The organism is Chlorogloeopsis fritschii PCC 6912, from assembly GCF_000317285.1.
GTDB classification, from domain to species: domain Bacteria; phylum Cyanobacteriota; class Cyanobacteriia; order Cyanobacteriales; family Nostocaceae; genus Chlorogloeopsis; species Chlorogloeopsis fritschii.
The window spans coordinates 57672-165886 of sequence record NZ_AJLN01000134.1 but is presented as its reverse complement, the minus strand read 5'-3'; the positions used below and the strand labels follow the sequence as shown (position 1 = coordinate 165886).

At 43.1% G+C, this 108215-nt stretch carries 105 protein-coding genes; 34 read left to right on the top strand and 71 right to left on the bottom strand.

All coding sequences use genetic code 11. From position 1 onward, the window contains the following. The 3 genes from UYC_RS0130085 to UYC_RS0130075 all read right to left on the bottom strand — a co-directional run. A partial coding sequence (locus UYC_RS0130085; RefSeq protein WP_016877862.1) for a peptidase domain-containing ABC transporter occupies positions 1–2125 on the bottom strand: 2125 nt, incomplete at its 3' end. Positions 2126–2251: 126 nt separating this feature from the next. Then, complete coding sequence (locus tag UYC_RS0130080) at positions 2252–2998, bottom strand: peptidylprolyl isomerase (RefSeq protein WP_016877861.1); 747 nt, start codon at positions 2996–2998, stop codon at positions 2252–2254. Positions 2999–3429: 431 nt separating this feature from the next. Then, positions 3430–4098, bottom strand: a complete 669-nt coding sequence (locus tag UYC_RS0130075; RefSeq protein ID WP_016877860.1) for a calcium-binding protein — start codon at positions 4096–4098, stop codon at positions 3430–3432. A 295-nt stretch (positions 4099–4393) separates the two neighbouring features. On the opposite strand from UYC_RS0130075, the gene UYC_RS0130070 reads away from it, so the two are divergent. The 5 genes from UYC_RS0130070 to UYC_RS0130050 all read left to right on the top strand — a co-directional run bounded on the left by UYC_RS0130070 (position 4394) and on the right by UYC_RS0130050 (position 13267). Continuing rightward, positions 4394–5587, top strand: coding sequence for a sigma-70 family RNA polymerase sigma factor (locus tag UYC_RS0130070; protein ID WP_016877859.1), 1194 nt, complete (start codon positions 4394–4396; stop codon positions 5585–5587). An 86-nt stretch (positions 5588–5673) separates the two neighbouring features. Beyond that, on the top strand, positions 5674–6825 hold the full coding sequence (locus tag UYC_RS0130065; RefSeq protein ID WP_016877858.1) for a DUF1822 family protein: 1152 nt from the start codon (positions 5674–5676) through the stop codon (positions 6823–6825). Positions 6826–6932: 107 nt separating this feature from the next. After that, positions 6933–9710, top strand: a complete 2778-nt coding sequence (locus UYC_RS0130060; RefSeq protein WP_016877857.1) for a beta strand repeat-containing protein — start codon at positions 6933–6935, stop codon at positions 9708–9710. 97 nt (positions 9711–9807) lie between these two features. After that, on the top strand, positions 9808–12441 hold the full coding sequence (locus UYC_RS0130055; protein ID WP_016877856.1) for a CHAT domain-containing protein: 2634 nt from the start codon (positions 9808–9810) through the stop codon (positions 12439–12441). Positions 12442–12487: 46 nt separating this feature from the next. Next, complete coding sequence (locus UYC_RS0130050) at positions 12488–13267, top strand: MBL fold metallo-hydrolase (RefSeq protein WP_016877855.1); 780 nt, start codon at positions 12488–12490, stop codon at positions 13265–13267. A 217-nt stretch (positions 13268–13484) separates the two neighbouring features. Here UYC_RS0130050 and mgtE read toward each other — a convergent pair whose 3' ends face one another. Continuing rightward, positions 13485–14840 (bottom strand): magnesium transporter, encoded by a 1356-nt coding sequence (gene mgtE, locus UYC_RS0130045; protein WP_016877854.1) that lies wholly within the window; start codon positions 14838–14840, stop codon positions 13485–13487. 1045 nt (positions 14841–15885) lie between these two features. Continuing rightward, positions 15886–16020 (bottom strand): hypothetical protein, encoded by a 135-nt coding sequence (locus tag UYC_RS40060; protein ID WP_268743817.1) that lies wholly within the window; start codon positions 16018–16020, stop codon positions 15886–15888. A 374-nt stretch (positions 16021–16394) separates the two neighbouring features. Between UYC_RS40060 and UYC_RS0130040 the strand changes: the two genes are divergently transcribed. The 4 genes from UYC_RS0130040 to UYC_RS0130030 all read left to right on the top strand — a co-directional run bounded on the left by UYC_RS0130040 (position 16395) and on the right by UYC_RS0130030 (position 21524). Beyond that, on the top strand, positions 16395–19607 hold the full coding sequence (locus UYC_RS0130040) for a phosphorylase b kinase regulatory subunit alpha/beta (protein ID WP_016877853.1): 3213 nt from the start codon (positions 16395–16397) through the stop codon (positions 19605–19607). A 146-nt stretch (positions 19608–19753) separates the two neighbouring features. Then, on the top strand, positions 19754–20404 hold the full coding sequence (locus UYC_RS0130035) for a hypothetical protein (protein WP_016877852.1): 651 nt from the start codon (positions 19754–19756) through the stop codon (positions 20402–20404). A gap of 179 nt (positions 20405–20583) precedes the next feature. Next, on the top strand, positions 20584–20715 hold the full coding sequence (locus UYC_RS40055) for a hypothetical protein (RefSeq protein WP_268744646.1): 132 nt from the start codon (positions 20584–20586) through the stop codon (positions 20713–20715). Further along, positions 20679–21524, top strand: coding sequence for an RpnC/YadD family protein (locus tag UYC_RS0130030; protein ID WP_016877851.1), 846 nt, complete (start codon positions 20679–20681; stop codon positions 21522–21524). The genes UYC_RS40055 and UYC_RS0130030 overlap by 37 nt, the downstream gene beginning before the upstream one ends. A 141-nt stretch (positions 21525–21665) precedes the next feature. Here the strand turns inward: UYC_RS0130030 and UYC_RS0130025 are convergent, their stop codons facing one another. After that, positions 21666–22469, bottom strand: coding sequence for a nucleotidyltransferase family protein (locus UYC_RS0130025; protein WP_016877850.1), 804 nt, complete (start codon positions 22467–22469; stop codon positions 21666–21668). Between the two features lie 252 nt (positions 22470–22721). After that, positions 22722–23036: a YkvA family protein gene (locus UYC_RS0130020; protein WP_016877849.1), complete on the bottom strand. Its 315-nt coding sequence runs from the start codon at positions 23034–23036 to the stop codon at positions 22722–22724. A gap of 216 nt (positions 23037–23252) precedes the next feature. Here UYC_RS0130020 and UYC_RS0130015 point away from each other — a divergent pair, with 216 nt between their 5' ends. Then, complete coding sequence (locus tag UYC_RS0130015) at positions 23253–24038, top strand: MotA/TolQ/ExbB proton channel family protein (RefSeq protein WP_016877848.1); 786 nt, start codon at positions 23253–23255, stop codon at positions 24036–24038. Between the two features lie 31 nt (positions 24039–24069). Beyond that, positions 24070–24702: an ExbD/TolR family protein gene (locus UYC_RS0130010; protein ID WP_016877847.1), complete on the top strand. Its 633-nt coding sequence runs from the start codon at positions 24070–24072 to the stop codon at positions 24700–24702. 106 nt (positions 24703–24808) lie between these two features. Here the strand turns inward: UYC_RS0130010 and psb29 are convergent, their stop codons facing one another. Then, positions 24809–25516 carry a photosystem II biogenesis protein Psp29 gene (psb29, locus tag UYC_RS0130005; protein ID WP_071588483.1) on the bottom strand — a complete coding sequence of 236 codons (708 nt, stop codon included), beginning with the start codon at positions 25514–25516 and terminating at the stop codon, positions 24809–24811. A gap of 183 nt (positions 25517–25699) precedes the next feature. Between psb29 and UYC_RS0130000 the strand changes: the two genes are divergently transcribed. Further along, positions 25700–26296, top strand: coding sequence for a chromophore lyase CpcT/CpeT (locus UYC_RS0130000; protein ID WP_016877845.1), 597 nt, complete (start codon positions 25700–25702; stop codon positions 26294–26296). A 60-nt stretch (positions 26297–26356) separates the two neighbouring features. Here UYC_RS0130000 and UYC_RS0129995 read toward each other — a convergent pair whose 3' ends face one another. Both UYC_RS0129995 and hemF read right to left on the bottom strand, forming a co-directional pair. After that, positions 26357–26725, bottom strand: coding sequence for an STAS domain-containing protein (locus UYC_RS0129995; protein ID WP_016877844.1), 369 nt, complete (start codon positions 26723–26725; stop codon positions 26357–26359). A 372-nt stretch (positions 26726–27097) separates the two neighbouring features. After that, positions 27098–28144 carry an oxygen-dependent coproporphyrinogen oxidase gene (gene hemF, locus UYC_RS0129990; protein ID WP_016877843.1) on the bottom strand — a complete coding sequence of 349 codons (1047 nt, stop codon included), beginning with the start codon at positions 28142–28144 and terminating at the stop codon, positions 27098–27100. 522 nt (positions 28145–28666) lie between these two features. On the opposite strand from hemF, the gene UYC_RS0129985 reads away from it, so the two are divergent. From UYC_RS0129985 to UYC_RS0129950, 8 genes are all read left to right on the top strand, one after another. Next, positions 28667–29188 (top strand): hypothetical protein, encoded by a 522-nt coding sequence (locus UYC_RS0129985; protein WP_016877842.1) that lies wholly within the window; start codon positions 28667–28669, stop codon positions 29186–29188. Between the two features lie 174 nt (positions 29189–29362). After that, positions 29363–30433 carry an Mrp/NBP35 family ATP-binding protein gene (locus UYC_RS0129980; protein ID WP_016877841.1) on the top strand — a complete coding sequence of 357 codons (1071 nt, stop codon included), beginning with the start codon at positions 29363–29365 and terminating at the stop codon, positions 30431–30433. 197 nt (positions 30434–30630) lie between these two features. Beyond that, positions 30631–31950, top strand: coding sequence for a rod shape-determining protein RodA (gene rodA, locus UYC_RS0129975; RefSeq protein WP_016877840.1), 1320 nt, complete (start codon positions 30631–30633; stop codon positions 31948–31950). A gap of 110 nt (positions 31951–32060) precedes the next feature. Continuing rightward, positions 32061–32258 carry an NAD(P)H dehydrogenase subunit NdhS gene (locus UYC_RS0129970; RefSeq protein ID WP_016877839.1) on the top strand — a complete coding sequence of 66 codons (198 nt, stop codon included), beginning with the start codon at positions 32061–32063 and terminating at the stop codon, positions 32256–32258. Positions 32259–32323: 65 nt separating this feature from the next. Next, positions 32324–32980 (top strand): HAS-barrel domain-containing protein, encoded by a 657-nt coding sequence (locus UYC_RS0129965; RefSeq protein WP_016877838.1) that lies wholly within the window; start codon positions 32324–32326, stop codon positions 32978–32980. A 140-nt stretch (positions 32981–33120) separates the two neighbouring features. Beyond that, positions 33121–35259: a cation:proton antiporter domain-containing protein gene (locus UYC_RS0129960; RefSeq protein ID WP_016877837.1), complete on the top strand. Its 2139-nt coding sequence runs from the start codon at positions 33121–33123 to the stop codon at positions 35257–35259. Positions 35260–35675: 416 nt separating this feature from the next. After that, a complete protein-coding gene (locus UYC_RS0129955; RefSeq protein ID WP_016877836.1) occupies positions 35676–36629 on the top strand; it encodes a UDP-glucuronic acid decarboxylase family protein in 954 nt (317 codons plus the stop codon). Between the two features lie 102 nt (positions 36630–36731). Beyond that, on the top strand, positions 36732–38123 hold the full coding sequence (locus UYC_RS0129950) for a UDP-glucose dehydrogenase family protein (RefSeq protein ID WP_016877835.1): 1392 nt from the start codon (positions 36732–36734) through the stop codon (positions 38121–38123). A 165-nt stretch (positions 38124–38288) separates the two neighbouring features. Here the strand turns inward: UYC_RS0129950 and prfA are convergent, their stop codons facing one another. The 31 genes from prfA to rplC all read right to left on the bottom strand — a co-directional run bounded on the left by prfA (position 38289) and on the right by rplC (position 56534). Next, on the bottom strand, positions 38289–39389 hold the full coding sequence (gene prfA / locus UYC_RS0129945; RefSeq protein ID WP_016877834.1) for a peptide chain release factor 1: 1101 nt from the start codon (positions 39387–39389) through the stop codon (positions 38289–38291). Between the two features lie 100 nt (positions 39390–39489). Next, a complete protein-coding gene (gene rpmE, locus UYC_RS0129940) occupies positions 39490–39729 on the bottom strand; it encodes a 50S ribosomal protein L31 (protein ID WP_016877833.1) in 240 nt (79 codons plus the stop codon). A gap of 219 nt (positions 39730–39948) precedes the next feature. Further along, complete coding sequence (gene rpsI, locus UYC_RS0129935; protein ID WP_016877832.1) at positions 39949–40365, bottom strand: 30S ribosomal protein S9; 417 nt, start codon at positions 40363–40365, stop codon at positions 39949–39951. Further along, on the bottom strand, positions 40365–40820 hold the full coding sequence (gene rplM / locus UYC_RS0129930; RefSeq protein WP_026087678.1) for a 50S ribosomal protein L13: 456 nt from the start codon (positions 40818–40820) through the stop codon (positions 40365–40367). The genes rpsI and rplM overlap by 1 nt, the downstream gene beginning before the upstream one ends. Positions 40821–40898: 78 nt before the next feature. Then, a complete protein-coding gene (gene truA, locus UYC_RS0129925) occupies positions 40899–41729 on the bottom strand; it encodes a tRNA pseudouridine(38-40) synthase TruA (RefSeq protein ID WP_016877830.1) in 831 nt (276 codons plus the stop codon). Between the two features lie 133 nt (positions 41730–41862). Then, complete coding sequence (rplQ, locus tag UYC_RS0129920) at positions 41863–42213, bottom strand: 50S ribosomal protein L17 (RefSeq protein WP_016877829.1); 351 nt, start codon at positions 42211–42213, stop codon at positions 41863–41865. A 64-nt stretch (positions 42214–42277) separates the two neighbouring features. After that, on the bottom strand, positions 42278–43228 hold the full coding sequence (locus UYC_RS0129915) for a DNA-directed RNA polymerase subunit alpha (RefSeq protein WP_016877828.1): 951 nt from the start codon (positions 43226–43228) through the stop codon (positions 42278–42280). Positions 43229–43600: 372 nt separating this feature from the next. Next, complete coding sequence (rpsK, locus tag UYC_RS0129910; RefSeq protein WP_016877827.1) at positions 43601–43996, bottom strand: 30S ribosomal protein S11; 396 nt, start codon at positions 43994–43996, stop codon at positions 43601–43603. A gap of 54 nt (positions 43997–44050) precedes the next feature. Next, a complete protein-coding gene (gene rpsM, locus UYC_RS0129905; protein ID WP_016877826.1) occupies positions 44051–44431 on the bottom strand; it encodes a 30S ribosomal protein S13 in 381 nt (126 codons plus the stop codon). A 95-nt stretch (positions 44432–44526) separates the two neighbouring features. Beyond that, on the bottom strand, positions 44527–44640 hold the full coding sequence (gene rpmJ / locus UYC_RS36935; RefSeq protein WP_006196723.1) for a 50S ribosomal protein L36: 114 nt from the start codon (positions 44638–44640) through the stop codon (positions 44527–44529). A 273-nt stretch (positions 44641–44913) separates the two neighbouring features. Continuing rightward, positions 44914–45138: a translation initiation factor IF-1 gene (infA, locus tag UYC_RS0129900; protein WP_006276978.1), complete on the bottom strand. Its 225-nt coding sequence runs from the start codon at positions 45136–45138 to the stop codon at positions 44914–44916. A 196-nt stretch (positions 45139–45334) separates the two neighbouring features. Then, the gene (locus UYC_RS0129895) at positions 45335–45892 is read right to left on the bottom strand and encodes an adenylate kinase (RefSeq protein ID WP_016877825.1); all 558 of its coding nucleotides are present in this window, start codon (positions 45890–45892) and stop codon (positions 45335–45337) included. Beyond that, on the bottom strand, positions 45892–47217 hold the full coding sequence (gene secY / locus UYC_RS0129890) for a preprotein translocase subunit SecY (RefSeq protein WP_016877824.1): 1326 nt from the start codon (positions 47215–47217) through the stop codon (positions 45892–45894). Before secY ends, UYC_RS0129895 begins: the two co-directional genes overlap by 1 nt. 71 nt (positions 47218–47288) lie before the next feature. Continuing rightward, positions 47289–47735 carry a 50S ribosomal protein L15 gene (gene rplO / locus UYC_RS0129885; RefSeq protein ID WP_016877822.1) on the bottom strand — a complete coding sequence of 149 codons (447 nt, stop codon included), beginning with the start codon at positions 47733–47735 and terminating at the stop codon, positions 47289–47291. An 89-nt stretch (positions 47736–47824) separates the two neighbouring features. Further along, positions 47825–48349 carry a 30S ribosomal protein S5 gene (gene rpsE, locus UYC_RS0129880; RefSeq protein WP_016877821.1) on the bottom strand — a complete coding sequence of 175 codons (525 nt, stop codon included), beginning with the start codon at positions 48347–48349 and terminating at the stop codon, positions 47825–47827. Positions 48350–48445: 96 nt separating this feature from the next. Next, positions 48446–48808 carry a 50S ribosomal protein L18 gene (rplR, locus tag UYC_RS0129875; RefSeq protein WP_016877820.1) on the bottom strand — a complete coding sequence of 121 codons (363 nt, stop codon included), beginning with the start codon at positions 48806–48808 and terminating at the stop codon, positions 48446–48448. 2 nt (positions 48809–48810) lie between these two features. Continuing rightward, positions 48811–49359 (bottom strand): 50S ribosomal protein L6, encoded by a 549-nt coding sequence (gene rplF / locus UYC_RS0129870; RefSeq protein ID WP_016877819.1) that lies wholly within the window; start codon positions 49357–49359, stop codon positions 48811–48813. 79 nt (positions 49360–49438) lie between these two features. Next, positions 49439–49840: a 30S ribosomal protein S8 gene (gene rpsH, locus UYC_RS0129865; protein WP_016877818.1), complete on the bottom strand. Its 402-nt coding sequence runs from the start codon at positions 49838–49840 to the stop codon at positions 49439–49441. 20 nt (positions 49841–49860) lie between these two features. Continuing rightward, on the bottom strand, positions 49861–50406 hold the full coding sequence (gene rplE / locus UYC_RS0129860) for a 50S ribosomal protein L5 (RefSeq protein ID WP_016877817.1): 546 nt from the start codon (positions 50404–50406) through the stop codon (positions 49861–49863). Between the two features lie 132 nt (positions 50407–50538). Continuing rightward, on the bottom strand, positions 50539–50889 hold the full coding sequence (gene rplX, locus UYC_RS0129855; protein ID WP_016877816.1) for a 50S ribosomal protein L24: 351 nt from the start codon (positions 50887–50889) through the stop codon (positions 50539–50541). After that, a complete protein-coding gene (gene rplN / locus UYC_RS0129850; protein WP_016877815.1) occupies positions 50889–51257 on the bottom strand; it encodes a 50S ribosomal protein L14 in 369 nt (122 codons plus the stop codon). The genes rplX and rplN overlap by 1 nt, the downstream gene beginning before the upstream one ends. An 81-nt stretch (positions 51258–51338) precedes the next feature. Continuing rightward, the gene (gene rpsQ / locus UYC_RS0129845) at positions 51339–51587 is read right to left on the bottom strand and encodes a 30S ribosomal protein S17 (RefSeq protein ID WP_016877814.1); all 249 of its coding nucleotides are present in this window, start codon (positions 51585–51587) and stop codon (positions 51339–51341) included. 6 nt (positions 51588–51593) lie between these two features. After that, the gene (gene rpmC, locus UYC_RS0129840) at positions 51594–51821 is read right to left on the bottom strand and encodes a 50S ribosomal protein L29 (RefSeq protein ID WP_016877813.1); all 228 of its coding nucleotides are present in this window, start codon (positions 51819–51821) and stop codon (positions 51594–51596) included. Between the two features lie 3 nt (positions 51822–51824). Further along, on the bottom strand, positions 51825–52250 hold the full coding sequence (gene rplP, locus UYC_RS0129835; protein ID WP_016877812.1) for a 50S ribosomal protein L16: 426 nt from the start codon (positions 52248–52250) through the stop codon (positions 51825–51827). Positions 52251–52370: 120 nt separating this feature from the next. Beyond that, positions 52371–53126 (bottom strand): 30S ribosomal protein S3, encoded by a 756-nt coding sequence (gene rpsC, locus UYC_RS0129830; protein ID WP_016879777.1) that lies wholly within the window; start codon positions 53124–53126, stop codon positions 52371–52373. A gap of 52 nt (positions 53127–53178) precedes the next feature. Next, positions 53179–53538: a 50S ribosomal protein L22 gene (gene rplV / locus UYC_RS0129825; protein ID WP_016877810.1), complete on the bottom strand. Its 360-nt coding sequence runs from the start codon at positions 53536–53538 to the stop codon at positions 53179–53181. A gap of 84 nt (positions 53539–53622) precedes the next feature. Then, positions 53623–53898, bottom strand: coding sequence for a 30S ribosomal protein S19 (rpsS, locus tag UYC_RS0129820; RefSeq protein ID WP_016877809.1), 276 nt, complete (start codon positions 53896–53898; stop codon positions 53623–53625). A gap of 99 nt (positions 53899–53997) precedes the next feature. Beyond that, positions 53998–54861 (bottom strand): 50S ribosomal protein L2, encoded by an 864-nt coding sequence (gene rplB / locus UYC_RS0129815; protein ID WP_016877808.1) that lies wholly within the window; start codon positions 54859–54861, stop codon positions 53998–54000. Between the two features lie 6 nt (positions 54862–54867). Continuing rightward, on the bottom strand, positions 54868–55182 hold the full coding sequence (locus tag UYC_RS0129810) for a 50S ribosomal protein L23 (RefSeq protein WP_016877807.1): 315 nt from the start codon (positions 55180–55182) through the stop codon (positions 54868–54870). Next, entirely contained in the window at positions 55175–55807 is a 633-nt protein-coding gene (rplD, locus tag UYC_RS0129805; RefSeq protein ID WP_016877806.1) for a 50S ribosomal protein L4, read from the bottom strand. The genes UYC_RS0129810 and rplD overlap by 8 nt, the downstream gene beginning before the upstream one ends. A 91-nt stretch (positions 55808–55898) precedes the next feature. Beyond that, on the bottom strand, positions 55899–56534 hold the full coding sequence (gene rplC / locus UYC_RS0129800; RefSeq protein WP_016877805.1) for a 50S ribosomal protein L3: 636 nt from the start codon (positions 56532–56534) through the stop codon (positions 55899–55901). A gap of 931 nt (positions 56535–57465) precedes the next feature. Between rplC and ndhN the strand changes: the two genes are divergently transcribed. Beyond that, entirely contained in the window at positions 57466–57942 is a 477-nt protein-coding gene (gene ndhN, locus UYC_RS0129790; RefSeq protein WP_016877803.1) for an NAD(P)H-quinone oxidoreductase subunit N, read from the top strand. Positions 57943–58040: 98 nt separating this feature from the next. Here the strand turns inward: ndhN and UYC_RS0129785 are convergent, their stop codons facing one another. Together UYC_RS0129785 and UYC_RS0129780 are read right to left on the bottom strand one after the other, a co-directional pair. Next, complete coding sequence (locus UYC_RS0129785; RefSeq protein WP_016877802.1) at positions 58041–59864, bottom strand: autotransporter domain-containing protein; 1824 nt, start codon at positions 59862–59864, stop codon at positions 58041–58043. Positions 59865–60554: 690 nt separating this feature from the next. Then, complete coding sequence (locus UYC_RS0129780) at positions 60555–61013, bottom strand: hypothetical protein (protein ID WP_016877801.1); 459 nt, start codon at positions 61011–61013, stop codon at positions 60555–60557. 368 nt (positions 61014–61381) lie between these two features. Between UYC_RS0129780 and UYC_RS0129775 the strand changes: the two genes are divergently transcribed. Further along, positions 61382–61918 carry a DUF3172 domain-containing protein gene (locus UYC_RS0129775; protein WP_016877800.1) on the top strand — a complete coding sequence of 179 codons (537 nt, stop codon included), beginning with the start codon at positions 61382–61384 and terminating at the stop codon, positions 61916–61918. A gap of 66 nt (positions 61919–61984) precedes the next feature. On the opposite strand, the gene UYC_RS0129770 is transcribed toward UYC_RS0129775, so the two are convergent. The 9 genes from UYC_RS0129770 to UYC_RS0129735 form a co-directional block, all read right to left on the bottom strand. Then, positions 61985–62860 carry an AMIN domain-containing protein gene (locus UYC_RS0129770; protein WP_392407476.1) on the bottom strand — a complete coding sequence of 292 codons (876 nt, stop codon included), beginning with the start codon at positions 62858–62860 and terminating at the stop codon, positions 61985–61987. 127 nt (positions 62861–62987) lie between these two features. Next, positions 62988–63536 carry a hypothetical protein gene (locus UYC_RS0129765; RefSeq protein WP_016877798.1) on the bottom strand — a complete coding sequence of 183 codons (549 nt, stop codon included), beginning with the start codon at positions 63534–63536 and terminating at the stop codon, positions 62988–62990. A gap of 3 nt (positions 63537–63539) precedes the next feature. Next, positions 63540–65723: a cation:proton antiporter gene (locus tag UYC_RS0129760; RefSeq protein WP_016877797.1), complete on the bottom strand. Its 2184-nt coding sequence runs from the start codon at positions 65721–65723 to the stop codon at positions 63540–63542. 378 nt (positions 65724–66101) lie between these two features. Continuing rightward, entirely contained in the window at positions 66102–67310 is a 1209-nt protein-coding gene (locus UYC_RS0129755; protein WP_016877796.1) for a cation:proton antiporter, read from the bottom strand. Between the two features lie 397 nt (positions 67311–67707). Beyond that, positions 67708–67845, bottom strand: coding sequence for a hypothetical protein (locus UYC_RS38320; RefSeq protein ID WP_157171290.1), 138 nt, complete (start codon positions 67843–67845; stop codon positions 67708–67710). Between the two features lie 34 nt (positions 67846–67879). Then, positions 67880–68314 carry a hypothetical protein gene (locus UYC_RS0129750; RefSeq protein WP_016877795.1) on the bottom strand — a complete coding sequence of 145 codons (435 nt, stop codon included), beginning with the start codon at positions 68312–68314 and terminating at the stop codon, positions 67880–67882. Between the two features lie 36 nt (positions 68315–68350). Beyond that, positions 68351–69037 carry a GDSL-type esterase/lipase family protein gene (locus UYC_RS0129745; protein ID WP_016877794.1) on the bottom strand — a complete coding sequence of 229 codons (687 nt, stop codon included), beginning with the start codon at positions 69035–69037 and terminating at the stop codon, positions 68351–68353. 293 nt (positions 69038–69330) lie between these two features. Then, a complete protein-coding gene (locus tag UYC_RS0129740; RefSeq protein WP_016877793.1) occupies positions 69331–71313 on the bottom strand; it encodes an FHA domain-containing protein in 1983 nt (660 codons plus the stop codon). Between the two features lie 132 nt (positions 71314–71445). Next, positions 71446–72030, bottom strand: a complete 585-nt coding sequence (locus UYC_RS0129735) for an FHA domain-containing protein (RefSeq protein WP_016877792.1) — start codon at positions 72028–72030, stop codon at positions 71446–71448. 161 nt (positions 72031–72191) lie between these two features. Between UYC_RS0129735 and UYC_RS0129730 the strand changes: the two genes are divergently transcribed. Beyond that, complete coding sequence (locus tag UYC_RS0129730) at positions 72192–72614, top strand: LacI family DNA-binding transcriptional regulator (protein ID WP_016877791.1); 423 nt, start codon at positions 72192–72194, stop codon at positions 72612–72614. A 53-nt stretch (positions 72615–72667) separates the two neighbouring features. Here the strand turns inward: UYC_RS0129730 and nfi are convergent, their stop codons facing one another. The 13 genes from nfi to UYC_RS0129665 all read right to left on the bottom strand — a co-directional run bounded on the left by nfi (position 72668) and on the right by UYC_RS0129665 (position 85799). Further along, positions 72668–73333: a deoxyribonuclease V gene (nfi, locus tag UYC_RS0129725; RefSeq protein ID WP_026087676.1), complete on the bottom strand. Its 666-nt coding sequence runs from the start codon at positions 73331–73333 to the stop codon at positions 72668–72670. 17 nt (positions 73334–73350) lie between these two features. Beyond that, positions 73351–73776: a type II toxin-antitoxin system VapC family toxin gene (locus tag UYC_RS0129720; protein WP_016877789.1), complete on the bottom strand. Its 426-nt coding sequence runs from the start codon at positions 73774–73776 to the stop codon at positions 73351–73353. Beyond that, positions 73773–74039: a ribbon-helix-helix domain-containing protein gene (locus UYC_RS0129715; RefSeq protein WP_016877788.1), complete on the bottom strand. Its 267-nt coding sequence runs from the start codon at positions 74037–74039 to the stop codon at positions 73773–73775. The genes UYC_RS0129720 and UYC_RS0129715 overlap by 4 nt, the downstream gene beginning before the upstream one ends. 334 nt (positions 74040–74373) lie before the next feature. Next, positions 74374–75456 (bottom strand): tRNA 2-selenouridine(34) synthase MnmH, encoded by a 1083-nt coding sequence (mnmH, locus tag UYC_RS0129710; protein WP_016877787.1) that lies wholly within the window; start codon positions 75454–75456, stop codon positions 74374–74376. 245 nt (positions 75457–75701) lie between these two features. Then, positions 75702–75935 (bottom strand): Nif11-like leader peptide family RiPP precursor, encoded by a 234-nt coding sequence (locus UYC_RS0129705; protein ID WP_016877786.1) that lies wholly within the window; start codon positions 75933–75935, stop codon positions 75702–75704. A gap of 411 nt (positions 75936–76346) precedes the next feature. Continuing rightward, positions 76347–77063 (bottom strand): pirin family protein, encoded by a 717-nt coding sequence (locus tag UYC_RS0129700; RefSeq protein ID WP_016877785.1) that lies wholly within the window; start codon positions 77061–77063, stop codon positions 76347–76349. 222 nt (positions 77064–77285) lie between these two features. After that, positions 77286–79961 carry a DEAD/DEAH box helicase gene (locus UYC_RS0129695; protein ID WP_016877784.1) on the bottom strand — a complete coding sequence of 892 codons (2676 nt, stop codon included), beginning with the start codon at positions 79959–79961 and terminating at the stop codon, positions 77286–77288. Positions 79962–80577: 616 nt separating this feature from the next. Further along, the gene (gene proC, locus UYC_RS0129690; RefSeq protein ID WP_016877783.1) at positions 80578–81390 is read right to left on the bottom strand and encodes a pyrroline-5-carboxylate reductase; all 813 of its coding nucleotides are present in this window, start codon (positions 81388–81390) and stop codon (positions 80578–80580) included. Between the two features lie 79 nt (positions 81391–81469). After that, positions 81470–82075: a cell division protein SepF gene (locus UYC_RS0129685; RefSeq protein WP_016877782.1), complete on the bottom strand. Its 606-nt coding sequence runs from the start codon at positions 82073–82075 to the stop codon at positions 81470–81472. Between the two features lie 632 nt (positions 82076–82707). Beyond that, on the bottom strand, positions 82708–83379 hold the full coding sequence (locus UYC_RS0129680) for a YggS family pyridoxal phosphate-dependent enzyme (protein WP_016877781.1): 672 nt from the start codon (positions 83377–83379) through the stop codon (positions 82708–82710). Beyond that, positions 83376–83654 carry a transcriptional coactivator PipX gene (gene pipX / locus UYC_RS0129675; protein ID WP_016877780.1) on the bottom strand — a complete coding sequence of 93 codons (279 nt, stop codon included), beginning with the start codon at positions 83652–83654 and terminating at the stop codon, positions 83376–83378. The genes UYC_RS0129680 and pipX overlap by 4 nt, the downstream gene beginning before the upstream one ends. A gap of 247 nt (positions 83655–83901) precedes the next feature. Then, complete coding sequence (locus UYC_RS39155) at positions 83902–84039, bottom strand: hypothetical protein (RefSeq protein WP_016877779.1); 138 nt, start codon at positions 84037–84039, stop codon at positions 83902–83904. Positions 84040–84338: 299 nt separating this feature from the next. Next, complete coding sequence (locus UYC_RS0129665; protein WP_026087674.1) at positions 84339–85799, bottom strand: anthranilate synthase component I; 1461 nt, start codon at positions 85797–85799, stop codon at positions 84339–84341. 230 nt (positions 85800–86029) lie between these two features. Between UYC_RS0129665 and rfbC the strand changes: the two genes are divergently transcribed. The 6 genes from rfbC to UYC_RS0129635 all read left to right on the top strand — a co-directional run bounded on the left by rfbC (position 86030) and on the right by UYC_RS0129635 (position 91681). Next, positions 86030–86575, top strand: coding sequence for a dTDP-4-dehydrorhamnose 3,5-epimerase (gene rfbC, locus UYC_RS0129660; RefSeq protein WP_016877777.1), 546 nt, complete (start codon positions 86030–86032; stop codon positions 86573–86575). Between the two features lie 109 nt (positions 86576–86684). Then, the gene (rfbD, locus tag UYC_RS0129655) at positions 86685–87572 is read left to right on the top strand and encodes a dTDP-4-dehydrorhamnose reductase (RefSeq protein ID WP_016877775.1); all 888 of its coding nucleotides are present in this window, start codon (positions 86685–86687) and stop codon (positions 87570–87572) included. 50 nt (positions 87573–87622) lie between these two features. Continuing rightward, positions 87623–88699 (top strand): glucose-1-phosphate thymidylyltransferase, encoded by a 1077-nt coding sequence (locus UYC_RS0129650; RefSeq protein WP_016877774.1) that lies wholly within the window; start codon positions 87623–87625, stop codon positions 88697–88699. After that, positions 88696–89541, top strand: coding sequence for a glycosyltransferase (locus tag UYC_RS0129645; protein ID WP_016877773.1), 846 nt, complete (start codon positions 88696–88698; stop codon positions 89539–89541). Before UYC_RS0129650 ends, UYC_RS0129645 begins: the two co-directional genes overlap by 4 nt. Continuing rightward, the gene (locus UYC_RS0129640) at positions 89542–90657 is read left to right on the top strand and encodes a glycosyltransferase family 4 protein (protein WP_016877772.1); all 1116 of its coding nucleotides are present in this window, start codon (positions 89542–89544) and stop codon (positions 90655–90657) included. Positions 90658–90892: 235 nt separating this feature from the next. Beyond that, the gene (locus UYC_RS0129635; protein ID WP_016877771.1) at positions 90893–91681 is read left to right on the top strand and encodes an FHA domain-containing protein; all 789 of its coding nucleotides are present in this window, start codon (positions 90893–90895) and stop codon (positions 91679–91681) included. A 192-nt stretch (positions 91682–91873) separates the two neighbouring features. Here UYC_RS0129635 and UYC_RS0129630 read toward each other — a convergent pair whose 3' ends face one another. After that, positions 91874–93232 (bottom strand): FAD-binding oxidoreductase, encoded by a 1359-nt coding sequence (locus tag UYC_RS0129630; RefSeq protein ID WP_016877770.1) that lies wholly within the window; start codon positions 93230–93232, stop codon positions 91874–91876. Positions 93233–93449: 217 nt separating this feature from the next. Beyond that, positions 93450–94628: an XdhC family protein gene (locus UYC_RS0129620; RefSeq protein WP_016877768.1), complete on the bottom strand. Its 1179-nt coding sequence runs from the start codon at positions 94626–94628 to the stop codon at positions 93450–93452. A 178-nt stretch (positions 94629–94806) separates the two neighbouring features. Between UYC_RS0129620 and UYC_RS39150 the strand changes: the two genes are divergently transcribed. Continuing rightward, entirely contained in the window at positions 94807–94983 is a 177-nt protein-coding gene (locus UYC_RS39150) for a hypothetical protein (protein WP_016877767.1), read from the top strand. A gap of 63 nt (positions 94984–95046) precedes the next feature. Here the strand turns inward: UYC_RS39150 and UYC_RS0129610 are convergent, their stop codons facing one another. The 4 genes from UYC_RS0129610 to UYC_RS0129595 form a co-directional block, all read right to left on the bottom strand. Beyond that, entirely contained in the window at positions 95047–95940 is an 894-nt protein-coding gene (locus tag UYC_RS0129610; protein ID WP_016877766.1) for an RpnC/YadD family protein, read from the bottom strand. A 97-nt stretch (positions 95941–96037) separates the two neighbouring features. Beyond that, the gene (locus UYC_RS0129605; protein WP_016877765.1) at positions 96038–98167 is read right to left on the bottom strand and encodes a xanthine dehydrogenase family protein molybdopterin-binding subunit; all 2130 of its coding nucleotides are present in this window, start codon (positions 98165–98167) and stop codon (positions 96038–96040) included. Continuing rightward, a complete protein-coding gene (locus tag UYC_RS0129600) occupies positions 98164–99159 on the bottom strand; it encodes an FAD binding domain-containing protein (RefSeq protein WP_016877764.1) in 996 nt (331 codons plus the stop codon). Before UYC_RS0129600 ends, UYC_RS0129605 begins: the two co-directional genes overlap by 4 nt. Then, the gene (locus tag UYC_RS0129595; RefSeq protein ID WP_016877763.1) at positions 99156–99872 is read right to left on the bottom strand and encodes a 2Fe-2S iron-sulfur cluster-binding protein; all 717 of its coding nucleotides are present in this window, start codon (positions 99870–99872) and stop codon (positions 99156–99158) included. Before UYC_RS0129595 ends, UYC_RS0129600 begins: the two co-directional genes overlap by 4 nt. A 760-nt stretch (positions 99873–100632) precedes the next feature. Between UYC_RS0129595 and UYC_RS0129585 the strand changes: the two genes are divergently transcribed. The 4 genes from UYC_RS0129585 to UYC_RS0129570 all read left to right on the top strand — a co-directional run bounded on the left by UYC_RS0129585 (position 100633) and on the right by UYC_RS0129570 (position 108113). Further along, the gene (locus tag UYC_RS0129585) at positions 100633–101538 is read left to right on the top strand and encodes an alpha/beta hydrolase (RefSeq protein WP_016877762.1); all 906 of its coding nucleotides are present in this window, start codon (positions 100633–100635) and stop codon (positions 101536–101538) included. A 631-nt stretch (positions 101539–102169) separates the two neighbouring features. After that, a complete protein-coding gene (locus UYC_RS0129580) occupies positions 102170–104365 on the top strand; it encodes an AMP-dependent synthetase/ligase (RefSeq protein ID WP_016877761.1) in 2196 nt (731 codons plus the stop codon). A gap of 16 nt (positions 104366–104381) precedes the next feature. Then, the gene (locus UYC_RS0129575; protein ID WP_016877760.1) at positions 104382–106715 is read left to right on the top strand and encodes a 3-hydroxyacyl-CoA dehydrogenase/enoyl-CoA hydratase family protein; all 2334 of its coding nucleotides are present in this window, start codon (positions 104382–104384) and stop codon (positions 106713–106715) included. A 207-nt stretch (positions 106716–106922) separates the two neighbouring features. Further along, positions 106923–108113: a thiolase family protein gene (locus UYC_RS0129570; RefSeq protein WP_016877758.1), complete on the top strand. Its 1191-nt coding sequence runs from the start codon at positions 106923–106925 to the stop codon at positions 108111–108113. The last annotated feature ends 102 nt before the right edge of the window (positions 108114–108215 follow it).

Genomic DNA, 108215 nt, shown 5'->3' with positions numbered 1-108215 from the left:
AATCCTGCCACAGTTGAACGAGACGCAATAAGGGACTGGTAACGTAATTTGCCAGGATGCGAAAGGCGATGAGTTGTCCTAAAGTGAGTTGTTGGTGCAAAACAAGATAAGCGCCTACCCACAGCACCAATAAATTAGATATTTTGTTGAGGAAATTGCTGACTGAACTGGCGGTGGTTTGAGTGGTAATAGTTTTGAAACCAGCACTGATGTAGCGAGCATAGCGTTCTTGCCATTGCCACCGGGAACGTAATTCTAAATTCTGTGCCTTGATTGTCTGCATTCCCGCCATCACTTCTACTAAGTAGGAGTGCGTCTGCCCATTACGTTCTGCTTTTTCTTGCAACTGTCGTCGCATGAGTGGTGACACTAACAGGTTAAGTAAAGCGAACAATGGCACAGTCGCTAGTGCAACTATCGTTAGCACTGGGCTATAAATTGCCATTACTCCAATGTAAATAATGGAAAATACGGCATCCATCACTACAGTGAGAGCAGTTCCTGTCAAAAACTGACGAATATGTTCTAGTTCTTGAACTCGTGTTGCCAATTCGCCTACGGGGCGAGATTCAAAATAAGACAACGGCAATCTTAACAGGTGATTGATAACTTCAGAACCCAAAGATAGATCGATGCGATTGGTGGTATCAACAAACAACTGGGTGCGGATCGCAGTGAGTACCGCCTCTACTACTGCTACCACGATTAAAAATATACCAAAAACTTCCAAACTATCAGGGCTATTACCAACAATAACTTTGTCAATAATTACCTGAGTTGCGAGGGGATTTACTAGCCCAAAGATTTGCACGATCGCTGAAGCAATCAATACTTCAAGTAAGACTCTACGGTAACGCCGTAGTGCCGGAACAAACCAACGCAAACTAAACCGTGATTTAGGAGTTTGTTTGTTGGGTTGCAACAGTAACACTTCACCTGCTTGTCCCCAAATTTCAGCAAAGTTACTCACCTTGCGGCGGATTAGTCCCATTTCAGGAACGGCAATGAGTAATTCTTGCTTGCTGTTTTTGTAGATAATTGCAAAACTATCCTGCCAGGAAATCATCACTGGTAATTGCAGACGGCTAAGGGCGATCGCGGGAACTTTCACTATCTGCGTTGTCAACCCCATCAACTCTGCAACCGCACCACAAAACTGAAGGGACAGACTATTTGTGTGTTGCATTTGCTTTGCTACTACCCGCCGCAGCATATCGCGCCGGAAAGGGATATTAAAATACTGACTCAACATTTGCAAGCAAGCTAGCGCCGCTTCTTGCGGGCCTCTACCATAAATGTGAGGGTATTTTTTTGGTTTTGACTCCTTGGGTGGTTCAGTTTCTGGGTTAAGTTCTGGGGCGTAGGGAATATCAGCAAAGTCTGATGCTGTTGGTATAAGTGTAGGAACTATTTTTTCGGGCAGTAAAGATTTGGGTAATCCCAATAAACGGATATTTGTATTGAGTTTGAAGTTGGTATTTTTACTATCTAACTCTAAGCGACTGCCAACAGGAAATTCCGGTGAAGAACTACTGCTGACTAGCCAAAAAAAATCTGGATTTAATTGTTTGGATGATATTTTTTTTAACTGGGAAGATAAAATCACACTTGCTTCAAGTGAAGTGCGGGCAAGTTGTGCTAAGTCGTTAGCACCATCTGCACGACGATTGAATTCTGCTGCCAATAATTCGTATACTTCTACCAATGCGGCGTGGCTGTGCAATGCTTCTGCAAAGGCTGTTTCCCACTTGATTAAAGCTAGAAAATCTGGGATGGCGAGGTTAAGACAAATCACTTCTGTAGATGCGATCGCTGTTTCACAAGCAATACCCCGGATATGACTTATCCAACCCAAAACTTCTCCAGCTTCCAATAACTTTAAAGTAACTGCTCTGTTGATACGAGAGTCAAAGCCTAAAAGACGTACTTGTCCTTGGTAGATAATACTAATATGGTCGGGCATCACTTCTGACTTTACTATCATTTGCCCCATGCGATAACGCAAAAATTGCAATTGGGAATGCAGATTTTCTAAGGCTTTTTCTGACAAGAAATTGAAAGGAAACTGACCAGCAATAAATTCTTTGATATCAATTGCGGTAGTATTCATTAAATCAGTTTTCATAATTATTGTCTTTTCTCACTAGATTGTATGTAACTCTTAAAAAGATTTTTTAGAAATATCCAGTCAGCAAAATGTAAGCAATTTTAAATCAAATTAATACCTGAGCCAAAAGAACATTCAATCATTTCAAGCTGTTGGAACATCAATAATAAATTGATGAGATAATGACTTAATTTGCTCCTTTAGCCATTGTTCAAATAATTCATCAATTAACTTTTGACGGATAACTTCATCAAACTGTGCGGGCAATACTTTTTCTAACCTTAAAATCACAATCCATTCGCCAACCTGGCAAGGAGACCAAAGTTGACCTGGTTTACTTACAGAAAGTAGTTTGCTAATCAATGGATGGGTTTGACTAAGAGGAACAGGCCCCATTATTCCCCCTGTGTATGCTTCTAAACCTTGAGAGTATGCTCGTGCTAATTCAGCAAAAGATTCCTCTTTTTCCTGAATGCGAAAGTACAGTTCAGAAGCGATTCCCTGGTTTTTAGTACGAATGAGAGAGTAGATTACTTGGTCTAAACTTGCCTTTCGCTTTAAAAAATAAGACTCGGCTTTATTCCCCCAAGTAGCAGTTTTAAACTTTGTTATTTTCAGGTTACGAACAGCTAAATCTTCCATTTCTTCTAATGTCATACCCTGATTTTGCAACCAGTTTTCCCTAGATATAATCGAAGTAATTTGTTGCTGTTTCTCAAATTCAGCAATGGCAGTAATTTTTTCTGATTCTGTACAATTAATATCCGCGATCGCTTGGTCGATAACTATGCCTCGCCAAATTTGTGACATTACTTGATAGCGCTTTAAAAGTAATGGAATTTCATGAACTTGAATGACTTTTTCTCTCAACTGCAAAATGGGTGCGTTCATCCCAGCTAACCTCTTAAAAACTTTCTTGTATCTCTTACGATTAGCTTTGGGTTTTATGCACTTCCAGTGAAGTTACAATCTAAAACCTAAGTAGGTAGGTAAGAATAAAAGCAACTAGGTGAAGGGATATAAAATGGCTGGAACTCTTACTAATGACCAATAACTAATGACTAATAACGACCTTAACTAGAACTTTATTTGTATTAACCTACTTATATTAAGAGTTTGATTTTTGGAATTAAGTACTGCCAAAAAATAGGGTGCGTTACACTACATAACGCACCCTTGTATTGAGGTTAACACCAACAAAATTACTTAAAAATTATCATTTCAACTGATGTCCCCTCATACCATTTAGATATAAAGGTGTATATTATTAGCCTGCGGAGGCAGGCTTTGTTTGTGTAGCCCCAGGCTTCTAGCCTGAGGGCTTAGACAAGCATGATGTCAAGGTTGGGAATAAAGCCACCACCAAGGTTTGGTTGCAGCGACGCAAATTGGGTGCCGTTAAAGGTTAAAGCACCTGTACTGTTGTTGTAGGAAAACTGATTAGTTGAGGTGGCTCCAAACCCTGATTTAGAAATGACAATTTTATCACCTTCATAGTATTTGAAGTCTTTGATACTATCAATTCCTTCTGAGAGGGAGTTGAAGACAAATTTGTCTGCACCAGTGCCACCAGTCAGTGTATCCGAACCGTAACCGCCGACTAGGGTATCATTGTCAGCTTCACCATAGAGGTAGTCGTTGCCATCGCCACCATGAAGGTAGTCGTTGCCATAATAACCCAGTAAGGTGTCGTTGCCACTACCACCATAAAGAACATCATTTCCATACCAGCCATCTAAGGTGTCATTGTCAGCTTCACCATAAAGGTAGTCGTCGCCATCGCCACCATTGAGGTAGTCGTTGCCATAATAACCCAATAAGGTATCGTTGCCACCACCACCATAGATGCTATCATTTCCATACCAGCCATCTACGTAGTCATTGCCACCATAAGCATAGACTGTGTCATCGCCAGAATAAGCATAGATAGAATCAGCATATTCAGTACCGTAAATTACGTCGTTGCCGTTAGTACCGTAGAGCGTCGCCATGCTTGTTTCTCCTTTAAAGTTGTGAGGTAAATTTGTAGTTGGGAAAGATTTGATTCACCAGATTTGCACTTCTGTTTGGAGTGCTTGTCAGGTGAATCTCTCTTCTGAGCTTTTGTACGATGACTTTTAGTGTTTATGCACTTGGATGAGAAAATTTTTTGAAATAGACGGCAAATGCTTATACAGCAAGGCATTGGCTCAGTCTTTTCTGCTCCATGTGAAGTAAATTCAAGCTTATTAAAATGAGTTATCGTTCACTACCTAATTCCCAAAACTCAATAGCAGTGAGTCTTCCATGCAACCTCGGCAGGGTATTGTTGAAATCTTTTCTACCTTTGTGCAATTTGATCTAGATCAATTTAGTGGTTGGGCAACCGATCCTAAGCTACGACGCAGTATGCAAAAGTGCTTGGAGTGGTATGCACACCAAGAATCTGAAAATTTTTGGGCACTTTACTGGCATAAGGTTTGGCACACTCAATCCAGCCCTCTGGCGGCGGCGCATATTTCCGCTTATTTACAGGAAGTGTGTTACTGGGTTGCAAGAAAATTTACGCATAATTTTCCGACTCAGTCGTCTGTGGCAGATTGTTTTCAGATTGCGATCGCTCGTGTCCACAAAATCTTAAATAAATTCAATCCTCAATACAGCTCAAATTTGAAGGGCTACGCTGAACTTGCCTTTGAAGGTATCATTAAGGACGTTTTACGCTTGCGCCAAGAAGCAGATATCTGCTCAGACTGGGCGTTATTACATAAACTGAGCCGCAAACGACTGGTGCAGTCATTACAAAACATCGGGTTTAACGCTCAAAGTATCGAAAATTACGTTTTAGCCTGGGAATGTTTTAAGGAACTCTACACTGGCGATCGCCAAAAATTTCGCAAGCTCACAAAACCAGATATTGTAACTTGGCAAGCTATTACCAATCTTTACAATACAGAACGTTTGAGCCGATTGAGTTTTCCTACTTCCGCAATCAGCCAGCAAACATTAGAAAACTGGCTTTTATCCTGTGCGAAAGCTGCCCGTGCCTTCCTCTACCCTAAAATTGTTTCTGTAGACGCTTCTTTGAGCGAAGATGATAGTAATTTATTAGACATCTTGCCTGCCAGCTTACAACCATCTTTATTGACGGAAACTATCGAGCAGGAAGAAGCAATAAACATACGAACTCAACAAACTCAGTTAAACCAAGTTTTAACTCAAGCAATAGCTGCGCTAGATGCTCAGTCACAAAAACTACTGCAAGACTACTACGGGCAACAACTTACTCAACAACAAATTGCCGAACAGTTAAAAACTAAGCAATACACCATTTCCCGCCATCTCAGCAGTATTAAAAAGTCACTACTGCTTAAAATAACGCAGTGGAGTCAAAACACTTTGCATATTTCCCCTAAATCCGACGTAGTAGATGCCATAAATACAGGCTTAGAGGAATGGCTCAAAATTCACTATAGCCATGCAAATACAAGTAAAAAGTGAGCCAGCGCAGAACAGGGGTTTTCCCCATGAGTGACTGACTACTTGTTCTACTTAAATTCACGCAGCCATTCGCCATTCTAAGATTTATGTCTAACACACCTTCCCCACTCACCCTTGACTCACACCAGCTGTATCTGGAAATTCCCCAATCTCCCCAGGTACAAGAGCAACTCTACTCCACTGCTGGTGCTTCTATGCGTGCGTGGATAAATCAACTTTGTCTGAAAGCATTTTTACCTTGGTTTAGAGAGGAAATTGCCCCCACTGCCAGGATTTACCCCAACACTGCGGCATTGCCGAGTTTTTGGGAAGTAGTTAATGGCACTGCTATTACTTTTGATCGCTTTCGTCTTGTATTAATTCCTACCCTTGCTATGGATGGGGATGAGTTGCGCGTACCCCAAGAATGGGTAGATATTTTGGAGTGGGCAGCTGACTACTACGTAGCAGTATATGTCAATTTAGATGATGGCTGGATCAAGATTTTTGGCTACACAACCCATCAAATTCTCAAAACAAAAGGGGTTTATGATGTTCAAGACCGAACTTATAGCCTAGAGAGTGAAGATTTGATTCAAGATCTGAATGTGCTGTGGGTTACACGTCAAATGGATGAGCCAGAAGCCTTACGGGCGGAGATTGCACCTCTACCTCCTATTTCCAAAACCCAAGCAGAAAATCTATTAGAACGCTTGGGTAATCCCGACGTGAAATTCCCGCGTTTGGCAGTTCCATTTTCACTTTGGGGCGCACTATTGGTAAATGGAGGTTGGCGACAGCGGTTATGCGATCGCCGTCAGGGAATGTCCGAACAATGGTCAATTCCACAATGGTTGCAGACAGGAGTAGCTAATATAGCTGGGCAGTTGGGATGGAGCCAAAGAGAATTTGTTGCTGTACCTGCGGGAATGCGGAGTGCAGAACCAATCTTGGGCTTGTCTCGGCAACTGGTAATAGCAGGGAATACATATGAGTTACGTATTTTCCCTAAAGGCGCTCCTGAAGACCATATTTGGCGCTTTGAATTGCGAAATGCAGTCCCCGGTAGTCAAATACCAGTAGGGTTTAAACTTCGCCTGCTCAACGAAGACTTACAGCCTTTTGAAAATAATGAAGATACAGCGGTAACAACCGTAGATTTATTGTATCTGGAAGTAATTTTGGAACCTGGAGAAGGATTGATTTGGGAAACAGAACCCACAGCAGAAGACTATGACCAAGAGATTTTGCAGTTTTAATCACCCAATTTCAGATTTCTTAACTTTATGCAACAGTATTTACCCGTAAACTAGATTTAGCAAAACACAAAAAATTATCCTCGGCAATTATTGCTAGGGGGTGACTCATGGCTAAAGTTTGGCAGTACAAAGACTGGCAAATGGTACTAGCAAGTACTTTGGCGGTAAGTGTGACATTGATAATTCCTGCCACTGATGCCTTTGCTCAAAACATTACTCTTGATGGCTCCCTTGGTACAGCAGGAACTTTAACGGGGCCAAATTACGCGATCCCCCAATCAGTAGGACAAACTGCTGGTAATAATTTATTCCACAGCTTTGGAAAATTTAATCTGAATACTAACGAAGCGGCGATTTTTCAAAGTGCGGACAATATTAGGAATATCCTGTCGCGGGTGACTGGTGGGACTCCATCTTCTATTGACGGGTTAATTCGCACGGAGAATAGTAATGTCAATTTTTTCTTAATGAATCCGAGTGGAATTATTTTTGGTCGTAATGCCCGTCTGGATGTGAGTGGTTCATTTGTAGCTTCTACAGCTAATGCCATGCAGTTTGGCGATCGCGGCTTTTTCAGTGCAACCTCTCCTGAAACTCCCTCACCATTACTGACAGTTAATCCTTCTGCGTTTTTTTTCAATCAACTTCAGCCTGGAAGAATAGAAAATAAGTCAACCGCACCAATAGGAAATAATTTTTCTGGTTTGAGAGTACCAGATGGTCGGAGTTTGCTACTAGTAGGTGGAGATATCGCGGTCGATGGAGGTAGATTGTATGCTCTGGGTGGGCGAGTGGAATTGGCAGGAATAGGAGGAGAAGGCACTGTTGGGCTTTTTGCTAATCACTCGTACTTGGGCTTAAGTTTTCCTGGCGGAGTGCCGCGAGCAGACGTATCCATTACCAATGGTGCTCAGATAAATGTAAGGTCTGGCGGTGGCGGTAGTATTGCAATCAATGCTCGAAACATAAATATTTCGGGAGGAAGTACCTTAAGTGCGGGAATACAGGAAAATTCTGGTTTAGATGATAGTCAGGCGGGAGACATTACTCTGGATGCTCACAGCACAATCACAGTTGCAGATGGATCTGCGATTGAAAACATAATCTTGCCACGTGCTAGAGGTCAAGGAGGAAATCTGACTATTAAGACTGGACGCTTAAGGATTCAAGAGGACAGCACCGTAGTACGTACAGATACTGAGGGTCAAGGGAATGCTGGGAACTTGCTTGTGGAGGCAGACTCAGTAGAAATTGTCGGCCCGGCGGAAGTAGCCATAACAACAAGGTCACCTGTTCTAAGGGCTGCAAGTACTAGAAATGCGACAGGAAATGGTGGGAATCTAACTATCAAGACGAAAAACTTAGTTGTCAGAAACGCACAAGTATCGGTTTCGACTTTTAATACAGGAAATGCAGGTAATCTTACAGTTTACGCTTCCGACTCAATAGAACTGAGCGGAAAAACCTTTGATCGGAGATCGGGTTCTATATTGAGAAATCCTGCCGGCTTGTTCTCTAACGTAAATGCTGCAGAGGGTAAAGGTGGTAACATTACTATCAAAACCAACCGCTTAAGTATCAGTGATGGTGCGAAAGTGCAAGCTGCTACCTTTGGTGAAGATAATGAAAAAGTGAATCGTGACTTTGATGGCAACGCTGGCAATATAGAGATTCATGCCTCTGATATAGACATATTTGAAACAGCTAATGCTAAATACTCTCCCGCAGGCATATATGCTGGTGCTCAAGTAGATGACGATCAAAGTAAGATTCCACCCAAAGGTAAAGGGGGAAGTATAACGATTGAAACCAATCGCCTACGGGTAAGAGATGGAGGAAGAGTAACTTCTTTTACTCAAGGTATAGGTAATGCAGGTACATTGCGAATTAATGCCAATCAAGTAGAAGTTTATGGGAGAAGCGGTGAGTTCACGAGTGAAATCAGTGCTGCGGCTGAAATCAATCCTCAGGCTATATACACTGATGTAAAAAATCCAGAAATCCTGGGTAGTGGCGGGGACTTAATTATCAATACCAACAAGTTGATTGTCAGGGATGGGGGTAGAGTTACCGTCAGGAATGAAGGGCCAAAGCAGGCAGGAAACATAGAAATCAATGCTGGCTCTATCAACCTAGACAATCAAGGAAGCATCACCGCTACAAGCGCATCGGGAAATGGTGGCAATATCAAGCTCAAATCACGAAATCTATTACTGCTGCGTAATAACAGTCAGATATCTACCAGTGCAGGCAATCGCCAGTTTGGCGGCGATGGTGGCAATATTGATATCGACGCTGGATTTATCGTTGCTATCCCTAAAGAAAATAGTGACATTACTGCCAATGCATTCAGTGGTGAAGGTGGTAGAGTTGACATTAAAACCAACGGTATTTTCGGAATTAAGCCTCAAGAGCGGGAAACCCAAGAGAGCGATATCACAGCTAGTTCCGAATTGGGAGTTAGTGGTCAGGTAACTATCAATACTCTTGAGGTAGATCCCAGTCGTGGCTTAGTCCAGCTACCCTCCAACCTAGTCGATGCTTCAAGGCAAATTGCCCAAGGCTGTACACCCAAAGGAAGACAAACTGCTAGTCGCTTTATCGCAACAGGACGTGGCGGACTACCCCTGAGTCCCAATGAACCATTGCGGGGGCGAGCAGCGATCGCTAGTTGGGTGACGCTGCCAGCACAAGCAACAGATAGGCAAACTAATAAATTATCTGCATCAATTAAAGGTCAGTCTGATCCATCTGTGACCAAATCTACTCCACAAATTGTGGAAGCCCAAGGATGGGTTTTAGATCCCAAGGGCGAGACTCATTTAGTTGCTCAATCTCCGCAAATGACTTATTCTATGCCGTCTTCTATTTCCTGTAGTTCATAGTTCGTTTCTACGGGAGTATGGAGAGCAAGTCTATTCAAGCTTAGGTGCTGAATACTCTTAACTTTCTGCCTTCTGCCTTTCTTTGTAACGGTGGTTTATGCGACAACATTACAGGCGATTCAGACGCTGCGATCGCTTCAAAATCGATCGCAAATTTAGTTTCCTGCTTCTAACTCTGATAACAGCATATTTGTCTGTTATTGGTTCTCCTGTAGCTGCAAAAGTAGAGTCTCTACAAGTGTCAAACCAAAACTCTACTGCTCAAACACCAGACTTGCTGCAACAGGGCAAACTGCTGTATGACGCAGGGCAGTTTGCAGAAGCAGTTAAAGTATTGCAACAAGCTATTACAAACTATCGCCGTCAAGGCGATGAACTGCGGCAAGCTGTGGCATTAAGTAATCTGGCATTGGCTTATCAGCAACTGGGTAGGTTGAATGAAGCGCAACAGACTATTACAGATAGTTTTAATTGGCTTAAAAAATCTCCTACAGCCCAAAATCTCGGAGTTCTGGCTCAATTCCTAGACATTCAAGGTAGTATTCAACTGGAATTGGGGCAAACAGAACAGGCTCTCAAGACTTGGCAACGTGCAGAAGCAACTTATAAGCAATTAGGCGATCGAAAGGGCATGATTCGCAGCCGGATCAACCAAGTACAGGCATGGCAAGTATTAGGATTTTACCGACGGGGCTTGACAATCTTAACTGAATTGCGGCAACAGCTAAAATCACAACCACATTCTCTCATGCTGGCAGTAGAATTACGTTCTCTCGGTGATGCATTGCAACTGGCGGGAGATTTGGAGCAATCTCGCCAGGTATTGCAGCAAAGTTTAGAAATTGCCCAAAAATTGCATTCTGCTGTAGATATTAGCGCTGCCTTATTTAGCTTGGGCAATACAGCACAAGCGCAGCAAGATAAACAGAGGGCGATCGCTTTTTATCAGCAAGCTGCTGCTGTCGCCCCCATTCCTATCATCAAAGTTCAAGCTCAAATTAATCAGTTGAGCCTATTAGTCAACACAGGGCAAGAAACTGCCGCACTGACGCTATTGCCTCAACTTCAGACTCAACTTACCAATTTACCTCCCAGCCAGGCAGCTATCTATGCTCGCATTCATCTAGCTCAAAGCTTGATGAAGTTGAGGAACTCAAAAGGTAACCACATCCCTACATCCCAAGCGATCGCTCAAATTTGTGCCACCGCCTTACAACACGCTAGAAGCTTGGCAGATAGACGTGCTGAGAGCTTTGCCCTCGGTACTCTTGGTAGTGTTTACGAGCAGACTCAGCAATGGCCAATAGCCCAAAACCTTACCCAACAGGCACTTGCTATAATCCAAAGCATAAATGCACCCGATATTGCTTATCGCTGGCATTGGCAGTTAGGACGCTTGTTGAAACGGCAAGGAGATATTCAGGGCGCTATTGCAGCTTATGATGTTGCCGTCAGCGAATTGCAATCTATCCGCAATGACTTAGTAGCCGTCAATCGTGATGTCCAATTCTCGTTTAAAGAAAGTGTGGAACCTGTTTATCGGGAATCTGTGGAGTTGCTTTTACAAGCCAATTCAGCACAGCCAACTGCACAAAATTTAGACAAAGCCAGACAGAGAATAGAAGCACTTCAACTCGCAGAACTTGATGACTTCTTTCGGGAAGCTTGTCTAAACGCCAAGCCTGTTCTACTAGACAAAGTTGTGGATCGAGACAACCCTACAACTGCAATTATTTACCCCATTATTCTGCCGCAGCAACTACAGGTAATTGTCAAAATTCCCAACCAACCCCTGCGTCATTATGCAATTAATAGATCGCAAGCTGAGGTAGAAGAAATCCTCAAACAAATTCGAGAAGACATCTTAGAACCCGATCGCACAGAGGAGGTACAATCCCTTTCTCAACAAGTCTACAACTGGTTAATCAAACCTATAGACTCTAATTTGGCAAGTAGTGGTGTTGATACCCTCGTATTTGTGCTGGATGGAGCCTTACGAAACATACCCATAGCAGCTCTTTACGACGGTCAGCAATATCTAGTAGAAAAATATGCTGTTGCCCTCAGTTTGGGATTACAATTAATTCCACCCAAACCTCTGGCAGAGATCAAGCTCAACATACTGGCTGCTGGCTTAGTAAAACCGCCATCAAAATTCCAAAAGCAATTTCCCCCTTTACCTGAAATTAAGTCAGAATTCAACTTGATTTCTCAAACGGTTGGCTCTACCACTCAACTGTTAGACCAGGACTTTAACAGCAAAAACCTGGAAGGTAAGGTGAATGCTTCTAACTTTAACGTATTACATTTGGCCACCCACGGTCAATTTAGCTCCAGTGCCGAGAATACTTTTATTTTGGCAGCCGATGGCCCTATCAACGTCACACAGTTCGATACTCTGCTGCGCCGTCGAGATGAAATTCGCCCAGAAGCCTTGGAAATGCTTGTTTTAAGCGCTTGTCAAACCGCAGCAGGTGACAATCGCGCTGCACTGGGATTGGCAGGGGCATCCATACGGGCAGGAGCGCGTAGTACTCTGGCTTCACTGTGGCATATTAGCGATAAATCCACGGCTATCTTGATTGGAGAATTCTACCGTGAGTTAGCCAAAACTAAGGTGACGAAAGCCCAAGCCTTACGTCGGGCACAATTAACGCTCCTAAAAAATTATCCCAATTACAGTCGTCCAGGTTACTGGGCACCTTATGTATTAGTCGGCAACTGGCTTTGAGTTTGAATTAATTCATAATAAAAAAAGTGTTATCTTTACAAACGTTATGTATTTAACGTACTTAGACAGTAATAGTTGGCTAATTGAAATCGGGGAACAACGCGTACTACTCGATCCTTGGCTAGTTGATTCTTTAACCTTTGGTAATTTGGATTGGTTGTTCAAAGGTTCCCGAACTTCACAACGCCAAATTCCAGAAAACATCGATCTGATTTTGCTGTCTCAAGGATTAGAAGATCACGCCCATCCACCAACCCTCAAACAACTGAATCGCAACATTCAGGTTGTAGCTTCTCCCAATGCTGCCAAAGTAGTACAGCAGTTAGGTTACACCAAAATAACAACACTTACTCACGGTCAATCCTTTATCCTCAACAATAGTGTAGAAATCAAGGCAACTCCTGGCTCTCCCATCGGCCCCACTTTAGTAGAAAATGGTTATCTGCTCAAAGAGTTGGCAACTGGCTTGACTCTCTACTACGAACCCCACGGCTATCATTCTCCGTCGCTAAAAGATGCTGCCCCAGTTGATGTTATCATCACTCCGCTCGTTGACTTGGCTTTACCATTGGTTGGGCCGATAATCAGGGGTAGAAAAAATGCCTTAGAAATAGCAAAATTGTTACAACCTCAAGTCATGCTACCTACAGCTGCTGGAGGGGATGTAATGTTTGAAGGATTGCTGACAAAATTCCTGCGGCAAGAGGGAAGTGTTGAGGAATTTCGCTCGTTACTTGAGAAGAACAATCTTGCCGTGCAAGTAATTGAACCATTATCAGGTGAACGCTTTGAACTGCAATTAAAAAAACGAGCATTGGCAACCTAAGTATAGGGGCTAGGGGCTAGAGATTAGCAAGACTTACGCAAAATTCCTCTAAAATCCTCTTTCCTCCGTGCCCTCTGCGTCCTCTGCGGTTTATTATTCTATAACTTGTGCGTAAGTCCTGACATATAGCGATCGCTTTTCAACTTGGTATTAATTGTACCGATCTACTTAACTAAAAGGGTGCAATTTCTTACACCCTCACAAGAATCAACAACGCTCAGGATTTTAACTGGAAAATATGCAAAGCCGTAGAAATGAGCGTTAAGAAAATCATAAACCCAATCGCATCCAACATTGTTGTCACTAAAGGGCCGCTCATCAAAGCAGGATCGAGTTTCAGCCGCTTTAAACCCATTGGCAGCAAAGTTCCCAAAGTAACAGCCACAAGAGTATTTGTTGCCATCACGCATCCAGCAACTAGCGATACCCAACGTTCTTGGGGAGGTGCCCATATCAAGGAAAGACAAATCATCGTCAGTCCTAAGGTTAAAGCTGTACCCATTCCTGCCATCAGTTCTTTACGGAGGATTTTGAGAGTATCTTTGGGTGTTACCTCTCCGACTCCCAACCCGCGGATCGTAACAGTTAATGCTTGAATACCCACAGTACCACCTGTGTTGGAGAACAAGGGCATGATCACAGCTAATACTGGCACCATCGCAATAGTAGATTGAAATGGCGCGATCGCACTTGATGCTCCGATATACAAAAACATGATTCCCAACAACCACGGCAGACGCTTCTTGATTGTCACCAAAGGAGGCGACAGTGCAGCTTCGTCTCCATCACCAACACCCGCCAGTTTTTGAATGTCTTCTGTGGCTTCTTCTTGGAGGATGTCAACTACGTCATCAATTGTGATAATACCTACCAATCGCTCTTCGCGATCAACGACGGGCAAGGCGATTAAGTCATAGCGCTGCATGAGGTGGGCAACTTCTTCTTGGGGTGTTTCGGTTCTGACTTTGACAACGCGATCGCTAGCTATATCTCCAATTAAGACATCAGGAAAAGTAAACAATAGTTGTCTTAATGAAACAACACTTACCAACTTGCGGTTATCGTCTGTAACGTAAGCGTAGTAAATACTTTCTTTATCCCGATCTTGCAGGCGCATCTTACTCAAAGCTGCACCGACAGTCAAACCTTGACGCAACCGCACATACTCCGTTGTCATTACCCTCCCGGCGGTACCTTCAGGATAGCCGAGAATTGTTGCTGTTGCTTGTCGTTGTTCTGGGCTAAGTTCTTGCAATAACCGCTTGACGACTTTTGCAGGTAACTCATCAAATAATTCTGCCCGATCGTCGGGACTCATAGTTTCTACAATTTGTACTACCTGCAAATCATGCAGAGAATTGATTAACTCTTCCTGCACCTCAGGAGGTAAATATTCAAAAACATCAGTTGCCTGATTTTTGTTGAGCAAACGAAATGCGATCGCTCGCTGTTGAGTTGGTAATTGTGTGATGTAATCTCCCACGTCAACAGGTTGCAAACGATTTAAATCGCACTTCAATTGATTTAAGTCAGCAACATCAATGCCAGAATTGCGAATGTCTTCTGCGAGCATAACAACCTCCCATTGTCTCCCCTAGCTGGGAGACAAGCTCGCCAGCTTAGAGGAGGATAGTACTGCCATCTTGTGGACTTTTGTCCATAAAATCTTTAGAAACTCAACAAGATAATTGAGTCAAGGTATCACTTAGTTAGAAGCCTGACTCGTAAGTATGTAGTCGGGTAGACATTAGGCTTTAATGTTGAAATGTTGTCACATTACACACTATCAAGCTATTAACTGCCCCGAAGTTTTTATCATTATTCCACTAGATTCTACTACTGTTAGCACCTGTGTCAAGTTTATCTGGGGATTCATTTTTAAACTTTACACAGTGACAATATTTACTACTTTAGAAGTAAACATTGCTATGAGACAAGACAGAATATTTGAGCAATACTACTTAAGCTAGAAGCATAGATTGAAGCTGTTATCAGTTTTGACACTTTGTTGTAAGAGCAGCTTTGGAAATATAGAACTGCGATCCCAATTCTGAAGGGTTTAATCTCTTTTTTAGACAATGCTTCAATTGAGTTCACTCTAGTTAAACACTAAACTCAAGGCTCTGAATATAAGTAACTTTTCTTACTGTTTTTACCTCTGTGGCGAATAGAATTTTAATACTTAGTTAATTTTCACAATTTACGTATAATTTTTTACGCAAAAAAGAATAGCAATTTTGTATTCGTGTTTCAATAGTCTTAATAATTTAATAACTTTTTTTAACATTAAACATATATAAATCAATGCTTTTGGAATACAGGTTATAATAAGGCGCTAAATCGAACAGATTTCCTGCCTGGGAAGCTTCGTACAGACAGGAGATAGCTGGTAGCAAAAGTAACAAAAATTTAACGTACTGCCTTTATACAAACTCAGCCAACACAAGCAAGCTAATTGATAGACACTACTAAACCCTCATCCAGAGCGATAAATTGCTACTACGAACGGAACTTAATTTATTCATGTCTAGCTACTTGCAAAATGATTTTTTATTTTCAACAAGCAATTAGGAATATATTTAAAATTAAAAATTCTTACTTGGAAAATATTGCTGTCATTAGCCAATAGACTTCTTAAGCGTACCGTCGGCATATAATTCTAGTGGTACTAGCTCGGTTTTGCCGTTCACTTTAATTCGAGAGTAAACAAGTTTTACCAATGGTGATTTATTTTGGTTGTAACGCAAAGACATAATAATTATCCTGGTCTATCTTTGATTTATATTATTTATATTTAAGTTTTGAACACTTAAAATGCGCTTAATAACTTTTGGTTTATCTTGTACTTTTAAAAATTTACTGTTTGTGTAAATAATTGAAGATAAAGCCAGATAAAAGTAAAAAAATATACAGAACAATTATGAGTATTTGAATAAATTTAGGAAAGCGATTGAGTGCTAGCAAGGAATGACTAACAATATAGCCATGAACACGAGATAATAATAAACTCACCCCTAACCTAAACTGCTATGTAATTAAACATTACAGAACTGTTTGTGGCTTTGCCTTACATCATTTACTTCATAGCTACGGGCTAAAATTCCGCAATCTGCTTTCGAGTTAAATCATGAAAACCACCTCCCAATTACAAGCTCGTTTAGAGTGTTATTATCAGCAAATCAAGACAATCATCTTGGCGCGTCAAAATCCAATTACTGGTTTGCTGCCTGCCAGTACTGCAATTACAGCCCACGGTGATTACACAGATGCTTGGGTGCGTGATAATGTTTACAGCATTTTGGCTGTTTGGGGGTTGGCGCTAGCATACCGCAAGGTGGATGAAGACAAGGGACGGACTTACGAGTTAGAGCACAGTGTTGTTAAACTGATGCGGGGTTTGTTGTTCGCAATGATGCGACAAGCGCACAAAGTAGAGCGATTTAAACACACTCAATCACCTTTGGATGCATTACACGCCAAATACAACACCGCAACTGGGGATATTGTTGTCGGTGATGGAGAATGGGGACATTTACAACTTGATGCCACATCAATATATCTACTGATGTTGGCACAAATGACCTCATCCGGATTGCACATAATTTACACCCTTGATGAAGTCAACTTTATACAAAATTTGGTTTACTACATCGGAAGAGCTTATCGCACTCCAGATTACGGAATTTGGGAGCGGGGCAACAAAATCAATCATGGAAATGCAGAACTAAACGCCAGTTCCATAGGTATGGCAAAAGCTGCTTTAGAAGCAATTAATGGACTGGATTTATTTGGCGTGCGCGGTAGTCATGCATCGGTAATTCACGTACTGCCCGATGAAATTGCTCGTGCCAGAATTACTCTAGAATCCTTATTACCTAGAGAATCTGCTTCTAAAGAAATTGATGCGGCACTATTGAGTGTGATTAGTTTTCCGGCGTTTGCAGTTGAGGATGTGCAATTGCGCGATCGCACCCGCAATGACATCATCACTAAACTCGAAGGTAAATACGGCTGCAAGCGTTTTTTGCGTGACGGGCACCAAACCGTTTTAGAAGACACCAAGCGCCTCCACTACGAACCTTGGGAACTCAAACAATTTGAAAATATTGAGTGTGAATGGCCTTTATTTTTCACCTATTTGGTACTTGATGGAATATTTCGCGGTGACAAAGAACAAACCGAATATTATCAACAGCGTTTAGAATCTTTAGTTGTCGAACGAGATGGCTTGCCTTTGTTGCCAGAACTTTATTATGTTCCGGCTGAATACATAGAAGCAGAAAAGCAAGCACCCCATACTCAACTACGTCTGCCCAACGAAAACATTCCCTTAGTATGGGCGCAGAGTTTGTATTTTCTCAGTCAAATGCTAAGTGAAAAATTAATTGCCGTTGGGGATATCGATCCCTTAGGGCGGCACTTACGCATGGACATACACCGAGAACCTTTAGTACAAATCGCCTTACTAGCAGAAGATGAAGATTTACAACTCATATTAGAAGTTCACGGCATTGAAACCCAAACTCCCAAGCAAGTAGAACCAATTCAAGTTCGCCAACCCGATGACTTTATCGCTATTTATTCCCAAATTGGACGGAGTGATAAACTCGGTTTAACAGGACGTCCGCCTCGTCGTCCTCGAAGTTTAACAACATCCAGAATTTTTCGCATCGGTAACGAAACTGTAGTATTCTTGCCTTCGCTTTTAGACTCTCAACAGTTCTACTTAACCCTTGATTACCATTTTCTCGTCGCCCAATTCAAGAGCGAACTCGCCTACATTCAAAAATATTGGAGCGATTTAGGACGTCCGATCCTCACTTTAATGTTGACACATACAATGTTAGAAACCGGTTCCGAAGCATTGCTTAATTTAATGCAGGAACTCAAAGAGGGAGTGTGTAACGGTGTGCGGGTAAAATTGGGACGGGTAAATCAACAGATGCTCACTGCCGCCATCGAACGAATTGATTTCCTGCCAGAGTTTGAATTTTCCCAGTCTTCTGTCAAAGATGCAAAACCCCGCTGTGCTTATCTCGCCTTTCACCCAGAAAAAAACTGGCTGCTCAGACATACTCAAGAATTTCAGGTAGAATGCGAAACTAACTTGAATTTACTCTTGAGTTCTTTGCGCTCTTCAGAAAATATTTACGAACAAATAGAATTATTGCAGACGCTAACTCGTTTGCAAGGACTGGAGTTTAATACTGGTTTTGGCGGGCCTTTACATCCCGTTACAGTCGGTGATTTACTTGATGAAGTCTACACCAAAGCTGCCGAAATAGGGATTTGGGCAGTTGTGCGTCGGGCGGCGGGTTTGCGGCAGATGGCATACACAGCCTTATCGGATGTAGTGACAAGTATTGTTGTGCGGGGAAAGCAAATAGCAGTTGGTAAAGCCTACAGCGAAGACTCCCTGATTACCGTACCTTTATCTCACAGCGAAATTGTCGAAAAAATCAATCATTTTTGTCGGGAAGATATACGCGATCGCGTTCTAACTCAAGAAATTCTGATTTATCTGAGTACTTTAATTAAATCAGAACCAGAACTGTTTCAAGGACTGCTAACGTTGCGAGTCGGCTATCTGATTTTGTTAATCACCAGCGAATTAGCACAGGAATTGAAAGTTACTCAAGATGAAGCCTACGAAACACTCATGCAACTTTCTCCCTTGGAAGTAAAAACACGGCTGCGTCAAGTATTAGCTGAATATGCGGGCATGAGTAAATTACTGCGTCAGCAAGAGTCATTGCACGTCAAACAAAAAGAAAGTGATATTGCATGGGTGTTGCAACCATTAGTTGTTGAAGACATAGAAATGCCGCTAGGAGGTTGGCGACGCTTTCGCCAAGCCGAAGGAGCAACAGGGCGCGTGCCCAAAGAATTTTTTCAACAAGTTTGGCTGTTGATGCATCATTGTAAAGGCTTGGTAATTGGCGATAAACTAGAGCGCCGCAACCGCTTGGATAGTGAGGTGATGATCTCCGAGATGACGGCGGGAGAAAAGAACTTTGCCCTGCAAGTAGAACATCTGTTAAATAAAATTGAGGCTCCAGAATACCGACAAGTTAATATTGAAACATTGATGGAATTAGCGGCGATCGCTTCCAACAACCCAAGTTTGCAAATCGAAGAATATATAGTCTTGGATGTATTAATCGGTCATGCCGTGAGATTAGCATGGTTAGACGGACATCCCCAAAGAGGCGATCGCTACGACGAAGATAAAGCGAGTGCGTGGCGATCGTTCTACAATACCTCTCCTAGAGAGTGCGCTAGTTATGTTGTTAAGGCGTTTAGGTTCTTGACGGAATTTGAAGGGACCAGTGCAGCTTAAACTGGCATCAAAATATTCCCTGTGTGGAAATGCCCTATTTACAACTACTTTATGGTTTAGCGTAAAATTTTATGGCTAAACCATTTTCTTATTGCTTGTATAAGTATATTTAGCAATAGAAAAGTATTAATAAAAAAGAATTAAATATGACACAAGGGCACTTATCCAGGTTAATAGTTTTAGTTGCTATGGGAGCATTGTTATTAGCGGGTGCCAAAGGAACGTCAACATCACCCAATAATGTGACTAATAGCTCACAACAAGGAAAGCAGCCAAAATCTAGTACTGATGAAAAATTGAATATAATTCGTACCTTAGCACAATATGGCTTCTACGCTGAGGCGAGGAAAGAATTTAAGACAACTATTAAAGAAAATCCTCGTCTTCAAATACCAAAAGACTTGAAATTACTCTTATTTGAAGATAAGTTTGACAGAGTTCGTGCCTTATCTAATTTAGGCTTTTATACTGAAGCGAGGGAAGAATTTAAGACAATTATTAAAGAAAATCCTCATCTTCAGGTTCCTAATGATTTGAGAAAGCTCTCATTCGAGAGAATTCCTGTGTGGCGAAAGTTGCGATTTCCGTTGGAACTATGGGGACGGTCTATATTTGAGATAAGCATAGCTTTAGCCATTGTCTATCTATGTATTGTTGTTGCTTATCTAGTAATTAATGAAATTAAGCGTTCTAGTAATATCCGTCTTGATATTCAGGATTTTGAGAATGTAGGGAATGCTCCGGAAATCGGCAAAGGATTAGGAGCATATTTATGGAGATTGTCATCAAAACAATAATATCCAGAAAAGAATCGATTATGATGCTAAAAAAGAATACAAAGAAGCTGAGGAAAATTATAAAAAAGCAATACAGTACTTAGAATACGGTTTTGAACCAAAAGAAAAGATACTCTGGGATTGGTCGAAAAAAGACCCTTCATTAAAAGGAGTACAAGAACATAATCAGAAAAAGTTTGATGAACTTCTCGATAAGTACAAGCCAACAACATAGAAAAAGAGGCGATCGCGTTTTTTGTGGAATGCGATCGCTCAACCCACAATATTCTAAAATATGGCTAAATCTGCTGACATCAGCACTAAACGATTAATCAACCTTGCACCAGAAAGTTGGGTAAAATGGGTAACACAAATTTCTAACATCATAGCTGGAGAGGTTCTTAATTCAGAGTTTCAATGGATTAGCCGTGAGAGCGATGTTTTAATCCGTGCTACCAGTCCTGAACATGGGCAATTTCTCGTCTTGAACGAATTACAATTACGCTACAAACCCGAAATGCCCAAACGAATGCGAGCATATGCCGCGCTGGCAGAAGAAAAGTACAACCTGCCTACCTATCCTGTACTAATTAACATTCTCAAAGAGAGTGATGTTGAAATTCCCACTCGCTTTGAATCAGTATTTGCAGGTTTACAAGCGCGTCAAGACTATCGAGTGATTAACCTTTGGGAAGTCGATGTAGAAATAGTCTTTCAACAACCTGTGCCATCTTTACTTCCCTTTGTACCAGTGCTAAAGGGTGGTGCAGAGGAACCCATAATACAACAAGCTTTGCAAATTCTCCGCGCTGATGAACAATTAAGTCAGTTAGAAACTGTCCTAGCATTTTTTGCTAGCTTCGTATTAGATAGTGCTTTGGTAAGGCAAATTATGAGGTGGGATATGGCAGTGTTAAGTGAATCTCCTTGGTATCAACAAATTTTGCAACAAGGAAGAGAAGAAGGACGACGAGAGGGGATGCTGTCAAGCATTGAAATGGATTTGGAAATAAAATTCGGTAGCGATGGATTACAACTTATGCCAGAAATATCTCAGATAGCTGATTTAGAACGATTAAAAAGAATCCAACGAGCAGTCAAGACTGTTAACAGTATTGAGCAATTACGTCAACTTATTTGAAGTAACTGCGTCCAACTGAGAATGGCGACTAGGGGGCTAGAAGTTCTAGTTTCTGAGTCTGGCGAAATAACTTTTGCGTCCGCTGAAATAGCTTTTGCGTCTGCTGAAATAGCTTTTGCGTCTGCGTCCCCAACTTCGCCTCTACAAATCTTCCTCTAATGCCAAAGTTGCAAACTCATGAACTGCTCTTACCAAATCATTGGGCGTACCAATATCCAAGTAAGTACCATCTGCAAATACTTCCGCTTCTACATGAAAACCCTGTTTAATCGCAGCTTGAATTACATCCCCAATCGGTACTTCTGGTAGCTGTGACAAACTCGGATCTGCTTTAAGAGGAATGAGATACTCATGTAAAAACTGGGTAAAAGCTGGTGTCCAAACGGCAATACCCCACATATAACGCAAATCTGACTGAGGAGGTTTTTCAACTATCAAGTGAACCCTGCCTGTATCGTCAAATTTAACCATCCCGGCTTTCTGGGGTTGATCGGTTGGGAATAACCCTAAAACTACATCTGCTTTAGTTGCCTCAAGACGTGCCAGTACCCGCACATAAGCATCCTCTGGCTGAAACAAAATATCGGGAAAACCCAATGCTATGACTGCATCTTGCACAAAGGGATAAGCCTGATCTAAGGTGAATGGCACACCATAAGGCAAACCCATAATTAGATAGCCCAAGCTCATCGAAAGCATTGTGCCATCTCCAAAATATGCCGGGATATCCCACTTTCCCGGACGCAGTATAAAATATGTCTTCTCAATGCCTGCTAACTGCATTTTTTCCAGTAGATAGTGACAAACCACCTTCGGCCGCAAGTTAGATTTTTGACCAAGGCTTTGAAAGCCTATCGGATATAGTTCTTTGCTCAGTGGTAAGGGAGAAATTCTTTTTGCTTGCCCTCCCGCAGGTAGCAGTGCAATAATTTGGCGCTTAGTCATAAGTAATTAAATGTAGCTAGTACAAAATAATTTATAAACTGAAAGCTTGCACCATTTTTCATAACCGTAAGGTGGGCACTGTCCACAACGTGAAAATAAGGGTTTGAGGAAAATTAGGCAGTGCCCACCCTACAAACTAATGACTGTTGACAAATGACTAATGACCAAATTCCAAAAAATATCCCCCTTCTAAAGCAGCGTACTTGTAAAGACAATAGAAGGGGGTTGTTAAATTTTATTTCGCGATCGCTACTATTTGACAGAGACAGCATCAACATCAACAGTGGCACTCGAAGAAGTAGAATCCTCGGCAGTATTAGCCACTTGAGCTTCTACTTGACCTTTACGCGCTTTAAAGCCTTCAATTAATAGCCCAGATACTTCTGTTACCAATAGTGTTAAAAGAAAAACATCATCAATTTGTCCCACAATGGGCAAAAAGTCTGGGGCAATATCAATGGGACTAACAAAATATAATAATGTTCCTAAAATCACCCACCAGCGGTATTTAGGATTGCGAATCAAACCACGATACCAGTTATAGACAGATTGGAGCGGAACTTTCATGACCATCACCTCTAGTTATTTTTCATTCTGACAAATGATGCTCTAAACTTCCTGTGGGAATAACCGCCCTATTATGTCTGGAAGATGCTACCAGTTTTCTTTAGCCGTATTTTTTTCCATAAAATTTAAACGAGTATAGAAGTTATGTATCCATCTCTAAGTATTAAAATGCTTGGGGATAGTTGCTCCAGCAATGGACGGAGGAAACCAAAAACAGTGAATATATTAGAAATCTTTCGTAAAGTCGGGCCAGTAATCTGGCCGTTGCTTTTTTTCTCAATTTTGTCGTTAAGTGTGATTTTAGAACGTCTTTGGTTCTGGTTGCGGATTTTGAATCAGGAAAAGGAAATTGTCAATCGCGTTTTAGATGCAGCTGGTGAAAAAAATTGGGGACTAGCAACAGAGATTGCTAGACGGGCAACAGATCAGCCGATAGGCAGGTTTTTATATGCTCCTTTAAGCCAACCGAAAAGTGATATGGAACTTTTCCGATTAGCGCTAGAGTCAACAGCAGAAACCGAATTGGCTCAAATGCGGCGCGGCGAAAAAGTTTTGGAACTTGTAATTGCTGTCGCCCCTTTGTTGGGATTATTTGGTACTGTTTGGGGTTTGATCGGTTCTTTGGAATCTATTCGGATTGGAGATTTAGGCACAGAAGCGACAGCAGGAGTTACTACCGGGATTGGAGAATCTCTGTACAGTACAGCAGTTGGCTTAGGTGTTGCTATTGTTAGCTTGGTATTCTACCGACTATTTCAAGCTCTTGTCGTTAATCAAGTCAAAGTATTTCGCCAAGCGGGTAATGATTTAGAAATACTATACCTCCAGTCAGCGCCCGATCTGAGTAATAGTAAATCAGACATAGTCATACCTCAGCCTATTGTCCGAGATACTCCACGAGACAACTTCATTCCCCCTCCCCCCCCACGTCACCGAAGCCAAAACAAGTTTTCTCAATCTCCGGAAAATCCAGAGGCAAATACTTCCGATCCTGAAAATTAGTCAAAATTATACCTCGGCTTGAGAGCAAGACATGAAAATTAACCTGCACACTCCCATTGAAGAAGCTCAAGTTCAACTCATTCCCTTAATTGATGTCATTTTTTGTATACTCACGTTTTTTCTTTTGGCATCTTTGCAACTCACCCGGCAGCAGGCAATTAATGTTGATTTGCCCAAAGCTAGTTCATCAACTGCAACCGATCTAAAGCCACAGCGACAAATTTTACCTGTGACTATTGACGCTGTCGGTCAAACTTATGTAGAGAAACAACCAGTTAGACGGGAGCAGTTGGGAGAAATTTTAAGTAAGTACCTCCAAGCCAATCCTACAGGTACAGTGGTGCTATATGCCTCCCGTTCTGCAACTTATAACGATGTGATTGAGTTATTAGATTTGCTGCGGCAAGTCGGGGGCAATCGCGTATCTTTGGGTATCATCCCTGGTTCTTCAGCACAACCTAAAAATTCTCCCCCACCCGTTACTCCTGTGCCATTCCCAGTTAATCCTCAAGGTAACCCTAACCTCTACCAACCTTCCAATCCCGATCAAAATCCTTTCCCAACTGTACCCAACCAACCCCCCATCGGAACCCCTGTTAACCCTGGTGCTGTTCCCCAACAGCCTACAACACCTTCAACCAGCAATCCTACCCCGCAAAGGTGATTGGATAAAATCATCATGTAGAGAATCTAAATATATAGAGACGCGTCAAACTGCGCGTCTTTCAATCTTTTGAAGAAGTAATAAGCACCCGCAGGGGCGCTTATCACTATTCGTTAGAGGTTGGGGGAGTAGCTGTAGTACCTGATTGTTGAGTACGTTGTTCCCGCTTTTTGCGATCGGCTGAGAGCAAATCTGCCATAACTACTAGTGCTTGCGTCATTTTATCTAGATTGGAAAGGTAAAGTTCCAAATCTTTATTGAGTTTGTCATCAGATAAGTGCAAGCCAGCAGCAATGGTTTTAATTGCCTCAGTACGTTTTTTTTCGTCTTTGACCATTTCTTTTTCTGACAATTCTAATAACGAGAATAAACCGATCGCAAATAAGCGACTGTATTTAAAATTGGCATCGTTAGCGATCGCTTGCAGTGAGGCTTGAAAATCAACATCTCGGTCAAGTTGATTTTGTTGGCTCAACCACGCTATTAAATCTTGGGTTGGCAGGCTTGTTGCCAAATTTTGCAAGCGTTGAGCATCTTGCTTGTAAATTTGCGGATCTGCCTCTACAGCCCGCAGCAGGGCGTTAAAAATCGACTCCTTATCTAATTCTGGTTGGTAGCCTTGCATAAAACGGTCAAAGGAGGTGACGACGCCCAAGGCATAAATCGGGTTGTAGCGGAAGTCAACATTAACCTGGAGCAGGTGCATTTCCACCATCAATTCTTCTACCACCCGCCGATAAATAGTGTTAATCGGACGGGTGTGTAAGGTGTGGAAAGCTCGCTTTGTATCAGATAGAGTACGGACGTTATTCACAAAGAGAATTTTTAAACTTCTAGGGCGACGTATGTTTATTTTCTCGCTTCCAGGCAACTTTGCCAAGTTGAGCTATTGGCTGATCGCCCCAATATTGCTAAAAAATAATCTATCAAGGGCTGCAACCCCCTTCCCTACGTAAGTAGCAAAACTTATAATATTCCGTGACCGTGTTAATAATTTATGAATTTCTCACCAGAGTTACTTGCCCTCGCGAATTATCTAGCTGGTGAATTTGAAAATCGAGAACAGGCTCTTGCAGAGCCTGCTTGGTATGTTCACCTACGTCTGTGGCAAAGGTTTGTACCTTTATTTTCAGAAGACAGCCTAACTCTATTTGCTGAACAAGCCAATATTGTTAACTTGGATCAACCCTATCGTCAGAGAATCATGCGACTGACAGAAGTTGGCGAACTGAATGCACTTTTGAAAGTGCAGTATTATATGCCAAAAGATCCATTGGCTTTGCGTGGTGCTGGTCGTAATCCCTCGTTACTTCACACCCTTACGCCTGAACAATTAGATTTGCTACCTGGTTGCATTCTCAATGTTACTGCGCAAACTCAAGCTCCTGACAGCTATAAGTTTGCCGCAACTCCTCCTTCTGGGGCTGTTTGCTGCTTTAACTATGCTGGCAGTTCAGTACAAGTAGCCTTGGGATTTGAAGTTACTCACCAAGAATTAATAACCTATGACAAAGGAATTGACCCTACTACTGGAGGGGCAACTTGGGGAGCGATTTTGGGCCCTTATCGCTACGCTAAACGAGAACAGTACTGAATGATGAATGATGAAGTGTCTGTGTTTTGGACTCTTCACGTCTCATGTTTGACTTGAGATTTAGCTGGCAATACTACGAGGTACACCTTCTAAAGCTTCCTCCTCGGTTTCAAAGATTTCAAACACTGTGTCCATCATTGTCACTTCAAATACTAATTTCGCTTCTGGATGGACATTGCTGATCCGAAAACTACCGTTGACTTTATCAGCATCACGCATTCCTGCCACCAATGAGGTGAGACCAGAACTGTCAATAAAGTTTACTTGACTGAGATTTACAACTATATGACTGCTCAGTTTAGAAATACACTCTTGCAATTTCAAGCGAAATTGCCAAGCTGTAGTTATATCCAAACGACCTGTAGGTGATAGAACAATAACACTGTTGCCGTCTTGGCTTGTATAGGTTTTTTGCTCGATATGAATCACTTAACCTCGCCTTGGCATTCTCAAGATGGACTGGTTTTAAATTGATAATTGCTAGTTGTTAGTAGCTGGTAGTTATTTTTTTGACTACTAACTACTAACCCCTGTACGGGCGGGTTTTAACAATAATCTTTCTAGAATAATGAAATATCTCAATAAACCCGCCCCTACTAACATCCTCATTGCCATTTATTCCTCTGTTGAAAGGAGATGGCAAAATTGTTGGATTGTGAACTGAAAGAGCTACAAATTTAGTTACTTATTTTACCTCTCGCAACATAATTGATAGATTATGTAGTTTGAGATTAACAAGCAACACAGACAAATGTCACCCTAATTGCTGGATATTTTCACTTAGTAGTTTAGCTCACATTTTTACGTGTGGCTTGGTTCCCAGTTTACCCAATCTTGAGGCTTGAGGAAAGTTTCGTACAATTCAGCTTCATGGGTGTTAGGTTCGGGTTGATACCCGTATTCCCAACGTACAAGGGGAGGCAGGGACATCAAAATTGATTCGGTGCGTCCGTTGGTTTGCAAGCCAAAAATCGTACCTCGGTCATAAACCAAGTTAAATTCTACGTATCTTCCCCGGCGATAAAGTTGAAAATTCCGTTGGCGATCGCCATATTCAATCTTGTGCCGCCGTTCTACGATGGGTACGTAAGCGCTCAAAAAGGCTCCTCCACAGCTTTGCGCAAAGGCAAACAATTCTTCCCAACCGCGTGGTGTAATTGCCCCTAATTGGTTGCTGTACTTAGCTGCCTCACCATCAGTATTGGGGCCGCGATATAAACTGCCCCTACCGTCTTGGTAATCAAAAAATAAACCACCAACACCCCGTGTTTCGCCCCGATGCTTTAAATAAAAATATTCATCGCACCAGCGTTTAAATACCGGGTAATACTCTGGGTGATGAGCATCACAAGCCTGCTTGAGTGTCTTATGGAAATGGGCTGCATCTTCAGCAAAGGGATAATAGGGAGTCAGATCTGCACCACCACCAAACCACCATACAGGGCCTGCCTCAAAGTAACGGTAATTCAAGTGAACAGTGGGCACATAGGGATTGCGGGGATGCAATACCAATGAGGTACCTGTGGCATAAAACTTGTGTCCTGCTGCCTCTGGGCGTTGCGCCAGAATCGAAGGTGGTAAATGGGAACCCCAAACTTCAGAAAAATTTACACCAGCTTGTTCAAATATTGCCCCATCCCGCAGAACGCGCGATCGCCCGCCACCTCCCTCCGGACGTTCCCAAGAGTCTTCTTGAAACTGAGCTACACCGTCCACTTTTTCTAAAGCTTGCGTAATTTCGTCTTGTAAATTTTTCATAAACTGACTGACTCTAGCTTTAGCATCAGTCGGCGGCAAAGAAGCCAACGATTCTGTTGACAAAGTTGGGCTTTGGGAGTTGGTCACCATAAAATCAATAACCTAAATTACAATTTCCAAAAAGCAAGAAAAATTTTCACTGAAAATAGAAGGCAACAGGTGCAACAAACCAGCTAAAATTATCCAGCTTGCTCTTGTCTTGAAAGTCAAGCATTCACACAATCTGTAGGCAGACTAGAGTTATTTTCCCTCAAATGCGTATAGGCTTGTACACTGATTGATTTTTTTTCAACTTCTTTTCTTTATGTAAACTTTTTGCCATGAATATTCAACTTTAGGCAAATTGGTCTACAAGCACTTGTGTATTTGGTCAATAGATAGGAATAATATCAGACACTGATTAATATTTTGATCAAAAACGGTCTCTCTAGCAGGGTTGTCATCCACGACATCAAAATGTAGACGAAGCTAACAAAAAGTAAAATTTAATAACTATATTAGAAGCTTTAAACAGCAGTTGTCTTTGTATCAAATCCAGACGTGCTGTACATCAGTCACAGTGCCGATCATGCCAGAGTTACCAAAAAGCTTGTAGCGAGGAGGATTAGGAAAATGCAAGCTTGGTTGTCTAAATTCATCCAGCGCAAACGTCGTCGGTTTTGCGCTTCTTTGGTGCGAACTTATCGCGAGATTAGTTCTGCTTCTGTCGATGAACTGTGGCAAAAGCTAGTTAACTTGGCTGATGTGTCTTGGCATCCATTACTAAAAAGTACTAACGTTCCTTACGGATTAGTACCCAAACCCGGATTGATTTACCAAGCGGTGACACGTTGGTCACCAATTCCCATCCGGATTTTTGTTGAGCGCGTTAATCACCAAGAGCTATTGAGTGTCAGAGTTTTGGCAATTCCCGGTGTCGAAGAACGAGTAACTTACAAAATAGAGTCCACGGTTTGCGGTACTTGTTTGTCATATTCTGTAACACTACGTGGTTGGCTATCACCCTTGATTTGGTCTTTGTCTCGTCCCTATGCCGATCGCGTAGCCAAAGCTTTAATCGAGGCAGTTGAAGAAAACACTCTCTCAGCAGTTTCAGGCAAAAGTAAACCTCTCAAGGATAGTTGGTTGTTTTGATTTTTAGAATTGGGGATTGGGTACTCGGTACTAGGTACTGGGAAAGAAATTCTTCCTAGTCCCTAGTCCCCAGTCACCTGTCCCTAGTCCCTAATACCGCTAAAAGATAAGATCCAAGTAGATAATCATTGCTGTTTATTAAAAAAAGTTGCGGCAGGAAGGGTAAAAAACACTATGAATGATATCCTCGATTCTCACTCGGTCTTAGAAGTGTTGCGACCGGTTCAAGACCCAGAACTCCGCAAAAGTCTGGTAGAAATGAACATGATTCGCAATATTAAAATCACAGAAGGTAAGGTAAGCTTCACTTTGGTGTTAACTACACCTGCCTGCCCTTTACGTGAATTTATTGTCGAAGATTGTCAAAAAGCTGTTAAAAAGTTACCAGGCGTTACGGATGTATCCATAGAAGTGACAGCGGAGACACCCCAGCAAAAAAGTTTACCAGATCGCAATGGAGTTCCTGGTGTAAAAAATATCATTGCTGTTTCCAGTGGCAAAGGCGGCGTCGGTAAAAGTACCGTGGCTGTGAATGTTGCTGTTGCTCTAGCTTACACAGGGGCAAAGGTAGGTTTGCTCGACGCCGATATTTACGGCCCCAATGACCCAACAATGTTAGGACTAGCTGATGCCGAAATCGTAGTACGCTCCTCTGAAAAAGGAGATGTACTAGAACCTGCTTTTAATCATGGTGTCAAATTAGTATCAATGGGCTTTCTGATTGACCGCGATCAGCCAGTGATCTGGCGAGGGCCGATGCTAAACGGTGTAATTCGCCAGTTTCTTTACCAAGTGGAATGGGGAGAATTAGATTATTTAATCGTGGATATGCCACCAGGAACGGGGGATGCTCAGTTAACATTGACACAAGCGGTGCCAATGGCAGGGGCTGTAATTGTAACTACACCCCAAACCGTAGCTTTGTTAGATTCTCGCAAGGGCTTACGGATGTTCCAACAGATGAATGTTCCCGTCTTGGGAATAGTAGAAAACATGAGTTATTTTATTCCCCCAGATCTACCGGATAAACAGTATGACATTTTTGGCTCTGGTGGTGGCTCCAAAACAGCAGCCGAGTTGGGAGTACCGTTGTTGGGATGCGTACCATTAGAAATTTCCACCAGAATTGGTGGTGATAATGGTGTACCAATAGTTGTAGCTGACCCAAGTTCAGCCAGTGCTAAAGCTTTCAAAGCGATCGCTCAAACAATCGCAGGCAAAGTATCAGTTGCAGCCCTGACGTAGGGGCTAGGGGCTAGGGGCTAGGGGCTAGGGGCTAGGGACTAGAAATTTGAGATTTTAGATTAAATTCCAATCCAAAATTGCTTTGCTCCAAAATCCAAAATTGAATTACCCAATCCCCGATACCTAGTACCCAATCACCAGTACCCAGTCCCTAATCAATAAATTTAAAATCTAAAAGCTAAAGTCTAAAATTACTAATGTTGTTAAAAAGGTCACGTTCCTGGCTCCCCCAGCTACGTTGGAAATACTGGTTTAAACCTTGGCAGCAAGTAGACTGGTTATTATTTTGTTTGCCAATCAGCTTAACCATATTTGGCGGCATCATGATCCGCAGTACGGAATTAAACCAAGGACTCACTGATTGGTGGTGGCACTGGCTGATTGGTGGAATTGGTTGTTTGATCGCGCTAATTTTAGCTCGCATCCGTTACGAAAATATGCTGCACTGGCACTGGATTACCTACACTCTCGTCAACATCAGCCTAATTGCTGTCATGCTGATCGGTCACAGTGCCAAAGGGGCGCAGAGGTGGATCGGTGTCTTTGGTTTTAATGTCCAACCCTCGGAATTTGCCAAAATTGGAATCATTATCACCCTAGCAGCTTTGTTACACAAGCGCACAGCTTCTAGTCTCGATAGTGTTTTCCGGGCTTTGGCAATCACTGCCGTTCCTTGGGGATTAGTCTTTTTACAGCCAGATTTAGCAACTTCACTGGTATTTGGCGCGATCGTTTTGGGGATGTTGTATTGGGCAAATGCCAATCCCGGCTGGTTGATATTGATGATTTCTCCGATTGTTGCCGCGATTTTATTTAGCATCTCCTGGCCATTTGCGATCGCTTTCTCAAAAGACCTAACTTTCGGCTTTTTGGGGTTAGTTTGGTCAATAGCTATGGGCATTGTGGGCTGGCGCACTCTCCCCTGGCGGCGATTTGGTCTTGGCACCATTGGGGCATGGGGTTTAAATATGTTGGGTGGGGAATTAGGACTTTTTGCTTGGAAGTATTTACTCAAAGATTATCAAAAAGACCGACTCACTTCATTTATTAACCCCAATGCCGATCCCCTTGGTTCTGCCTATCACCAAATCCAATCTCGGATTGCGATTGGTGCTGGTGAATGGTGGGGATGGGGCCTTTTTAAAGGCCCGATGACTCAGTTAAATTTTGTTCCCGAACAGCACACAGACTTTATCTTCTCTGCTATTGGTGAAGAATTTGGTTTTATTGGTTGTTTGCTGGTTTTACTGGTCTTCTGCTTGCTTTGTCTGCGCTTATTGCACGTTGCCCAAACTGCTAAAGACAACTTTGGCTCATTGCTGGCTATTGGTGTTTTATCTATGATTGTATTTCAAATGATAGTCAACATTGGCATGAATGTTGGTTTAGCCCCAGTCGCAGGCATTCCCCTTCCTTGGATGAGTTATGGGCGTTCTGCAATGTTGACAAACTTCATTGCCTTGGGAGTAGTCGAATCGGTAGCGAACTTTCGATCAAAACAAAAGTACTGGTCATAGTCAATATCGCGATCATTGGTAATTAGAAGCCAACAAAGCACAAATTACCAATGACAAATCACCAGTCACAAGTATTAAGCTATTAACAGGAACGCTAGAGGTTACACATTATGATCCTGCCAGGAGCAACTGTTCGCGTCAAAAATCCCGCAGATATCTATTATCGTTATGAAGGACTCGTGCAACGGGTTAGTGATGGCAAGGTTGCCGTACTGTTTGAAGGTGGTAACTGGGATAAATTAATTACTTTTCGCCTTTGGGAATTAGAAGTTGTAGAAACCACCGCAGGACGTAAAAAAGCGAAATAAATTAACTCTTGTCATTTGTCATTGGTCATTTTTGAATAGCTAATGACTAATGACCCATAACTACTATGCGCCTCCCTTTACCACAATTTGATAGAGGCGATCGCCATCCCAACCACTTTGCAGAGGTGATCGAAACTTCTACCTGTGAATTTTTAGCCCAGTGCTTAGAACCAGAAGATTTAACCTTTCCTCCCATGCCTCCCTTTGGTAGTTGGGTTTATTCTGTAGATGAAGAGTCTGGCAATCAAATTTATGCTGTAGTGCATTATGCAACTACTATGCCCGTAGATTCTGTACACCGACCTGTTGCTTTGGGATTATCATTGCAGGAGTTGCGAGAGGAACAACCCCAAATTTTCGCCATGCTTAAAACTGAGTTTCGGGCAGTAATTGTGGGTTTTGAAACAACTTCCAAGTCACAAGGTTTTGGTAATAGGGTGTACCAATATCTACCTCCTCGTCCTCCACAAATCCATCAACCGGTTTATCGCTGCGAACCAGAAGCGATCGTTAAATTTACTGAAGAGTTCGATTTTTTGCGGACGCTATTGTGTGTTAACAGTGCACCAGTAGAGTCTCTAACAGCAGCAGCTATCCGCGAGGTGTATCAGTTGCGCAAAGCCGATCGGCAATGGTTAATCAAAGCTGGAAGAACTTTGAGTGTGCTGCTCAAAGATGACTACGATCGCTTACGGTTTATTTTGAGCCAAATCCACCCATAGGTAGTTGCTTATCGCTGTGGTTAGTGAAAGTAAAATTTTAGAATTTCTCGGCTGAGTGGCTTTTGTAGTTATTTGATTGTCATTCAAGCATCGGTCTTTAGAAAATCGCAGCCTCACTGTTACCCCTCCAAATCCTACCTATGGAACTGATATCACAACTTCTGATTGTTGAATCTAGTACCCGTGCTTTTGCTCAAGAACCCATTATTCCCTTTGTCATTCTCTTGTTGGTGATTTTAGCTGTACCGATTTTGTTTGAGCGGCTACAGCTACCGGGATTAGTGGGTTTGGTGTTATCAGGGGTAGTTTTTGGCCCTTCTGGGTGGCATATATTTCACATCAATTCACCAATATTAAACCTGCTAGCAGAGATTGGATTAATCTACTTGATGTTTATAGCAGGTCTAGAAATAAACCTAGAGCTATTTCACCGTAAGCAAAAATGGCAAGCTTTAGGATTTAGTAGCTTGACTTTCAGTGTACCTTTGGTGGTAGGAATTTTAATCGCCAGAAGCTTTGAGTTTGATTGGATTGCTGCGATTCTGATTGGCTCTACATTAGCTTCCTATACTCTTTTGGCATATCCGTTAATTAATCGTTTAGGAGTAATAAACAACGAAGCTGTCAGTGTAGTCGTTAGAGCTACTATTTTTACCGATATCGGCGCACTGTTGGTATTAGCCTTTTGTTTAGCAGTAAATACCAGAAATCTGGATTTTTGGCAGGTTATTTCATTACTGACTTCATTAGCTATTTACGCGCTCGTCATTTTTGTTTGCTGCAATTGGGCTGGCAAAGAATTTTTTCGGCGATCGGGAGACGATGAGGGGAATCAGTTTTTGTTTGTACTGCTTTCTGTGTTTATTGCTGTTGTAAGTGCGCAACTAATGGGGGTAGAAAAAATTGTCGGAGCATTTTTAGCAGGTTTAGCTGTGAATGATGCTGTCGGGGAAGGGCCTGTTAAAGAAAAAGTTGTTTTTGCTGGCAGCGTACTGTTTATTCCTATTTTCTTTGTCCACCTGGGCTTGCTAATTGACCTACCTACGTTAATTAAGAGCGTCGCTACACTTGAATTAACGTTTTTAGTTGTGGTTGGTTTAATAGCCAGTAAATTTATCGCAGCTCTACTGACAAAACTGGTTTACCACTACAATTGGCAAGAAATGTTAACAATGTGGTCGCTGTCATTACCCCAGGTTGGCGTAACATTAGCTGCCACTTTAGTAGGGTATCGCAGTGGGTTACTCTCAGGAATGGTCGTAGACAGCGCCATTCTACTCATGGTGGTGACATCAACTTTAGGGCCATTCATTACTAGTCGGCTTGCGATTAGTTTGCCTTCCTCAGCAGTTAAACAACAATCTGCACCTGCTCAACCTGACAATGACTCTGAACAAACAAACAAAAATCCTTTTACTATCGTTGTACCAGTTTACAATCCGCAGACACAGCAATACTTAATTGAAATGGCGGCATTATTAGCACATCAAGCGAATGGCAGAATTATGCCCTTAGCAATTGCCACTGCCACCGCTCACATGGATGCACCCCAATTAGAAGCCTCTGTGCACAGGAGTGAAGCCTTACTTACAAAAGCTACAGCACTAAGTCGGGTATTGGGTGTGACAGCAGAACCATTATTGCGAATTGATGATGCTTTTGCAAAAGGAATTAGCAGGACAGCACGCGAACACAAGGCTAATTTGATTGTTATGGGTTGGGGGAAACGTACTGGATTGAGAGCGCGCTTATTTGGTAATGTCATTGATGGTGTTCTCTGGGCATCCCATTGCCCGGTGGCAGTAACACGTCTGGTAGACTCACCAAAAAAAATCCAGCGTATCTTAGTGCCAATGGAAAATGTCATCGCACCAACATTACAACCGGTACAATTTGCTCAAATTCTGGCAGAAGCAAACCAAGCACAAGTGACTGTGTTAAATGTATGCGATCGCCGCACTAGTTCCAGCAAAATATCATGGCGGCGATCGCAACTCTCTTTACTGGTGTCAAAATTAACTTTGCCTAATCCACCAGAAATTCAAATTATCGCTCATGAAAATGTTGCTCAAGCAATTTTGCAAGCAGCGCGATTATATGATTTAGTTGTAATACCTTTTGTACGTAATCGTACTAGTCCGGGTGGATTAGCAATGAGTGATGTGACTACTCAGTTAGCTAGTCAATTGACTTGCTCTATTGTTATGCTTGGAGAGCCGCAAAATAGCCAAGCTACAGATTTATTAACAGGTTTATCCAGTCCTACAGCAGTTGTTTGAGAGATGGTGAGTAGATAGTGTTGGTAGCTACTTTTTTAACCACTTGAGCTAATTTATCTGTCGCAATCTTTTTTAGTTGGTATAATTTTTAGCAATATTTTTGAGAAGGGTATTATTATTTCTTTAGAATTAAAAAGGTTGTTTAAAGATATTAGCTTTTTTAAAGATATAGTAAAATTTTATAGAAAACTTAATATTTGCAGTAATATATCTGCTAATTTTTTTGAAATGTATTGTTTAATTATTGACAAATTACATATAAACAACAAAACTTGTCTACGAAAAAAATTTGACTAATATTGACTAATATCTAGTTGGCTAATGAATTCTGCTTGTGCTTTTTTTATTCCTTGTAATGGGTAATTGAGGCACAGGCTATACTGTGGCTAAAAATATCTGCAACTACCAAGGAAACTATGAGAATTTTGGTGACGGGCGGTGCCGGGTTTATTGGTTCCCATCTGATCGACCGACTGATAAATGAGGGACATGAAATAATTTGCTTAGACAATTTTTATACAGGTCATAAGCGAAATATTTTGAAATGGTTGGATCATCCTTATTTTGAGCTAATCCGCCATGACATTACCGAACCAATTCGGCTAGAAGTCGATCAAATCTATCATCTGGCTTGTCCTGCATCCCCAGTTCATTACCAGTACAACCCTGTCAAAACTGTCAAAACTAACGTGATGGGAACGCTAAATATGTTGGGGCTGGCAAAGCGCGTAAAAGCTCGCTTTCTATTGGCTTCAACTAGCGAAGTTTACGGCGATCCCGAAGTTCATCCCCAAAGCGAAGAATACAGGGGTAGTGTCAATCCCATTGGGCTTCGTTCATGCTACGACGAAGGCAAGCGTATTGCTGAGACACTGGCATTTGATTATTACAGGCAAAATAAAGTTGATATTAGAGTTGCTCGCATTTTTAACACCTACGGCCCTCGGATGTTAGAAAATGATGGTCGGGTAGTCAGCAACTTTGTAGTTCAAGCTTTACGCGGTATTCCCCTCACAGTATACGGTGATGGGTCACAAACCCGTAGTTTTTGCTACGTATCAGATCTTGTGGACGGACTGATACGACTGATGAATGGGGAATATATCGGGCCTGTGAATTTAGGAAACCCTGATGAATATACAATTCTAGAGTTAGCTCAGGCTGTGCAAAATTTGATCGATCCCGATGCAAAAATTAAGTTTGAGCCACTGCCTGCAGACGATCCGCGCCGCCGCCGCCCCGATATTACTAAAGCTAAAACATGGTTAAACTGGACACCTACCGTTCCTTTGTCGGAAGGGTTAAAACTGACAGTAGAAGATTTCCGCGATCGCATAACAAACACTCAAACCTCAACAACTAATAGTTAAACCGACTCATGCAACAGTTAAACTAACTGATAAATTTTAGCTGTAAACTGCTGGAAACTTCTTTTTAAAATTTAACCCCGACAAAGCAAGGAATTGAAAAAAATGCGTGTTTGCGTTATTGGTACTGGTTACGTAGGTTTGGTGACAGGCGCTTGCTTGGCTCACATCGGACATGATGTTATTTGTGTAGATAACAACGAAGAAAAAGTAAAGTTGATGAAGGCTGGGCAGTCACCGATTTTTGAACCGGGACTCTCAGAAATTATGCAAGCTGCTATTCAAGCTGGGAAAATCCAATTTACGACCGATCTTGGTGCAGGAGTTAGCCATGGCGATATTCTCTTTATTGCTGTAGGAACCCCGCCACTACCCACAGGTGAAAGCGATACTCGCTACGTCGAAGCTGTTGCCCGTGGAATAGGTGCCAATTTAAACGGTGGCTATAAAGTGATCGTGAATAAATCTACGGTACCAATTGGTTCAGGTGACTGGGTGCGGATGATCGTTTTAGATGGCATTGCCGAACGCCAAAAAACTTTAGTACCCGTTGGCGGTGGGCGTGCTGAAGAAAAACTGCCTGAGATTACAGCTCAGTTTGATGTAGTCAGCAATCCAGAATTTTTACGTGAAGGTTCAGCAGTTTACGATACTTTCAACCCCGATCGCATTGTTTTAGGTGGTAATAGCTCTAGAGCTGTTGCCATGATGCAAGAACTGTATGCTCCAATTGTCGAGCGCAAATACGCTGAAGACCAGTCTCTACCACCAGTACCCGTATTGGTAACAGATCTGAGTTCGGCAGAAATGATTAAATATGCTGCTAACGCCTTTTTAGCAACCAAAATTAGCTTTATTAATGAAGTTGCTAACATTTGCGATCGCGTTGGTGCGGACGTTACCCAGGTAGCTAAAGGCATCGGTTTAGATTCTCGGATTGGAAACAAATTCTTAAACGCTGGCATCGGCTGGGGTGGTTCCTGCTTCCCCAAAGATGTAGCGGCACTGATTCATACTGCCGATGATTACGGTTATGAAGCCCAGCTACTTAAATCTGCTGTCTGTGTTAACCAGCGCCAGCGCTTGATTGCTGTAGAAAAACTCCAACAAGCATTGAAAATCCTCAAAGGCAAGACAGTTGGATTACTTGGTTTAACCTTCAAACCCGATACCGACGATATGCGTGATGCTCCAGCACTCAACCTCATTGAGCAACTAAACCGATTGGGAGCCAAAGTTAAGGCATACGATCCCATTGTTTCCCAATCTGGTTTGCGTGATGGTTTGACAGGTGTATTAGTAGAAACCGATCCCGAAAGACTTGCCGATGGTTGTGATGCTTTGGTATTAGTAACTGAATGGCAGCAGTTCAACAATCTTGACTATGCCCAGATGGCTAAATTGATGAATCACCCTGTCATTATTGATGGTCGCAATTTTCTAGATCCTGAAAAAATGGTTAGAGCTGGATTCCAATACATAGGCGTCGGTCGATAAAATTCAAACCCCACAAACCCTCGTTACCAGATTGAACCTGGTAACGAGAATTAGAGCAATCTGGCTCTGTTTTCATTTTCACGACAAATTAAAAACCGCCTGATTATGCTCTAAGCAACAGCACAACAAGCGGTCATCTACAACCTAATAAAATCAAAGAGTCTATTATTGAGATACACCAGAAGCAGCAAGTTCCGCCAAGCGTTCTTGCTGATCTTGAGAGATACAAGCTTGAATAACTGACTCTAAATCGCCTTCTAGAATGGTGTTCAGCGAGTAGTTTTGACCAAGACGGTGGTCGGTAACGCGGTTATCTTTATAGTTGTAGGTGCGAATTTTTTCAGAACGTGCTCCTGTACCAACCTGCGATCGCCGCATGGAAGTGACTGCTTCTTGTTGTTCGCGTAACTTCATTTCATACAACTTCGCCCGCAGGATCTGCATCGCCCGTTCTTTGTTTTGCAACTGGCTGCGTTCTTCGGTACAGAAAATCCTAATTCCAGTGGGTTTGTGCATCAAGTCAACTGCTGTTTCCACCTTGTTGACGTTTTGTCCGCCAGCACCTCCAGAACGAGCTGTAGTCATTTCAATATCTTTGGGGTCAATGTGGATTTCCACATCATCTACTTCTGGCATAATTGCCACGGTGGCAGTAGAAGTGTGAACTCTTCCTCCAGCTTCTGTTACTGGCACGCGCTGCACGCGATGGACTCCCGCTTCAAATTTCAGCTTGCTGTAAACGTTGTCTCCTTGAATTTCCAAAATAGCTTCTTTGAAGCCACCCATCTCAGCAAGAGATTCACTCACAAGCTTGACTCGCCAGCCCTGAGTATCTGCATAACGGGAATACATTCGGACTAAATCGCCAGCCCAGATACTAGCTTCATCACCCCCAGTACCTGCACGAATTTCCAACATGATGTTTTTATCATCATTGGGATCGCGCGGTAATAATAATATTTTCAGGCGAGTTTCCAGGTTGTCGATTTTTTCTTCTAATTCCTGAACTTCCATCGCTGCCATTTCTTGCAGTTCTGGATCGCCTTGAGATTCTTTGAGGACTTGACGCGCCCCTACTAATTCTTCTTGGGCTGTTTTCCAAATTTCATAAGTGTTGACTACTTCTTCCAAAGAAGAACGTGCCTTTGCCACTTGCTGATACTCATCCGGGTTTTTGGCAGTATCAGGATCGGCAAGACGACGAGTCAATTCATTAAAAGTTTGTTCAACAGATTTAAGTTTCTCCAGTAAATACTGTTCAGCCATAACGAGTGCGATCGCTCCTTAAAATAACAAGTTGGCTCAAGCCTTAATGACAAGCGACCCAGCAGATGCAGGGTCGTCGTAAAATGAGGCTGCCAACCCGCTACTTTTTGTTTTTGCCGCCAGAAGCTCGATCGTTCGTCATGCCGTATTTACGACGGAAGCGTTCAACGCGACCTTCGGTGTCAATTATCTTTTGGGTGCCAGTGTAAAATGGGTGGTTTCCAGACCAAACATCTACGTGCAATTCTGGCTTTGTCGAGCCTACGGTCATCACAACTTGACCGTTGCAGTAAACTTTAGCCTCTGGATACCATTCGGGATGAATTCCAGGTTTAGCCATTGTTTTTTTCTTTGTGAGTTTATTACAATTATAACTTTTGGCTTTGAGCCTAATTGATGGCGAAAAATAGTTAGCCACCAGGTGACATACTCCTAAACTGATGCAAGCATACAGTGTAGGCTTCTCGTCCAATCCGACTATTGCTTAGGAGGCGACGAGCTTTGTTTTAAGTCCACGGAATGCCCTACCGCAGACTATCTAAACACAATCCAAAATCGCTTAACGCTTGGAGTACTGAGGAGCTTTGCGGGCTTTGTGCAAACCATATTTTTTCCGTTCTTTTGCCCGTGGATCGCGGGTAAGATAGCCTTCAGTCTTGAGAGGCGAACGGTTTTCTGGATCGAGTTGGCAAAGAGCGCGAGCTACTCCCAGACGAATTGCATCTGATTGTCCGGTTAAGCCGCCACCTTCGGCTTTAACCAAAATATCATATTCATTTTCCAGCCCCAGAGTTTCTAAAGGAGCTTTGATAATTCCTAAGTAATTGGGATTGAACTGGAAATATAAATCACCAGGTTTACCATTGACGTTCAACTGACCGCTACCTGGAATTAGGCGTACACGGGCCACAGAAGACTTACGACGACCTGTACCCCAGTACATGGCACGACCGTCAGTGTTATCTATTGCTTGCATTAATCTTGTTCTCCTGGAATAGTACTAATTTTTAGTTCTTGAGGTTTTTGTGCTTGATGGGGGTGAGTTGGCCCGGCGTAGACTTTGAGTTTGGTGAATAACTGGCGTCCTAGAGTATTTTTGGGCAGCATACCTTTCACGGCGTGTTCAATAATCCGTTCTGGTAAGCGAGCTTGCAACTTGGCAAAAGTTTCTGTTTTCATGCCACCGGGACGACCGGAATGGCGACGATAAAGCTTTTGGCTACGCTTTTTGCCGGTTACAGCTACTTTTTCTGCATTGATGACAATCACAAAGTCGCCTGTATCCAGATGGGGTGTATATTCAGGTTTATTTTTCCCTCGCAGGATCATAGCAATTTCGCTAGCCAAACGGCCAAGACGTTGATCGGTGGCATCTATTACGTACCAATCATGCGTTAATGAATTACCAGGAGGAAGGTATGTTTTGTTCAGTGTCATTTATCCTTTGTCCTTTTTCATCTGTCTTTTATTATTGTCATTCGTCCAGCAGTCATTTGTCTTTTGTCATGACTAGTGATGACTAATGACATAAAGAGGCTGTGTATCAAACCAGACTTCTTTCGGAAAGGGGAAATCTGGATAGCCTACTCGCAACAAGCATAGACCGTGAGAGGGCGCAGCATATTTCACCTCTTCTCGACGTTCATCTTTCCAGAGTTCGGTGAAGTTAGCTAGCGATCGCTGCCCAGAACCAACCTGCACCAGCATTCCTACCAATAGCCGCACCATACCATACAAAAATCCATCTGCCTGAATTTCAATATGAATAAATGGATCGGTACGATAACACTCTACTGCTTGCACCTCTACCCAAGAATGCTTGCGACTTGAATTTGCCCGATGAAATGCCCCCAAGTGATGGCGTCCAACCAAGGGTTTCAATGCTGCTTGCATCAATAATTCATCTAAAGGTGCATGATAATAGTGCCAACTAAAGGCTCTGGTGAACAAGTTCGGTCGTGGATCGGTGTATATGGTATAGCGATATCGCCGATATGCGGCACTAAAACGAGCGTGCCAACTTTGACCAACAGCTGCTGATGCCCGAATCAATATATCCTTCGGCAAGTAGCTGTTTAAAATTGTTGCCCATTTATGAGCTGGTATTACACTTTTGACATCAAAATGAGCCACTTGAGCGGCGGCGTGAACCCCAGCATCAGTACGTCCCGCACCATGTAGTGTCACAGGGTAGCCAAGAATGTTCGAGATCGCTTTTTCTATTTCTTCTTGCACCGTGCGGTGTTGTAGTTGCCGTTGCCAGCCATGAAAATGAGTGCCCAGGTATTGGATTACCAGGGCGACTCGCTGGGTTGGTGTAGGCTGGTAGCTCTCTAACATACAATTAGCTAAAGGTTGAAGTTTGAAGTCTGAAGTCTGAAAAAAGTATGAAGTGTGAAATATGAATTATGTAATTTGCAATTAATTCTTTCTTCTTATTACTTCATCCTTTATCCTTCATCCTTCATTCTTCCTACACCAGTTCAATGATTGCCATTTCGGCGTTATCACCACGACGACGCACGGTATGCAGAATCCGAGTATATCCGCCTTGACGGTTACCATAACGACTAGCAGCTTGTTCAAATAGAGCATGAACTAGTTGCTTGTCGTACATATAACCGATCGCTTGACGACGTGCTGCTAAAGAGCCGTCTTTAGCTAAGGAAATCATTTTGTCTACTTCTGCTCGCACTACCTTGGCTCTGGTGAGGGTAGTGGTGATCCGACCATGGCGAATCAGCTCGGTAGTCAGCGATCGCAACAGGGCACGACGCTGATCGGCAGGCTTACTAAGTTGTTTGACTCGACAACGATGACGCATAACTATGAACCATTAACGATAATAATTACTAGAATGGCTGCTAATAGTTAATTGCTATTAACTATTAACCTCCATGTTTAGAAGACCTTTCGGTCGGCAAAGTAATGCCTAAGCGTCGTTGTAAAGCTTCAACTACTTCTTCGGCTGACTTTTGACCAAAGTTTTTAATTTCTAAAAGGTCTTCTTGGGTATAATCCAACAAGTCCGCTACAGAATTAACTTGTGCCCGCTTGAGACAGTTATAGGCACGCACTGAAAGCTGTAACTCTTCAATTGGAATCTGAGCAGTGGGATCGTCGGGGATATCAGAATCTGTATCTGTCTGTCTGATATCAATGTCTTTTAAGGGATTAAATAAGTCTACTAAGATTCCAGCTGCCGAGGAGAGCGCTTCTTGAGGGGTAAGACTGCCATTCGTCCATATTTCTAATAGCAGTCGGTCTTTGGGCAACCCACTATCACTACGAGTTTCTTCAACACTATAGTTAACTTTTCTGACTGGCATAAATACCGAGTCAATTTGGAGAAAGTCTAAAGATGTGGCTTCTTCACGTCCCCGCTCAATCGTGCGATAGCCCTTGCCTTTCTCAATCCGAAATTCCATTTCCAGCTTTCCACCTTCAGCCAGGGTAGCTATGTACTGGGTTGGATCCATTACTTCTACTTCACTTGGCAAATCAAAATGTGCCGAAGTGACAGTGGCGGGCCCAGTAACAAGTAAGCGACCAATTTGTGGTTGAGCGGAATAGCTTTTGAGGATAACTTCCTTCATCCTCATCAGGATTTCCAAAACGTCTTCCCTCACGCCCGGAACGGTAGCAAACTCATGGGTAACACCCGCAATTCGCACTGCTGTTACCGCTGTTCCCTCTAAGTTTGACAATAAGATCCGTCTCAGGGCATTGCCAACGGTAGTTCCTTGTCCCCGCTCCAGAGGTTCCAAGATAAATTTGCTGTAGTGGCTTCGACTTTCTTCTGTATTAGACTCTACACATTCAATTTGAAATTGCGCCACGGAGTAGCCTCCCTTGTTATAAGGTCTTGCTTGTAGGCAATATATTTGCCTACAGATGGTTGTTTGCCCTGTACTTGAGGTCTATCAAACTGCAATTTCCCAGTGTCGGTAGAGTTTGAAGCCCTGAAGAACTGATGGGCGCTACTATATGTTTTAGGTTTTCCGAAGTTGAGCAGCCCTTCGTGCAATTAGGAACTGGCGCACTTCGGACGGCCACTATACGTGTGAGGGAAACAGGCAAGTTTAACAGTTATTCAGTTCTCAATAATTCAGCAATCATTTACTGTAGCCTGCGGCAAGCAGCTAGCTGCGCGTCTACACTGTTGACTGTTAACTGTTCACTGATTGCCTCTACCACCCAACAATTCGTGTCTAGACTCGACGGCGTTTGGGCGGACGACAGCCATTGTGGGGAATCGGGGTAATATCCCGAATTAATGTTATTTCCAGTCCTGCTCCTTGCAGTGCCCGGATCGCAGTTTCTCGACCTGCTCCGGGGCCGCTTACCATTACTTCTATTTGGCGCATTCCCTGATCTATTGCTCGACGTGCTGCGCTTTCAGCAGCAGTTTGGGCGGCAAAAGGAGTTCCTTTTTTGGCACCCTTGAAACCGCTAGAGCCAGCACTTGCCCAAGAGATCACATCTCCGTTTTGATCGGTAATGGTGACAATGCTATTGTTGAAAGTAGACTGTATGTAGGCAATACCGTTAGGTACATTGCGTTTTTGCTTTTTGCTCCCAGTTTTTTTACTTGGTTGTCGCGCCATAGTGGTGTAACTAAATGAAGGTAAAACTTGCTTTTAGCAAGCATGAAAGAAGAATTATTTCGTTGGTGCTTTTTTCTTACCAGCCACTGTCTGCCTTCTACCGCGTCTGGTTCTGGCGTTGGTACGAGTTCTTTGTCCTCTTACTGGTAGACCTAAGCGATGGCGACGTCCTCTGTAGGTACCGATATCAATTAAGCGCTTGATGTTCATTGCTTCCAAGCGTCTTAAGTCGCCTTCTACTTGATAGTTACTTTCGATTTCTGCCCGCAGGGCTACTACATCGGTATCACTGAGATCTTTGACACGGGTGTCTGGATTCACACCTGTAGTTTCTAAAATCTCTTTCGACCTTGATAAACCAATTCCGTAGATGTAAGTTAGACCAATTTCAACACGCTTATCGCGTGGAAGGTCTACTCCGGCAATACGTGCCACAACAATTGTCTCCCTATCTTCTTAAGCTTTGTTGATTGTTTCAATAGTGATTTTGTGCTTCACTCAATTCCAAGCGCTATAACTTTAGTATGGTTCTAGCCTTGGCGTTGTTTGTGCTTCGGGTTTACACAAATCACCATTACGCGACCCCGACGTCGGATCACGTTACATTTTTCACACATTTTCTTGACTGAAGCTCTGACTTTCATACTTTCCTAATTGATTACAAATAGTGAATTATAGCATTTTTTGAGAAATTATTCAGTTAAATGGTAAAAGGAAAACTAACCAAGTTGGTTGTGTGGTATAGTATTCTACATACACTTACTTTTTCCGAAGTTTATAGGTGATTCTACTCTTGGTCGTTGCTTGGCTTTTCAGTTCCACCAAAGAAGCGATCGCTTCTGTTGGATTTTTAGCTAACTGCGGTGAAAAGGGATATAACCCAGGGCGGTAGAACTGTAAAAACTATTACTTTCGCACTATTTCTTACGTAATCGATAAGTGATTCTACCCTTTGTCAGGTCGTAGGGTGTCAGCTCAACTTTGACGCGATCGCCAGGTAAAATCTTGATATAGTTACGGCGAATCTTGCCAGAAATGTGAGCTAGGACGTTAAAGCCATTATCCAAGTCAACGCGAAACATTGCGTTGGGTAGTGACTCAGTAACAGTGCCTTCCATTTCAATCAAATCTTGCTTAGACAATTTGTTTTTTCCTCAACTCAACTATTTTTGCTGTTTGCAGCTAATTTTAGTCTGCAAATGCACATAATCCGGGAAATATATCAACAGTTTATTAATATATCTTATCTAAAATTCTTGACACTATCTGGAACAAAAGTGGGTAAGAGTAGGACAGGATACAGTTCCTAGTCCCACCCTCTTATAGCTGCTTATTAAGCTAAGAAGCGGTTACCTGTTTTTTAATTGCGGCAGAAACTTCTTCAAGGGACTGATTGCCATTGACACTCAGGAGTTGATGGCGATGACGGTAAAAGTCAATCAAGGGAGCTGTTTGAGAGCGGTAGACTTCTAAGCGGCGACGAATCACCTCCTCCGAATCATCTTGACGTCCGCGTTGCAGTAAACGATCAACTACAACTTCATCTGGAACATCCAAGTTGACTACCTTTTCTCCCCGCTGATCTAACTTTTGCAGCAATTCCTCTAAAAAAGCTGCTTGTTTGACTGTACGGGGAAAACCATCAAGAATCCAACCGGAATTAGTATCGCTTTGCTGGAGACGTTCCTCTACCATGTCTTGCACAAGTTGATCGGGAACTAATTCTCCTCTATCCATATAACTTTGAGCTTTAATGCCTAGAGGAGTTTGTTCTTTTAATGCTTGGCGCAAGATGTCACCCGTAGAAATATGGGGAATGTTCCAGCACTCAGCTAATGTTTTAGCTTGAGTTCCTTTACCAGCTCCAGGCGGCCCCAAGAAGATTAATCGCGTCACTATTGTTTCACCATTCCTTCATAGCGCTGAGAAATAACGTAGGTTTGAATTTGTTTTGCCGTATCAATCGCCACACCCACTAGAATCAGCAAAGAAGTAGCACCTAATCCTCTAAAGGTTGGTACTCCCAAAGCTCTTTCTACGGCGGTGGGGATAATGGCAACCAAACCCAAAAAGATAGCACCCAAAAAAGTTAGTCGATTTAAAACGCGCTCTATATATTCGCTGGTAGCTTTACCCGGACGAATTCCAGGAATACTAGAACCCATTTTCTTAAGGTTTTGCGCTATATCAACAGGGTTTACGATCAAAGATGAATAGAAGTAACTGAAGAAAACGATTGAAATGAGGTAAACTAGCGCGTAAGCCCAAGATTGAGAACCGCCAGGACTTAAATAAGTATTGACGATGTTCGCGACTTCCGGATTTCTAGTAAAATTGGCAATTAACAGTGGCAAACTCAGGATAGCAGCAGCGAAAATAATGGGCATGACTCCGCCTTGATTTAGACGTAAGGGGAGATAGCTGCGCTGCTCGGCAAAAATACGCCTTCCAACTTGACGGCGAGCAGAAATAATCGGAATCCGGCGAATAGCTTCTTGAACAAAGACAATACCAACAATCGTCGCCAGGAAAACTAGGACAAGTACAATCACCGGGCCAACTCTTTCCCGGACTATTTCTTGCCCGCTACCTTGGATATAAGCAATGGTATCGCTCAGAGACTTTGGTAGTGTTGCTACAATGTTGACAAAAATCAACAACGATGCTCCGTTACCAATGCCACGCTCTGTAATGACTTCTGATGCCCACATCACGAACATCGAGCCAGCCACTAGAGCTACTGCTGTTTCAACTACGAAAAATGGACTGAAGTTATAAGCAAAAGGCCTGAGCCAAAATGCCGCTAAGAAGACACTTTGAAGAATCGCCCAGCCCAAAGCTACATAGCGTGTAATTTGGGAAATTTTCCGCCTTCCTGCTTCACCTTCATTTTTCTGCAAATTTTCTAAAGAGGGAATGGCAGCGGTAAGCAATTGGATAATAATGGAGGCATTAATGAAAGGTAAAATACCCAGAGCAAAGACTCCCAAAGCAGAAAGTCCGCCTCCAGAAAAAATATCCAAAAAGCTGAAGATTTGGTTATTGCTACTAACCGCAGCGGCAAACCGCTCCCGATCAATTCCTGGTATAGGTATGTGTATACCCATACGAATCAAAATCAGAATACCGACGGTGACAAGCAGCCGACCTCTCAGCCCAGCTGCTTGTGCCATTTGCATAAAAGTTTCTTGAGCGGTTGGGGGTTTATCTCGACTGATCATAGAGGGCTACCTTAAATAGTGAAGCAGGCGCTGGCTAGAGTACGCGTGCGCTTAGGTGCGTCCTACTTGGTTCACTCTAAAACTTCACAACTCCCACCAGCTGCCTCAATTTTGCTACGAGCTGTACCTGTGAAAGCTGCCGCCTGTACTTTGAGCGGGACGCTCAATTCCCCATCACCCAAAATTTTCAATGGCCCCTTGACAGCAGTGAGAATACCTGCTTCTTTTAAAGAGGTCAATGTGACTTCTGTATTTGCTGGGAGGGAGGCTAGCTTCTCTACATTAATCGTAGTGTAATTTTTACGATTAACTAGTGGAAAGCCCTTCAACTTTGGTATGCGGCGGTACAATGGCTGTTGACCACCTTCAAAACCAGGTCTGGTACCGCCACCAGAACGGGCTTTTTGACCGCGCATACCTTTACCGGCACTTGCACCTTGACCGGCAGAAACACCGCGTCCTAGACGACGAGGTCGTTTCTTCGAGCCTTTTTGGGGGCGAACGTCGTTTAATCTCATAACCAAAGCTTTTGCGTAAGTGAATAAATTTAGTTTGCTAATAGCTAACAGCTAATGGCACATCACAATTAGCAATTAGCATTTAGCGATTAAATGTAAAGATTTTCCACAGAAACTCCCCTGTCTTCAGCAACTTCTGAGAAGGTACGCAGGGTAGTGAGGGCATTAATTGCTGCTCTGGCGTTGTTGAGAGGATTATTGGAGCCAAGTTGTTTAGCCAAGACATTACGAACGCCTGCCAACTCTAGCACAGTACGAACAGCACCACCAGCAATTACGCCTGTACCGGGAGCGGCTGGGCGCATAATTACTTTTGCGCCACCACCCATGCCATTAATCGGGTGGGGAATAGAGTTGGATTTGGTAATGGGGATGTCAATTAAGTGTTTTTTGCCGTCGGCTACACCTTTTTTTACGGCACCAATTACATCCGAGGCTTTACCAACTCCCACGCCGACTTGACCGCGTTCATTACCGACGACTACGATCGCGCGGAAGCTAAGTTTTTTACCTCCTTTCACTACCTTGCTAACCCGGCGGATTTGAATTACCCGCTCTTGCCAGTTAGTTTCTTCTTTTTTTGCGCGGTTAGCCTTACGACGATTTGTTGCCATGTTCGATAGTCCTTTGTCCTTTGTCATTTGTCACTTGTCCTTTGTCAAGAGTCATTTGTTGCTAATGACTAATAACTAATGACCAATGACTAGTGTTTAGAAATCTAACCCAGCCTCACGTGCTGCTTCGGCAAGTGCTTTCACCCGACCGTGATAAAGATTGCCACCGCGATCGAAGACTACTTGAGTGATGCCTTTTTCTAGCGATCGTTGAGCTATTAACTTACCAACTTCAGTAGATGCTTGGCAGTTTTTACCTGAGCCTAATTTGGATTTCAATTCAGGCTCTAAAGAAGAGGCTGCCACTAAAGTATGATGACGAGTGTCATCAATCACCTGAGCATAAATATGCTGGTGCGAACGGAATATTGCCAACCGTGGACGTTCGGTAGAACCGTTTACTTTGCCGCGGATACGCCGACGGCGACGCTGTCTTGATTCTATACGAGTAAGCTTCATATTTATTTCTTACCACCCTTACCAGTCTTACCAGCTTTGCGTCTGACTGCTTCGCCAGCGTAGCGAATACCTTTGCCTTTGTAAGGTTCTGGTGGACGAACGGCGCGGATTTTAGCTGCCGTGTTGCCTACCACTTCTTTGTCATAGCCGCTGACAATCACGTTGGTGTTATTTTCAACCGCAAAGTTAACTCCCTCTGGAGGCACAATCTGCACCTGATGGCTGTAACCCATATTTAAAACGAGGTTACGACCTTGGACTTGTGCTCGGTAACCAACTCCTTGAATTTCCAAACGGCGTTCAAATCCTTTGGAAACTCCTTCAACCATGTTGGCAACCAAGGTACGGGACAACCCGTGCATTTGCCTTGAGGTGCGTGAATCATCCCGACGGTTAACAGTCAAGATTTCCCCTTCTTGGGAAACGATTACATTATTGGGAAGCTCGCGAGAAAGCTCACCCTTTGGCCCTTTGACACTAACTTTGGTGCCATCAACTGTCACTTGCACTTTTGCAGGGACTGCGATCGGGCGTTTACCAATTCGAGACATAATTTTTTGTCCTTTGTTGTTTGTCCTTTGTTATTTGTCTTTTGTCTTTAGCTAATCACAAATGACAAATGACTAATGACTACCAAACGTAGCAAAGTACTTCGCCACCCAAATTCTGACGCCGTGCTTCTCGATCGGTCATGATGCCACTAGATGTAGAAATAATGGCAATGCCGATACCACCTAATACTCGTGGTAATTCTTTTTTGTTGGAGTAAACGCGTAAGCCTGGTTTGCTGATCCGCTTGAGGGCAGTAATGATGGGTTGACGATTCTTACCCTTGTACTTAAGGGAAATCACCAAGTTACGTTTTACTCCTTCTCCTGCGTCTTCGTAGTCAGCAATAAAACCTTCGTCTCGTAGGACTTTGGCTATACTACGGGTCATTTTTGTGGATGGCACTTGTGTGGTTTGATGCCGCGCTAAATTAGCATTACGGAGGCGCGTCAACATATCAGCAATAGTGTCGTTTGTTGCCATCGTTTCCTCTTCAAATGAATTTATTGTTCCCGAAAGGGCATTCCCATTTCTTTTAGTAAGGCGCGACCTTCTTCGTCAGTGTTAGCTGTGGTGATGATGGAAATATCCATGCCTCGGATTTGGTCAATACTGTCGTACTCGACTTCTGGAAAAATCAACTGCTCTCTAACACCAAGAGTGTAGTTACCACGACCGTCAAAGCTTTTGGGGCTGACACCGCGAAAGTCGCGGATTCTTGGTAAAGACAAGTTGATTAAACGGTCGAGAAAAGCATACATCCGATCGCCTCTCAGGGTCACCATGATCCCAACGGGCATCCCTTGACGAATTTTGAAGCCTGCGATCGCTTTTTTCGCCCGCGTTACTACGGGTTTTTGACCGGTAATCAGAGCTATTTCACTTAAAGATGCTTCTAGAGCTTTAGCATTTTGAGCTGCTTCTCCCAATCCTCGGTTCACAGTTACTTTCACCAACTTCGGTACTTGATGAACATTGGTGAATTCAAACTGTTTCATCAGTTTGGGGACTATTGTTTCTTGGTATAAGCTTTTTAGTCGTGTTGCCATAGTATTTTTTGTCCTAGCTACCCCTGGGCTTGGTCAGGGAAGAAATTGAAGTATGAAGTATGAAGTCTGAAATCTGAAGCAATCAATGATTTAGTGATTAATTTTCATCCTTCAGCCTTTACACTTTATCCTTTATTTATCTAGAATTTCCCCAGTTTTCTTGAGCATCCGTACCTTTTTGCCTTCAGCAGTAAAGGTATAACAGATGCGACTAGCAACGTTTTGCTTGGTGGAGTAAAGCATGACGTTGGAACTGTGAATGGGATATTCCTGGGTGACAATCCGCCCAGACTCACCTTCTGCTTGAGGTTTGACGTGTTTGGTCTTGATGTTGACACCTTTGACAACGACCTTGCTTTCTTGGGGAAGTGCTTTGATGACTTCACCAACTTTGCCTTTGTCTTTACCGGCAATCACCTGTACGGTATCCCCAGTTTTGACGTGCATTTTGTAGAATTTGGGCTTCTCCTTCTTGCTTGGCATTACAGCACCTCCGGAGCCAGAGAAACGATTTTAGTAAAGTTTTTGTCGCGCAATTCTCGTGCAACTGGCCCAAAGACCCGTGTTCCTCTGGGGTTGCCATCTTTGTTAATGATTACTGCGGCATTGTCGTCAAAACGAATGCTCATGCCGCTATCCCGCTTGATGTTGTGACGAGTACGGACGATCACTGCCTCTACGACATCAGATTTTTTTACAGCCATGTTGGGCTGTGCATCTTTGACAACAGCGATAATTCTATCGCCGACGTGACCGTAGCGACGGTTACCTGCCCCAAGGACGCGGATACACATTAGCTTACGGGCACCACTGTTGTCTGCAACATTAAGGTAAGTCTGGGGTTGAATCACAATTACTCTCCTTGGTTTTGTTAATTGCTAATGTTAATTTTTCATTGTGATTAACCATTAGCTCTTAATAGCTATTAACTATTAGCTATTTTTTGTGGTGAGGATTTCTGTGACTTGCCAGCGCTTGGTTCTGCTCAGGGGTCTAGTTTCTTGAATGCGAACGCGATCGCCTACCTTACAGCGATTTTCCTCGTCGTGAGCTTTATAACGCCGGGTTTTCACCACAATTTTGCCATATTTGGTATGGGGAGCGCGGTTTTCAACGGCGACTACCACCGTTTTTTGCATTTTGTCGCTCACTACCAAGCCAACTCTCTCTTTTACTGCCATACTCTCCTACTCTTGTTCTTTAGCAGGTTGACTTACTGCCCGCTTGCGCTCTGCTTCTACCGTCATTAATTGGGCAAGGCGGTGCCGGGCGTGTCGAAACTGATGGGGTTTTTCTAATTGTCTTGTTGCTTTTTGTAAGCGCAATTGAAACAACTGTTTTTTGACAGCAAGAATTTCCTCTGCCAATTGTTCGTCAGTTAATTCTCTTGCTTCTGAAATTTTTGGAAGAGGCATAACCTACTCCTGCGTCTCCTGTTCAGAGCGTGAAATGAACTTAGTTTTAATCGGCAGCTTATAAGCAGCCAAACGCATTGCTTCACGGGCAGTAGCTTCTGGTACACCCGCGATCTCGAACAAAATTCGTCCTGGTTTTACTACTGCTACCCAGTATTCAGGTGAACCTTTACCGGAACCCATCCGGGTTTCAGCAGGACGCATTGTTACAGGCTTGTCCGGGAAAATGCGAATCCAGATTTTACCACCTCTACGGATGTAACGGGTCATTGCCCGACGAGAGGCTTCTATTTGGCGGGCAGTGATCCAAGCAGGTTCTTGAGCTTGGAGGGCAAAATCACCAAAGTTAAGGGAGTTGCCTGCGGTGGCAAGACCTTTCATCCGTCCGCGTTGCTGTTTGCGGAATTTTGTTCTTCTAGGACTTAGCATGATTAGGTACTAGGGACTAGTGATTGGGGATTAGGGATTGGGGATTAGGGATGAATTTGGAGCAGGGACTGGAAATTTGCATTTAGACCAGTCACCAGTACCCCATCCCCAGTCCCTTTTTTATCCTTCATTTGAGCGGTCTTCAAATTGCTGACGACGGCGCTGTTGTTGACGGCGCCGTGGTTCGCGCTCCCGTGTTGTTGTTGGAGGAGGCGTTTCTTCTTGTCCGGGAATAATTTCTCCCTTAAATACCCAAACCTTGATACCGAGAATACCGTAGACAGTTTTTGCTGTACAGTAAGCGTAATCAATATCGGCCCGTAAAGTATGTAGAGGTACTCTACCTTCACGAGTCCACTCAGTCCGAGCAATTTCTGCGCCGTTGAGACGACCGCTGACTTGAACTTTGATGCCTTGCACTCCAGCCCGTTGAGCACGCTGAATGGCTTGCCGCACTACTCTTCGGAAAGAAACTCGGCGCTCTAGCTGTTGAGCGATGTATTCAGCAATTAAGTAGGCATCAGCATCAACACGCTGTACTTCGACGACATTGATGCGAATTTGACGATGGCTACCCAACAGTTGTTGGAGTCCATTACGCAATGCTTCAATGCCTTGTCCACCTCGACCTACAACTACACCAGGCCGAGCTGTGCGTACTTCGAGATCGATTTGGTCTGCTTTACGCTCAATCCGTACTTCAGAAATACCAGCGTTGTTTTGAGCATATCTGCCCAGCTTTTCTTCAATAAAATTACGAAGTTTGTGGTCTTCTTGTAAAAGTTCTGGATAACGGCTAGGGTCGGCAAACCAACGAGATTGGTGCTCTTGGGTAATTCCCAAGCGAAAACCAACTGGATGTATCTTCTGTCCCACGAATGCTTCCTCTAAAAATTTCTTTTGTACGCAATTTTTCGTGTAGGTGTGGTTATTCACCTGCTCCGGGAGCTACAGCCACGGTGATATGACACGTTGGTTTGCGAATCTGGTACGCACGTCCCTGTGCTCTTGGCTGGAACCTTTTTAGTACTGGGCCTTGATCTGCATAAGCCTTGGTAATAACTAGATCAGCACGATCTAGTCCGGCATTATGCTCGGCATTGGCAGCAGCACTTCTAATTAGAGCTAGAACTGGCTCACAGGCTCGATAGGGCATGAATTCCAGAATAATTAGTGCTTCTCGATATGAACGCCCGCGAATTTGATCGAGTACTCGCCGCACCTTGTAGGGAGACATACGCACATAACGGGCGATCGCTTTTACTTCATTAGTAGTATCATTAGCCATAGTTTTCTCCTGTGTAGGGACTAGGGACTAGGGATTAGGGACTAGGAAAATAACTAGACTCTAGTCTCTAGCCCCTAACTCCTTTTATCTCCCTGCTTTTTTATCCTTGGCGTGACCTCTAAAGGTGCGTGTAGGAGCAAATTCGCCCAGTTTGTGTCCTACCATTTGGTCGCTGACGTAAACGGGTACGTGCTGACGTCCGTTGTGAACTGCGATGGTGTGACCTACCATTTCAGGCAGAATTGTCGAAGCTCGCGACCAAGTTTTGATAACTTCTTTTTTGTTACTGGCATTGAGCTTTTCAATTTTGCTCAGTAAATGATCCGCAACAAAGGGACCTTTTTTAAGAGAACGACCCATAGTAAAAGATGAAGGATAAAGGTTAAAGGATAAAGACTAAAGGATGAAGAATGAAAATTTAATTAAGTTTCATACTTCATACTTCATCCTTCATACTTTTTATGATTCACGACCGCCACGACCGCGTTTAGATGATTTGCGACGACGGCGCACAATCAGTTTGCTACTCGGTTTTTTGGGTTTACGAGTCTTCATGCCCAATGCTGGTTTACCCCAAGGTGTTACAGGGCCGGATCTACCAATAGGTGCCCGTCCTTCACCACCACCGTGGGGGTGATCGACTGGGTTCATGACGCTACCTCTAACATGGGGACGACGTCCTTTCCAGCGAGTTCTACCAGCTTTACCCAAGCTCAAGTTTCTTGCATCCAGGTTACCCACTTGTCCAATGGTGGCATAGCACTCGCGCCTGACCATCCGGACTTCTCCTGAAGGCAATTTCAAGCTCACGTAGTTACCTTCTTTAGCCACTACTTGAGCAGTTGCTCCCGCAGAACGAACAATTTGACCGCCTTTGCCTGCGGTTAATTCGACGTTGTGAACGTTTGTACCCAAGGGAATGTTGGCTAATGGTAAAGCATTACCATCTTCAATGGGAGCATTTGGCCCGGCAATCACTGTTGTGCCAACTTTTAAGCCGTTGGGTTGGAGGATATAACGCTTTTCGCCGTCTTGATAATACAAAAGAGCAATGCGTGCGTTACGGTTGGGATCGTATTCAATTGCTGCGACTTTGGCGGGAATATTACGCTTATCGCGTTTAAAGTCGATGATCCGGTAAAGTTTCTTGTGTCCGCCACCCCGGAAACGGCTGGTAATCCGCCCTTGATTATTTCGACCTTTGCGACGATGTTTGTGTACAGTTAAAGATTTTTCCGGCTCGGTCTTGGTAATTTCCGCAAAGTCGGAAATTGTGACTTGGCGAGTACTGGGGGTATAAGGGCGATAAGAACGAGTACCCATTTTGTTTTAAACCTCTGGGAATAGAACTTGTCTAATCTTCTCTTCGTCCCCAGCCGCGACTGTAACAATGGCTCGCTTGTATTGGGGCTTGTAACCAACAAATCGACCGACACGCTTTTTTTTGCGGGGTAAATTTGTGGTATTCACCTGTGTGACTTTAACGTCAAACAAGCTTTCTATTGCCGCTTTGATTTCTGGCTTTGTCGCTTTTGGAGTGACTTCAAATGTATATTTATTTTGCTCCATCAGCATGGTTGCCCGTTCGGTAAGAATGGGACGACGCACTAAATCAGGAAGCTTGCGGGGGTCAAACTTAGTCACTGTAGACCTCCTGAATTTTTTCTAGGGCTGATGCTGTAACTACGATTTTGTCAGCGTGCAGCAAATCGTAAACATTGAGTTGATCGGCAGCAATTAGCTTTAAATTTTCCACGTTGCGAGCCGACAAGTATACGTTTTCGCTCCGCTCAGACACTATTAATAAAGTTTTTTGTTCTGGTTCGGAACCCCAACGAGCGATCGCCGAAACCAATTCTTTTGTCTTAGGACGTGCTAGCTGCTCGCTAAAATCTTCTACTACAATCAAGTCCTCAGCTCGGCTAGTAAACGCCGTCCGCAGTGCCAGTCGCCGTTCTTTGCGGTTCATTTTCAGGTTAAAGTCCCTGGGCTTAGGCCCAAAAATCACACCGCCACCACGCCACAAGGGTGAACGAATAGAACCTGCACGCGCCCGACCGGTACCTTTTTGCCGCCAAGGTTTGCGACCACCGCCTCTGACTTCAGAACGGGTTTTTGTACTAGCTGTTCCTTGGCGAGCATTAGTCAATTGTCTAACCAAGGCTCGATGCACAACATGAGCCGCTGTTTCTTCTTTGGCAACCCGCAAGTCGAAGCTTTTTTGCCCGACTTGTTCTCCTTGCCAATTTTTGACCACACATTCAACCATTTTTGTGTCCTTTGTTCTTTGTCATTTGTCTTTTGTCATTTGTCCTTGGTAGTTTGTCTTTACTAATGACTAATGACCCAATGACTCATGACTACTTACCAACTTGCTTTGCAGGCACAATATTGACCAAGGCTCCTGGTTTGCCAGGAACGGCTCCCTTGATTAGCAATATGTTGCGTTCCGGGTCTACTCGCACCACAGTCAGTTTGCGAACTGTGACACGGCTACCTCCTAAACGACCCGGTGCCCGCTTCCCTGGATAGACACGACCGGGTGTTGTACCAGCACCTGTAGAACCAGGCGCTCTGTGGTTTTTAGAACCGTGCGACATAGGCCCGCGACCGAAGTTGTTGCGTTTTTGGTTACCAGCAAAACCGCGACCGATACTAGTACCTATGACATCTACAATCTGACCTGCACTAAAAATATCTGCTTTAATTTCTTGACCTAAGGAATAATCACCAGAATTATCTGTGCGATATTCGTGTAAATGACGTAATGATGGAGCAGATGATTTAGCTAAGTGGCCTAACAGTGGTTTATTTAACGCTTTTGGCTTTACTTCGCCATAGCCGACTTGAATGGCAAAGTAACCGTCGGTCTGTTTTGTTTTAACTTGGGTAACTGTACATGGCCCTGCTTGGATAACGGTGACAGGAATGGCTACTCCTTCATCGCTAAATATTTGGGTCATGCCCAGTTTCGTGCCGAGAATACCTACAGACACAGTTACTGGCTCCTTTTTACTTGTTTCCTTGGGAATCGGATTCTTCAGAACGCTGGTGCAGACGCTTTAAAAACGACTTACCACTTTTTGCAGTACCTCATAACGAAGTCAGGGACAGCTTAGGTATGAGCGGTTCTAACTTCTGGGTTTTCCACCAAGCGTCTGTACTGTTTGGTGAATCCACTTAAATTTCACTCATTTGTCACCAGAACAGCCAAAAGTCTCTTCCGATTTGGAAGGGATTACTTCTGGATTTGATGCAAGGCTTTAGAGCTTTGCGCAGTGTGCAGCAACGCTTTTACTCAAGCAATTGCTCTGGCACTTCTGGTTGTAGTAGGACTTAGGCAGCGACTTGCCCAGTATCCATTAACTAAGTCTTATGCAATGCTATAAGCCAACACTACTGCTTAGTTTCTACGCTTTTCCTTAAACTATTGCTTAAGGGCTTTCCTGTTTTTTTCAGGGCTGAGAGAGTGAATTTGTTTTACTGCTCAGGGCTGGCTTGAGTTTGTAACTCACTCTGCCCTCTTAAGTTGACCTTAAGGCTTATTAGTTTACCAGTCTATTGTCTACTATAGCTAGCCGTTCTTGTTTGGAATTTAGCTAGCAATGACAATAAGACAAGATAATAATTGGTCACAATCTCACATTTTAGATCAACTATTTATTTTTGTCTAGAAATTTTTTGGGTCTCTTAGCTGGGGAAATAGGGGGTAGGGGACAGGGGATAGGAGACAGGGGACAGGGGACAGGGGATAGGAGACAGGGGACAGGGGACAAGGGGACAGGGGGAAAAGCTAATGACTAATGACAAATGACCAATAACTAATATGTTGATGAAGCTAATCTAGTCTATAAGTTAATCGTGTAACTTAATGTAACGGCGAACGGTAAATAATAGAGATATCTAAGTGGGATAGGACGAAAATCTATGGCACTAATTACCACTGGTAACACTTTAATTCGCGATTTGGAAAAACATGGCGCTCTTGGCGTGTACGTACCTCTAGAAGGAGGGTTTGAAGGACGGTATAGACGGCGACTGCGCGCAGCCGGCTATGTTACCCTGCACATGACTGCTAAGGGACTGGGAGATGTTTCTGCCTATCTCACAGGAGTTCATGGTGTTAGACCTCCGCATCTCGGTAAAAAAAGTACTGCTAATGGAGCGGCAGTAGGTTACGTGTATTACGTACCCCCGATTGTTAACTATCAGCTTCAACAGCTACCACCCAAGTCAAAGGGGCTGTTATTGTGGATCATCGAAGGGCATATTCTTTCTGATGAGGAAGTTGAGTATTTAGCTAATTTGCCCAAACTGGAACCACGAGTCAAAGTGGTAATTGAGAGGGGTGGCGATCGCGCTTTCCGGTGGATGCCACTGGAAAAGACTCTGTTAGCTAGTTAGTCATTAGTCCTTGGTCATTATTAATAGTAATGACCAAGTTCTTTCAACATTTCCGCGGTGCTGAGGCGAAAACCACGGGATGTAAATAATCGCTGTTATCAAAATTGGTAGCGGATTTCTCCCTTGATTGTATTGTCGCTAAAGTTTTCTAGCCCGATCGCTGTCTCATAGTCAATCGCACCTGCAAAATTTTCCGAAAATACTACCTGCGCTCCTGCTCCTAATTTAAAGTAATCGTGATCGGAGTCATTGGTTTTCACACGCATGGGTATACCTGGTTGGGTAACGAGTTCTGTAGTTATGGTGCGTTTGTTTTGTGCAAGTTGATGTTCGTAACTGGCGCGAATGTTGGGTATCACTGTGCCGATTCCAGTCTTTAATGCTACTGCAACTTGAGCACCTACGCTGAGGATACATGACTCTGCTTGTTGCTCGCCTACTTTCATATTTAGGCTGCCAGCTTCTTTTTCTGTATAGCCATCGATGCTGACGCGATCGTATCGCAAACCGAGAGTCGGGCCATAGGAAACACTTCCCGATCTTGCAATGTAACCACCATTTAAGTTAACGGAAAACTGCGTTCCTTCAGTGTTAGCAATTGCCCTGCGATTGTTGAAAGTGATTTTACGTTTTATATCAAAATCATTACCACCATAGGTGAGCGCAGCGTTGCTGTAGAAGCCCTTTTGGACATAGTTGCTATAAACAGAAACGGCATAACCATTTACTTCAATGTCACCCTTATTTTTTCCCACCTCAGTATCATTACTTGCAAAGCCCAATGCAGTTCCCACAGCGAGTTGATTTGTAATGTGGTAATCAAAGCCTGCTGCCACACCTGAATTGGTAGAATCATAACCGGGATCTTGATTAGTAGAGTCTTTATTGCCGAAATTCGCGTCACCCTTGAGGAAAACACTCAAACGATTTGCTGGTGGTTTTTCAGAAGTATTTCGTAATGCTACAAGATGAGCATCTATTAGCTGTACTTGTCTTTTCGCAACATTTAAGGCAACGTCTGCTTGGGGAATAATATCTTCGGGAGCATTTAGCACCGCAACTGTATATTCTGCTATTAGTTGATGACCGCGAGCTGTAGGATGAATGCCATCCCAAAACAAATATTGATCTGGATTTGAACAAAGTGTGCCTACAGCTTGATTAAAACAACGATCTGTGACATTTGTGTAACCGTACTTAGCGGGTTCAGCAAGAATTTCATTGAATAAGGCATTAACATCTAGAGGAATAATGTTAACGTTGCGGTTTTTGGCTATCTGTTGGAGGGCAAGATTTAAGTTGTTGTTATGACTGTTCGTTAAAGTGGTAATGCTGGAGGCAGTGTCTTGCGATCGCTCTTGAGGAGTTTTGCCCAAGTCTGGCAAGTTAGGCACGATAATATTGCGAGCGCCTTTATTAATCAGTGTTCTGACTGCATTAGATAAGTTGTTCACCACCACTTGCGTATCGGTTGCTCTTTGTTCTGTTGGCTTAATTAAATAATCGTTAGCGCCAGCCCACAAGATAAAAAGAGCATCAGGGCTGGGTGTTCCTGGGGTGGAATTGAAGTTGTCAAGTTGATCCGGTAAAGATGGCAGCGGTATTTTTAGTGTTTCGCTGAGAGCATTAGTATTGCCTGATGTCGAACCACCGATCGCAAAATTATTAGTTACATTAGTATCTATTTTTAAATCAGAACCTAGTATTTCTACCCAAACAGGGCCATTAGAAAAACGCCCTTGAAAATAGGGAGGACTGAGCGGAAATATGCCTCCTGTTAATTTAAACAAGTTGCCATTATCGGATAGACTATCACCAAATATAAAAAGCTGATTGTAATCATCTGCTAGAGCTTTAAAAGGGATAAAGACAGGAATAAAAGAAAGTGCAATACCTAAATTTTTGACTGTATTCTTTGTCATATATGGTTGCACAATTTGGTCTGTAATTGTAATGAATACAAATTCATATATAAATTCGTAATGTCAGTGTGAATTCATTAAATTTATGCAAAAAATATATTTTTGCAGGCTTTTGTATAACTTATTCAACTGATAACTTGCATAAAGCTCAACAAGAGCCTCTTGCTCTTGTTCTTGTTGCCAGGCTCAACCTGGTAACAAGGGTTTGGAGGTTCAGTCTCCTGGTTGTGGCAACAGGTGCTACCAATGGATACGCCGCTTTGCGTCTACGCGCTGGCTTGGCTACACAGACAAAACCTGCCTCCGCAGGTTTAAAATTTAGTTTTCTGTTAGTCCACGTACGGCTTTGCCGTTGCCGCAGGCTAGGTGAACTTTGCCTGTATCGTAGCGAATTATATTCGCCCAAAACTTTTAAAACATTCTCTTAGACTGTAGGGGAGCCAGTGTGTTGCAGTGACTCCTCCGTTGTAGTATCTGGCGTTTTGTTAAAGCAACGCGTCACGAAACGCATGATTTTGGCGCGTTACGGCTAGCTCTCATTCTCTTAAACTTTCACATCCTTGCATAGCCGTAACACAACGGTAATAAAAGGGCAGAAAATCTGACCGTTTTTTACCTCTCCTACTTAACTTTAGAAATTTAGAGCTGATTTTTAGAATTAGCTCTCACAAAAGTCTTTATAAACTACATTTAAAAAGTGAGAGGATAAGTTAAGCCAAATTCTCGATAGATTGTGAGACGACAAATATTAGCAGCATCCTGCAATAATTCATAATCTAAGCCACCTGTAATTTGGGTGATTGGTCGTTTCAAAGGTTTTTCAAACTGGTGCCACTCGCGATTACTCCATTCAAAAACAGCAGCATCAACCATATTTTGTAATTCTGATGCTATTAGCAAAAGTTCAAATTTATCTTTGGTATTTCCAGTTAGGAAAATTTTTAGAGAAATTGATTGGGTAATGAGTGGTCTTGGTTCGTTTGCTGCTATAGTGTTACAGTCTCCAAACAGCAAATCATAGGGCTGAAGTTGTAGATTTTCAACTTGTTTGAAAGATGTTTCGATTGTTTTTAAACGTTCGTCTAAATACGGTAGTAAACCTAGTTTTGCGTCAGTTAGCAGTTGGCGAATATTAGATGGTTGAGACATATCTGCGGTTTTTTGGTAGTAGGTAGTAGGAGTAGGTTTATTGATTATTCCTCACTTGACAAAAATTTTATTAAAATCTACCCGTACAGCAGTTGGTAGTTAGATATACTTGGATGAAAAAATCTCGCTCCCAAAAAGTAGAGAAATGATGACAAAGTTATTGTAAAGCTACTGTGTTGATAGCGATCGCGCTTTCTACCTTATAATTACGACTAACTCAGCTAACACGGCATAATTTGCAGCAACTACAATAAATAATGGTTAAAAAATAAAGTTGCAGGCAATCGCAGCCAATAATAGGCATACTGAATATAAGGACAGCAATTAAACCCAGTTGCTGTTTCGAGCATAAAGTTGATGAAGCAAAAATGAGACGTAAATCCACTGGTAGAACGGCTACTACTCCTAAATCTCCTATTTTCCAATCTCCAATGTTTAACTTCACCACCATCGCCATTTTGGGGGGGGTGTTTGTCTTAGGCATTGGCATTGGTATTGCTTTTAGCTCTACAGCCACATTTTCACCATCGAATGTGGCTTCCCGTGAATTTATTGACACCAAAGCACCAAACCCCGAAATTTGCGTACAGTATGGAGCTAGCGCTATGGTGATGGATACCAGACTGTTCGTAACTCTTAACCCCTTCAATGTTTATGTTTCTCAACCCAGTATGCGTCCAGGATGCGTTCTGCGTACTAATAACTGGGCTATTTTAGAGCAACGCAAGCTAGTGACAAACGAACAGGTGAGAGAATGTAAGAACCGTTTGAATACCTTTGGTTATACGGGTGATTTGGGTGAAAAACCAGATATTAACTGTGTATATCAGAACGATGCTGCTAAAAACTTTTTTGTCAACGAACCAGGGGCAGTGGCTCCGTCGATAGAAACGGAAAGATTCTAAATAATGAGTTATGGATCATCAGTCAATAGTCAAGAGTAGTTTATTTTGGCTGTTGACCTCCTAACTTTATTTAGTTGATTTAGGTAGGGGTTGCCCAAATTCTATGATTTTGGAAGCAGGAGCAACGGGTTGATTGTTAGGAGCGGTTGGCACTGGTAAATTAGGAGTTGGAAAAAAAGGAATCTTGTTCAGATTAGCCGGCTGATTTGGGAAAATTGGTGGCGGGAGAACGGAGTTAGGTGTTTGAGAAGGACTATTAGGTTCTAGGGGTGGTACTGTGACTAAAGGCGGTTGTGAGGGGTTATTGGTAGGTGGTGGCGGGTAGTACAAATTTGGAGCTACTTTGTTGTTATTTGAGGGTGATAGTGGGTTGTATTCACCTGAATTTGGTGTGAATTTAGTTGAAGCCGGTGGGTTGTATAAATCTAGAGTTGGCGATAAGTTGCTGGGTAGGGGTGGGAACTTTTCAGGTGTTAGAGATGTACTTTTACCTACTGGAAAAGGACGTAAAAGCCAACGTTTAGGATTTTGACGGGATACTGCTTGTAATTGCACATGGTTGGGATCTAAAAAAGTACCAGGTGCTAAATCCATTACAATACGAGTGACGTCTACGTCATATTGAGAAACACGGATACTTGTTATAGCTCCTGAATAATTTTGCTGCGTAGAAACATTACCTAATTTAGTAGTTGGTAAATCTACAACTATGCGAGGAGGTTGGGAGAGGTAAAAGAAGTGCGGTTGTGAGGGTGCTGAAAGCTTAATTTCCAACTGGGCGGCTTTTGGATCAAAGCGCCAATCTTCTAACTTAGCTACTGATTCGGCAGTACTAATGCCAGCATTGAGGGCAAATATTGCATAAAAGGTAAACAAGTTTATCTGCAATAAATATCTATCTAAGCACAGACAAAATAACTTATTTCTGAATTGCTTTGTCATGAGATTATCCTTTATTTTATTGCAATTTTTGTAGGGTGGGTACTGCCTAAATTCCCTCAAACCCTTATTTTGAAGTTGTAGATAGTACCCACCTTACGTGCAAGAAATCAGGCTACTGAGTTTGTTTTCAATTGATGTTTTGTTTCTCAGATTTTTCTTGAGCTTGTAGTGATATAGCAGTAAATTTGACTAATTTAGGAAAACCATTGACAGTAATTTGACCAATTAAATTCTCTTGATCCACTAGTTGCATATACAGGCTGATTGACTGACGAGAATTATTTTTTTGATTTGTGTTTACTTGTGTTTCTAAATTTGTGTGATTGCAAAGTATAGAACTAGAAATTTGCCCAGATAAACTTACAGTTTGATTTTGATATTTGCCCGTGAGAGATTGGTTAGTTTGACTTGCAAAAGATATTGTTTCAGTATTAGTGTTTGCTGGTGATAAAAATCCATTTAAGTAAATTCCTGATTGATGAATATTCAAGATTATTGGTTCTAATTTATTGCAGGAAGATAATTTTTCTGCCAATACTATACGATAACGACTGTTAATTTGAGGAGGAGCCTGAAGATTTTTTTCTCCATAGACAGTTACAGTTTTAAATAGAAGCAAGACTGAACCGATCGCTATACCGTAAAAGGTTAAAGATTTAAAGTTGAAATGATGCATATCCTAATTTGTAACTTCTGACTTCAATTCAGTAAGCACTGAGGTGAGATGAGAAGTAACTTGGTTGTAACGGCGGGTGATGAGCAGGGAAGAGCGGCACTGAATGGCTAGTTCATCTGTGTATCTTCCTAGCGTTTGACGTTCAATACCCCAAGCACGACTTGTACCTGCAATGGTGAGATCGACGTTTTGTGAAGCTGCAACTACGGATTGGATTGGCTCTGTGGCTTCAATATTTATAATGTCAATGCGATCGCGCAGACTGCGAGGCATTTGCTCAATCAAAATCCGAAGCTCGTAACTTAATTCATCTTTAACTTGATGCTCTGACACTACTCGTAAAATTTGTAAGTGGCAAGTATCACGATTTACTAGCAGTCTAAGCGCAAGTGTCAGGGCTAAATCATCGTGGATATTCGCAGAATAGGGAACTAGCAAACTTTCCAAAAGTCCTTCTCCTTTGTCTATGAATACCGCAACATCCACACTTGCAGTAGTCAAAATTTGTCCGACTCGCCCACCTAAACGATTATTACTAAAAGCCGGGCGGTGCCAGCCGACGATAATTAAATCAGCTTGTTCAAGTGCAGCAATTTGAGCAGTTTCCCGCGCGACATTATTAGATACACGAATGATGGGATGTACGTAAGAACGAACTGCCTGTGGTTGCAAGCGTTGAATCAAATCTTCTAGCTGCTGGCGACGCTGTTGAATTAATCTGTCTGCTTCAACAGGGGTACTCTCAAAAGCATAATCTTCCTCAAGTTCGATCAAGCTGAGGGGGTTAACAGTGGCAGGATGCATATTGTTAATTGCGATCGCTGCTGCTAGTTGTACTAAACCTTTTTGAGTATCGGGATTAGCGATTGGCACTAAAATTCGGTAAGGATTACCAAAATTTTCACCACGGGTAGTGGTTTCTACAACTGTTTCTGCTTCAGATTCTGTTTCTACCACATCTAATTTGATCAGCTTTTTCGGATAAGTCAACTCTAGTAGTGGCGATGTCATAAATGTCGTTACCAACGCCATAATTACCAACATGGTAAAGAGCAAGGGTGAAATTACTCCCAACTCCAAACCAATATTAAGAACTATTAGCTCAGTCAAGCCACGAGTATTCATTAACCAACCAAGGGCAGAAGCTTCTCGCTTTTCAATGCCACTAACTCTAGCTGCTATATAGGTGCCAATATATTTACCCGCGATCGCCACTGCCAATACTAATGCACACAAGATCCATAATTCAGGGCGATTGAGCAAGCCAATTTCTGTCCGCAACCCACTGTAAGCAAAAAATACTGGTAGCAGGAAGATTAAGACAAAATCTTCGGTTTTTGTTGCCAATTCCCTTACCAATCCTGCATCTTTGGGCATAATCGCTCCTAGTAAAAATGCCCCAAAGATTAGGTGAATGCCAATTAGCTCGGTGATTAGCGCCGAAGCAATTACGCCAATGTAAATTAAGGCAAGAAGAAATTGATTGAGGCGTCTAGTACGACGGTAGTGGGCAGCCAGGCGAGACAGGAAAGTTCGTCCTAGTGTCACCATCATGGCTATGTATACTAAACTTTCCGCAATTGTAGGAAAAGCACTGCTTATACTTCCGGTACGTGCTACAGCGATCGCTACTGCTAATACGCACCAAGTAGTCACGTCATCCACAGCGGCACAAGTTAGGGCTAAAGTACCCAATCGGGTTCGCTGCAAGTTGTTCTCGGTAATAATTCGTGCCAGCACTGGGAAAGCTGTAATCGACATCGCTGCTCCCAAGAAAAGGGCAAAGGCTGTAAACGACACACTGGCATCAGAAAGCAAAGGATAAATTAGTACTGCTAGCAGAGTTCCTAAAGAAAACGGTACTAAAATACTTATGTGGGAAGTCAAAACTGCTATTTCTAGATTGCCACTGATATATTTGGGATTTAGTTCCAACCCAATCAAAAACATGAAAAAGATTAGCCCTACCTGAGATAAAACATTCAGGAAGGGGATTGTTTGTGCTGGAAACAAAGTAGCTGCTAGCCCTGGAGCAATCAAGCCAAAAAAAGAAGGGCCAAGCATAATTCCAGCTACAATTTCACCAATGACGAGTGGTTGGTTAATCCACCGGAATGCCAATCCTACTAGCCGAGACAGCCCAATAACAATTAGCACCTCTATCAAAACGAGAACAACTGTGTGCATAGTTTCCTCACAAGCGACTATCCGGTGTTCCTAAGATAATTCTGTAAATCGCTTGAATATGTCAACCGTTGTAGCTTACTTAAGCTTTTTTCTTAGTTGATATAAATGTTAATTGTTGTTAAGTAGAAGGCAGGAGTCAGTGGTTCGGCTCTGCTCACCAACCGCTAGGAGGCAGAAGACAAAAGGTAAAAGACTGTTTATGTCTGCTGTCTATAAGTGGCATTTTACATTGAATTATGTCCACCGACTTAAGCAAAATATACTGACAACGATATTTCATTTTCTGACCCCAACTTGGTACGTGGGAGTTTTGTTTTCAAATTCTGAAATAGCCCATTAATAAATAATTTTAATCCAAAATATAAATCCAAAATTGTATTACTTGCCTGCAACTTTATTGCCAAAAGTATTTGTCAATAAAGGGCCTATCAAGCAAGTAATTAAAATATAAAAAATGATGGCATTAAATAAACCTTCATTTAGTAATCCTTCCTGTTTACCATACAGAGCTATTACCAATACTAAAGCTGCACGAGACATTGTTAAGCCTAAGATTGTCATTACCTCTGCAAACGAGTATCTAAATACAAGCCCAGCAACCCAAGCTGCAAGAAATTTACCACCTACTGCTCCTGTTACCACTACAAGGGCAAGTCCTAAATTTTCTGGATGAGTAAATAAAATTCTTGGGTTAGATAAAATGCCTACGGAAATTAAAAATGCAGGAATAAATATACTATTTCCGACAAATTCAACCCGTTCCATTAAAGATTTTTCGTTCTTGATGAGAGGATTTAAAGATAATCCAGCTATAAAAGCTCCAACAATAGAATCAACTCCTAATAAGAGTGCGGCACTTGCTGTTAAAAATAGGCTACCGAGAATGAAGATAAATTGATTGCTCAAAGATGGTATTGATTGATTGAAAATGAAACTTCGTCCAAATTTAGGTATACCCCAAAGGCAGATTAGCACTAGTAAAGGTAACAGAATCAGCAACTTTATCCACAGGAGAATTCCGACGTTACCACCTGCGATCGCTTGCACAATTGATAAGCCACTCAAGGTGAGAATTGATGTAACAATGGTGCCGCCAATCGCAACTGCAACAGCTTCTTTTTGCACAATTCCCAAAACAGTCACGATTGGATAAGAAACCAAAGTATGAGGAGAATAAAGAATTCCTAAAAGTGCACTGCCTAAAAAGCTAGTTGTTAGCCAATAACCGGATACAATGCCTACAGTTAAGGGGATGCCAAATGTGAGCAATCCAAAAATCAGCGATCGCGCTCCCACTAGCCTAAATTTACTTAAATCCATTTGTAAGCCTGCTAACAACATGATATACAGCAGACCGATTTTTTCTAACAGAATTAATTGGCTATCTCGCGCTAGAATCCCCAGAACATTGGAACCTAAGATAGCACCTAAAATAATCAGTACAACTAAAGGTGGTAAACGCATTAGTTTGGCGATTAGGGGTGCTGTGGCGATCGCTAACAATAAAATACAAAAAATATAAACTGGATCGGTTAATGGTAGTGGGGTGCCGGAAGCAGTATTAACAGCGAGTAATTGTGATAACAAAGCTAAACTCTCAAAGATAAAAGCTAAATTTAGACTTCACAAGTCATAATCGTTATTTCAACCTGGCGATTTTATTTTTCATGATTTTTTACAATTATGCTCTTGCACTGATTCTATTTTCAAAAAAATCGAACACAGATGAACACAGATGAACACAGATGACACCGATTTCTCGTTACCAGGTTTAACCTGGTAACGAGGATTTGTGGGCTGCCGCCTCCTTTAGGCAGAATTCTTCTTGTCTCCCCCTCACCCTGCCCAATTTACTTCTGCCTCTCTAACTACTGCTGAAGCAGACTGATGCGTGTGAGAGCTTTTTGATAATCTTTGGTTTTTCTTTGCTCCTGATACAACTGGGCAGCTTTTTGATAATCTGCGATCGCTGCTTGTTTTTCGTTTAAATCATAGTAAAGAACATATCCGCGGCGTTGATATATGCAATACTTCCTAATCCGCTTAATCCCAAAAATAAGATTACACTGCCAATAATTAACTTGAATTTCCGAGGTGGTGGTGTTGGTTGTGGTGAAGACATTTTTTGTAAGTCTTGCAGTACTTCATCCTTATAGTTACAACCACTGCCCGCCCCGGAAACGCCACTTAGGAAATAAAATCCGCATTAGACTTTGCGAAGCAGCAAAAACCGCTAGCCAAACAATGCTATAATGTACAATTACCCAAAAAGTAGGTAGTTCTTCTTTAGGAAGAGGAATTGGCAAGAAGCCAAAAATTTTGACTCCACAAACTACAAATATAAATTCCCAAATCCCAGCTAATAGTTGATAAATTGCTGGCCAGTCTCTATCCCAGCGATTTTTTTGCAGTCGATCATAAACTACATCCCAGGCTATGCCAAAGATAGCGACATAGCCAAGTATCCAGAAATAAACACTGCCAGGAGGGGAACCAACTAAACCTAATGCAAAGGGTATAGATACCAGTACACCTACAGTTACAAGCAGTAATAATCGAGTTTGCCAGCGTCCAAATAACGTGGGTGTCATAAAGCAAGTCAAAAACAAAAAGTCAAAAGATTATGCTTAGTGGGAATAGGACTTGTGCTGAAAAGTTTCAAGTGCATCCCAATTCATCACATCTTCTAACAAAGCTTGATAACCTATTGTATTTGGGTGAAGCCCGTCATTACTCAAACGCCTTAACCGCCAATTATCTCCGCGTTCCATCCATTTTTGAAAAATATCGAGATAGGGAATTCCCCGTTGTTGGCAAGCCAGCCGAGTCGCTTCTTTGTAGCGATGCTGATCGGCATGATTGTAATAAAAGCAATCGAGGAATGGCATTTTTGCTTCGTCAACTGGTACCATACCCACAAATAGCACTGGACAAAGTTGTTGTGCTTGTTCTAGCAGGGAAGCGATTTCTACTTCAAAAGTGGCAAAGTCTGTGTAATTGCGTCCGTTTTCACGACCTAGCCGGGCTGAGTCGTTAACCCCGACTGAGAGAATAATTAAGTCGGGAACTTGATTGCGGAGTTCGCCCCGGTGACGAAATTCAACTTCTAGTCTTTGGGCAACTTGCTGGACGCGATCGCCCCTTACACCCAAATTATAAAGGACATGACCAGCGCGATCGGGTGACATCCACTGCCGCCGCAGGCGCTCAACCCAGCCGCCCCCTTCTGGATCGCCAAATCCGTATATTAAACTGTCCCCCAGTGCGACAATCTTTAAAGGCTGAGTTTCAGTTGGTCTTGTAGACAGTTGCATTGAGGTAGGTACTGAAAATGTCTGCATATTAAACAAACAGTATTTTATTTATTTACAAAATTCTATACATTTCTACACCATAAACGAGTATATTTTCCAGCTCCATACTACAGATCTTGGGAAAATAGGGGATTGGGTACTGGTGATTGGGGATTGGGAAGAAGAGGACAAGGGGACGGAGAATAATTCTCCCCTGTTGCCCCCCTGCACCTGGTGCCCCTGAAGCTCCCCCTCCTCTTCCTAGCCCCTAGCCCCTAGCCTCTAGCCCCTAATCCCCAGTCCCCAGTCACCTGTTAGGGAGATTGATTAAACACCCACTTTAGCCATTGTCTGAAGGAACTTACAGGATCTAGGCGATGCAGTTTAGGCGCACGGGCGGCAGCAAGACTATCCACAGCATAAAGAGCGGCATATTGCAAGCCTAAGAAGCTATCAACTGCTGCATAGGGGCCACCAAAGGTAATAGTTCCTGCGGCATACATTTTAGCTTTGTCGTTCCGCATTTCTACTAACTCAAAATCGTTGGCAACTGCTAAACGTTGCATAGGATTGAGCGGTAGATTGTAATGTTCGACTAAATCCTTCAGTAAAGGGCTTTCCTTGACTTTGGCATCTAAGCCTGTGGCATCAATAATAAAGTCAACAGCAGGAAGTTGAATTTCGCCAAAGTCTTTATCTTGAATGTAAGTGATGATATGCTGCCTGGCATCCTGTTCTACTCTTGTCACCACTGCGAATTGAATTTTATACCAACCTTCTGCGATCCCAGTTTCCGTGATGCGTTGCCAGTCTAGGCGATCGGCAGTGGTAGTTCCTCCCCAAACTTTGTTTGATATTAATTCTTTACGCACATCGGGGGTTGATTTTTCTAGCATTTCTCGCAGTTCCCCACCCCAACAGGCTTTCGGCCAGTTAAAGGGTTGCAATTCGATGTGATGTTTGACTGAACGCTGCGAGTTGCCGTATTTGTTGCCTTGGGGTTTAGGCGATCGCATTAAGTGCAAAATAGAAATATTGGGATTCTTCTGTCTTACCTCATAAACACGCTGCAAAATCCGAGAAGCAACTATTCCCCGTCCTTGTATCAAAATTCTGCCACCTTGGCGTTCTAGCTGCTCGTAGACATGATTGTGTTCTTCGTAAGCATTTACAACCGACTTAAAGTCTCCGTATTTGTCCCGATAAGCTTGCAAGTGGGGAAGAAATTGAAGTGCCGGATAACCAGTAGCTAAGTGTAAATAACGACATACAAAAAAAGCATGATTGCCACGTCCGCGTGAATAGGCTATGCAATACCTACCATCATCAGTTTTACGAATCGCCAACACTCGTCCGAAGCGATACATCTTATCCCAGCCGATGCGCTTTGCCTCTCTGTCTATAGAATCAAATACATTTCCCGAACGGGGTGTATAAGTTTCGATAAAGGTAGGTTCAGCAAAAACTTGCCATAGATGTCTCACAGAATTATTGAGCCTGCCTTTAGTAAAGTCGTGCCAAGCTTCCCGCAAGGCATAACTAGGCCAGCCCCAAATATTATCAGGACAAGAGTCAGAATTAGAGCGCAATCTTTCATGTAAAGGAATCTGTGAATTTTGACACAGAAGCTTATAACGCGCATATGGCTCTTTATCTATACCTAGCACGATAATTTTGTCAATTGGGACACCACTTATTCTTAGTAAATCTACCCAAACAAAACTACCTAACCCAGCCCCGACTGCTAGATAGTCAGTTTCATCTACTGGTAAACCTGTAGCATAAAGTGCTTGTACAGAAACTTGTTGCTGTTGAAACACCGGAGGTGGAAAATTACTACTTACTGGTGTTACGGGTTGCTGTGGAGGTAAGGTGGGGTCTGGTAGGTTGGTATTGGGGTTGAATTGAATAGTAGAATTCCTGCTAGGAACTTGTGGAGGTGGGCTAGGTGCGGTGGGAACTGCAAAGTTTATAGAAATTACATAAGGGCCTATTTGTAAAAGATCCCCATTATTAAGAATGGCTTGTGTGTGACGTTGACCGTTCACATAAACGCCATTAACACTACCTTGATCGGTTGCCATTAATTGACCTTGTTCCCACTCAATTAAGGCATGAAAACGAGAAACTTGGTCATGGTTGAGCACCATGCGGGTAACGGGTTGTCCCTTATGTTCGGCAGGCATTCTAGCAAATTCTCTACCGAAGGCGATCGGTGCTCTCAACCTTGGTTCTCGTTGTTCTCCCGTGACTGGTTCTTGCCAAAATAATTGAATTTCTATAGAACCACTATTCATAATTCTTGGAAATTAGAAAAATTGTTATCCAGATAATAAATGAGAGAAAAGCAAGCTCCAATAAAAAAGTCAAGAAAATACTTATTTGTTATTATGTTTCGATTAATTATTTTCTTTCCTATAACTTTAAAATTAATAATTGGTTGGTGGCACTAAAACGCTTCGTGCATCTTGTAAAGAATGACCGCAGTGATGACAACCTAGTAACAAATCATTGTATGAAGAAATTTTCTGACATCTAGGACACTGCAAACCATAAATTCCTTGTGGTGGTGTTGGAGGTATGGGTAGATGATGTCCCAGATTTACTTGGGGTTGTGGTTTTGCTATTGGCACTGCTGGTTGAGGTGGCGTCAAAATTGTCGGCGGTACGCTGCTAGCTGCGGGGATGGAAATAGCAATCACCTTTAGTTGCTGTTGCCCTAAATAGATGGTGCTACCTTCGCCTAAAGGCATTTCACCCTCAATCAGTTTTTTCCCATCTATTAAAGGAGGGTTTTGTTCTCGTAAATTTCTAATTAAAAAGCGTTGCTGCTGGGAATTGAAAAAGATTTCTACGTGCAAACCTGAAACGGTAGGGTTACTCAGAACAATATCACACCTGAGTGGGTCGCGACCTATACGGATAGTACCAAGATTTTTACTTGGCTGGTATTCGTGAATTTTTTGAGTTTTGGCTTGTCCAGCATCGTGCCATTGTAAAGTTAGTGCGTTCATTGTTCCAACCCCGTTGTCCTTAGTTAGCTACAACTTCTCCCTGTGCGATTCCTAACATGATTAGGTAGGTGCAAGCAACTATTTACAAAATATTTAAATGAATTCCCGGTGAGTTACTGACGAGACACTGGAAGAAGTTGAGCTAGCTATAAGGATATAGAATGGCTCTTAGTGAAGCTGGTTTACCACAAAAGACAGATTGGGTTGCTATTAATGATGAAGATGATAAAAGAAGCAGTGATGTTGCGACTGGGCAACAGATGGTATCTAAACTATTTACTGCTGGCGTAACTGGCATATTTTGTTATAATGATATGGTTGCAGTTGGCGCTCTGTTGGCTTGCCAAGAATTAGGTATTTTGGTACCACAAGATTTAAGTCTGGTTGGATTTGATGGTATTGCTTTATCCCGTTATGTTACGCCACCTCTGACGACAGTTAGCCAGCCAATGTTAGAAATTGGACGCTTTGCTATGCAAATGTTGCTCGATTTATTAAAAGAAAAAAGTGTAGAAAACCGCGTTTTATCTCCTGTTCTGGTAAAGCGGGGTAGTAGTGCGCCATTAAAGAATAACTGCAACTAATTTTATTGGCGATCGCTCATATTGCGGATGTAGAGATGCGATATATCTCGTCTTTACTTATTAGACGCCAATTTATCAGCAATCCGTGTAGTTTCTGGCAATCGATATTTAGTTGTGCAGCGCAATACGTAATCAATTGCTGTAGACAAACTGATACGATGACCGCTAGATATATATACAGGCTTAACACCTGAACGTGTTCTTAATACTGCTCCAACAGTTTCACCTTTATAGATTAATGGTTGCCAGTTTCCTCGTATATCTGACAAGTCTTGGTGCTTGCCGACTAGCAATGATTTAGCTACTCCGATACTTGGTATATCTACGATGACTCCTAAATGGCAAGCTATGCCAAATCTGCGTGGGTGAGCTATACCTTGACCATCACACAAAATTATATCTGGTGTTAATTTTATCTTTTCTAATGCATCAAGGACTGCGGGTATTTCGCGAAAGGAAAGGAAACCGGGAATGTAAGGAAACGACGTTGGGCGGCGTGCTATGCTCGTCTCCTGTAGTTGCAAGTCAGGAAAACTCAGTACTGCTACAGCGGCACGGCTAATAGTACCATCGGCTTCAAAGCCCATATCTACCCCAGCCACATACTGCACAGGTTCTTTGAGTTGATCTACGGTAATAACTTCTGCTTGTAGTTGTTCTTGGATAGCTATAGCTTCCTCTACTGTTAAAGTCCAACTGTGGCGTTGATTAATTTTCAAATTACACCCTCCCCGCATTACTCTGGCGAGAATACCCGCTCGAAAGGCTTCTTACGATAACGCTGATAGACATCAAAATCACTGTCCAAAGTAGCGATCGCAGCGATATCCAAGCGCTCTGAAATTACAATTAAGGATAAGTCTGCAAAATCTCCTGGTAAGTCTCTGTAGGTCGTATTAAGCTCGGCAATGTGTGAAAAGTCTTGAGGCAAAAGCTGTTCACATTCGTAAAGTCCTTTTGCAACGTCTAGAAGAAACTCGTTTTGCGTGCGCCAATCAGAACTGAGCAACCACACCACCTCTGTAATGCAGATGGGCGTAGTCACCAGCTTTGAAGTACAGCTTTCAAAGAAACTACGTATCTGTTGATGATACTTATCTCTGGCGCTGTAGTACGCAAACAAAAACCCGCTGTCTGCGAGTATGAGCGGATGGTAAGTCATGGATGACGCGACTTAAGATAGGAAGCGATCGCCTGTTTGCGGTTCGGGCGCTCAGATAAATCGGTTGGTGCATCTTGCAGGAGATGTTTAGGATGCCCGCCTCGTCTCTCAACCAAAGTTTTTCCTGCTTGCAAGGTAAGCCAGCGCTCCGCAATTAAGCGTCTGATTAACTCACTTTTGTCTGTTTTCTCATGAGCCAAGATATCGGCTAGCTGCCGTTCTGTTTCTTCGTCTAGTCTGACAGTGAGCATTGCTTTTATCATACTTGTATTGCAGGTATGACAAGTATAACGTATTATGATTAGCCCGTAGGTTAGTTTGTCAGGATTAGCGATCGCAAATTTAGCCAGAATTTTGATTCCTCAACGGCAGGAGAACAAACCGAAGAACTAGAGAAATCTGCTTAATCCAATTAAAGGTAAATATAGCCAAATACATTTATTGATAAGGCTTGATCCTCCCTAACCCTCCTTAAAAAGGAGGGAATAAAGCCCCCTTTTGTAAGTGGCTACACAGTGGAGTGCATTCCACCTTGCCCGCTCCTTAAAAAGGAGGGAATAAAGCCTCTGTAAGGGGGTTGGGGGAGCTTCTGCTTTATTATGATGAAACTAGCGTTAGTTCAAAGATATTATTTGGCAATAATTTATCTAATAAATTGTTGATACTGCTATCAGATAAATCTGGTACAGATAGCACTCTTTCAACTTTGCTAAAGTCACGCTGGATTGACTTACTGTAAGTTGGATCGTAATGACACTCTAGGATATCTCGTACAAATTCTCCTAGCTCGTCATTATCAATTAACTTATACCACTCATTTAATTTTTTCCAGCCACAGCAAGATTTAAGTTTTTCTAGCTTTGCTTTTAAAATCTCCGGATGCTTTTCTAGATGGTGATATTCCTGTAAGAGAAATTGCACTCTTGCAGTAATAGGCAGATAAATTTCTACACAGCTACTTTGTTTCATTTTCTGCCACAAAGACTGTGGCAAATAGAGTTTACCTATTTTGAAGCTTTCTGATTCTACCCACACTGGCTGCTGAGGATTAAAGCTTTGTAGTTGTTGCAGTAGCTGTGTTTCAAAGTATTTTTGTGATGGTTGAGGTGAAGCTTTACCTTGCCACTCTTCACCCAACAGAGAACCGCGATGGTTCGCTAAAGCTTCTAAATCTAAAACTTGAGCGCCGCGATCGCGCATTTGCCTGAGTATATGAGTCTTACCACTACCAGTTAAACCGCACAATACTTGGTAGGTAAATGTTTCTGGCAGTTGCTCTATTTGCTGGCGCACATAGACGCGATAAGTCTTATAACCGCCTTCGAGTAGGGTGACTCGCCAGCCAATTTGATTCAGCACCGAAGCCATACTAAAAGAACGTTGTCCGCCCCGCCAACAATACACAAGGGGATGATAGTTCTTTGGTTTATCAGCAAAGTGTTGGCTGAGATGGAGAGAGATATTTTTTGCTACCAAAGCTGCGCCGATTTTTCTAGCTTCAAAGGGGTTAACTTGTTTGTATATTGTTCCTACTTGGGCGCGTTCGGCATCATCTAGAACTGGTAAATTTATTGCACCAGGAATGCTGTCTTCTGCAAATTCACTAGGAGAACGAACATCAATAATTTCACTGTAGGTTTCTTTCCAAGGCTCTTGGGTGTATGTAATGACAGGCGGCATACTAATCAACGACTCTCTTGCTCCATTGTGACACTCTGATTATTTGGTTGAGGGTATGCCTTATAGAAGTTAAACAAGTAATGGGCAAGGGCAAACAGTTTTGATAGGTTTGACGAAGAGCGATCGCTAGATAAAAGTTTATCTTCTCCTCTTACTTGCCCACACTTTTGTTGAATATTTGCAGTAGCTTAAGAAGCTACGCAGAGCAAAAAAGACGTCAATTAGTCTTGATTCACAACAAAGGATTATTGGGGTTGAATATGCCGACGAGGAGCAACACCGGGATTGACTATTTCTGCTACCTCTTCTTCAGACATTTCGTTGAGTTGAGATTGTAGTTCTTCGGCTGTGAAGTCGTAGCCACTCTCTTGAGCGACTTTAACGCAGCCATGAACAGTCATCGCAGACTGGAGTTGTTGCCTGATTGCTTCATCTTGTTTGGCAGTTGCTAAAAATTCTTTCACACTTGCTTGAGACATAAGTATAAATTCCCTCTGAAATTTAGTTTCTTGAATTTGAGATTAAAAACCACAAGCTTTGACGCATTGCTATTTTTACCTCCGATTTGGGTTTTGATAGCGCGTCCACCTCGAATAGTTGATAGATTAGCGGGTTTTTAGCTGCTTTCACTTCTCCTCTCAGGTAGATTCGTCTCTACCTCAAGCTATTCCACTGTTGATGCAGATATTTTGCCCAACCATTTAGGGTGCTTCATCAAAAGTTTGGCAGAACAGCTTCAGGAGCAGAGAGATAAGATCCCCGACTTTTTAGAAAAAGCGGGGATCTGTGTTTTTTATGTTGACTTAATCAGAAATGGCAAGCAAGGTGCCTGCCACATTTGAAGATTTAGTCTTTTGGTAAAGCGAGCATCTCGAATTGTCTGTGCAAGTTTAACCTAAATCGAATAGCAAGATTTCTGCACCTACATCTGTGCTAATTTCGAGTTGCTCTTCTCCATTCATTTGCACTCCATCTCCGGCTTTGAGTTCTTCACCATTAAGCTTGACTTCGCCTTGGGCAATTTGTAACCAACCGTAGCGATCGCTCAAAAGGTGATAATTCACTACATCACCAGGTTCTAAAACAGATGTGTACAGATCAACATCCTGAAAAACTTTCACTGCACCATCGCGTCCATCTTTGGCAGCAATTAAGCATAAACTACCACGCCTTTCTTCGATTGGAAAAGCTTTTTGCTCGTACCTGGGTTGCAGTTCTTGCTGGTTAGGAAGAATCCAAATTTGCAGAAAATGGACGGATTCGGTTTGAGAAGGATTAAATTCACTGTGCAAAATACCAGTGCCTGCGCTCATAATTTGTGCTTCTCCCGGATGAATCACCGAACCGTTACCCAAGCTATCTTTGTGCTCTAGAGCGCCTTCAAGTACGTAAGTAAAAATCTCCATATCTTTATGTCCGTGAGTTGCAAAACCCGCACCAGGAGCAACACGGTCATCATTTATTACACGCAGAGAACGAAATCCCATCCGGCTTGGATCGTAAAAACCACCGAAGGAAAAAGTGTGGTAACTATCGAGCCAACCTATTTGAGTACGACCGCGTGCATTACTATTGTGAATTATGTGAGTTTTGGTATTGAAAGCCATACGTTTATCCTCGTCATTTATACATCAGTGATAACGAGCTTTTAAAGCCTTGCGGAAAAATCTTTGTGCCGCAGATGCACCGCGTGAGCTTACTCAAAAAAACGATGGTACTGCCAAGTGAATCTACAGGACAATTACAGATATTTCCACTCACTTTTGACCTTTACATACGTCTTAATCAACTCTCCAAAAATGATTGCTTGGTTTGAGTATGTCACAAAATTATTCAACTACTTCATTGACTGGGAACCTATCAATTAACTGCATGGCACGGTAAGCATTGCGCTGCAAAGTTTCTGACAGATAAGGTACGTGAGGAATTTGCGATAATAAATCCAAAGTCCGGCGTAAAATTCGCACTACATCGCCATCATCCAGACTAGTATTTTCACAAAGTTCGTTCCAATCCATTCCTAACGCCCATTTTTCTACTAGAGCAATTAGCTCAAACTCCAGCCAGATGGGTAAAGCCACATCATATCGACGTTGCAGTTGAAACATTTTGCGGCGAATTCCTCGCAATTTTGCTAGGGCTTCTGCTACTTCATTGCTAACATCGAAACGTACTTTGCTGTCTGGACGTGGGGTTTCTGTTACTAAAGCTGCAACTGCTGCTGCTAAGTGATGGGGATCGAGGTTATCAAATTCGCCGCTAGCCAATGCTAAACCAAGCCACAATTCATTTTCACCTCTAATTGCAGCTGCAACTTGCCCTAGTTGTGTGGGCACAAGATTATCTAGACATTCAAAGTACTGCAAAATTTCAATCAAGTTGAGAAACTCTTCCCAATGACGTTGAGATTGTTGCTCTACCTGTGCTTGTAATTCTTCGATTTCAGCTGCTAGTTCGATCGCTCGTGCTTTACGTTTAAATACTGTAGCTACATTACCTGCTTGATGTAAGGGGTGAGCCTCCAATTGTTCTTGCAAAGCTGCAACGCGTTGCAGTTGTTCTGCTACTTCCGCAGGCATATTTAAAGATTCGCTTGGTTCGGGAATTTGTTTGGCGATCGCTGCCGTTTCTTCGTTACCGCGACGCGATTGTCCCGGTTTCAAGGGCATTTCAGGAGGTGGCAGCAAGTTGGCAGGTACATCAAGTCGGGGCAATTCTCCATACAAATCTACTACATCTGCTGTTGTCGCCACATACCAACGATTATCTGTTCCTAAGCATACTAAGTAAGGAAATTGACCGGAACCTTGAGTTTTCCCAACTATAACTGCTGTTACAGGAGTAGATACTGTAATATTCTTACCTTTGAGACTCAGTAATGTTCCTGAAACTGCAAAACTCAGCATCATTGCCAATTCTTCTTGTCGGGCTTGTTGAGCTTGTTCTTTCAGTGTTTTCAATAATTTTTGTTCGACTTTCAAGCGCTGTCGCAATTTCTCATAGCTAGCAATTTCACTTTCTTCAATAGCAGCAATTTGCTCCTGAATTTGGCTGAATTCTGCTTTTCGTTCCTCTATGTACTGCTGCTTGGGTTTTAAGTGCAAATTGGCTAAATATTGTCCAAAACTGCGCTCTATTAGTTCTCTGGCTTCATCAAGAGTATGAATTTGCAGCAAATTCAACACCATGCCATAACTGGGCGTAAAATGGCTCACTAGAGGATCTGGTTTCTTGAGTGCCAAAGCTGCTGCGTGTTCTGCTCCTTCAAAGGGTGTTTGCAATGTTACTACATGACCCACTGTATCCATACCCCGACGCCCGGCTCTTCCTGCCATTTGTAAGAATTCGGAAGCTGTCAACATCCGGTGTCCGGTGTCAGTGCGCTTGGAGATACTGGAAATTACTGTCGTTCGAGCAGGCATATTAATTCCCGCTGCTAGTGTCTCGGTAGCAAATACGACTTTAATTAGCCCCTGTTGAAATAGTTCTTCTACCAACACTTTCCAGGCAGGTAAAATCCCAGCATGGTGTGCTGCGATACCTCTGTACAAGGGGGCGATATGTCCCGATCGCCCGGCTTCTGGGTTGCGGGTTAAAAATTCATCAATTTGTCGCCGCAACTGCTGGGCTTCGTGTTCATTCACCAACCACATTTCACCCACTTCCGCCACTGCTTTATCGCATCCCCGGCGACTGAAAATAAAGTAAATCGCCGGAAGCATATCCCGTTCCTGGAGATGGCTGAGAATAAAATTTATACTAGGTGCTTCTGGTCTGCGATTACCTTTACCTTTTTCAAATTCTTTCTTTTTTCCCCTTTTGAGAAGACGAGGGTTAATTTGGGTTTTGTCTTGATTTAAAAGTGGAAATAGACCTTTAAGATTACCAAAGTGAAAATCTAGCGGAACAGGACGAAAATCTGAGTAAATGAGATCGGTAGGGCCGTGAACTTGATTGAGCCAGTCAGTAAGTTGCTCGCTATTGGCAACTGTGGCTGATAGGGCTACTAGTTGTACTTCACGAGGGCAATAAATAATAGATTCTTCCCAAACCGTTCCGCGTTGGCGATCATTCATATAGTGGCACTCATCTAGCACCACTGCCTCAACGTCTACCAAGGAAATACCAACTTGCCCGATTGGCGTGCCGTAGAGCATATTCCGGAAAATTTCCGTAGTCATCACCAAAATCGGCGCATCTCGGTTGATGGAGGCGTCTCCTGTTAAAAGTCCGACTAAGTCAAACCCAAATTGCTCACGAAAGTCGCGTAATTTTTGATTGGAGAGGGCTTTGAGAGGAGTTGTGTAAAAAACTCGTTTTCCTCGCGCAAGGGCGCGATAGATAGCGTATTCTCCCACTAAAGTTTTGCCCGAACCTGTAGGCGCACAAACCACTACAGAGCGTCCAGCATTCAGGGAAGCGATCGCATCTTGTTGGAATTTATCCAGTTCAAAAGGAAATATAGAACTGGGATCAACTTCTGGAGACAGCGCAGAATAATTCACTCAATCACAATTGCAACCAGACTGTTTACTATATATTATTTCAATCCCCGATTGGGATTCATCCACTATCACCTTCTACATATCAAGCTAGAGAGGTTTTAGTAAATATTTGATTTTACCATGAAATGAGAAATAGTCATTAGTCATTTATTAGTGGTTAGTAGGGGAGGCAGCGCGCCCTTGCGGCTACCCTCCGGGAAGCCGCTAGCTAACGCAACGCCTGACGGCGAACGCGTCTAGTGCCGACTTGTAGGCGCGAAGCGACTTCCGAAGGTAGCGACTGCCGTAGACACGAAGTGGATAAGCGAAAGTAAGGGTTCCCCGGCATAAAGGAGCCAGCGCGTTGCGGAGAGAAGCGCCGTGCGGGGGTTCCCCCCGTTGAGGCGACTTCGGAGGGTTCCCCCCGTTGAAGCGACTGGCGTCAACTGGCGTCGGGTTAAGCGCGTCGAGTGCGACTGCCGTGCGGGTTTTATTGATGATTTTTCGGTTAAAACCGACAATTTCTCTTTTAAACTCGCCCGTACAGTAGTTAGTTGTTCTCCTGGTGCTCCCCTGCTCCTGGTGCCCCTAGCCCCTAGCCCCTAGCCCCTAGCCCCTAGCCCCTAATCCCTAGCCCCTACTTCCCCAATTCGTGCGATCGCGCTGTGGCGGCTTTGACTGCTTCAATTAAAGCTGAACGAAAGGCTGCTTTTTCTAATTGAGCGATGCCAGCAATAGTGGTACCACCAGGGCTGGTAACGCGATCTTTGAGTTCTGCGGGATGGAGTTTGGTTTCGTGCAGTAACTGGGCTGTGCCGAGTACAGTTTGTAAGGCGAGTTGATTGGCGATCGCTCTGGGCAAACCTGCTGCTACTCCGCCATCAGCAAGCGCTTCTACCATTAATGCTACATAAGCAGGGCCACTTCCCGATAATCCCGTCACAGCATCCATCAGCGTTTCGGGAACTTCTACAACTTCGCCTACTGCTGAAAATAATTGCCATGCTGTTTGTAAATGATTGGCATGGGTATAAGCACCTGGGGTAATAGCAGTCATGCCCGCCCCTACCGTTGCTGGGGTATTGGGCATGGCTCGAATCACTGGCAGTTGGGGAAAAGCTGCTTCGAGATGGCTTAAGGGTACACCCGCCAAAATGGAAACGACTAAGGGCTTATGTCCTTTGTCGATCGCGTCTGCTAATTCTTGGGCGATCGCGCTAAATACCTGAGGCTTGACAGCCAAACAGACAACTTCTTTTGCTTGCATGAAAGCTTGGCAGTTATCAGCTGTGACAGCCACTTTATACTCCTGGGCTAAAAAATCCGCTCGTGCGGGCTGTGGCTCGCTGACTATAACCTCTGATGCTTGATAAATTCCTCGATCAATAAGGCGGGATAATAGCGCTTCTCCCATTACCCCGCCACCAATTAAGCCAAACTTAGTAGTCATTATTACTTTCGTCATTGGTCATTGGTCATTGGTCATTAGATTGAGACTAATGACTAATGACTAATGACTAAATTTTAATTTATTGTGCCATGCGGTTAGGTTCATTTCCCCAGGCAGCATTTCCACTTCCGCTTGCACTGGCTGGACGCGGAGTACGCAGCGGTGGTTGAGGTACTTCGTGTAGAACGCCTGACTGGGTACTCACTTGTACGCAACTGGGTGTAAACAAAAAGATACTTTCACCGATGCGCTCTTGGTGCCCGTCGAGAGCGTAAGTACCACCTGCGACAAAATCGACTGCCCGTTGTGCCTGATCTGGATCCATAATCGTCAAATTTAAGACGACTGATTTGCGCTCTCGCAACGCTTGAATCGCTTGAGGCATCTCTTCAAATGTACGTGGTTCTAGTACTAATACTTCTGAAATACCATTAAGAGCACCTGGCATACCAATTACATTACTGATTGTTTTTGAAGAAGTTGTTGCTACATCGGGATTCATTGTCGCCATAGGTTCGCGCCAACGACGATTTGGAGGAGTTGCCTCTGGGGGTACTTGTTGCGGATTTTGTTCTTGATACAGATTTTGATAAGTTTCTGTATCAGGCTCTTCTTCATAATACTCGTATTCTACCGACTCATTGAGTCCAACAAAGTCTCTTAGTTTGGAAAAGATATTGTTCATTATGTTTACGCTCCTGGTGCAAATCACCTTTTTTGATATGGCAACAATTGATGCAACCACCTTAAGCCCATAAGAAGGGCGGATAGCCTTACAATTCTATGGTTGTCTGTAGCATATTCTACGGCTATTGCTCATGAACAGATGCCCCCTATAACGTCTGCACATAGCCTGCAAGCAACAATTGAGTCAAGATTATAGCCTAACTATTTTTGTATGCAAAGTTGCTGGCACCCCTAATTTTTTGTTGCGTTTACTTTTGTCAATACTATAATCATTTGTTTACGGATCTACCAGTATGTTTTAGATTTTTTGCTTTAACCAGTAAAACCCAAGAATTTCGATTAGACTTGCATATTTTTACGTAAACTAAAAGATATAAGACTAACTTACGTAGGTATTTGCCTACAATAAAAGTATGAAAATTAGGACTCGATTTTTCACGCTATTTGACGGCAGTTGCCATGGGATGTGAATGCAAGATTCAATTCCCAATTAAATTACCTATTCTTTAGTAAAGCTAAAAGCCTCTTCCAGAGATAGTTCTCAAAAAGAGTAAATTTTTGTACATTAAAATGACAAGCGATCGCCTGTCATTATCTTTTTCTAGGAGAGTATATTTAATATCCTTGTACTTACGTAGGGCGCTCTCCAAACAAGATAGTTCCCAAGCGCACCATCGTTGCACCTGCTTGCACTGCTAGCTGGTAGTCGCCTGACATTCCCATAGAAAGTTGATGGATGTGAATGTGAGACCATTTCTGTTCATTGATTTCTTGTGCTAGTTCACGTGTACGGTTGAATACATCTAAAATCTCCACATCCTTTAATCCCAGAGGCGGAATTGCCATTAACCCTTGGATTTGTAAATTTTTGTATTGATTTAGTGCTGATAAGTCAGTCAAAAGTTGAGGTACGCTCCAACCCGACTTGTTGGGATCGGGAAGAATTTTTACTTGCAAGCACACATGAGGAGACACACCTAGCTGTTGTGCCAATTCGTTTAAGCGCCCTGCCAACTTCAAGTTGTCCACTGAGTGAAGCCAGCTAAAATTTTCTAAGGCTTTTTTGGCTTTATTGCTTTGCAAATGTCCGATAAAGTGCCAAGTAACATCAGATAAGTCTTGTAACTCAGCTTGTTTGGCGATCGCTTCTTGAATGCGATTTTCACCAAAATCTCGAATTCCGGCTGCGTAGGCAGCGCGAATTGCATCAGTTGGTACCTGCTTGGTAACTGCAATTAACCGAACTGACGTTGGTAGCTGTGCTTTAACAGTAGCAATACGTTCGCTAATCGAACTGCTCATTGGAAAGTGCGTTGAAAAATACTATGAAGCTGATCGTACTCCTGGCTTTGTCCCGTGCGGCGTAAGCTCCGCAGGCGGTTTTCCAACAACATTCTTGCCTCAGTACGTCCTATTGGCTGAAACTTTAAACCTTTAGCATCAGTTGCTACCAAAAAAAATAGGCGTTGAGCATACAGTGTAGTGAATAATTCCTGTTGTTCATCCACCATACAGATTCTATAGAGCAAACCCCAAGTTGGATGATTTATGTAAGTTTCTGAGCTTTCTGGATTCATTTAATACTTGAAGGTAAAAATAGATATATGTTTTCGCAGTTGAATGCCAAAATTGGTGAGGCTAATAAATTGGATTGAGCTTGAATATTTGCTCAAAATGCATAAAAGCCGAACTTCGCCAAAATGGCATTGGTAAAATTGTCGATGTAGTTGGCAATTAGGTTTTGAAGATGGGAGTAGCTCAGGCATAATTGCCGACACAGCTAAATTTAAACTGTGATGATGGGGCTAAGTAACAATGGGGAAACTAGGGAGGTAGAGATACGGAAGCAGAATTTGTCAACTCTTCCTCTGTTTCGCTCTCATCTTCTCCTGGTGTTCCCTCTACCAATGCTGCCATAATTGCCGCCGTTTTGTTGCACAAATTGACAAACAACTTACCCATTGATATTTTTTCATCACTCCTGTTATCTATACTTATTCATACTCAATAGTTAACAGCTAACAGTCAACAGTCAAGAGTTAGTTGCGAGTAAAGGGGATAGGGGACAGGGTACAGGGGATAGGGGACAGGATACAGGGGATAGGGGATAGGGGACAGGGTACAGGGGATAGGGGATAGGGGACAGGGTACAGGGGATAGGGGATAGGAATTAGGAATAAAGAAATTTTCATACCCAGTACCCAATGAGGGTGTATGGTGGGGGAACTCTCGCCGCAACCAGTTGCACAATAGAAATTGGCTCAGAATGTAGACTTTTGATGTAAAACCTTGGCTAGAGCGTTAAGTTGTGCTTGGGCTTTGTGCAGAGATTCATGCCATTCTCTGGTGGGATCGCTGTCTGCGACAATTCCTGCTCCCACTTGTCCCCAGACGGTGTTGAAAGGGGGAGTGGGAGCCAGTAACAGAGTCCGGATCAAGATATTTAAGTCTAGGTTACCTCGCCAATCTAAATAGCCACAGGAGCCGTAGAACAAGCTACGGCGCACAGGTTCTAGTTCTTCAATAATTTCCATGCAGCGGACTTTTGGGCAACCTGTAATTGTGCCGCCAGGAAACATAGCGCGAATTAAATCAACGGCATTGAGGTCACTTCTTAAAGTACCTTTGATATTGCTGACAAGATGCATAACATGGCTATATCGCTCAATTGTCAGCAATTCGTCAACACTGACACTTCCCCATTCACACACCCGCCCTAAATCATTACGCTCTAAGTCTACGAGCATGATGTGTTCGGCACGTTCTTTGGTGTTGCTGAGTAATTCTGCTGCTAGTAATTGATCTTGTTTTGGTGCGATCCCGCGCGATCGCGTCCCGGCGATCGGTCTAGTAGAGACGCGAAAATACTTGTCTGCACATCTTTGTGATTGTACCAATCTCTCTGGTGAACAGCTAATTATATCTCCCCAAGGCGTCTTGAAATAACAAGCGAAAGGAGAAGGATTAATCTGCTGCAAAGCGCGATAAATTTCCCAACCGGAAGCATTTGTTTGGGCTTCAAATCTGAGCGAGAGATTAGCCTGAAAGATATCCCCGGCTTGAATATATTTTTTCGCACAGTTAACTGCTGCTTCGTATTCCGCTTGAGAAGTTTGGAAACTTGAAAAAGATGGGAAGCAATTATTAATCACATCCCCCTGTCCCCTGTCCCCTGTTCTCTGTCCCCTGTCCCCTGTCCCCTTCTCCAACCTCATCTCCAACTCATCCAGCCCAGCTTCATCACTGGCAGCTAGCCATAAAACTTGATCCCAGTGATCTAAAACAGCAAAACACTCCGGCTCATACCAAAAAGCTACTGGAAATGGCAAGCGATCGGATTTGGTGTAGGGTAGCTGTTCTATTTCCCAAGCAACGTCATAGCCTAGCCAACCTAGCCAACCACCAGTGAAGGGCAGACAAGAAGAGGATGGAAGAAATAATCCCCCTGTCCCCTGTCCCCTGTCCCCTATCCCCTGTTCTAAGAAGGGTAAAATTTCACTCAGTGGTGGTGTCCACATTTGGAGGTGTCCATTCACACATCTGGGAGCACCTGCACATATAGAGTACCTAGCTAACTGGGGATTATCTGTGGGTGTTGGGTAAGGACTTTCTAGTAAAGTTGCAATATTGGATGTATAAATATTACAAAATAGAGCCGCAAAAATATCAGAACCAGTACGATGTTCAAGTGGTAGCGATCGCCAATACCAAGGCATTATCATAGTTTGTATTAGATAAATTTATAAATCTATCTCAGATTTAGTAAGAGCAAATACTTAAAAATTAAAATTACTTTTTTTAAGTGTTTTCCCAGAATTCTCACTTTTTTTGAAACTTCATATCTACGGGTTGTCTCAAAAAATAAATAAAACTCTTATATTTAGCCTATATTTAGTTTATTCATAACCAGCAATATATTGATATATACACTAGTCAGTTATTTACCATTGGTATGAATGTTATTCCTACAAAAATCCCCGACGTTCTCATCCTTGAATCTAAAATCTTTCAGGATGAGCGGGGGTTTTTCTTTGAAAGTTATAATCGGCAAAATTTTACTGATATAACTGGTCATATAGTTAACTTTGTTCAAGACAATCATTCTCGCTCTAAACAAAATGTTTTGCGAGGTTTACATTATCAGATCGAGCAAGCACAAGGCAAATTAGTTAGAGTAATTACTGGTAGTATATTTGACGTAGCGGTAGATATTAGAAAAAGCTCTCCTACTTTTGGTCAATGGGTGGGTTGCGAACTTAGCGCTCAGAACAAACACCAACTTTGGATACCACCAGGCTTTGCACACGGGTTTGTTGTCCTTTCAGAAGTTGCCGAAGTCCTTTATAAAACCACAGACTACTACGCCCCTCAACATGAAAGGTGCATTCTTTGGAACGATCCCTACTTAGCGATAGACTGGCATCTTACCGCAGAACCAATCTTATCTGCAAAAGACAAAGCAGGTAAGCCTTTCCAGGAAGCTGAGGTATTTACTTGAACTGTTTACACTATATAGTGACTTTTTTTTATGAACTTTCGATAAAGTTTTGTTTTTACTTTTGCAATTGTTACTAAGTTCGCCACTGTTAAATTTTAAAGTGAACAGTATGAGTAAATTGATCCTGCTCATCGGCAGCAACGGTCAAGTAGGCAAAGAATTACAGCAAACTCTAGAACCATATGGAAATATCGTAGCGGTTGCACGACCGACGATAGATTTCAGTCAACCCGATACGCTGCGTCAAGTAATTAGAGATAAACAACCCCAAATTATTGTCAACGCTGCCGCTTATACAGCTGTTGATAAAGCCGAAAGCGAACCTGAATTAGCCCAAGCTATTAATGCGACGGCACCAGGGATGCTGGCAGAAGAAGCGGAAAAACAAGGGGCTTTCCTGATTCATATATCTACCGATTACGTTTTTGATGGCAATAATTGCCGCCCCTATCAAGAAACTGATGCGACTAACCCTTTGAGTGTGTATGGTAAAACTAAACTAGCAGGAGAGCAAGCTGTTATTCAGAAGAGCGATCGCTATCTCATCCTTCGCACGGCTTGGGTTTATGGAGCTTTTGGCAAAAGTAATTTTGTCAAAACTATGCTGCGTTTGGGAGGAGAAAGAGAAGAAATTCGTGTTGTTGCCGATCAAATTGGCAGCCCCACTTGGGCAAGAGATATTGCAGACACTATAGCCCAGTTAATCCCCAAGTTGAATTCAGAAATTTCTGGTATCTATCACTATACCAACAGTGGTGTTGCCAGTTGGTACGACTTTGCTGTTGCCATTTTTGAAGAAGCTCAACAACTTGGTTTACCCTTAAAAGTTCAGCGCATTATTCCCATCACAACTCCCGAATATCCCACCCCAGCTTGTCGCCCTGCCTATTCTGTTCTTGCTTGTACCAAAATAGCCGGAATTTTAGGAACTCATGCACCACATTGGCGACAAAGACTTAGAAAAATGCTTGGGGAGTTAATTGTTAATTGCGATTAACTATTAACCATTAGCTATTAACCACTATCCACTATCTACCAACCTATATTATGAAAGCACTTATTCTTTCTGGCGGTAAAGGCACTCGTCTTCGCCCCCTCACCTATACTGGAGCAAAGCAACTTGTACCTGTTGCCAATAAGCCGATTTTATGGTATGGCATTGAAGAGATGGTAAGCGCAGGAATAACTGATATTGGTATCATTATTAGTCCGGAAACAGGTGCAGAAGTAAAAGCTAAAACTGGAAATGGCGATCGCTTCGGAGCAAAAATCACTTATATTTTGCAAGATAAACCTGCCGGGCTTGCCCACGCTGTCAAAGTTGCTCTTGCTTTTTTAGGAGATTCGCCTTTTGTAATGTACTTGGGTGATAACTTAATTCAACAAGGCGACCTCAGTTATTTTCTCAAACAATTTACTACTCAACAACAGGATGCGTTGATTCTCTTGCGTGAAGTTAGCAATCCTAGTGCTTTTGGTGTCGCCAAAGTAGATGAAACAGGGCGAGTTTTACAGCTAATTGAAAAACCTAAAATTCCCCCCTCTAACTTGGCGTTGGTAGGGGTTTATTTCTTTTCGCATATTATTCATGATGCGATCGCCTGTATCCAACCTTCTGCTAGAGGCGAACTAGAAATTACTGATGCTATTCAATGCCTGATAGATAACCAAAAGCAAGTTACAGCCTGCCAACTAGATGGATGGTGGTTAGATACTGGTAAAAAAGACGATCTGTTAGAGGCAAATCGTTTGATTCTTGATACTTACCTAACTACAGAAATTTTTGGGGAAATCGACAGTCAAAGTCAGGCGATCGGGCGTGTTCAAATGGGTGCTGGATCTAAAGTGATTAATAGCACAGTTCGCGGCCCGGCAGTAATCGGGAAAAATTGTTATTTAGAAAACTGCTTTATCGGCCCTTATACTAGCATTGCCGATAATAGTAAACTTATCGATACTGACATTGAGCATAGTGTGGTTTTAGAAGGTGCTAAAATTGTCGGAATTCATCAACGTATTATTGATAGCGTGATTGGACAAAGGGCACAATTGACAGTGGCACCCCGTCGCCCCAAAGCCTTACGGTTTATGATTGGTGATGATTGTCAAATCGAACTAACGTGATTTATTTGTTAACAGTCAATTATTATTCCACAGATCTAATTGCCAAATTAGTCAGTTCTCTATCAACCAGCACAAATATAAAATACAAAACCGTTATCATCAATAATTCTCCTGATGATGATTCTATTTGTCATCTTAAATCTGACTCAGTACTTGTTTTCAACGCTAATGAAAATTTAGGTTTTGGTAGTGCTTGCAATCTTGGTTTAAAATTTATTTTCGCTCAAGATCCGCAGGCACTTATCTGGCTCGTAAATCCAGATGCCTATTTATTAGAAAATGCCTTAGACAAGGTTCATCCGTTTTTTGAGTCTCATCCCGAAATTTCAATTCTCGGTACTATTATTTATACACCTGCAAATAAAATTTGGTTTGCAGGTGGTAATTTTATTTCCCAAACAGGAACTATATTAACTCAAGATTTAACAACAAATTCAGACGCAGATTATATTATTTGTGATTGGGTTTCGGGCTGTAGCATGATAATTAATCTACAAAAATTTTGTGAGTGTCCTTTATTTGATCCTGCTTATTTTCTTTATTATGAAGATTTTGACTTTTGTCAACGCTATGCCCAGCAAGGATATTTAATTGCAGTCACTAAACAATTTGGTGTATTGCACGAACCCTCCTCAATTACTAATAGGTACGTTTTTAGAAAAATTAGACACAGCACTTACAGTTATTTATTGACCTTGGAAAGATATACAAATAAGTTAATTTTTAGTTTCAGATTAATTAGACTTATTTTTTATGCTTTTGTCTTAATATTTATTAAACCTCAGGTGGCATTGGGTAAACTTTATGGTGTATTAAATTATTGGCGGTCTAAGTTTGAATAAATGAACGAATTATTAATTAATTTATCAATTATTTTTTCTCAACCTACAGGCATAAGTAATTATGCCAAAAATCTTTTTCCCTATTTTAAATCTCTTCAGCCTACTCTTTTAACTGCCCAAAATTATCCGGACTTTAACTGCTATTCAATTCCAGGCAATCTTACTCCTGCTCAAGGAACTAAAGGACATTTTGATAGAATTTTGTGGACGCAGTTTCAACTACCAAAAATCTATAAAAAGCTCCAATCTAAGCTCCTATTTTCCCCAGTACCAGAAGCGCCCCTCTATTCCAACTGTCGTTTTGTCGTCATGGTTCACGACTTAATTGCGTTGCGTTTTCCTAAACGCTTCTCACCGCTGACTACTTACCAACGCTACTACATTCCCGAAGTTCTTAGGCAAGCACAACATATTATCTGCAATTCCCAAGCTACTGCTAGAGACATTACTGATTTTTACAAAATTCCTGCTCAGAAAATCACACCGATTTTGCTAGCTTATGATGATAGCCATTTTCGTCCCTTTGGAGAAGAGGAGGGGGAGAGAGATTCGCGGCGTCTTGTTGTCTCCACCTTAACGCAGCGCCCTTACTTTCTCTACATTGGTAGACACGATCCTTACAAGAACCTACACAAACTGATTTCTGCCTTTGCCGCATTACCAAGTCATCGCGATCGCGAATTGTGGCTTGCGGGGCCAAAAGACAAACGCTATACTCCCTTATTGCAAGTGCAAGTTGAAGAACTAGGCATAACCGAGCAAGTAAAATTTTTGAACTACGTTCCCGATCGCGAATTACCCAAAATCATCAACGGCGCGATCGCTCTTGTTTTCCCCAGTCTTTGGGAAGGCTTCGGTTTGCCTGTATTAGAAGCAATGGCTTGCGGTACACCCGTTATTACCTCGAATCTTTCTTCTTTACCAGAAGTTGCCGACGATGCTGCAATTCTCATCAATCCCTACAAGGTAGAGGAAATTACAGAGGCTATGGATAAAATTGCAACTGATGCCCAATTGCGCGATCGCCTTTCTGCCGCAGCTATTAACAGGGCAAGTAATTTCAGTTGGCAGAAGACTGGAATGGCGACGGTTGAAGTTTTAAAACAGTATTTGTAAAAGGGATTGGAGAATAGTGACTGGGGATTAGGAAGAAAATTTTTCCCACTACCCAGTACTCAGGTTTTAATCTAAAATCACGCCACTTGCAGGGCGCAGTGGCTCCAAAATCTAAAATCCAAAATTGGTATAAGAGCGACTCCATTAAAATTTCAATTTTGATTCAGAATATTTACCATTCTCTTTTCATTTCTCGGCAGACAAACTGAGAGAAAAGCTTATCTCCACAACATCTATGCAAAGTGCATTTCAGACGAAAGAGCCAACCAGGGAGCTTTTTCATATCCAAACCAACACCTCTTTTCAACTGCCACCCAATCTTTCTGTAATTTGCATCGGTAAGCCAAATGAACAGAAACCACCAGATATCGATGTTTCTGGCTTACCAGATTCTGATGTCGTATCTCGCATCCACGCGCAAATATGGATCAATGCAGATGAATATCACATTACAGACTTGGGCAGTTCCAATGGCACCTATGTTAACGGTGTCAAGCTGGAATCTAAAATCTTTTGTTCGCTGCACTCAGGAGACAAAGTTTCACTTGGACAAGGAGACAAGGTAACTTTCATATTCAAGGTGAAAGAAACTGTTGTATCTCCTACATCAAATCCTACCCCAAACTCAGCACCAACAAAGATTACACCATCTACTACCGATAAAGAAAAAGAAGTAGCCCTTGCCAGTAAGCTGATTGGCTTAGGTTTAATACTGGCAGGCATTACATTTTTAAGTACAAGCATTTATATTAGCTTCTATTTTCGCAGTACTCCTGGAATTGTGCTGTGTATAGCAGGTGTAGTAGCTCTCAATTGGGGTGATCGTGGCTATCGCAAATTGGGATGGGTTCTGATTGCGATCGGAGTTGCTCTATTTATCGCCAGTGGCGCTGTTATTGGCTCAATATCACTTTTTTCTATCCTTGTGTCATTTGCTAGTGTCTCTTGTGGATTTCAATTGTTCGCAACAGGAAAGGTGTTCAATTTTAATCCCCTTACCCTCAAGCAACTCATCAAAAAATAAGCCAAAGTGGTATTGAGCCGATAACCGTGTAATTGCCCGCATTAGCCGATCAATACCTTCGCCAAAACCCAACACCCTAGAAGAGTGTTGCTATACGTGCAAAGGCTGCCTCCGCAGCCTGTAAGGATTTCAGCCCACGGAGGTGGGCTTTGTTTGTGTAGCCCCAGGCTTGGAGCCTGTGGGCGTTTGCGATCAAACCTTTAATTCCAACGCCTTGCTCTTACCCGGATTCATCAACCTATAAGGATCAACCATCTCCTTAAACTTTAACTGCTCCGGATCGATAACTTTCCTGCCGCCATCTTCAATAATGTAAGTGTGGGGATTGGCAATAAACACACCTTTCTCTTCGTGATCGTGGATAATTTCATTCAGGCGTTCTTCAGAAGTGTAGCGCACGAGTTGTAAAGCCGCAGGTATTGCTGTACCGTTCACCCGGATAAATTCTAAATGCATCATTACTTCATCCCCATAATGATGATACATATGCTCTACTAGTTTCAGACTTTTATCTGCGGGAAAAATACTTTGTAAGTAGGTGATAGAAGTATCAACCGTGCGAGCGTGCAAAGTGGTATGGTTCCAGGTAAATTCCAATAAGTTCGCACCTTTTCCGACTTCCTGTGCTTGTTTTTGATATGTAATTGTGCCACCGTATTGCTCCACTAACCCCGGCAAGAACTCTAAACTCTGTTCTGCAACTAATAATAAAGCGGCGTTAGTGTCATCAGGAATGTACTGCCGCAGCGGAGTAAAGTATTGAGGAATCGGGGATGCAAAGATACCAATTTCTTTTTTGATCATGCCATCGGCATCAGCTAAAGCTTGCCCAAATTTTGCTGCTGCCATAAATTCTGGAAAAGTGAGAATTACCTCTACCCAAGGATAAGCTGGCGCAAGCGGTATTTCTACTTCGGTGATAATACCGTTGATACCCCAGGCATGATTTACCTTTTGTACATCATCGCCACGCAACTCAATTACACGTGGTTCATCTTCCAAAGTTACAACTCTTAGCGCGATCAAATTACCGCGATCGCCTAACAACCCATACTGTATCGATCCAATTCCCCCACTACCTCCAGCCACAAATCCAGCAATTGTCGCTGTACGGTAGGTAGAGGGAGCCATCCGCATTTCCCAGCCACTTTCCCGTGCTTTTTTATCCAGGGCTGCTAATTTCACCCCAGCTTCAACTCGCGCTATTCCCGGCTTTACCCAGCAGATTTCATGCATCCGCGTCATATCAACAATTACACCACCATGTAGCGGTACGCATTGCCCATAATTTCCCGTTCCTGCACCCCGAATCGTGACGGGAATTCGATACTTCACGCAAGCTGCTGCTATTTTTAATACTTCCTGTTCGTTAGCAGGGCGCACAACTACATCCCCGACTTTTCCAGCTAATTTGGGAACTAGAACCGGGCTAAAGGTATGGTAATCTTGAGATAATTTTGCTACTTGAGTAGAGTCAGTAATAATTTCAATACCTTGTAGAGAATTAATTAAGGCTTCTAAATCAAACGATTTAACAGGTGTTGTTGTCATAGTTGCGATAGTTGTTGGTTGTTGGTAATTGGGGCTACTTCTCCTTCAAGCAGTGAATTGGGTATATTGCTTAAAAGATACCAGGTAGCCAGTAGCATATCCGTAACACATCACTAGTCTATTTTTTGCTTCTAGGCGATCGCTTGGCAGAATATGAGTTGTAATGAATAAAATCTTCTTTCCTCCGTGTCCCCTGCGTCCTCTGCGGTTTATTATTCTACAACTTGTGCCTAAGTCCTGTTTCCAACTGCTCAATTTCAGTTTGTTTGACTTCATGGCGTTGATAAATTGGTTCGCTGCGGTTTCTCAAAAAGCCACCACAACGATTTTTCAGCACTGTTTGCATCTCAGCAATGATGGATAAAGCTATGGCTTCTGGTGTATCGGCTCCAATATCTATGCCAACAGGAGCATATAATTTTTGTAGATGTTCTGTGCTGTAATTTATTCCTTGAATACGTAAATCTTGAAGTAATTTTTCAGTACGATACTTTGGCCCCAAAACACCCAAGTATTCTATAGATGATGGCAGAAGTATTTTCAAAATTTCTAAATCGTCGAGATAATTATGAGTCATCACCACAGCAGTTGTGTGTTCATCTACACATATTTGTTTATGTAAAATTTCTCGATGGGTAAGAAACACCTCATCAGCCATTGAAAAACGCTCTTTTGTTGCCTCACTAGCTCGACAATCAATAATCGTTACGTGCCAACCCAAAGCTTTAGCAAACTGTACTACAGGTACAGCGTCATGCCCTGCACCAAAAATTATTAGGCGTGTGGGTGGCTGAATAACTTCGATCAAGACATCAACACTACCTGATGAAAGTTGGTATTTAATTACGCTCGAATGTTGATTTTGCAGGGCGGCTTGAGTGTCTTTAATTAAAGCAAATTTTAAAGAAGATTCTTCAATATTAGTAGTTACACTACGATCTGGATTTAGGATTAAGCGTGCCCCAACCTTAATATTCACCTTACCCTCTACGCCAAAAACGGTTGCAATAATGCGTTGTTGCTGGTTACAGAAACATTGATTAATAACAGCTAAGGGATTAAGTGGATCATTTTGATAGAGACGTTCAATCAAGACTTGCACCACTCCATTACAGCCAAGCCCAAATCCCCAAACAATATCCTCATCAGCATTATTGTCGTATGTGACAACTATTGGTTGCCCATCTGACATAGAAGAGCGAGTATGCTGAAATACATCATTTTCCAAGCAACCACCGCTGATTGTTCCTAGAATTTGACTTTGTGTCATCAGCATCCGCGCCCCTGGCTGGCGATAGCTAGAACCTTTCACATTTACAACAGTGGCAAGAAATACTGGTTCAGCATTTTGTTGACTTTCTGCGAATGCTTTCAAAATTGCGTGTAGCTCTTTCATCACCAATTAATCCCAATTCATCGTTCGTGCGATCGCCTTTGACTAGGAGGAATTATCTACTAACTTTCTGTAGAAACAGTTTCCTCAACTGTTGCAGCCTGTTATTTTCGCCCAAATCCCAGTTGTAAAAGCTTAAGCTAGGTAGAATATAATTTGACTCTAAATACGAGGAACGAGTGTGGAAATTCAAGAATTAAAAGCATTGATTAAAGAAACCATGCGTGAAGTTTTAAAAGAAGAAAGACTTCGCCTCTGCCAAATTCTTATTCCTTACATTAGTAATGATGAACAAAGGGAACTTGAAGCCGAGTTTGGTTCACCGTCAGAATATCTGATGATGAACCAGTTGATCTGACTGATTGGGTGAAACATGGCAATCAAATTTCGCAAAAAAGCGATTAATTTTTTAGAATTCGTACTACAGCAGTTGCCGCAATTCCTCAGCAGTTTTTGCAGTTTTAATAGCTTGTTGAATTGCTTTTAATTTTTGTAAATCTGTGACCTGAGAAATGATTGGCATTAATTCTAAACCTGTATTGCCAAACTTAATTTCTAGCGCCAATTCAATACCTGAAAGTAATTCCTCTCTCCGCCCGCGCGCTTCTCCGCGTGCTTCTCCGCGTGCTTCTCCGCGTGCTTCTCCGCGTGCTTCTCCCTCACGTAAAATTTCCTGATACCAGGGTGACTCTCGCAATATGGCCATATCCCACCTCATGATTTGTTGGACTAATTCACTATCTAGTACAAACGTAGCAAAAAACGCCAAAACAGTTTCCAGTTGATTTAATTGCTCATCAGCACGAAGAACTTGCAATGCTTCTCGAATGATAAACTCGTTCTCTCCACCTTTGAGGATGGGTACAAATGGTAGTAACGATGCTAACGGTTGTTCAAAGGCAATATTCACATCTACTTCCCACAGGTTTATCACGCGATAATCTTGAATGGCACGCAAACCTGCAATAGTTGAGACGAAACTTGTCGGTATTTCTGCGTTACTTGATGGAAGAATATTAATGAGTACAGGGTATGTTGGTAAATTATATTTCTCTTCTGCCAAAGCGGCGTATGCACGCATCCGACGGGGCATTTGGGATTGATAGCGTAATTGTAATTCGTTAAGAACCAGAAATTCTCCATATTGAGAACTGTTAGCACGGATTAAAACATCACTTTCTCTGGATATCCATTGAAATTCTGAGTTGAGAATTTCACTAGCTACAACATCGGGGATCTGTGTTACCCATCTAACCCAGGTGTCGGGTGCGAGACTAATTAATCTTTTCGTGCTGACATCTACGGGCTTTGTCATCGGGGCAAGGCAATATTCTGGTATCGAGTCCAACAATAGTGTCAAGCGATCGCCTACACTTGTGCAATATCGGAAAGTGGAAGCGATCGCTTTGTTGTTACAACAACTTCTCTGGTGTAATCGGTAAATCGCGGATGCGTTTACCTGTGGCATGGTAAACTGCGTTGGCGATCGCTGCTGAAACACCTGTAATTCCAATCTCACCTACACCACGCGCACCAACTGGGTTGAAGTTGAGATCGGGTTCACCCACAAAGGCTACCTCAATGCGAGGAATGTCGGCATGGGCGGGAAAGTGATAGGTAGCAAGGTCATAAACTACAGGATAGCCAATATTAGGATCGAAGTGGCATTCTTCCATTAAGGCTTGCCCAATACCCATAATTACCCCACCCCGCACCTGAGAAGCTGCTGTTTTAGAATTGATAACTCGCCCGATATCCATCACCGATACCCAACGCGTCACCCGCAAACGCCCGATTTCTTCATCGACGCTGACTTCACAAAAATGTGCGCCCCAAGATTGAAACGCCCATTTCTTCGCTTCAGCACCGGGAGCGGTGGATGCTGTGGCTTCAATTGCTGCCCGCCCAGACTGACGCAGATTTGCAAATGCCTCCTGTGCAGTCTTAGTTTTCGCAGTTTTCAGAACTTCCTGGCAGGCTGACATCACTGCCGGGGCAAGGGATGCTGTCATCATTGAACCACCCGCCATGCCACCATCCGGTAGCAAAGAATCGCCCATTTCTACCCGTATTTGTTCAATGGGTAGCCCTAATGCTTCTGCGGCAGTGGCAGCTACAACAGTGTATGCACCAGTACCCATGTCGTTCCCGGAAGTGAGGATGTGGGCGGTACCGTTTGGTAACAACCGCACTTTAACGGATGCTTTACCACGCAAGCCAGGAAAAGTTGCCGCCGCCATCCCCCAACCAATGAGTTTGCCATCACGTGTCAGCGATCGCGGCTGTTTGGCTCTGTCTTTCCAGCCAAATTCCTTGGCACCCACCCGCAAACACTCAGCAAAATGCTTGGCTGAAAATGGCAACCCTTGACGCTGGTGTTGTTTGGCTTCGTTTTTCAAACGCAGTTCCACTGGATCTATCTTTAGCGCCCACGCCAGTTCATCCATTGCCGATTCCAGCGCCCACATTCCAGGATTTTCTCCTGGTGCGCGCATGAAGGTGGGCGTGCCAACGTTCATCACTGCCAATTCCTGATTGAGTCGCAGATTTGGCACAGCATACATAACTGGTGTGATGCTTGTACAAGGTTCTGTGAACACATCTACAGGTGAAGTGTAAGATTTAACTTCGTGAGCGATCGCTTGGAGGTTGCCATCTGCGGTTGCTGCCAAACGGAGAGTTTGCTCAGTTTCAGAACGATGCCCTGTATTTGCTGTCATTTGCCGTCGGCTGACAACGACTTTAAGAGGGCGCTGGAGTTTGCGGGCGGCTGCTGCACAAAGAATGCCGTGCGGCCAAGGAAAGGCTTTGGAACCGAAGGCTCCACCAAGAAACGGTGTAACAATCCGCACTCGTTCCGTCGGAAGTCCAAACAGTTCTGCATAGGTGCGCTGAGTTCCTAACACCCACTGAGACGGCTCGTAAACAGTGAGTGAGTTAGCATCTTGCCAGTGGGAAATGGTGGCATGAGGTTCCATTGGCGCGTGCAGTTCGGTGGAAGTCTTGTAAGTGGCTTCAACCTTGGCTGCTGCACTTGCTATCTCTGCAGCAGCATTCCCAGTTGCAAAACTGCCCTTCTCAAATTTCATTTCCTCCCCAAACATACCCGCAGCCTCCTTAAAAGAAGCCTCTTTACCATCCACAAGTGGTTTTTGGGTAGTGTATTCCACCTTTACTAAATGTGCCGCATCCCGCGCTCGTTCAAAGGTATCTGCCACCACCAAGCCAATAATTTGCCCTGCGTAGTGAACTTTATCATCCGCCAACGGCAGTCGAGCTTCGTAGATTTTTGAATTCATGAAGTCGTTGCTGGGCTTAAAAATCTTGGGCGCATTTTTGTGCGTAAAAACAGCGATTACTCCCGGTGCTTTTTCTGCCGTGCGGGTATCGATACTTTTAATTTGTCCGTTGGCGATGGTAGCGGTAACAAGATAACCGTGAACCAAATCTGGAATTTGATGTTCGGCGGCGTAGGTTGCAGTACCCATAACCTTTGCTCGCCCATCCTTGCGGTTGACGCCAGTGCCAATTACCTTGTTCATGCTACCCCTCCTCCCTTAGCTGAAACTGTAAGTGCGCGGCGAATAGCCCGTTTTGTCATTTCAACTTTGAAACCGTTGTGTGTTAGGGGCTTGGCTCCCCGTAGCGCTATTTCTGCCGCTTGTTGAAATGTTTCTGTGTTGACTGGCTTGCCAATCAAAAACTTTTCTGCCTCTGTCGCTCGCCAGGGTTTGTGAGCTACACCGCCGATTGCCAAGCGCACATCTTTGATCCGCTCTCCTTCCAAGTCAACAGCCGCTGCTACAGATATCAAAGCAAAGGCATAGGAAGCGCGATCGCGTAACTTTAAATAAACTCCTGATTTAGCAAACGGTATCGGTGGCAAAACTACGGCAGTAATTAACTCACCCGGCTCCAGGTTTGTGTCTCGCTGCGGCGTGTTTCCTGGTAAGCGATGAAAGTCTGTGAATGGTATCTGCCGCTTGCCCTTGGTTCCTTCTACCTCCACCACAGCATCCAAAGCCGCAAGGGCAATACACATATCCGATGGGTGAACCGCCAAACACTGCTCGCTGGCTCCCAGGATGGCGTGCATCCGGTTGATGCCCGTTAGTGCCGGGCAACCACTGCCGGGCTGACGTTTGTTACAAGGAAAAGCGGTATCGTAGTAGTAAGGACAGCGGGTGCGTTGCAGAAGATTGCCACCGACAGTCGCCATGTTGCGAATTTGCTGCGATGCCCCAGATAAAATCGCACGAGACAGCATCGGGTAGTCGCGACGAATATCGGGATAGTCGGCTACTGCTGTGTTTGTCACCAAAGCTCCCAGGCGCAAACCACCATTTGCCGTGCGTTCGATGCGCTGCATTTGTAGTCGAGAGATGTCAATCAGTTGTGATGGCTCATCTAAGAATACCTTCAGGCGATCAACCAAATTCGTACCGCCTGCAATAAACATCGCATTTTGATCGGTACTTGCCCGTTGAGCCGCATCTTTCACTGAGGTGGCGCGAGTATATGTGAAGTTGTTCATGCGGGCATCTCCGTAGATTCACTGAGCATCACCTCTGCAACCGGAGATGGTGGATTTTGTCCGGCTACCTGTTGTACTGCTGCTATAATGCCGTTATAAGCACTGCATCGGCAGAGATTACCACTCAGTCGCTCCTTGATTTCAGCCTCAGAAACTTCAGCTAACTGAGGAGGGCGACTTAGATCTAGCGTCACGGCACTAGCACAGCCCCGTTTGATTTCATCGACGAGAGCAACAGAGGCACAAATTTGTCCTGGCGTGCAATAACCGCACTGAAAAGCATCGTTCTCAATAAACGCCGCCTGCACTGGATGAAGAGTATCGCCCTTTGCTAATCCTTCAATAGTGACAATCTCCTTGCCCTCTTGCATGACTGCCAACGTCAAGCAAGAATAAACTCGCTGCCCATCGATCAGAACCGTACAAGCCCCACACTGACCGTGATCGCAGCCCTTTTTGCTACCTACCAGTGCTAGGCGATCGCGCAGAGCATCCAGAAGTGTGACGCGCGGCTCAATCGTCAGGTTTTTCTGTTCTCCATTAACTTTAAGTGTTATATTCATCTCACCTTTAGAATCTTGAGCAGTGTCCTTTGCTACAGTTGCTTGATTCAGCAATGAAGGAGCGGCGATGGCTGTTCCGGCTGTAGTTAATGCCTTGCCTAAAAAATTACGTCGAGACGTTTTGCTCGCCCCTTCTTGAGGGTGTTGCATGATTTTGTACCTCTAGCATTAAAAAAATGCGCTAGCTTTGAAATCTCTGAATCGGCTTGCAAAAAATGTAGCAGATCCACAAGCTCCAGAAGTAGTATTTACTCCGAACGACTCAAAAAATATGTCTTAAGTCTGATTAGATAGGGGATTGGGGATCAGGGACAAGGGGAGGACACTTGCGTGCGGAGGTTCCCCTACTAACTACTAACCAATGACCAATGAGCAATGACAATCTTAACTATTTAGCTTTATTTGTACCGATCCACTAAAACTGCCAGTAGTTGTATTCCGGTAGTTATATTTAGTTGCACTCACATATTTTAGAATTCTGGCTTTAAGTGTAGGTTAAGCTGGACAAAGATGACTAAAAAACAAAATTATTACTATAACTTTAAAATATTACTTACTGCTGATGCTATCAAAAAACTAAATAAGTTATATAATGTATACCAGATAATCTGGATGCATAAAGACTTTTGAGCATAAGCCCCTGAAACCTCATAGCTCTACCGATTGGCTATTCATGGTCTCAGAACACTATTTCCTGATACTAAGGATGTTTATTTACTTAATCATTAAAACACATTAAAAGTAAATACTCTAAAAGCCCAGAAAAAGCGCGTAAAAGCGTAATTCACTGTGCTCAACTAGCTATACTTGGTGTCAGAAAATAGATTTTTCAATTAGATATATTCAGTTGTAAATCTCCAATTGGGTGCTGAGACCTAAGCAATAAAAATGCACTTGGGGAGAATTAATAATGACACACGTTGAAGGAACTTTTGAAGGAGCAGGAGGTCTATACCTTTACTATCAAGGCTGGCTGCCAGAAGGGCAGGTACGGGCAATTATAGCAATAGTACATGGGTTAGGAGCGCATAGTGGGTTATTCGATACTGCCGTGCAATACTTAATCCCAAAAGGCTATGCTATATATGCCTTTGACCTGCGGGGGCATGGACGTTCCCCTGGACAGCGGGGACACATCAATGCCTGGACAGAGTTTCGAGAAGACTTGCATACCTTTTTAACGCGAATACAAGAACGAGCAATTAATTGTGCTTGCTTTGTGTGGGGACATAGTCTGGGAGCAGTTATTGCCTTAGACTACGCCTTGCATTTTCCGGAAAGTTTGCAAGGATTGATATTAACGGCACCGGCATTAGGTAAAGTCAGGGTTCCAGCTTTTAAAGTTGCTCTAGGGCTGATGCTCTCACAAATCTGGCCGCGCTTTAGCCTCAAGGTTGGTATTAAGCGTGGTGCGAGTTCGCGAGATCCCAAGGTGCTAACTGCCTATGCTCAAGATCCATTACGGCATGAGTATGGCAGTGCCCGACTGGCTACGGAATTTTTCGCAGCCAAGAATTGGGTAGAAAGCCATGCATCTGATTTAAAGGTTCCCTTATTAATTCTGCATGGCTGTGAAGACTTAATTACACCGACCGAGGGTAGTTTAGCTTTGTTTGAACAAGTAAACTTCCCAGACAAAGAATGTCATGTTTATCCGGGTGACTATCACGATCTTCATCTAGATATCAATTATCAAGATGTGCTGATGGATTTAGGAAATTGGCTCGAACGACATTTGAATTTGGGAACAAACCATCAACCAGTAGCTTGTCAAATAAAAATTGCCTCTTTGCAACCAGAAACTATGAATAAGTAAGTCGGTGGAAATAAACAGAACTAAGTTACGAAAGGTAAATATGTCTCAAAATCCTACGAATAACCAAGGACAAATGACAAATGATGACCCTAACTAGTTAGCTTTATTTGTATCGCCCTAATTTATATAACTCTATTTTTGCAAAAAAGATACAAAGGTGGATTTTGATCCCCACTATGATCTAAATTAATATTATGTACTTTGTACATAGTTTTAAGGCATTTAGGTGTGAAGGAACCAAAGTCTTAAAAAAATCTAGCTCTGTCATGGACAGATACCATATATAAAGGAGAGACTGGTCAGGAATCAGAACTTAGGTATCGAAAGTCAGCATCCAGATTAAATACCTAATGCTTGTATGTAAATTTGACAAAACATCATTGGATAAACTTTTATCCAACTGAGATTGAAAGCCTTTGAATTCCTATCATGAAAGTAAACTTCTACCTTGAAATGTATGAATTTACTTTAGTAAATAAATTCTTCTGGAATGACAGACGATTTTGGGCGTTTAGTTATAATTTTCATTAAATAACTAACAACTCAAATCAAAATTGTCAGTCAAATCAGGTCTGATAATTTCAAAAACACTGTTAGTAAGGGAAAGAGTTTCAAGCTCTTCTAAGGCAAAATGTTATGGACAGATCGGACTTATAAAGCTCCTCCCAACTCTGGGAAAATTTTATTGGGACGTACATTGCCTTCGTTACTGGATGAAGCGTGCGATCGCTATCTCAATCCTCAAGCCTTGAACGAATGGATGGAAAAAGGTTGGCAATCCCTATCCAATCAAGAATTTCAAAGCGCTGCTGAAGAAATAGCACTCTCGTTGTTGGATCTGGTGGGAGAGAAAGGCAATACCGTCGCCCTATTGATGCACAGCAATGTCAACTTCTGCATAGTTGATATGGGTTGTCTGTTGGCTGGTTTAGTGGATGTGCCGATTGACCTTACCCAAACGCTCGAAAACATTATTTTTATCTTGCGGCATTCACAAGCCAAAGTACTGATTGTTGCTAATTTAGACTTGCTCTCTCAAATCATACCTTACTTGGGAGATACACCCCACCTGAAGGCAGTGATAGTTGCCGATGTTCCTAGTGATTGGCAGCAGAATCAAAATCTAGAGCAAATATGCCCTAAATGTCCCCAACACATCCCAGTTTTTTCCCTCTGGGAACTTCGTGCCAAAGGACAGGCTTTAAATTCACAAAGCAAGCGACAGCAACTACGTTCCCAGCTAGCAGCGAATGACCTAGCCACTATTATTTATATACCAGGAGTGATGGGAGAGCCGCAGGGAGTAATGCTGACTCATGAAAACCTTTCTGGCGATGCACTCTCGATGTTTAGTGGTATTCCCGATCTAGAATTTGGTGAAAAAGAGGTCACACTATCGTATCTGCCCTTGACACACGTTTTTGCCCGCGTCTTTTTATACGGTCATATTAGCTATGGGCATAGCATTTACCTGACTACTCCTAACCGGGTAATCAAACATTTCAAAGAAGTGCAACCAACGTTATTCGCAACGGTGCCACTTTTATTGGAGAGAGTTTACAACAAGATTCTGGAAGAAGGGACTAGGCGAACCAAGTTGTCAACACAAACTGAAGTTAAGCATAACGTGCTGTCGCGCATCCTCACTTTTGCGACTCAGATGCTGCGTAGGGAACAGTCAAAAATGCAGAGATTTCGTTTATCTTCCCTGCGTTGGAAGTTCCCACCTTTACGTATTTCTGTCTCTGCATATGGATGGCGTGAGATGGCATTTCAAGAGCGCATCTATAATTGGGCGCTGAACCTTGCCAAACAGTACGAGATAGGAAAGCCACCAAGAGGAAGATATGCCTTGATGATGAAGCTGGCAGATAAGCTGGTGTTCTGGCAATGGCGACTGATATTTGGAGGTCGGATCAAATACTTAATTTGTGGGGGTGCTGCCTTAAAAGCAGAGATAGCGAACTTGTTTACCGCAGCAGGAGTGACAATTCTGCAAGGTTATGGTTTAACCGAGACAAGCTCTGCTGTTACCAGCAACCGGGGAAGATTCAATCGTGCCGGAACAGTAGGTGTGCCTTTAGCGGGAGTGGAGATAGCGATCGCCGATGATGGAGAAATCCTCACCAGAAGTCCTTACATCACTCAAGGCTACTACAACAACCCTGAAGCCACCCAACAACTGATTGATGCAGACGGTTGGTTGCACACAGGTGACTTAGGAGAGTTTACAGCCGATGGTTTTCTCAAGATTACTGGACTCAAGAAAAGCCGATTCAAACTCTCTACAGGCAAATACGTCACACCACAACCAATTGAAACCAAGCTAGAACAATCTCCTCTAGTTGCCAAAGCAGTTGCTGTTGGAGCAGAGCGTAAATTCTGTGCCATGCTAATTTTCCCCAATCTAGATAACCTGCATTCCTACGCTCTCACCATTGGCATAGATTTACCACCAGATGCGTTGCTCAACCATCCATGTATCATCGCCATCTATAAGGCATTGGTTGAGGAAGCTAACTGTCATTTACCTTACTGGTCAACTGTGAAGCGATTCCAGCTCATTAATGCTACCCTCACAGTTGAAAATGGGTTGCTTGCACCCAATCAACAAGTACAACGCGCAAAAGTAGTGGAAACTTTTGCCAAAGAAATTGATGCCATCTATGAAGACGCGCCAGCGACTTCCCGGAAGGTAGACACGGGCACGCCAAGACACGAAGATGCCAAAACAGGGAATACAGACGAACAGGATAACCTTTTATCTTCCTGTCCTTCTATACCTCAGCCTTCATGCCCCGCATTCGCGCAATCTCTAACTTTATAAGGAGGGTTTAGGAACTATGTTTAAGCCGTTCCGCACAGCTGCCGTTCTCGGTGCGGGGATAATGGGAACCCAAATTGCCGCTCATCTCGCTAATGCAGGATTGACTGTACATTTATTAGATATTCCTGCCAAAACCAGCAATAAAAACGAAATAGTCGAATCAGCATTCAAAAAAGCTTTAAAACAGTCTCCACCAATCTTCTTTACAGAAAAAACTGCCCGTCGGGTAATTCTGGGCAATTTTGACGAGCATTTTCACAGGATTGCTGATGTTGATTGGGTAATTGAAGCGGTGGTAGAAAATCTGGCTATCAAGCAGCAGTTGATGGCACGGGTTGAAGAAGTTATTCGGGATGATACAGTCGTGTCTACAAATACTAGTGGATTGCCTATCAACGCAATTGCTCAAGGACGCTCTGAATCTTTCCACAAAAGGTTTTTAGGAACTCACTTTTTTAACCCTCCACGCTATCTGAAATTACTTGAACTTATTCCAACAAAAAATACTGCAACCGAAGTAATAAACAGGATGCAGTGGTTTGGCGAACTATATCTAGGCAAAGGAGTAGTAGTAGCAAAAGATACTCCTAATTTTATTGCCAATCGCATTGGGATGTATGTAACAATGCTGGGTTTGCGGGCATTGACCGAGCAGGGATACACCATTGAAGAAATTGATACTCTCACGGGAACGCTGGTGGGACGACCAAAGTCAGCAACATTCCGGACTGCGGACTTAGTAGGATTAGATACACTGTTGTATGTAGCAGAAAACCTCTATCCAGCGATTCCCCAAGATGAAAGCCGTGAGATTTTTCGCGTTCCCCAGCTACTGCGCAAACTAGTAGAAACAGGGTCATTAGGTGTAAAAACAGGTCAAGGATTTTACAAGAAGCAAGGCAAAGAAATTCTCTCTATCAATCCAGGAACATTGGCTTATGAACCAGCTAAACCTATGAACTTGGGGGATATTGAGGCACTCAGTCAAATTCACGATTTAAAGAAACGCCTACACATTCTCTATCAACATCCTGGTCGTGCAGGTGATTTCTTCCGGCAATTAACCTTAAATATTTTGGCATACAGTGCTCGTCGCATTCCCGAAATTGCTGACAGTCCTGCCGATATTGATAAGGCTATGCGCTGGGGATTTGGCTGGGAACTTGGCCCCTTTGAAATTTGGGATGCGCTTGGATTTGAAACTGTGCTGGCAGATATGAAAGCTGCTAGTATTCCGGTGCCGGAGTGGGTGGAGGAGAAAGGCAGAAGGCAGAAGGCAGAAGGCAGAAGGGAATCTGTTTTCTATGAAGGTGTAATTTCACAGACAGGTAAAGTTGATGAAATTAACTTGACGGCGTTAAAAGCAGATCCAGAAAGGACGCTGTGGCAAAATTCAGAGGCGGCGTTGCTGGATTTGGGAGATGGGGTAGTTTTGTACGAGTTTCGCTCTAAAGGTAATACCTTAAGCTTGCAGGTGGTAAATGGCTTCAATGAGGTGCTAGATCTCCTTGAAAATAGCGAATTTCGAGGATTGGTAATTGGCAACGACAGCGCGAATTTCTCTGCTGGGGCAAATTTGGCAGAAATGGGAATGCTGGCACAGACGGGAAATTTCCAAGCGATCGCCAACCTCATCGTCAAGTATCAGTCACTGCTACAACGGATTCAATATTTCCCCAAACCCATTGTTGCCGCGGTTGTTGGACGCGCTTTGGGAGGTGGCTGTGAGTTAGTAATGGCTTGTCCGCACGTTGTTGCAGCAGCCGAATCCTATATTGGGTTAGTAGAACTCAGCGTCGGTCTGATTCCGGGCGCAGGTGGTATTATGCGGATGGTGACTTGGGCAGCCGAGCGGGCAGCAAGCGAATCACCCCAACATATTCAGCCTTTCTTACGCCAAGCTTTTGAAACCGTTGGCATGGCAAAAGTTTCTAATAGTGCTTACGAAGCGCAGGAATTGGGTTTCCTCTCACCCAAAACCAAAATTGTGATGAATGCAGATCGGCGGTTGGATGTTGCCAAACAAGAAGTGGTGTGTCTGGAAAAAACAGGCTACACGCCACCCCCAAATCGCAACGCAATTATGGTGCTGGGGCGTCCGGCGCAGGCAATGCTGGAACAAGCTGCCTACATCATGCAGCAAGGAGGTTTCATCAGTGAATACGATCGCTATCTCGCTGAAAACCTAGCCTATGTCATGACTGGTGGGGAATTAACTGCACCTGCTTTAGTTGATGAAGATTACCTATTGCAGCTGGAGCGAGAGAAGTTTTTACCACTATTGCAGCAATCCAAGACTCAAGAGCGGATTATGCATATGCTTAAGACGAAGAAACCGCTGCGAAATTAATATAACAACGAACCACAAAGAGCACAAAGAGCGCAAAGAGGAGGACACTGCCGTAGACGCGGAGCGGATAGAAGTAGGTAGCGGATAAGCGAAAGTAAGGGTTTCCCGACTTGAGTCAAGTGTCCGCCGCAAAGTGAGAATTCTTTGTGTCCTTTGTGTCCTTTGTGGTTCATATCCCTAAAAATATTCAAAACTTGGTGAGGAAACATGAAAGAAGCCTACATTGTAAGTAGTGTCCGGACTGCTGTTGGCAAAGCCCCACGCGGCACGCTACGTAATATGCGCTCTGATGATATGGGAGCAGTTGCAACTAAAGCCGCTATTGAACAAGTAAAAGGTCTCGATCCAGATCGCATTGATGATGTCATCTTTGGCTGTGCTTTTCCGGAAGCTGAACAAGGATTTAATTTGGGGCGAGTTATAGCCCAGCGAGCAGGCTTACCGGATTCTGTACCAGGTAGCACGGTTAACCGCTTCTGCGCCTCCGGACTCCAAACCATTGCGATGGCAAACCAGGCGATTATGACAGGGCAAGCAGACGTGATGGTTGCGGGTGGAGCCGAGTCCATGAGCTTGATTCCGATGGGAGGCCATTATTTAGCTCCTAACCCGGAGATGATGGCAGAAAATCCTCAAGCCTACTCGACGATGGGCATTACGGCAGAAAACGTGGCACAGCAGTACCACATTTCCCGTGAGGATCAAGATGCCTTTGCCTTGCGATCGCATCAAAAAGCCTTAGCTGCAATTGGACAAAATCGGTTTGCTGAAGAAATTGTGCCTCTACAAGTACGAGAAACTTTATACATAGATGGCAAAACGCAGTTGGTAGAGAAGGTTTTCCAGGTCGATGAAGGGCCGCGTCCCGATACCAGCTTGGCAGCTCTAGCTAAGTTGCAACCTGCGTTTCGTATTGGTGGCACAGTTACGGCTGGTACTTCTTCGCAAATGTCAGATGGTGCGGCGGCAACGGTGCTGATGAGCGATCGCATGGTCAAGGAACTCGGCATCCAGCCCCTGGGACGAATGTTAGGGTATGCGGTGGCTGGTGTAGCTCCAGAAATCATGGGTATCGGCCCTGTGGAAGCAGTGCCAAAGGTGCTGAAGCAGGTGGGTTTAACTTTAGATGATATCGGATTGATTGAACTCAATGAAGCCTTTGCCGCCCAAAGTTTAGCCGTAATTCACAAACTTGGTTTGAATCAGGAAATTGTAAATGTAAATGGTGGCGCGATCGCTCTCGGCCATCCTTTGGGTTGCACGGGTGCGAAGCTGACAGCTACTATCCTCCACGAAATGAAACGGCGCGGTGTTCGTTACGGACTCGTGACGATGTGCGTTGGTGGCGGAATGGGAGCAGCGGCGGTGTTTGAGAATTTGTCATCTCACAGGGTTTAGGAAGACGCGGAGACAGTGGGACGCGGTGAGGGAAGATATCACTGCATCCCTGTGTACTTTAAACTCACCGTGTCAGCCTTAATCACTGTATTTACCTGCCTA

Coding starts and splice junctions, on each gene's coding strand:
- UYC_RS0130080 (WP_016877861.1), bottom strand. CDS start 2,998: ATGAACGCACCCATTTTGCAGTTGAGAGAAAAAGTCATTCAAGTTCAT.
- UYC_RS0130075 (WP_016877860.1), bottom strand. CDS start 4,098: ATGGCGACGCTCTACGGTACTAACGGCAACGACGTAATTTACGGTACT.
- UYC_RS0130070 (WP_016877859.1), top strand. CDS start 4,394: ATGCAACCTCGGCAGGGTATTGTTGAAATCTTTTCTACCTTTGTGCAA.
- UYC_RS0130065 (WP_016877858.1), top strand. CDS start 5,674: ATGTCTAACACACCTTCCCCACTCACCCTTGACTCACACCAGCTGTAT.
- UYC_RS0130060 (WP_016877857.1), top strand. CDS start 6,933: ATGGCTAAAGTTTGGCAGTACAAAGACTGGCAAATGGTACTAGCAAGT.
- UYC_RS0130055 (WP_016877856.1), top strand. CDS start 9,808: ATGCGACAACATTACAGGCGATTCAGACGCTGCGATCGCTTCAAAATC.
- UYC_RS0130050 (WP_016877855.1), top strand. CDS start 12,488: ATGTATTTAACGTACTTAGACAGTAATAGTTGGCTAATTGAAATCGGG.
- mgtE (WP_016877854.1), bottom strand. CDS start 14,840: ATGCTCGCAGAAGACATTCGCAATTCTGGCATTGATGTTGCTGACTTA.
- UYC_RS40060 (WP_268743817.1), bottom strand. CDS start 16,020: ATGTCTTTGCGTTACAACCAAAATAAATCACCATTGGTAAAACTTGTT.
- UYC_RS0130040 (WP_016877853.1), top strand. CDS start 16,395: ATGAAAACCACCTCCCAATTACAAGCTCGTTTAGAGTGTTATTATCAG.
- UYC_RS0130035 (WP_016877852.1), top strand. CDS start 19,754: ATGACACAAGGGCACTTATCCAGGTTAATAGTTTTAGTTGCTATGGGA.
- UYC_RS40055 (WP_268744646.1), top strand. CDS start 20,584: ATGAACTTCTCGATAAGTACAAGCCAACAACATAGAAAAAGAGGCGAT.
- UYC_RS0130030 (WP_016877851.1), top strand. CDS start 20,679: ATGGCTAAATCTGCTGACATCAGCACTAAACGATTAATCAACCTTGCA.
- UYC_RS0130025 (WP_016877850.1), bottom strand. CDS start 22,469: ATGACTAAGCGCCAAATTATTGCACTGCTACCTGCGGGAGGGCAAGCA.
- UYC_RS0130020 (WP_016877849.1), bottom strand. CDS start 23,036: ATGAAAGTTCCGCTCCAATCTGTCTATAACTGGTATCGTGGTTTGATT.
- UYC_RS0130010 (WP_016877847.1), top strand. CDS start 24,070: ATGAAAATTAACCTGCACACTCCCATTGAAGAAGCTCAAGTTCAACTC.
- UYC_RS0130000 (WP_016877845.1), top strand. CDS start 25,700: ATGAATTTCTCACCAGAGTTACTTGCCCTCGCGAATTATCTAGCTGGT.
- hemF (WP_016877843.1), bottom strand. CDS start 28,144: ATGGTGACCAACTCCCAAAGCCCAACTTTGTCAACAGAATCGTTGGCT.
- UYC_RS0129985 (WP_016877842.1), top strand. CDS start 28,667: ATGCAAGCTTGGTTGTCTAAATTCATCCAGCGCAAACGTCGTCGGTTT.
- UYC_RS0129980 (WP_016877841.1), top strand. CDS start 29,363: ATGAATGATATCCTCGATTCTCACTCGGTCTTAGAAGTGTTGCGACCG.
- rodA (WP_016877840.1), top strand. CDS start 30,631: ATGTTGTTAAAAAGGTCACGTTCCTGGCTCCCCCAGCTACGTTGGAAA.
- UYC_RS0129970 (WP_016877839.1), top strand. CDS start 32,061: ATGATCCTGCCAGGAGCAACTGTTCGCGTCAAAAATCCCGCAGATATC.
- UYC_RS0129965 (WP_016877838.1), top strand. CDS start 32,324: ATGCGCCTCCCTTTACCACAATTTGATAGAGGCGATCGCCATCCCAAC.
- UYC_RS0129960 (WP_016877837.1), top strand. CDS start 33,121: ATGGAACTGATATCACAACTTCTGATTGTTGAATCTAGTACCCGTGCT.
- UYC_RS0129955 (WP_016877836.1), top strand. CDS start 35,676: ATGAGAATTTTGGTGACGGGCGGTGCCGGGTTTATTGGTTCCCATCTG.
- UYC_RS0129950 (WP_016877835.1), top strand. CDS start 36,732: ATGCGTGTTTGCGTTATTGGTACTGGTTACGTAGGTTTGGTGACAGGC.
- prfA (WP_016877834.1), bottom strand. CDS start 39,389: ATGGCTGAACAGTATTTACTGGAGAAACTTAAATCTGTTGAACAAACT.
- rpmE (WP_016877833.1), bottom strand. CDS start 39,729: ATGGCTAAACCTGGAATTCATCCCGAATGGTATCCAGAGGCTAAAGTT.
- rpsI (WP_016877832.1), bottom strand. CDS start 40,365: ATGCAAGCAATAGATAACACTGACGGTCGTGCCATGTACTGGGGTACA.
- truA (WP_016877830.1), bottom strand. CDS start 41,729: ATGTTAGAGAGCTACCAGCCTACACCAACCCAGCGAGTCGCCCTGGTA.
- rplQ (WP_016877829.1), bottom strand. CDS start 42,213: ATGCGTCATCGTTGTCGAGTCAAACAACTTAGTAAGCCTGCCGATCAG.
- rpsK (WP_016877827.1), bottom strand. CDS start 43,996: ATGGCGCGACAACCAAGTAAAAAAACTGGGAGCAAAAAGCAAAAACGC.
- rpmJ (WP_006196723.1), bottom strand. CDS start 44,640: ATGAAAGTCAGAGCTTCAGTCAAGAAAATGTGTGAAAAATGTAACGTG.
- secY (WP_016877824.1), bottom strand. CDS start 47,217: ATGATCAGTCGAGATAAACCCCCAACCGCTCAAGAAACTTTTATGCAA.
- rplO (WP_016877822.1), bottom strand. CDS start 47,735: ATGAGATTAAACGACGTTCGCCCCCAAAAAGGCTCGAAGAAACGACCT.
- rpsE (WP_016877821.1), bottom strand. CDS start 48,349: ATGGCAACAAATCGTCGTAAGGCTAACCGCGCAAAAAAAGAAGAAACT.
- rplR (WP_016877820.1), bottom strand. CDS start 48,808: ATGAAGCTTACTCGTATAGAATCAAGACAGCGTCGCCGTCGGCGTATC.
- rplF (WP_016877819.1), bottom strand. CDS start 49,359: ATGTCTCGAATTGGTAAACGCCCGATCGCAGTCCCTGCAAAAGTGCAA.
- rpsH (WP_016877818.1), bottom strand. CDS start 49,840: ATGGCAACAAACGACACTATTGCTGATATGTTGACGCGCCTCCGTAAT.
- rplE (WP_016877817.1), bottom strand. CDS start 50,406: ATGGCAACACGACTAAAAAGCTTATACCAAGAAACAATAGTCCCCAAA.
- rplX (WP_016877816.1), bottom strand. CDS start 50,889: ATGCCAAGCAAGAAGGAGAAGCCCAAATTCTACAAAATGCACGTCAAA.
- rpsQ (WP_016877814.1), bottom strand. CDS start 51,587: ATGGCAGTAAAAGAGAGAGTTGGCTTGGTAGTGAGCGACAAAATGCAA.
- rpmC (WP_016877813.1), bottom strand. CDS start 51,821: ATGCCTCTTCCAAAAATTTCAGAAGCAAGAGAATTAACTGACGAACAA.
- rplP (WP_016877812.1), bottom strand. CDS start 52,250: ATGCTAAGTCCTAGAAGAACAAAATTCCGCAAACAGCAACGCGGACGG.
- rplV (WP_016877810.1), bottom strand. CDS start 53,538: ATGGCTAATGATACTACTAATGAAGTAAAAGCGATCGCCCGTTATGTG.
- rpsS (WP_016877809.1), bottom strand. CDS start 53,898: ATGGGTCGTTCTCTTAAAAAAGGTCCCTTTGTTGCGGATCATTTACTG.
- rplB (WP_016877808.1), bottom strand. CDS start 54,861: ATGGGTACTCGTTCTTATCGCCCTTATACCCCCAGTACTCGCCAAGTC.
- rplD (WP_016877806.1), bottom strand. CDS start 55,807: ATGGTTGAATGTGTGGTCAAAAATTGGCAAGGAGAACAAGTCGGGCAA.
- ndhN (WP_016877803.1), top strand. CDS start 57,466: ATGGCACTAATTACCACTGGTAACACTTTAATTCGCGATTTGGAAAAA.
- UYC_RS0129785 (WP_016877802.1), bottom strand. CDS start 59,864: ATGACAAAGAATACAGTCAAAAATTTAGGTATTGCACTTTCTTTTATT.
- UYC_RS0129780 (WP_016877801.1), bottom strand. CDS start 61,013: ATGTCTCAACCATCTAATATTCGCCAACTGCTAACTGACGCAAAACTA.
- UYC_RS0129775 (WP_016877800.1), top strand. CDS start 61,382: ATGAGACGTAAATCCACTGGTAGAACGGCTACTACTCCTAAATCTCCT.
- UYC_RS0129770 (WP_392407476.1), bottom strand. CDS start 62,860: ATGACAAAGCAATTCAGAAATAAGTTATTTTGTCTGTGCTTAGATAGA.
- UYC_RS0129765 (WP_016877798.1), bottom strand. CDS start 63,536: ATGCATCATTTCAACTTTAAATCTTTAACCTTTTACGGTATAGCGATC.
- UYC_RS0129760 (WP_016877797.1), bottom strand. CDS start 65,723: ATGCACACAGTTGTTCTCGTTTTGATAGAGGTGCTAATTGTTATTGGG.
- UYC_RS38320 (WP_157171290.1), bottom strand. CDS start 67,845: ATGTCTTCACCACAACCAACACCACCACCTCGGAAATTCAAGTTAATT.
- UYC_RS0129750 (WP_016877795.1), bottom strand. CDS start 68,314: ATGACACCCACGTTATTTGGACGCTGGCAAACTCGATTATTACTGCTT.
- UYC_RS0129745 (WP_016877794.1), bottom strand. CDS start 69,037: ATGCAACTGTCTACAAGACCAACTGAAACTCAGCCTTTAAAGATTGTC.
- UYC_RS0129740 (WP_016877793.1), bottom strand. CDS start 71,313: ATGAATAGTGGTTCTATAGAAATTCAATTATTTTGGCAAGAACCAGTC.
- UYC_RS0129735 (WP_016877792.1), bottom strand. CDS start 72,030: ATGAACGCACTAACTTTACAATGGCACGATGCTGGACAAGCCAAAACT.
- UYC_RS0129730 (WP_016877791.1), top strand. CDS start 72,192: ATGGCTCTTAGTGAAGCTGGTTTACCACAAAAGACAGATTGGGTTGCT.
- UYC_RS0129720 (WP_016877789.1), bottom strand. CDS start 73,776: ATGACTTACCATCCGCTCATACTCGCAGACAGCGGGTTTTTGTTTGCG.
- UYC_RS0129715 (WP_016877788.1), bottom strand. CDS start 74,039: ATGATAAAAGCAATGCTCACTGTCAGACTAGACGAAGAAACAGAACGG.
- mnmH (WP_016877787.1), bottom strand. CDS start 75,456: ATGCCGCCTGTCATTACATACACCCAAGAGCCTTGGAAAGAAACCTAC.
- UYC_RS0129705 (WP_016877786.1), bottom strand. CDS start 75,935: ATGTCTCAAGCAAGTGTGAAAGAATTTTTAGCAACTGCCAAACAAGAT.
- UYC_RS0129700 (WP_016877785.1), bottom strand. CDS start 77,063: ATGGCTTTCAATACCAAAACTCACATAATTCACAATAGTAATGCACGC.
- proC (WP_016877783.1), bottom strand. CDS start 81,390: ATGACTACTAAGTTTGGCTTAATTGGTGGCGGGGTAATGGGAGAAGCG.
- UYC_RS0129685 (WP_016877782.1), bottom strand. CDS start 82,075: ATGAACAATATCTTTTCCAAACTAAGAGACTTTGTTGGACTCAATGAG.
- UYC_RS0129680 (WP_016877781.1), bottom strand. CDS start 83,379: ATGAGCAGTTCGATTAGCGAACGTATTGCTACTGTTAAAGCACAGCTA.
- pipX (WP_016877780.1), bottom strand. CDS start 83,654: ATGAATCCAGAAAGCTCAGAAACTTACATAAATCATCCAACTTGGGGT.
- UYC_RS39155 (WP_016877779.1), bottom strand. CDS start 84,039: ATGGGTAAGTTGTTTGTCAATTTGTGCAACAAAACGGCGGCAATTATG.
- UYC_RS0129665 (WP_026087674.1), bottom strand. CDS start 85,799: ATGATAATGCCTTGGTATTGGCGATCGCTACCACTTGAACATCGTACT.
- rfbC (WP_016877777.1), top strand. CDS start 86,030: ATGAATGTTATTCCTACAAAAATCCCCGACGTTCTCATCCTTGAATCT.
- rfbD (WP_016877775.1), top strand. CDS start 86,685: ATGAGTAAATTGATCCTGCTCATCGGCAGCAACGGTCAAGTAGGCAAA.
- UYC_RS0129650 (WP_016877774.1), top strand. CDS start 87,623: ATGAAAGCACTTATTCTTTCTGGCGGTAAAGGCACTCGTCTTCGCCCC.
- UYC_RS0129640 (WP_016877772.1), top strand. CDS start 89,542: ATGAACGAATTATTAATTAATTTATCAATTATTTTTTCTCAACCTACA.
- UYC_RS0129635 (WP_016877771.1), top strand. CDS start 90,893: ATGCAAAGTGCATTTCAGACGAAAGAGCCAACCAGGGAGCTTTTTCAT.
- UYC_RS0129630 (WP_016877770.1), bottom strand. CDS start 93,232: ATGACAACAACACCTGTTAAATCGTTTGATTTAGAAGCCTTAATTAAT.
- UYC_RS0129620 (WP_016877768.1), bottom strand. CDS start 94,628: ATGAAAGAGCTACACGCAATTTTGAAAGCATTCGCAGAAAGTCAACAA.
- UYC_RS0129610 (WP_016877766.1), bottom strand. CDS start 95,940: ATGACAAAGCCCGTAGATGTCAGCACGAAAAGATTAATTAGTCTCGCA.
- UYC_RS0129605 (WP_016877765.1), bottom strand. CDS start 98,167: ATGAACAAGGTAATTGGCACTGGCGTCAACCGCAAGGATGGGCGAGCA.
- UYC_RS0129600 (WP_016877764.1), bottom strand. CDS start 99,159: ATGAACAACTTCACATATACTCGCGCCACCTCAGTGAAAGATGCGGCT.
- UYC_RS0129595 (WP_016877763.1), bottom strand. CDS start 99,872: ATGCAACACCCTCAAGAAGGGGCGAGCAAAACGTCTCGACGTAATTTT.
- UYC_RS0129585 (WP_016877762.1), top strand. CDS start 100,633: ATGACACACGTTGAAGGAACTTTTGAAGGAGCAGGAGGTCTATACCTT.
- UYC_RS0129580 (WP_016877761.1), top strand. CDS start 102,170: ATGTTATGGACAGATCGGACTTATAAAGCTCCTCCCAACTCTGGGAAA.
- UYC_RS0129575 (WP_016877760.1), top strand. CDS start 104,382: ATGTTTAAGCCGTTCCGCACAGCTGCCGTTCTCGGTGCGGGGATAATG.
- UYC_RS0129570 (WP_016877758.1), top strand. CDS start 106,923: ATGAAAGAAGCCTACATTGTAAGTAGTGTCCGGACTGCTGTTGGCAAA.